Annotated in this window: 99 protein-coding genes, 1 other RNA gene and 1 pseudogene (1 of these 101 running past the window's edge); 47 read left to right on the top strand and 54 right to left on the bottom strand. The window is 56.6% G+C overall.

Features of this window, described 5'->3' with window-relative positions; all coding sequences use genetic code 11:
* From HDF08_RS12605 to HDF08_RS12585, 5 genes are all read left to right on the top strand, one after another.
* Window positions 1-748, top strand: the 3' portion of a protein-coding gene (locus HDF08_RS12605; protein WP_373563182.1) for a VWA domain-containing protein. The gene continues 278 nt to the left of window position 1, outside the view; the window shows 748 of its 1,026 coding nt (coding positions 279-1,026); its start codon lies beyond the left edge, outside the window; its stop codon occupies window positions 746-748.
* On the top strand, window positions 732-1,886 hold the full coding sequence (locus HDF08_RS12600) for a VWA domain-containing protein (RefSeq protein WP_257031110.1): 1,155 nt from the start codon (window positions 732-734) through the stop codon (window positions 1,884-1,886). The genes HDF08_RS12605 and HDF08_RS12600 overlap by 17 nt, the downstream gene beginning before the upstream one ends.
* Window positions 1,887-1,990: 104 nt before the next feature.
* Window positions 1,991-2,917: a cysteine synthase A gene (cysK, locus tag HDF08_RS12595; RefSeq protein WP_179639043.1), complete on the top strand. Its 927-nt coding sequence runs from the start codon at window positions 1,991-1,993 to the stop codon at window positions 2,915-2,917.
* Between the two features lie 39 nt (window positions 2,918-2,956).
* On the top strand, window positions 2,957-4,117 hold the full coding sequence (locus tag HDF08_RS12590) for a trans-sulfuration enzyme family protein (RefSeq protein ID WP_179639042.1): 1,161 nt from the start codon (window positions 2,957-2,959) through the stop codon (window positions 4,115-4,117).
* A 274-nt stretch (window positions 4,118-4,391) separates the two neighbouring features.
* Window positions 4,392-5,549: an acyl-CoA dehydrogenase gene (locus HDF08_RS12585; protein ID WP_179639041.1), complete on the top strand. Its 1,158-nt coding sequence runs from the start codon at window positions 4,392-4,394 to the stop codon at window positions 5,547-5,549.
* 15 nt (window positions 5,550-5,564) lie between these two features.
* On the opposite strand, the gene HDF08_RS12580 is transcribed toward HDF08_RS12585, so the two are convergent.
* The 3 genes and pseudogenes from HDF08_RS12580 to HDF08_RS12570 form a co-directional block, all read right to left on the bottom strand.
* Window positions 5,565-6,806 (bottom strand): DUF5009 domain-containing protein, encoded by a 1,242-nt coding sequence (locus tag HDF08_RS12580; RefSeq protein WP_179639040.1) that lies wholly within the window; start codon window positions 6,804-6,806, stop codon window positions 5,565-5,567.
* Window positions 6,803-7,910 (bottom strand): annotated as a pseudogene (locus HDF08_RS12575) (glycoside hydrolase family 18 protein). Before HDF08_RS12575 ends, HDF08_RS12580 begins: the two are co-directional and overlap by 4 nt.
* 227 nt (window positions 7,911-8,137) lie before the next feature.
* A complete protein-coding gene (locus tag HDF08_RS12570; protein ID WP_179639039.1) occupies window positions 8,138-11,395 on the bottom strand; it encodes a TonB-dependent receptor in 3,258 nt (1,085 codons plus the stop codon).
* A gap of 702 nt (window positions 11,396-12,097) precedes the next feature.
* Between HDF08_RS12570 and HDF08_RS12565 the strand changes: the two genes are divergently transcribed.
* Entirely contained in the window at window positions 12,098-13,870 is a 1,773-nt protein-coding gene (locus HDF08_RS12565) for a glycoside hydrolase family 9 protein (protein ID WP_179639038.1), read from the top strand.
* Window positions 13,871-13,937: 67 nt separating this feature from the next.
* On the opposite strand, the gene HDF08_RS12560 is transcribed toward HDF08_RS12565, so the two are convergent.
* The 6 genes from HDF08_RS12560 to HDF08_RS12535 all read right to left on the bottom strand — a co-directional run bounded on the left by HDF08_RS12560 (window position 13,938) and on the right by HDF08_RS12535 (window position 20,344).
* The gene (locus tag HDF08_RS12560) at window positions 13,938-16,013 is read right to left on the bottom strand and encodes an FUSC family protein (RefSeq protein ID WP_179639037.1); all 2,076 of its coding nucleotides are present in this window, start codon (window positions 16,011-16,013) and stop codon (window positions 13,938-13,940) included.
* 3 nt (window positions 16,014-16,016) lie between these two features.
* The gene (locus tag HDF08_RS12555; protein ID WP_179639036.1) at window positions 16,017-17,216 is read right to left on the bottom strand and encodes an efflux RND transporter periplasmic adaptor subunit; all 1,200 of its coding nucleotides are present in this window, start codon (window positions 17,214-17,216) and stop codon (window positions 16,017-16,019) included.
* Window positions 17,217-17,225: 9 nt separating this feature from the next.
* Window positions 17,226-17,453, bottom strand: coding sequence for a YtcA family lipoprotein (locus HDF08_RS12550; protein ID WP_257031210.1), 228 nt, complete (start codon window positions 17,451-17,453; stop codon window positions 17,226-17,228).
* 38 nt (window positions 17,454-17,491) lie between these two features.
* Window positions 17,492-18,982: a TolC family protein gene (locus HDF08_RS12545; protein WP_179639034.1), complete on the bottom strand. Its 1,491-nt coding sequence runs from the start codon at window positions 18,980-18,982 to the stop codon at window positions 17,492-17,494.
* A gap of 113 nt (window positions 18,983-19,095) precedes the next feature.
* On the bottom strand, window positions 19,096-19,701 hold the full coding sequence (locus HDF08_RS12540) for an RNA polymerase sigma factor (protein WP_179639033.1): 606 nt from the start codon (window positions 19,699-19,701) through the stop codon (window positions 19,096-19,098).
* A 274-nt stretch (window positions 19,702-19,975) separates the two neighbouring features.
* Window positions 19,976-20,344 carry a hypothetical protein gene (locus HDF08_RS12535; protein ID WP_179639032.1) on the bottom strand — a complete coding sequence of 123 codons (369 nt, stop codon included), beginning with the start codon at window positions 20,342-20,344 and terminating at the stop codon, window positions 19,976-19,978.
* 290 nt (window positions 20,345-20,634) lie between these two features.
* On the opposite strand from HDF08_RS12535, the gene HDF08_RS12530 reads away from it, so the two are divergent.
* From HDF08_RS12530 to HDF08_RS12515, 4 genes are all read left to right on the top strand, one after another.
* The gene (locus HDF08_RS12530) at window positions 20,635-21,264 is read left to right on the top strand and encodes a response regulator (RefSeq protein WP_179639031.1); all 630 of its coding nucleotides are present in this window, start codon (window positions 20,635-20,637) and stop codon (window positions 21,262-21,264) included.
* Between the two features lie 397 nt (window positions 21,265-21,661).
* Window positions 21,662-22,810, top strand: a complete 1,149-nt coding sequence (locus HDF08_RS12525; RefSeq protein ID WP_218884687.1) for an efflux RND transporter periplasmic adaptor subunit — start codon at window positions 21,662-21,664, stop codon at window positions 22,808-22,810.
* Window positions 22,811-26,047 carry an efflux RND transporter permease subunit gene (locus HDF08_RS12520; protein ID WP_179639030.1) on the top strand — a complete coding sequence of 1,079 codons (3,237 nt, stop codon included), beginning with the start codon at window positions 22,811-22,813 and terminating at the stop codon, window positions 26,045-26,047.
* Between the two features lie 62 nt (window positions 26,048-26,109).
* On the top strand, window positions 26,110-27,414 hold the full coding sequence (locus HDF08_RS12515; RefSeq protein WP_179639029.1) for a TolC family protein: 1,305 nt from the start codon (window positions 26,110-26,112) through the stop codon (window positions 27,412-27,414).
* 342 nt (window positions 27,415-27,756) lie between these two features.
* Here the strand turns inward: HDF08_RS12515 and ssrA are convergent.
* From ssrA to HDF08_RS12495, 4 genes are all read right to left on the bottom strand, one after another.
* Window positions 27,757-28,110: a transfer-messenger RNA gene (gene ssrA / locus HDF08_RS12510) on the bottom strand.
* A 173-nt stretch (window positions 28,111-28,283) separates the two neighbouring features.
* Complete coding sequence (locus HDF08_RS12505) at window positions 28,284-28,721, bottom strand: CYCXC family (seleno)protein (RefSeq protein WP_257031109.1); 438 nt, start codon at window positions 28,719-28,721, stop codon at window positions 28,284-28,286.
* A gap of 1,328 nt (window positions 28,722-30,049) precedes the next feature.
* Window positions 30,050-30,340 (bottom strand): 4a-hydroxytetrahydrobiopterin dehydratase, encoded by a 291-nt coding sequence (locus HDF08_RS12500; RefSeq protein WP_179639028.1) that lies wholly within the window; start codon window positions 30,338-30,340, stop codon window positions 30,050-30,052.
* Window positions 30,341-30,378: 38 nt separating this feature from the next.
* A complete protein-coding gene (locus tag HDF08_RS12495; protein WP_179639027.1) occupies window positions 30,379-31,497 on the bottom strand; it encodes an HD domain-containing phosphohydrolase in 1,119 nt (372 codons plus the stop codon).
* A 423-nt stretch (window positions 31,498-31,920) separates the two neighbouring features.
* On the opposite strand from HDF08_RS12495, the gene HDF08_RS12490 reads away from it, so the two are divergent.
* On the top strand, window positions 31,921-32,445 hold the full coding sequence (locus tag HDF08_RS12490; protein ID WP_179639026.1) for a DinB family protein: 525 nt from the start codon (window positions 31,921-31,923) through the stop codon (window positions 32,443-32,445).
* 301 nt (window positions 32,446-32,746) lie between these two features.
* Here HDF08_RS12490 and glmU read toward each other — a convergent pair whose 3' ends face one another.
* Complete coding sequence (gene glmU, locus HDF08_RS12485; protein WP_179639025.1) at window positions 32,747-34,177, bottom strand: bifunctional UDP-N-acetylglucosamine diphosphorylase/glucosamine-1-phosphate N-acetyltransferase GlmU; 1,431 nt, start codon at window positions 34,175-34,177, stop codon at window positions 32,747-32,749.
* Between the two features lie 5 nt (window positions 34,178-34,182).
* On the bottom strand, window positions 34,183-34,626 hold the full coding sequence (locus tag HDF08_RS12480) for a winged helix-turn-helix transcriptional regulator (RefSeq protein ID WP_179639024.1): 444 nt from the start codon (window positions 34,624-34,626) through the stop codon (window positions 34,183-34,185).
* Window positions 34,627-34,748: 122 nt separating this feature from the next.
* Between HDF08_RS12480 and HDF08_RS12475 the strand changes: the two genes are divergently transcribed.
* Window positions 34,749-35,603, top strand: coding sequence for an SDR family oxidoreductase (locus HDF08_RS12475; protein WP_179639023.1), 855 nt, complete (start codon window positions 34,749-34,751; stop codon window positions 35,601-35,603).
* A gap of 200 nt (window positions 35,604-35,803) precedes the next feature.
* Here HDF08_RS12475 and HDF08_RS12470 read toward each other — a convergent pair whose 3' ends face one another.
* From HDF08_RS12470 to HDF08_RS12450, 5 genes are all read right to left on the bottom strand, one after another.
* Window positions 35,804-37,810, bottom strand: a complete 2,007-nt coding sequence (locus tag HDF08_RS12470) for a glutaminase family protein (protein ID WP_373563222.1) — start codon at window positions 37,808-37,810, stop codon at window positions 35,804-35,806.
* A gap of 235 nt (window positions 37,811-38,045) precedes the next feature.
* Complete coding sequence (locus HDF08_RS12465) at window positions 38,046-38,468, bottom strand: ester cyclase (protein WP_179639022.1); 423 nt, start codon at window positions 38,466-38,468, stop codon at window positions 38,046-38,048.
* 244 nt (window positions 38,469-38,712) lie between these two features.
* Complete coding sequence (locus HDF08_RS12460) at window positions 38,713-40,194, bottom strand: M16 family metallopeptidase (protein ID WP_373563181.1); 1,482 nt, start codon at window positions 40,192-40,194, stop codon at window positions 38,713-38,715.
* A complete protein-coding gene (locus HDF08_RS12455) occupies window positions 40,191-41,801 on the bottom strand; it encodes a M16 family metallopeptidase (RefSeq protein ID WP_218884685.1) in 1,611 nt (536 codons plus the stop codon). Before HDF08_RS12455 ends, HDF08_RS12460 begins: the two co-directional genes overlap by 4 nt.
* Before the next feature lie 59 nt (window positions 41,802-41,860).
* The gene (locus tag HDF08_RS12450; RefSeq protein ID WP_179639021.1) at window positions 41,861-42,502 is read right to left on the bottom strand and encodes a lysozyme family protein; all 642 of its coding nucleotides are present in this window, start codon (window positions 42,500-42,502) and stop codon (window positions 41,861-41,863) included.
* 182 nt (window positions 42,503-42,684) lie between these two features.
* Between HDF08_RS12450 and HDF08_RS12445 the strand changes: the two genes are divergently transcribed.
* The 7 genes from HDF08_RS12445 (at window position 42,685) to HDF08_RS12415 (ending at window position 53,299) form a co-directional block, all read left to right on the top strand.
* Entirely contained in the window at window positions 42,685-44,316 is a 1,632-nt protein-coding gene (locus tag HDF08_RS12445) for a hypothetical protein (protein WP_179639020.1), read from the top strand.
* Window positions 44,317-44,511: 195 nt separating this feature from the next.
* Window positions 44,512-45,684, top strand: coding sequence for an ROK family transcriptional regulator (locus HDF08_RS12440; protein WP_179639019.1), 1,173 nt, complete (start codon window positions 44,512-44,514; stop codon window positions 45,682-45,684).
* Between the two features lie 2 nt (window positions 45,685-45,686).
* Window positions 45,687-46,940, top strand: a complete 1,254-nt coding sequence (locus HDF08_RS12435; protein ID WP_257031107.1) for a glycoside hydrolase family 88/105 protein — start codon at window positions 45,687-45,689, stop codon at window positions 46,938-46,940.
* Between the two features lie 247 nt (window positions 46,941-47,187).
* Window positions 47,188-49,707, top strand: coding sequence for a 3-hydroxyacyl-CoA dehydrogenase/enoyl-CoA hydratase family protein (locus HDF08_RS12430; protein WP_179639018.1), 2,520 nt, complete (start codon window positions 47,188-47,190; stop codon window positions 49,705-49,707).
* Window positions 49,708-49,811: 104 nt separating this feature from the next.
* Complete coding sequence (locus tag HDF08_RS12425; protein ID WP_179639017.1) at window positions 49,812-50,990, top strand: thiolase family protein; 1,179 nt, start codon at window positions 49,812-49,814, stop codon at window positions 50,988-50,990.
* Between the two features lie 87 nt (window positions 50,991-51,077).
* Window positions 51,078-51,437 (top strand): hypothetical protein, encoded by a 360-nt coding sequence (locus HDF08_RS12420; RefSeq protein WP_179639016.1) that lies wholly within the window; start codon window positions 51,078-51,080, stop codon window positions 51,435-51,437.
* A 41-nt stretch (window positions 51,438-51,478) separates the two neighbouring features.
* Entirely contained in the window at window positions 51,479-53,299 is a 1,821-nt protein-coding gene (locus tag HDF08_RS12415; RefSeq protein ID WP_179639015.1) for an acyl-CoA dehydrogenase family protein, read from the top strand.
* 249 nt (window positions 53,300-53,548) lie between these two features.
* Here the strand turns inward: HDF08_RS12415 and HDF08_RS12410 are convergent, their stop codons facing one another.
* Window positions 53,549-54,217 (bottom strand): HAD-IA family hydrolase, encoded by a 669-nt coding sequence (locus tag HDF08_RS12410; RefSeq protein WP_179639014.1) that lies wholly within the window; start codon window positions 54,215-54,217, stop codon window positions 53,549-53,551.
* 288 nt (window positions 54,218-54,505) lie between these two features.
* Between HDF08_RS12410 and HDF08_RS12405 the strand changes: the two genes are divergently transcribed.
* On the top strand, window positions 54,506-57,484 hold the full coding sequence (locus tag HDF08_RS12405; RefSeq protein WP_179639013.1) for a protease pro-enzyme activation domain-containing protein: 2,979 nt from the start codon (window positions 54,506-54,508) through the stop codon (window positions 57,482-57,484).
* A 243-nt stretch (window positions 57,485-57,727) separates the two neighbouring features.
* On the opposite strand, the gene ppk1 is transcribed toward HDF08_RS12405, so the two are convergent.
* Entirely contained in the window at window positions 57,728-59,893 is a 2,166-nt protein-coding gene (gene ppk1, locus HDF08_RS12400) for a polyphosphate kinase 1 (RefSeq protein ID WP_179639012.1), read from the bottom strand.
* A gap of 162 nt (window positions 59,894-60,055) precedes the next feature.
* Between ppk1 and HDF08_RS12395 the strand changes: the two genes are divergently transcribed.
* The 4 genes from HDF08_RS12395 to HDF08_RS12380 all read left to right on the top strand — a co-directional run bounded on the left by HDF08_RS12395 (window position 60,056) and on the right by HDF08_RS12380 (window position 61,923).
* Window positions 60,056-60,634: an RNA polymerase sigma factor gene (locus HDF08_RS12395; RefSeq protein WP_179639011.1), complete on the top strand. Its 579-nt coding sequence runs from the start codon at window positions 60,056-60,058 to the stop codon at window positions 60,632-60,634.
* 10 nt (window positions 60,635-60,644) lie between these two features.
* Window positions 60,645-60,995 carry a hypothetical protein gene (locus HDF08_RS12390; RefSeq protein WP_179639010.1) on the top strand — a complete coding sequence of 117 codons (351 nt, stop codon included), beginning with the start codon at window positions 60,645-60,647 and terminating at the stop codon, window positions 60,993-60,995.
* Window positions 60,992-61,189 (top strand): hypothetical protein, encoded by a 198-nt coding sequence (locus HDF08_RS12385; protein ID WP_179639009.1) that lies wholly within the window; start codon window positions 60,992-60,994, stop codon window positions 61,187-61,189. The genes HDF08_RS12390 and HDF08_RS12385 overlap by 4 nt, the downstream gene beginning before the upstream one ends.
* Before the next feature lie 467 nt (window positions 61,190-61,656).
* Window positions 61,657-61,923, top strand: a complete 267-nt coding sequence (locus tag HDF08_RS12380; RefSeq protein ID WP_218884683.1) for a hypothetical protein — start codon at window positions 61,657-61,659, stop codon at window positions 61,921-61,923.
* A gap of 69 nt (window positions 61,924-61,992) precedes the next feature.
* On the opposite strand, the gene HDF08_RS12375 is transcribed toward HDF08_RS12380, so the two are convergent.
* From HDF08_RS12375 to HDF08_RS12355, 5 genes are all read right to left on the bottom strand, one after another.
* Window positions 61,993-62,976 (bottom strand): COX15/CtaA family protein, encoded by a 984-nt coding sequence (locus HDF08_RS12375; RefSeq protein WP_179639007.1) that lies wholly within the window; start codon window positions 62,974-62,976, stop codon window positions 61,993-61,995.
* Window positions 62,977-63,050: 74 nt separating this feature from the next.
* Window positions 63,051-63,902 carry a pyrroline-5-carboxylate reductase gene (gene proC / locus HDF08_RS12370; protein WP_179639006.1) on the bottom strand — a complete coding sequence of 284 codons (852 nt, stop codon included), beginning with the start codon at window positions 63,900-63,902 and terminating at the stop codon, window positions 63,051-63,053.
* A 36-nt stretch (window positions 63,903-63,938) separates the two neighbouring features.
* Window positions 63,939-65,675, bottom strand: a complete 1,737-nt coding sequence (locus HDF08_RS12365; RefSeq protein WP_179639005.1) for a DUF885 domain-containing protein — start codon at window positions 65,673-65,675, stop codon at window positions 63,939-63,941.
* Between the two features lie 185 nt (window positions 65,676-65,860).
* Window positions 65,861-66,886 (bottom strand): sigma-54-dependent transcriptional regulator, encoded by a 1,026-nt coding sequence (locus HDF08_RS12360; RefSeq protein WP_179639908.1) that lies wholly within the window; start codon window positions 66,884-66,886, stop codon window positions 65,861-65,863.
* Between the two features lie 114 nt (window positions 66,887-67,000).
* Entirely contained in the window at window positions 67,001-67,426 is a 426-nt protein-coding gene (locus HDF08_RS12355) for a BrxA/BrxB family bacilliredoxin (protein WP_179582382.1), read from the bottom strand.
* Window positions 67,427-67,675: 249 nt separating this feature from the next.
* Here HDF08_RS12355 and HDF08_RS12350 point away from each other — a divergent pair, with 249 nt between their 5' ends.
* Entirely contained in the window at window positions 67,676-68,761 is a 1,086-nt protein-coding gene (locus HDF08_RS12350) for a UDP-N-acetylmuramate dehydrogenase (protein WP_179639004.1), read from the top strand.
* Here HDF08_RS12350 and HDF08_RS12345 read toward each other — a convergent pair.
* From HDF08_RS12345 to modA, 3 genes are all read right to left on the bottom strand, one after another.
* Window positions 68,758-69,483: an ATP-binding cassette domain-containing protein gene (locus HDF08_RS12345; protein ID WP_353069270.1), complete on the bottom strand. Its 726-nt coding sequence runs from the start codon at window positions 69,481-69,483 to the stop codon at window positions 68,758-68,760. The genes HDF08_RS12350 and HDF08_RS12345 overlap by 4 nt on opposite strands.
* Window positions 69,484-69,544: 61 nt before the next feature.
* A complete protein-coding gene (gene modB, locus HDF08_RS12340; protein WP_179639003.1) occupies window positions 69,545-70,231 on the bottom strand; it encodes a molybdate ABC transporter permease subunit in 687 nt (228 codons plus the stop codon).
* Window positions 70,232-70,438: 207 nt separating this feature from the next.
* Window positions 70,439-71,122: a molybdate ABC transporter substrate-binding protein gene (gene modA, locus HDF08_RS12335; RefSeq protein WP_373563180.1), complete on the bottom strand. Its 684-nt coding sequence runs from the start codon at window positions 71,120-71,122 to the stop codon at window positions 70,439-70,441.
* Between the two features lie 116 nt (window positions 71,123-71,238).
* Here modA and thrC point away from each other — a divergent pair, with 116 nt between their 5' ends.
* The 7 genes from thrC (at window position 71,239) to HDF08_RS12300 (ending at window position 78,531) form a co-directional block, all read left to right on the top strand.
* The gene (gene thrC / locus HDF08_RS12330; RefSeq protein ID WP_179639001.1) at window positions 71,239-72,627 is read left to right on the top strand and encodes a threonine synthase; all 1,389 of its coding nucleotides are present in this window, start codon (window positions 71,239-71,241) and stop codon (window positions 72,625-72,627) included.
* Window positions 72,624-73,571: a homoserine kinase gene (gene thrB / locus HDF08_RS12325; protein ID WP_179639000.1), complete on the top strand. Its 948-nt coding sequence runs from the start codon at window positions 72,624-72,626 to the stop codon at window positions 73,569-73,571. Before thrC ends, thrB begins: the two co-directional genes overlap by 4 nt.
* A gap of 297 nt (window positions 73,572-73,868) precedes the next feature.
* Window positions 73,869-74,201 carry a thioredoxin gene (gene trxA, locus HDF08_RS12320; protein WP_179638999.1) on the top strand — a complete coding sequence of 111 codons (333 nt, stop codon included), beginning with the start codon at window positions 73,869-73,871 and terminating at the stop codon, window positions 74,199-74,201.
* Window positions 74,202-74,313: 112 nt separating this feature from the next.
* A complete protein-coding gene (locus HDF08_RS12315) occupies window positions 74,314-75,711 on the top strand; it encodes a hemolysin family protein (protein WP_179638998.1) in 1,398 nt (465 codons plus the stop codon).
* Entirely contained in the window at window positions 75,708-76,664 is a 957-nt protein-coding gene (locus HDF08_RS12310; RefSeq protein ID WP_353069268.1) for an ABC transporter permease, read from the top strand. The genes HDF08_RS12315 and HDF08_RS12310 overlap by 4 nt, the downstream gene beginning before the upstream one ends.
* A gap of 20 nt (window positions 76,665-76,684) precedes the next feature.
* A complete protein-coding gene (locus tag HDF08_RS12305; RefSeq protein ID WP_179638997.1) occupies window positions 76,685-77,359 on the top strand; it encodes a hypothetical protein in 675 nt (224 codons plus the stop codon).
* A gap of 98 nt (window positions 77,360-77,457) precedes the next feature.
* The gene (locus HDF08_RS12300) at window positions 77,458-78,531 is read left to right on the top strand and encodes an aldo/keto reductase (RefSeq protein ID WP_179639905.1); all 1,074 of its coding nucleotides are present in this window, start codon (window positions 77,458-77,460) and stop codon (window positions 78,529-78,531) included.
* Between the two features lie 298 nt (window positions 78,532-78,829).
* Here the strand turns inward: HDF08_RS12300 and HDF08_RS12295 are convergent, their stop codons facing one another.
* From HDF08_RS12295 to HDF08_RS12280, 4 genes are all read right to left on the bottom strand, one after another.
* Entirely contained in the window at window positions 78,830-79,288 is a 459-nt protein-coding gene (locus HDF08_RS12295) for a metallophosphoesterase family protein (RefSeq protein ID WP_179638996.1), read from the bottom strand.
* A 68-nt stretch (window positions 79,289-79,356) separates the two neighbouring features.
* Window positions 79,357-79,836 (bottom strand): hypothetical protein, encoded by a 480-nt coding sequence (locus tag HDF08_RS12290; protein WP_179638995.1) that lies wholly within the window; start codon window positions 79,834-79,836, stop codon window positions 79,357-79,359.
* Between the two features lie 212 nt (window positions 79,837-80,048).
* The gene (locus HDF08_RS12285; RefSeq protein ID WP_218884772.1) at window positions 80,049-80,858 is read right to left on the bottom strand and encodes an ABC transporter permease; all 810 of its coding nucleotides are present in this window, start codon (window positions 80,856-80,858) and stop codon (window positions 80,049-80,051) included.
* A gap of 114 nt (window positions 80,859-80,972) precedes the next feature.
* Window positions 80,973-81,308, bottom strand: a complete 336-nt coding sequence (locus HDF08_RS12280) for an STAS domain-containing protein (protein ID WP_179638994.1) — start codon at window positions 81,306-81,308, stop codon at window positions 80,973-80,975.
* Between the two features lie 221 nt (window positions 81,309-81,529).
* Here HDF08_RS12280 and HDF08_RS12275 point away from each other — a divergent pair, with 221 nt between their 5' ends.
* A complete protein-coding gene (locus HDF08_RS12275) occupies window positions 81,530-83,407 on the top strand; it encodes a mechanosensitive ion channel family protein (protein WP_179638993.1) in 1,878 nt (625 codons plus the stop codon).
* Here HDF08_RS12275 and HDF08_RS12270 read toward each other — a convergent pair whose 3' ends face one another.
* Both HDF08_RS12270 and HDF08_RS12265 read right to left on the bottom strand, forming a co-directional pair.
* Window positions 83,408-84,295 carry a transporter substrate-binding domain-containing protein gene (locus HDF08_RS12270; protein WP_179638992.1) on the bottom strand — a complete coding sequence of 296 codons (888 nt, stop codon included), beginning with the start codon at window positions 84,293-84,295 and terminating at the stop codon, window positions 83,408-83,410. It lies immediately after the preceding gene.
* A gap of 78 nt (window positions 84,296-84,373) precedes the next feature.
* Window positions 84,374-84,916 (bottom strand): DUF3011 domain-containing protein, encoded by a 543-nt coding sequence (locus HDF08_RS12265; protein ID WP_179638991.1) that lies wholly within the window; start codon window positions 84,914-84,916, stop codon window positions 84,374-84,376.
* Window positions 84,917-85,271: 355 nt separating this feature from the next.
* Here HDF08_RS12265 and HDF08_RS12260 point away from each other — a divergent pair, with 355 nt between their 5' ends.
* Both HDF08_RS12260 and HDF08_RS12255 read left to right on the top strand, forming a co-directional pair.
* Window positions 85,272-86,276, top strand: a complete 1,005-nt coding sequence (locus HDF08_RS12260) for an NAD-dependent epimerase/dehydratase family protein (protein ID WP_179638990.1) — start codon at window positions 85,272-85,274, stop codon at window positions 86,274-86,276.
* 253 nt (window positions 86,277-86,529) lie between these two features.
* Window positions 86,530-87,288, top strand: coding sequence for a WecB/TagA/CpsF family glycosyltransferase (locus HDF08_RS12255; RefSeq protein ID WP_179638989.1), 759 nt, complete (start codon window positions 86,530-86,532; stop codon window positions 87,286-87,288).
* A 725-nt stretch (window positions 87,289-88,013) separates the two neighbouring features.
* Here the strand turns inward: HDF08_RS12255 and HDF08_RS12250 are convergent.
* Complete coding sequence (locus HDF08_RS12250; protein WP_353070479.1) at window positions 88,014-88,385, bottom strand: winged helix-turn-helix transcriptional regulator; 372 nt, start codon at window positions 88,383-88,385, stop codon at window positions 88,014-88,016.
* Window positions 88,386-88,516: 131 nt separating this feature from the next.
* Between HDF08_RS12250 and HDF08_RS12245 the strand changes: the two genes are divergently transcribed.
* Window positions 88,517-89,305 carry an NAD(P)H-dependent oxidoreductase gene (locus HDF08_RS12245; protein ID WP_179638988.1) on the top strand — a complete coding sequence of 263 codons (789 nt, stop codon included), beginning with the start codon at window positions 88,517-88,519 and terminating at the stop codon, window positions 89,303-89,305.
* 207 nt (window positions 89,306-89,512) lie between these two features.
* Here the strand turns inward: HDF08_RS12245 and HDF08_RS12240 are convergent, their stop codons facing one another.
* From HDF08_RS12240 to HDF08_RS12205, 8 genes are all read right to left on the bottom strand, one after another.
* Window positions 89,513-91,387, bottom strand: coding sequence for a M61 family metallopeptidase (locus HDF08_RS12240; protein ID WP_257031103.1), 1,875 nt, complete (start codon window positions 91,385-91,387; stop codon window positions 89,513-89,515).
* 43 nt (window positions 91,388-91,430) lie between these two features.
* Complete coding sequence (locus tag HDF08_RS12235; RefSeq protein WP_179638987.1) at window positions 91,431-92,201, bottom strand: nuclear transport factor 2 family protein; 771 nt, start codon at window positions 92,199-92,201, stop codon at window positions 91,431-91,433.
* Window positions 92,202-92,206: 5 nt separating this feature from the next.
* Window positions 92,207-92,800, bottom strand: a complete 594-nt coding sequence (locus HDF08_RS12230) for a hypothetical protein (protein WP_218884681.1) — start codon at window positions 92,798-92,800, stop codon at window positions 92,207-92,209.
* Window positions 92,801-93,111: 311 nt separating this feature from the next.
* On the bottom strand, window positions 93,112-93,357 hold the full coding sequence (locus HDF08_RS12225) for a DoxX family protein (protein ID WP_179638985.1): 246 nt from the start codon (window positions 93,355-93,357) through the stop codon (window positions 93,112-93,114).
* A 124-nt stretch (window positions 93,358-93,481) separates the two neighbouring features.
* Entirely contained in the window at window positions 93,482-94,369 is an 888-nt protein-coding gene (locus HDF08_RS12220; protein WP_179638984.1) for an NmrA family NAD(P)-binding protein, read from the bottom strand.
* Between the two features lie 114 nt (window positions 94,370-94,483).
* Window positions 94,484-95,005, bottom strand: a complete 522-nt coding sequence (locus HDF08_RS12215; protein ID WP_179638983.1) for a cupin domain-containing protein — start codon at window positions 95,003-95,005, stop codon at window positions 94,484-94,486.
* Between the two features lie 185 nt (window positions 95,006-95,190).
* Window positions 95,191-95,817, bottom strand: coding sequence for an NAD(P)-dependent oxidoreductase (locus HDF08_RS12210; RefSeq protein WP_179638982.1), 627 nt, complete (start codon window positions 95,815-95,817; stop codon window positions 95,191-95,193).
* Window positions 95,818-96,249: 432 nt separating this feature from the next.
* Complete coding sequence (locus HDF08_RS12205; RefSeq protein WP_179638981.1) at window positions 96,250-96,711, bottom strand: DUF2141 domain-containing protein; 462 nt, start codon at window positions 96,709-96,711, stop codon at window positions 96,250-96,252.
* A gap of 211 nt (window positions 96,712-96,922) precedes the next feature.
* Here HDF08_RS12205 and HDF08_RS12200 point away from each other — a divergent pair, with 211 nt between their 5' ends.
* From HDF08_RS12200 to HDF08_RS12190, 3 genes are all read left to right on the top strand, one after another.
* Entirely contained in the window at window positions 96,923-97,603 is a 681-nt protein-coding gene (locus tag HDF08_RS12200; RefSeq protein ID WP_179638980.1) for a TetR/AcrR family transcriptional regulator, read from the top strand.
* A gap of 259 nt (window positions 97,604-97,862) precedes the next feature.
* Window positions 97,863-98,960: a Gfo/Idh/MocA family protein gene (locus HDF08_RS12195; protein ID WP_306459702.1), complete on the top strand. Its 1,098-nt coding sequence runs from the start codon at window positions 97,863-97,865 to the stop codon at window positions 98,958-98,960.
* 55 nt (window positions 98,961-99,015) lie between these two features.
* On the top strand, window positions 99,016-99,543 hold the full coding sequence (locus HDF08_RS12190) for a nuclear transport factor 2 family protein (RefSeq protein ID WP_179638978.1): 528 nt from the start codon (window positions 99,016-99,018) through the stop codon (window positions 99,541-99,543).
* Window positions 99,544-99,884: 341 nt separating this feature from the next.
* On the opposite strand, the gene HDF08_RS12185 is transcribed toward HDF08_RS12190, so the two are convergent.
* Window positions 99,885-100,400: a winged helix-turn-helix transcriptional regulator gene (locus HDF08_RS12185; RefSeq protein ID WP_218884679.1), complete on the bottom strand. Its 516-nt coding sequence runs from the start codon at window positions 100,398-100,400 to the stop codon at window positions 99,885-99,887.
* A gap of 86 nt (window positions 100,401-100,486) precedes the next feature.
* On the opposite strand from HDF08_RS12185, the gene HDF08_RS12180 reads away from it, so the two are divergent.
* Both HDF08_RS12180 and HDF08_RS12175 read left to right on the top strand, forming a co-directional pair.
* Complete coding sequence (locus HDF08_RS12180; RefSeq protein ID WP_179638977.1) at window positions 100,487-101,035, top strand: dihydrofolate reductase family protein; 549 nt, start codon at window positions 100,487-100,489, stop codon at window positions 101,033-101,035.
* 84 nt (window positions 101,036-101,119) lie between these two features.
* Window positions 101,120-102,052, top strand: a complete 933-nt coding sequence (locus HDF08_RS12175; protein ID WP_179638976.1) for an MBL fold metallo-hydrolase — start codon at window positions 101,120-101,122, stop codon at window positions 102,050-102,052.
* Window positions 102,053-102,340: 288 nt separating this feature from the next.
* On the opposite strand, the gene HDF08_RS22320 is transcribed toward HDF08_RS12175, so the two are convergent.
* Both HDF08_RS22320 and HDF08_RS12170 read right to left on the bottom strand, forming a co-directional pair.
* A complete protein-coding gene (locus HDF08_RS22320; protein WP_406703565.1) occupies window positions 102,341-102,583 on the bottom strand; it encodes an LIC_13387 family protein in 243 nt (80 codons plus the stop codon).
* A 197-nt stretch (window positions 102,584-102,780) separates the two neighbouring features.
* On the bottom strand, window positions 102,781-103,680 hold the full coding sequence (locus HDF08_RS12170; RefSeq protein WP_179638975.1) for a hypothetical protein: 900 nt from the start codon (window positions 103,678-103,680) through the stop codon (window positions 102,781-102,783).
* A 398-nt stretch (window positions 103,681-104,078) separates the two neighbouring features.
* Here HDF08_RS12170 and HDF08_RS22185 point away from each other — a divergent pair, with 398 nt between their 5' ends.
* Window positions 104,079-104,525, top strand: coding sequence for a LytR/AlgR family response regulator transcription factor (locus HDF08_RS22185; protein ID WP_179638974.1), 447 nt, complete (start codon window positions 104,079-104,081; stop codon window positions 104,523-104,525).
* Here HDF08_RS22185 and HDF08_RS12160 read toward each other — a convergent pair.
* From HDF08_RS12160 to HDF08_RS12140, 5 genes are all read right to left on the bottom strand, one after another.
* Window positions 104,415-104,876 carry an SRPBCC family protein gene (locus HDF08_RS12160; protein WP_179638973.1) on the bottom strand — a complete coding sequence of 154 codons (462 nt, stop codon included), beginning with the start codon at window positions 104,874-104,876 and terminating at the stop codon, window positions 104,415-104,417. The two genes, HDF08_RS22185 and HDF08_RS12160, sit on opposite strands and share 111 nt — an antisense overlap.
* A gap of 150 nt (window positions 104,877-105,026) precedes the next feature.
* A complete protein-coding gene (locus tag HDF08_RS12155) occupies window positions 105,027-105,485 on the bottom strand; it encodes an SRPBCC family protein (protein ID WP_179638972.1) in 459 nt (152 codons plus the stop codon).
* Entirely contained in the window at window positions 105,482-105,811 is a 330-nt protein-coding gene (locus tag HDF08_RS22180) for an ArsR/SmtB family transcription factor (RefSeq protein ID WP_179638971.1), read from the bottom strand. Before HDF08_RS22180 ends, HDF08_RS12155 begins: the two co-directional genes overlap by 4 nt.
* Window positions 105,812-106,253: 442 nt before the next feature.
* The gene (locus HDF08_RS12145) at window positions 106,254-106,670 is read right to left on the bottom strand and encodes a winged helix-turn-helix transcriptional regulator (protein WP_179638970.1); all 417 of its coding nucleotides are present in this window, start codon (window positions 106,668-106,670) and stop codon (window positions 106,254-106,256) included.
* A 1,046-nt stretch (window positions 106,671-107,716) separates the two neighbouring features.
* Window positions 107,717-108,286: a TetR/AcrR family transcriptional regulator gene (locus tag HDF08_RS12140; protein ID WP_179638969.1), complete on the bottom strand. Its 570-nt coding sequence runs from the start codon at window positions 108,284-108,286 to the stop codon at window positions 107,717-107,719.
* A 164-nt stretch (window positions 108,287-108,450) separates the two neighbouring features.
* Here HDF08_RS12140 and HDF08_RS22175 point away from each other — a divergent pair, with 164 nt between their 5' ends.
* From HDF08_RS22175 to HDF08_RS12120, 4 genes are read left to right on the top strand one after another with little or no spacing between them, the layout of a single operon-like run.
* Window positions 108,451-108,927, top strand: a complete 477-nt coding sequence (locus HDF08_RS22175) for an anthrone oxygenase family protein (RefSeq protein WP_179638968.1) — start codon at window positions 108,451-108,453, stop codon at window positions 108,925-108,927.
* Window positions 108,924-109,556: an NAD(P)-dependent oxidoreductase gene (locus HDF08_RS12130; RefSeq protein ID WP_179638967.1), complete on the top strand. Its 633-nt coding sequence runs from the start codon at window positions 108,924-108,926 to the stop codon at window positions 109,554-109,556. Before HDF08_RS22175 ends, HDF08_RS12130 begins: the two co-directional genes overlap by 4 nt.
* Before the next feature lie 25 nt (window positions 109,557-109,581).
* A complete protein-coding gene (locus HDF08_RS12125) occupies window positions 109,582-110,652 on the top strand; it encodes a methyltransferase (RefSeq protein WP_179638966.1) in 1,071 nt (356 codons plus the stop codon).
* Window positions 110,653-110,664: 12 nt separating this feature from the next.
* Window positions 110,665-111,897: a hypothetical protein gene (locus tag HDF08_RS12120; protein WP_179638965.1), complete on the top strand. Its 1,233-nt coding sequence runs from the start codon at window positions 110,665-110,667 to the stop codon at window positions 111,895-111,897.
* Between the two features lie 1,260 nt (window positions 111,898-113,157).
* Here the strand turns inward: HDF08_RS12120 and HDF08_RS12115 are convergent.
* Window positions 113,158-113,322, bottom strand: coding sequence for a hypothetical protein (locus tag HDF08_RS12115; protein ID WP_179638964.1), 165 nt, complete (start codon window positions 113,320-113,322; stop codon window positions 113,158-113,160).
* Window positions 113,323-113,690: 368 nt separating this feature from the next.
* On the opposite strand from HDF08_RS12115, the gene HDF08_RS12110 reads away from it, so the two are divergent.
* Entirely contained in the window at window positions 113,691-115,253 is a 1,563-nt protein-coding gene (locus HDF08_RS12110) for an MBL fold metallo-hydrolase (protein WP_179638963.1), read from the top strand.
* The last annotated feature ends 90 nt before the right edge of the window (window positions 115,254-115,343 follow it).

Genomic DNA, 115,343 nt, shown 5'->3' with positions numbered 1-115,343 from the left:
GGAGAACTTCGAGGTCTTCGACAACAATATCGGACAGGTGATCAAGAGCTTCTCGACACAGGATGCGCCGGTGACGATTGGGATCATCTTCGATTTGAGCGGGAGCATGTCGTCGAAGTTTGCGCGTGCGCGGAAGGCGTTGAGTGAGTTTTTGAGGACATCAAACCCGCAGGATGAGTTCTTTGTCGTCGGGTTCAACGATCGGCCCGCGGTGATTGTGGATTACACGTCCGATGTGGATGACGTGGAGGCGCGGATGGTGATGCTGAAGCCGGAGAATCGGACTGCGCTGATCGATGCGATCTATCTTGGCGTGGATAAGTTGAAGCAGGCGAAGTATGAACGGAAGGCGCTGCTAATAATCTCGGATGGAGGGGATAATCGCAGCCGTTATACGGAGGGCGAGCTGCGGCGCGTGGTGCGGGAGAGCGATGTGCAGATCTACTCGATCGGGATCTTCGATCAATATGCGCCGACGACCGAGGAGCAGTTGGGGCCGGTACTGCTGACCGATATCTGCGATATGACCGGGGGACGGATGTTCCGGGTCTCGGAGCTGGGGGACTTGGGCGATATTGCTTCGCGGATCAGCGCAGAGCTGAGAAATGAATATGTGATCGGGTATAGGCCTTCAGAGGTGAAGCAGGATGGGAACTGGCGTAAATTGAAGATACGACTCGTTCCGCCGCCAGGGCTTCCGAACCTGACGGTACATAATCGCCAGGGGTACTATGCACCTTCGCAGTAAGTGTTTTCAGCCGGGGATGGCCGCTGCAGGATGGTTGATGCTGATGGCCGGTGGGGCGGCCGGATTGGCCCAGCAACCTGCATCTCCGCAGGTAACCGCGAAACAACAACCCGCTTCGCAACAACCTTCGCTAACGGTGGATCGCGATCCTGTGGCTTCGCCTGATCCTGATCCGCCTGCACAGAGCCAGACCGGCGCTCCGCAAGGTGTAGGTAGTAATGCGATTGCGCGCGAGAACGGCAAGTACACGCTGCGGCAGGATGCTTACGAGGTGCGGCTGAATGCGACGGTGCTCGATGGAAGTGGCCGGTCGGTTCAGACGCTGGATAAAGATGCATTTCATGTCTATGAAGATGGAGTTCCACAGACGATCAACTCGTTTCGGCATGAGGACCTGCCAGTGTCGCTGGGGCTGCTAATCGACAGCTCGGGGTCGATGTATGACAAGCGTCAGGCGGTGGATAAGGCGTCGCTGGATTTTGTGAAGTTGTCGAATCCCGAGGATGAAGAGTTCCTAGTGGACTTCTCGTGGGAGGCGTTCATCGACCAGGACTTTACGAATAATATCGACAAGCTGCAGCAGGGGCTGGGATATATCAAGTCGAGTGGTGGAACGGCGATCTACGATGCTCTGGTGGCATCGGCGGATTATCTGGCGAAGAACGCGAAGCATCCGAAGCAGGTGCTGCTGGTGATTACCGATGGCGAAGACAATGCTTCGAGCGCGACGCTGGAGCAGACGATTCGCAGGATTCAGGATCTCGACGGGCCGGTGATCTATTGTGTGGGACTGCTGTTTGGCGAGGATACGGATAAGCGTGAGTCGCGACATGCGCGGAGGGTATTGGAGACACTGGCGGAGCAGACGGGGGGGGCGGCTTACTTTCCTAAGTCGGTGAATCAAGTAGACGAGATTGCTGCAGAGGTGGCGCAGGATATTCGCACGCAGTACACGATCTCGTATCACTCTACGAAGTCGCCGACGCTTGGCGGCTATCGCGAGGTGCATGTGGAGGCCAAGTCCAAGAGCTTTGGCCGGCTGTCGGTGCGGACGCGGACGGGGTATTATCCGAGGGTGGTGGCGGAGGCGGGCAAAGGTGGGAGCGCCGGCTTTAGTGATCCCGGAAAGAAGAACTGAGGCGTAGGATCGCTGATGGAGTTGCGGGCGATTGCCTCGGGACACCTCTGTCTGTCAGTAGGATGGAAGGTGACGATTGATTTTGTTTATGAAGGATTGGGTTGATGAAGGTTGTTGAGAGCATCTTGGAGTTAGTGGGGCAGACGCCTATGGTTCGTCTGCGCCGGCTTGAACAGGGAAGTGGTAGTGGAAATTGCGGAGAGATTTGGGCGAAGCTCGAGTACTTGAATCCGGGGGGAAGTATTAAGGACAGGGCGGCACTTGGGATTGTGCTGGACGCTGAGCGGCGGGGTGTGTTGCAGCCTGGCGGGACGATTGTGGAGGCGACTGCCGGGAATACAGGCGTCGGGTTGGCGTTGATCGGCGTCAATCGCGGATACAAGGTGATGCTTTATGTGCCGGAGCAGTTTGCTGAGGAGAAGTGCAAGCTGATGCGCGGGTTGGGTGCGACGGTGGAGCGAACGCCTGAGACCGAGGGAATGGCGGGGGCGATTCGACGGGCGTTGCAGTTCGAGAGAGAGACGCCGGGGGCATTTGCTGCGCTGCAGTTTGAGAATCCGGCGAACCCCGACTTTCATGAAGAGACGACGGCGGCGGAGATCTGGGAGCAGATGGAAGGGCGCGTGGATGCGTGGGTCTCGGGGGTGGGATCGGCGGGTACGTTTACTGGGGTGGCTCGGTTCTTCAAGAAGAAGCGTGCGGAGATTTTGACCGTAGCGGTGGAGCCGCAGGGGAGTGTGCTGGAGGGCGGCGAGCCGGGGCCGCATAAGGTTGAAGGGATTGGGGTTTCGTTTATTCCTGCGACGTTTGACCGCTCCGTGTGCGATCGCGTGATGATGGTGATGGACGAGCCGGCGTTGAAGATGGTGAGACGACTGGCTGCGGAAGAGGGTGTGTTCGCGGGGTCCAGCGCGGGGGCGATGCTGTGCGCAGCGGTGGATGTGGCGCGGGAGCTTGGAGCGGGGAAGAGAGTGGTTACTGTGATTCCGGATTCGGCGGAGAGGTATCTGTCGAAGGCGCTGCTGGATTAATTTTCAAACTGGAATAAATTGTGATGATTGGGGTTACAAATGACAGAAGCGAAGAAGAGAGCTGGGTTTGCAACGCGAGCGATTCACGACGGGCAGGCTCCTGATGAGGTGACGGGCGCGGTGAATGTGCCGATCTATTTGACCTCGACGTATCAGCAGGAGGAGATCGGTAAGAACAAGGGGCATGAGTATGCTCGGCTGACGAACCCGACGCGGGATGCGTTGGAGGAGAGCCTGTGCTCGCTCGAAGGCGGTACGAGCGCTCATGTGTTCGGCAGTGGGATGGCGGCGATTACTGCGCTGTGCACGATGATGAAGTCTGGCGACCACGTAGTCTGCTCGGACAATGTGTACGGTGGGACAGGGAGGTTGTTCGACAAGGTGCTGACGAACTATGGGCTGACGTTTACTTATGTCGACACGAGCGTGGCCGAAAATGTTGCCGCTGCGATTACTCCGGCGACGAAGCTGGTGCATATCGAGACGCCGACGAATCCGATGATGTCATTGACGGATATTGGTGCGGTGGCGAGGATCTGCCATGCGAAGGGCGTGGAGTTGAGTGTGGACAATACGTTTCTGTCGCCCTATCTGCAGCAGCCGATCGCATTGGGCGCCGACATTGTGATGCACTCGACGACGAAGTTTTTGAATGGCCACTCGGATGGGCTGGGGGGCGTGTTGATCTGCACCAAGCCGGAGCATGCGGAGACATTTCGGTTTGTGCAAAAGTGCACGGGCGGGATACTGTCGCCGTTTGAGAGCTATCTGCTGCTGCGCGGGGTAAAGACGCTGGCGGTGCGGATGAAGCAACATGATGCAAATGGCCGCGTGGTTGCTGATTTTTTGAAGGGGCATGCCAAGGTGCAGCAGGTGTTTTATCCCGGGTTGGTGGAGCATCCGCAGCATGAACTGGCGAAGCGGCAACAGCATGGGTTCGGGTCTATGATCTCGATGGAACTGGGGTCTCTGGAGAAGGCGAATAGGTTTGCGAAGGCGCTGCGGCTTGGTTTACTGGCAGAGTCGCTTGGAGGAGTGGAGACGCTGATCTGTCATCCGGCGACGATGACGCATGCTGCGGTGGGGGCTGAGGGGCGGGCGAGGCTGGGCATTACGGATGGATTGATGCGGGTGTCGGTGGGGATCGAGGATGTGGAGGATATTGTCGCGGATCTGGGGCAGGCGCTGGATAAGATCTGAAAGACTGTGTCCTGCCGGACGGGCCCACTGCGCGTGGGGCGGTCACTTCGTGACGCGTATACTGCTTCGCGTGGCGCTCCCGTTGGTCGCGAAAGAAGATGATTACGACCAACGGGAGGGCCCATGTCGCTTAGTCTGCCTGGACCGGTATACAAGTCACGAAGTGACCGCCCCACGCGCAGTGGGCCCGTCCGGCAGGACATTCATGCGCAAGCCAGAGTATGCATGAATGTGATAGATGTATTAGCGTAGGTTATAACGCGTTGGAGGGTTCATGTTTGGGTTGACCGATGAGCAGAAGCAGTTGCAGAGTGCAGTTCGCGCCTTTGCTGAGGGAGAAGTTGCGCCGCATGTCTCGGAGTGGGACGAGAAGAGCGAGTTTCCGCACGAGGTGGTGAAGAAGCTTGGAGAGATGGGTTTGTTAGGCGTGATCTTTCCTGAGTCGCTGGGTGGAGCAGGCATGGGCTACGTGGAGTATGTGCTGGCGATTGAGGAGCTCTCGCGGGTGGACGGGAGTGTCGGAATTATCGTCGCGGCGCATAATTCGTTGTGCACGAATCACATCATGCTGGGTGGAAACGAGGAGCAGAGGAAGCGGTGGATTCCGAAGCTGGCGAGCGGGCAGTGGCTTGGTGCATGGGGTTTGACGGAGCCGGGATCGGGTTCGGATGCGGGTGGGGCGCGCACTACGGCGGTGAAGCAGGGCGACAAGTGGGTGTTGAATGGGAGTAAGACGTTCATCACCAATGGAACCTATGCAAACTGCGCTGTGGTGCTGGCGGTAACGGATAAGGAGAAGGGAACGCGTGGCGGAATCTCGGCGTTTGTGGTGGAGCGGGGTACGAAGGGATTTCGGTCGGGGCGCAAGGAGAACAAGCTGGGGCTGCGTGCGAGCGATACGGCAGAGTTGATCTTTGAGGACTGCGAGGTTCCAGCGGAGAACCTGGTTGGGAAAGAGGGCGACGGTTTCAAAGATGCGATGCGCGTGCTGGATGGCGGCAGAATCTCGATTGCGGCGCTGAGCCTGGGAATGGCACGTGGTGCGCTCGATGCGGCAATGAAGTATGCGCAGGAGCGGCGACAGTTTGGGAAGGCGATCAGCGAGTTTCAGGCGATCCAGTTCAAGCTGGCCGATATGGCGACGGAGTTGGATGCGGCGTGGTTGTTGACGATGCGCGCGGCGCAGATGAAGGACGCAGGCAAAAAGGTGACGCTGGAGTCTGCGATGGCGAAGCTGTATGCGAGTGAGGCGGCTTGCAGGATCTGCGACGAGGGTGTGCAGATTCATGGAGGATATGGGTTCATCAAGGACTATCCGGCAGAGAAGTTTTATCGAGATGTGAGGCTGTGTCCCATTGGTGAGGGAACGAGCGAGATTCAGCGGATGGTGATTGCACGCGAGCTGCTTGGGAAGAGTCCCAGCCGTGGCTAGCGGTAGTTACTGCGGTTAGATCTGAAGTCTTAGCTTCCATCTTGTTAGAAGGTCAGCCAGTGCCAGGATCAATGCTGTAAAGATCAGACATCTCAGTACGCCTGCGAAGCCGTAGTTGGCGTGCTCGGTAAAGTATGTGAAGCCAGCCGCCGATGCGATGAAGAAATAAAGGTTAGGGAGCAGGTAGGTGAGAAGCGTGTTCTCGCCGGCAGGGCGCGTGAATGCAGCCCAGCGCACTGCGCGCCGGACATCGCAGACCCAGTAGAGCGGCGTGAATAGCAGGACGCTGCAACCGATGCTGTAGAGGCACCATGTTGGCGTGGCGCGGATCTTCGAGATGCCCAAGGGAGTCAAAAGCCATCCGCATAGGAGCGTGATGCTGCCGAAAGAGATGGCGGCGATCAATTTTTGTCGAAGTGTGGTCGGGTAGAGGCCGCGGCTATCCACAAAGATGCCCGAGGTGACGACGCCTGCCAATGCGATTGATGCCATGGCTCCGTTGCCGAATGGCCAGACGTAGAGGGGAATATGGCCCGGGAATGGAATCCACTTTGCGGTTGATGCAACGCAGAGAGCCGTCATAGCGATAAACCATACGAGAGATGCCCGGCGCCATCGACGCGTTGCGATGTACAGAATTGAGACGGCGAGGTAGGTGTATCCGAGCAATCCCAGGATCTCTGGATAAGAGGTGCTGATCCATGCGGCGTGTCCGTCGAGCGTCGTTCTGCGGAAGATAGCGAACATTACGATCATCAAAGCCAGACCGGAAAACCGCAGAGTGCGAAATAGCGTTTTGTGGTGGTCGGAGCGGCTGTATACGTTCCAATAAAGGATGGCACCGAGCAGCGCGAGGATGGTCCACAGCATTGGATCGATCCCCATCAGCGAACGGCTACCAAGCTCTGCGTTTGCAAGAATCAGGCCGAGGACGATCAAGGCGATGGTCCGCAGGATCACATGAAGCCAGAGAGCAGGCAGCGATGGGTTTTTACGGATGCGGTGTTCGAGGGCAATAGGGATTGTCGTCCCAAGGATGAATAGGAAAGCTGGGAACACCATATCGACGTAGGTCATGGCGTCGACCTTTGCGGGGGCGTGATAGTTCCACCAGGGAAGACCTTTGACTTCGGCCAACTCGTTGACAAAGATCATGAGAGTCATCGTGAGTCCGCGAAAGATGTCGATGGATGCGACGCGGCTGGCGCGGGCTGAACTAGTCACGCCCGTCACAGGCAGCTGTATTGTGGAGTTCATTTGGACTCCGTTGCCGTGGCGGGATGATGCTGAAGACCGGTATCGATCGAATCTAAGAGGGCGTTGGCAGAATCGCCGGAGTACTCCCAGAACATGATGCCGGCTAGTTTGTGGTCAACCACATACTCACATTTCTTCTTTAGCGATTCAGGGTCTTCATAGGATATGAAGGTCCGGATTGTATAGAGTGGGGGCAGAAGCTTGCGCATCCCAGTATCGAATGTAGCCGCTGCTCTGCAAGCTGGTTAGAGAACTGTACGGGCGATAGGTGTCGGGCGCTTCCTTGCCCGGCTGAAAGAGTCCGTGATTTTGATCGGGAACCTGAGTCCAGCTCTTTCCATAGAAGGGCACGCCAAGCACTAGTTTTTTCGCGGGTACGCCGGCACTCTCATACTCGTGAATTGTACGGTCGGCGGAGATTTTTTTTGGATCGACTGGATTGGTGAAGAGCGGTGCATGGTGTCCGGTGGTCTTATCCCAACTCGGAACGTAGTAGTCGTAGGACATCAGGTTGACGGTGTCCACGTACTTTTGCACCTTAGACATTTTGGTATATTCGAGGAACTCTGTGGACGCCCCGGTTGCGATAGATGTTACGAGGTGACGATGAAGTTTCTTCTCTTCGTGATTGAATCGTGCCCGTAGCTCTTTGAGCAGAAGGGTGTAGTTTTGCTTGTCCTCGGGGCGAAACCGATGATTGTCACCGGTCATTCCGGGATACTCCCAGTCGACATCGAGGCCATCCAGTTTGTATTTTTCTATGAATTGGACGGTGCTTTCAATGAAGATCTTTCTGCGTTGCCTCGTGAGAGCCATATCGGAGAAGTTGCCCGACCATGTCCATCCGCCAACAGAAACCAATACGGTAAGAGACGGGTTGGCGTGCTTGAGAGCATTGAGCGCAGCAAAGTTTTCCGCGTCGTGCGGGAAGCCTTCGACGATTTTTCCATTCTGGAGATCGGCGAAGGCGTAGTTGATCCGCGTCAATTTTTCTGCCGATACTTCTCCCGGCGCGATGGTTCTGTCTTTTGGAAAAATATATGCGATGATCTCCTGCTTTTGTGTGGGAGAAGCTGCAGCGTGAGAAGTGACAGAAGCGCACATAAACAGCGCGAGGATAAATAATCCGTGCGAGAGAGTATGACTCATTCGGAGTTTCGAAAAACTGTAGTGGCCCTTCATGAATTTATCCCAGACTACTGACCAGTTATGAGCTGAACTGACGACGATGTACATATTTTGCAATGAGTATTTGTCTGATTAGACAGCCAAATAAAAGGGGCGGCGAAGTTCTTTCGCTGCCCCTTTTATGAAATCGCCACCTCGAGACCTTAGAAGACGAACTTCAGAGCGAGTTGGATATTACGTGGTTCGTTGACTGTGTTGGAGATCTGTCCAATCGAGTTCCCCAGAACAGTGGCGGTGTTGCTCGGCGGAGAGAGGCTCACCATGTTGAAGGCATTCAGGAAGTCGCTGCGGAACTCGAGGTGGCTTCCTTCAGTGATTGCAAAGTCTTTCGAGAGAGACAGGTCAACCTGTTGGTAACTCGGTGCGCGTTCCGTTCCAACGGCTGCGTTGCCGAAGCTGAACGCGCTCTCTGCACTGTAGGCACAGATCCCGTTGTCTGTGTCGTTTGGACAGGTGATGGCCGAAGGATCCGTTCCAAACCAATTATGCGAAGTTCTTCCAACTACCTTTAGAGGGCGAAGGTGATTGGCACGAGAGGCCCGAGCATTGACCTGAGTGGAGTATTCGGAGTCCGAGTTGATGGTGATGGGGAAGCCGGTATGGAAGCTCATAATAGTGCTGAACTTCCAGCCTCCGATGGCTTCGTCTACAAAGCGGTTGATGCTACTTGCAAACTGGCGTCCACGACCGAAGGGCAACTCGTAGTAGCCGGAGACGGAGATGTTGTGACGGGAATCGAAGAACTCCGGACCATAGTCGGCGCGTCCGTTGTATGCATCCTGCCAGTAGGCACTCTGTGAATCGCCAGCGCCGCCGCTAGCACCGTAGTAACCGAGGTTATTGCTCAATCCCTTGCTATAGGTCCAGTTGGCGAGGAACTCGAGGCCGTGGCTAAGGCGACGTCGTCCGGTTACCTGTAATGAGTTGTAATTCATGACAGCTTCGGACTCTGTGTAGCTGATATTTGTAATCTGGCTGAGTGCCGGGTTGAGCAGTGACAACGTCGTGATTGGTAAAGCGCAGGAAAAGCAGGCGCGCTGGTTGCCTTCCCGCGGGTCTACCAGATGGTTACCATTTTGCCCGAGATAAGCAACAGTGAGCGAGGTGAAGTTATCCAGTTGATACTCCGAGGTGAGGTTGAACTGCTGGATGAGAGCTGGCTTCAGATTTGGTTGCCATGCGCGAACGTTGCCGGCATAAACAGAGGGATTAGCTGGCCGATAGAATCCCTGGGTGATTGACAGTGGACCTCCGTTGGCGCAGGGAAGACCGACTGTGCATGACGCATCGACGAAGAAAGGCGGATTGAGAGTCAAGCGAAGATTTGCTCCTGTTCCTTCGAGGAAGTTCGTGATGCCGTATCCACCGCGAAGAACAAATTTCTCGTGGAGCGCCTCTGGCGACCAGGCGAAGCCGAGCCTTGGCATGAACCCTGCCCAATAAGCGTTGTAGAGAGCGCGAGGCGCACCATTGACGCCAGCATTTGTGATTGCGCCAGTCGTGAGGCTAATGTTTGCCTGCTTGTTGTTGACTTCGGTGTAGGGCTGATCGTACTCCCAGCGGAGACCAAGGTTGATGGTCAGGTTGGAGCTGAGTTTGTAGTCATCCTGCACAAAGGCGGCATCGCGATACTGACGCTGACCCCAGCGGCCGGTTAGAGCGCCCTGGCCCTCGTTCGTAACGCTGTCATGCAGAAAGTCGTCGACCGACTTGTTGAAGTTGAAGAAACCCAACGTGCCGTCGTTGCCGGAGTAGTATCGGTTCTCCTGATAGCGCAGGACCTGCACACCGAACTTTATCGTTTGCTTGCCATGCTGCCAGGTGAGGTTGTCGCCGTAGGTGTACGCATTCACGATGCTGTCACTGTCAATTCCGCCGTACGCTCCGTTTCCGTCCTGGGTTGATGGTGCACCGATGTCATCGACAAAGCCGGAGTTTGGCCCGTCTCCGATCACAAGGGTGCTGAACCCGGGGACGAGCTGGGTTCCTGGGATGCCGAGCTTTGCGTTGCCGGTGACGCCCCAATTTCCAGAGACATCGGTAGGCGTCTGGATATAACGTGTCCGGCCGTAACCCGCACGCGCTTCATTGACGATGCTGGTAGAGAAGACATGCGTCCAGTTCACGATGAAGCCGGTATATGGATCGTTGCTATTGGTGGGGATGTCCGTAGGTAGAGCGACTTTGGAGAAGCCGTCGTGTTCCCGTCCGATGGAGAAGCGGCCAGAGAGCGTGTCGCGATTGGTTGCGCGCCAGTCGATCTTCGCGTCGCCCTGATCGTTGACTGTGGCCTGGCCCGATGAACCGACGTAGTTTACGGACGTGTTTGTTACAGCATTGGGCTCTGGATAAACCTCTGGGTGAGCGAAGAGATAAATTGCTGCGGGATTAGTAATGCCGGGCAACGTGCGGTCCGCCGCAGAGACGACGGTTCGGTTTTCGACGGTGGAGAAATGCTGGCGAGCTCCCTGGTAGTCCACAAAAAAGAAGAGCTTGTCTTTGAAGATGGGACCGCCGAGAGTGCCACCGAACATGGCACGGTTGAATGGAGCGCGTGGCGCACCGGTTAGTTTTGCAGCCCATGTATTCGCATTCAGATTCTGGTTCTCGCCGAAGAAGAAGGCGTTGCCGTGAAACTGATTCGTTCCGCTTTTGGTGACCATGACCACCTGGCCGCCGTTTGCGTTGCCGTACTCTGCGGTTGAATTTCCAGTGATGATTCGGACTTCGCCGAGCGCGTCGACGTTGGGGCTGTAGCCGATGTAGTTGTCGATTGCTTCGTTGATGTCGGCACCGTCGAGGGTGTAGTTGTTGCCTTGCTCACGATTACCATTGACGAAGAATCCGCCATTGTACTGGCCTCGTCCGACGTTATCGAGAGCCTGCGGATTGGGAGATATTGCTCCAGCTACCAGCAGAGTAAGCGAAGAGAAGTTGCGGCTCTGCAGAGGCAACTCTGTCGCTGCTGCCGCTGTGATGGTGTCGCCGGTGGTTGCGTTCTCGGTGTTTAGGATGGGGGCGGTGTCTGTGACGATGACGTTGCTGTTTGTTCCCCCGACTTTTAACGCTACGTTGACCCTGGCTTCCTGATCGACCTCAAGCGAAAAGGCAGTCGTGCTTTGAGGAGAGAAGCTGGTGGATTCAACGGTGACCTTGTACTGACCGATCTGCAAAAAATGGAGCGAGTAGATGCCGCTCGGATTGGTCACGGTCGGAGTGGCCACGCCTGTCAGGACGTTAGTAGCGGTTACCTTAGCGCCCGCTACGACGGCTCCGGTTGGATCGGTCACGGTACCAGTAATGGAACCGGTAATGGTCTGTGCGAACGCTGGTAGACAGGTCATGATGACCAGCGCTAACGCTGAAAGACAACGGAAGCCGAGTTTGAGTCCTTTGTGCATTGCGTTCCTCCAAAGTAATTTCCGAGTGAGTTGCTGTGCCTAAGCGAGGTTTCGCGGTCGGCTTGTTCTGGCCCATCATGCTTGTCGCTAAATACCGTATGTATTGCATTGGGGCAGGACTTAAGGGGTACAGATTGCGTAACCGGTCGACGCTTTGGAATGAAATGGCTGCGTTCGTCAGTCTTTTGATCGCTTGTGAAAGCTGCCACTTGCATTTGCTGAGAAAGCAGGAGTCTTGTTTTGATCTGTGAACCAAGAAAACGAAATTTGTTCAAAAATTGAAATGTCCGGATGACAGATCGTATAGACAACTGTACTGAAGTGCAAGAGAAATTTTAAAGGAGGCCTGGGATCGTCGAAATGGAGCTTTGTCGTATGGCATGTTTGCCTTGTGTTTCAAAGATTTCCGGGAAGATTCCCAATCCAAATGCCTAAAAACGCCCTTTACTGAATCTCGTATTTCGCACAACAGCTAGGTAAATGTCAGATTCTTCTGGCCTGGCACTGCGTTTTTGCTGGTTTAGAGATGAGTCGATGAGTATAGTCGTCCAGACAGGTGGAGCAAGAGAAATCTAAAGCCCTACATCGCAGTTCGCCGTCCGTTTGAAGTTTCGTCCGCAGCTTTCAAGGAGCAGGAAGATTAGACATTCATGGAGATTGCTTTTATCTGGTTGTTTCGCCGGAGTGTTCCCTCTGACGGCGATGGCACAGCTAAACGTTGTGGTTGACCAGGTTGGCTATGAGACTCGGGCGCCTAAAAGCGCAATCGTAGTCGCGACCGGGCGGGATCATCCGGAGAAATTTTCGCTGGTCGATACGGTCAGCGGCAAGATCGTGTCGACTGGGAGCCTGGCTCCCAAGGGCCAGGTAGATTCGTGGGGGGACCGCGTCTTCTGGACTGCAGACTTTTCCTCGTGGCGGGTTGTTGGCCACTACGCGATTGAGATTCAGTCGGCCGCGGGTGAAGTACGATCCTGTCCGTTCGATATTGATGACGATCTTCTCGAACGCAATACGCTGTCTAATATCGTCTTCTACTTCAAAGGACAACGTGCGAGCGGCTTGATGGATCGGGCCGATCGTCATCTTCCTCTGCCTGCTGGCCAGCCAGGCTTTGTCGATGTTCATGGCGGCTGGTACGACGCGACCGGGGACTATGGAATCCACCTCTCTCATCAAAATCCTACCTCCTACTTCAATCCGCAGCAGGTGCCGCTGGTTGCCTGGAGTCTGTTGAAGAGCTATCGGGTTCTCGAAGAACGGCATGACGATAACTTCAGCGAGTACTTGCGGCGAATGCTTGATGAGGGACTCTTTGGAGCGGATTTTCTGGTGCGAATGAAGCGGCCGGACGGTTCTTTCTTCGAGAGCATCAACGCTCCGGGAAAAGATAAGTTGCCGCAGGATCGTGTCATCGGCAACCCGAACTGGCGAACGCAGATCAAGAAGAGTGCGTCAGACTCGACCGAGCGCATACAGACTGCTGAGGGACCACACGCTTACGAAGCGAGCTTTCGCGCGGGAGGAGGCATGGCCATTGCCGCTTTGGCGCTTGCCAGCACCATGCCCTTCGATGGGGATCTGCCTCGAGCCGAATACCTTCGTGCGGCAGAGGAGGCGTTTCAATTTCTCGATGCGCACAATCGCGAGTTGCTGAATGATGGAAAGGAGAACATCCTGGACGACTACTGTGCGTTGCTGGCGGCTACTGAGTTGTATCGCGCAACTCGGAAAGACGTCTATCGACTGACGGCGGATCATCGAGCATTGCACCTGATGGAGCGACTTGCGACAGCTGAGGGGCGTCGTGATTTCTGGCGAGCTGATGATGGCTCGCGACCATACTTTCATCCCTCCGATGCGGGTCTGCCGGTGATTAGCCTGCTCGAATACGCGCAGGTTGCAGCGCCGGCTACACAGCGGCGTGTGCGCGATGCAGTGGAACGATCGCTGCGTTTCGAGCTAGCTGTAACTGCCGAAGTGAACAATCCTTTTGGATACGCCAGACAGTTGGTGCGGATGGGAGACGGTCGAGTCCGCACTGCGTTCTTCTTTCCACATGACACGGAGGCAGCGCCGTGGTGGCAGGGCGAAGATGCACGGTTGGCTTCGCTGGCAGCCGCTGCGCGCATGGCAGCTCCGTTCTTTGCTGACGACCCAGCCTTCCAGTCACAACTCCAGGAGTATGCCTGGAACCAGTTGCACTGGATTCTCGGGCGAAATCCGTTTGACGCCAGCATGCTGATGGGAAGCGGTCATGGGAACGCACCGTATATGTTCTTCCATTCCTACAAGTACACAAGCGCTCCGGGTTCGATCCTCAACGGTATTACTGCGGCTGCCGGCGATGAAGATGGCATCGCCTTCAACGAGGGATATGCGGTGACGGGCAAGGATGAAGACTGGCGTTGGACCGAGCAGTGGCTTCCCCATGCTGCGTGGTACTTATATGCCGTCAGCCTTCCACACTCTTGATCTAGAGGGACCGTGTTTGCCGTAGATGCCTATCCCTTCATCGTAAGGCTAAGGAGTTTCAGGAACGTTAGACTTCGTGGCTTAACATCAGCGCGAAGGCTTGAAGCTCCTCGAAACGCGCGATCGTATTATGAGAATATTCGCCATAGCGCGGGTCATTCAGCATCGCTGGAGCTACGAGAGTAGTTGCTGGGACTGTCACGGGAACCGTCTTTTTCACAACACCTTCGGCTATCCCATCAATATACTCCGCTAGCCTTCGGCGCATCTCGATGAGGTCAGGTTCAGTGAGAAAGTCTTTGTCCTTCTCGCTGTAGAGAACTGCGAACTGATTCCAGAAGAATGTTCCAGCCGTCAGGGAAGTTCTGAGAATCATCAGGCTCGAGCGGACATGGCGCTCCCGGTCTACACCGAATTCGTAATCTACAGAATCGTTCATGGATCGAAGCGCTACGACTGACTTTCCGACCTGATCCCGCAAGGCATCCGCTTGTTGAAGCAGATCTTTACGGTCGGGACCAGGTTCTTCGAGGAGACGGAGGAAACTCGCAACGCTTTTGAGAACGCCTGCGAGGCTCTGACGCATGACTGTGACAGTGCGCACTGGCCAGATCTGGTCGAAGACAAACCACATGACCAGAAGTGCGAGGAGTACGCCGATAAGGTGGTCCCGTGCGGGCGCGAGTTCGGTAGGAGCACTAAAATCTTCAAACGCCACAAGGTAAAACGAGAACGCGATCTGCAAGCCTACGTAATTGAATCTTGGAGCCGCGGCTGTCCAGGCTGAGATAAAGGCAACCGATCCGATGAGTATGACCAGCGACGTGATCGAATCCATATGTGGAAAGAGAAGAGAAATCGCTCCAAGGCCAAGGATAAGACCGCCAACAATCGAACCCAAGACACGGAAGAAAAGTTTTTGTTTTATCGCACCGCTGCTACTCAGGCCGGTGACGACAACGGTAATCACTGCAGTTGAAATTCCCGGCCAGTTCACGGCGTTATAGAGGACATAACAGAGGGTCGCGCAGAGGCTAATCTTCAGTCCAAATGCGAGTGTGTCGTTTCTGCCGACCGCATCTGGAATGAAAAAAGGCGCCTTTCTTACGGGCATCGCAACCAACTCTTTGTTGCCCATTTCGGCGGCGTCGGAAGGCATTGTCAGAAGGGCATGAAGGGCAGCTTCGACTCGATCCAGCAATGTCACAGAGTTCTCGGGCATGAATCGCAAACGCTTTTCGATCGTTGGAACGAAAACCGGGATCAATTCACGACACTGTTCCGCGATAATTCCACAACGCCGTCTTAGCTCCGGACTATCTTTCCCAGTATTCTGCAGGCCAAAAGCAGCGGAAACATTCATGATCTGGGCCAGCATCGTGACGCGCAAGCGCGTGCCCGGAGGCAGGGTTCCGGTATCGAGATCTCGTTCCGCAATTTTGTTGTATAGCTCAAGCATTCCGGTTGAGCCAGCTATCGCGAGGCGAGAGACGGGAATCGCTGCGGCGTATCGTTGCTCTGGGGTCCCCCCTTGAGCGTAAGCGGTGAACATCTTTTCCAGCGCCTGGTATCGGATCTTGCGCTGCGCTTCTAATTTCTTCGCGGGGTCGCGATCCCCGAAGAGGTACTCCACCAGAACGGAAACGCCGATCGCGACTGCAAGCGTCGCAATCAGCCAGAGCGAGCCTTTGACTAACCTGTCCGCAGGCGCATGCTTCTCCCAATTCCCAATCACAGTACAGAAGATCAGGCCCCACGTTGATCCGAGAACCGGGAAGTTGGTAGAGGCCACGAGCACGCCTGCAATGAAGGTAACGACTGCGACGCTCAGTACGCGGGCCATCGGATCGTTGTCACTGAGAATGACAACCGCAAGCTCAACTGCAATTGCGGCTACAACGGTGAGCAACGAGATCAGACCGGTTCGAAAAGAAATTGCAGGGCTGTCGCGCCCGATGAGGAAGATAAAATACATGCCGATGTAGATCGACGGCATCTGCCAGACAAGCATGAGGATCAGGGCGATTATGGTCGCAAGTACGATACGAAGAGAGCTGTTGAGCCGCCCAGGCGTGGGTTGTAGATCCTCCCAGAGCTTTCGCCCCAGAGACGAGATCGTCCCGAAGAAAGATGTCTCCACCATCTGCTATCTCACGACCGTTACTGCGGTAGCGCCTATGCGAAATAAATCGGGATCAGGATCTTGAACTCGAACGCGAACAGGAAACCGCGTGGAGAGATGGACCCAGTTCAAGGTGCGTTCGATGTTGGGTAGTCCGCCAGTGACGCTTCCATCTTCTGGAAAGACGCCAAATCCTATGCTCTCGACAACTCCATTGAACTTTCGGTCAGGGTGTCCCATCAGATATACATCCACATGCGCTCCGATGCCGATATTCTTCACCTTCGACTCACGATAGTTCGCGACAACCCACCAGGTGCGGGTGTCAATCAGCGTGAACAGGGGGGCGCCGGGACGCGCGTACTCTCCCACGGAGATATTCATGTTGGTGACATAGGCATTGAAGGGAGCGACTACGCGGCACCGCTCAAGATCGAGTCTCGCGCTGTCCACCTTCGCAGCCTTCCCGGGCCTCTCGGACATCAGCGTGTCCACTGTATCGATCGTATGGATCGCCTGTCCTAACTTCGCCTGCGACTCGATTGCCGCAGAATCCGCCTCTTGTTGACGCAGGACCGATTGGGCGAGTTGAGCCTGCGACTGATCGAGTGCGGCCTGTGCTTCGTCATAGTTTCCTTGCGCTACACATACCGTGGTATTGGCCTGATCGATCTGCTCCACCGTCACGTATTGTTTTTTTAGCAGCGGTTCAATGCGATGCAGGTTATTTGTTGCCAGCTTGAGTTGCGCCTCCGCAGCGGCTACTGAAGCTTGAGCTCGAGAGACGGTGGCCTTCGCGACATCGATGCTGCTGCCTGCAGTTTTGACACCGGTTCTTGAGCTGTGTACACCCGCGAGAGCGGCGTCGGCGGCGCTACTTTGTGCCGCGATCTTTCGTTTCGCGTCGATAATCTGCTGCTCCAGCGCCTCCTGATCGGACAACGCCTGCTGCAAGGCATACTCATAGGGACGAGAATCGATAAAAAACAGCAGGTCGCCTTTCTTCACGAACGCATTGTCTTTTACTGGCAGTTCAACCAGCCTGCCGCTTACTTCCGGAGCAATCTGAATGTAGTTCGCCCTCACGCTCGCGTCATCCGTACGAGGGTGTCGATCCGTTTGCAGGACAACAATCAACAGGGCGACAATTGCAGAGGCAACAACGCCTACAGCGATCCTGCGGCCTATTCGTTTACGGTCGAGAGCTTCGGTTGCCTGATCCATTGGTTCTCCTTACCGAAAAAAAATCAGCCAGAGCAGGCTTGTAAACAGTACGACAACGCTGGGATAGAAGAGGGCTACGGGGCCGACCTCAGACTCCAGATGCCATCGCGCTAGGAGGTACCGCACGACGAAAGCGAGGACCACGGCAATCGACAGGCAGAGCATCCATACCGGGAAAAAAGAGCCAATAATATCAATAGACGGCGCATGGTTGCACCCGGCGCAGAGTAGACACATAGCGAATAGAAAAACTGGGCGCTTGCTTTTAATGGTCATCACTTTTGGCCATCCTGTACATGTAAATTCGTTGCGGCTGGCTTGGTTCGCAGCAGGTTTCCGGTTACAAATTCGAGATCAACTGCTTCCAGAAGCAGCTGCGATCGTGCCGAGACACCGGAGAGTCGAGCCTGCGCCAACTGTCTTTCGGCAGTGACCACATCGATCAAATTTTTTACTCCATATTGATACGCTTCGAGCGAAGCGGAATAAGAGGTGTTTGCGGAGTCGAGCAGGGCGAGCGCTGCCTGCTCCTTTCTCAGCGCAGTACGAAAGGCGATAAAGGCTGTCCAAACCTGGCGTGTCGCCTGATCGTGTTTTGCGGTCATTACGTCCTGTGCCTCGCGTTTCTTTGATTCGGCAATGGCCACGCCGCTTTTGCGAGCACCGCCATCGAAGATCTTCCACTCCACTCCCAACTCGGCGGACCAGGTAGTTACGTTGGCATAGCCAAGCTGACCATTATCCGCTGTCGGCCACACTGCGGTCTGCGCGGCCGATCCCGATAGAACAATCTTTGGACGATACTCCGCTTTGGCGGCCCTCACCTGATCGTCAGCCGCGCGAATCTCAGCCGCTTGCGCCATCAGGTCCGGGCGATCCGACAAGGCTCGCTCGATGAGTTCATCGATGGAGAGCGTAAGCGATTCGGGGAGCGACGCATCTTTCTGCGCATCGATGGTGATGTCTGGTGAGGGTTCGACGCCTATCGCCTCGGTGAGCGTTACGCGCGAGATCTTTTCATCGCCGTCGGCAGACTCCATATCAAACACAGCCTGTGAGGTCTCAGCGCGTGCGTTGAGCACGTCCGGCAACGTAGAACGCCCATTTGCCAACTGATCTTCGGCCGCATCCTGGGTGGTCTGCGCGGTCTTCAGCGTCTCCTGCGTAGCCTGCAGCCGTTCCTGAGCCGTGAGCAGCTTGTAGTATTCGCTGGCAACCTGAAAAGCAACCTCCTGATTTGCCTGAATGAAGTTGGCGCCGGCGGCTAGTTTTTCGGCTCTTGCGCCATCGACCTTGGCCCCTCGTTGGCCGAAGTCGAAGAGTAGATATTGCAACGTAATCTCGGGCTGCACCAGGGGGATCTCAACCGTCGAATATCCACGGGGTAGTAGCGACTCAGGAAATGGGGAGATCGTTCGCTGGTCTGCGAATACTGCGAGGCCGGCAAGCACAGGGTAGTAGGCGCTCTTCTCGAGGCCAAGCTGTTCGGCCTTCTGCTTAGCCTGCTCCCAGACGACTCGTGTCCGCGGGTTATTCCTTTCTGCAATATCGATCAACTCGGCAAGCGTGTAGACCTGTTTCGGGTCGAGCGTTGCAACTTTTCCCGACGGAACGGCGTGAGCGGCACACTCCGATGCAGCCTGAGGTGTTGACGCCGTTCCCGCACACTGCGTCAGCCCTCTTTGTGGCGTCCAGGTGCACACAAAGAAAAACAAAAACGCCAGCTTGAGGCCAAATTTAGAAAGAAGGCGCGTCGTGTCTTTCATCTTGAGAATGGCCAGTTTACCAGCTCGTTTCCGACAGAGAGATTGTAATTTCGATCAGGACAAGAGGATGAGACGGTGCGAGGCGGCGGCCAAGCGCAGGCTCATTCCACTTGTCATCCCAGCGACCGTCGCAGCACAGTTCTGGCGCGCAACAAGCGCGATTTTGTGGCGGCTACAGAGATTCCCGCGATTTCGGCGATCTCTTTGATGGACGTGTCGTGCACCTGTTGAATCTCCACGATGGTGCGGAGCGCTGGTCTCAGCCGATGGATGGCGCGCTTGAGATGGTGCTCTCTCTCCGATCGCGCGTAGTGTTCTTCGGTATTGACTCGTCGATCCGCCACCTCCCAATGCTGCCACGTCTCGCCCTCTGCTCCTCCGTCCATCGAGAGTTCGGGATGCGCGCGCTTTCGACGCAGGATCATCAACGCAGAGTTGATGGCAATTCGCGTAAGCCATGTAGAAAAGGTCGACCTGCCGTCAAAGTTCTTCAAATGGACATAGGCCTTGAGGAATGCATCTTGAAGCGCATCTTCCGCATCCTGTCGATTTCTGGTGATTCGATACATCGTGCTGAAGGTCTTCTTTGAGTGGCGGCTCCAAAGCTCGGAGAAGGCCAGATGCTCTCCGGTCTTCGCTGCGGCGACCAACATCTCATCATTCGAGGTCTCGAGGATAGCGTGCACGCTGATGGTGCCTGTAGAGAAGTATGAATCCATTGGAAAGGCCTTTCTGAGAAATTGTGGGTTGGATTTCGTCAGGTTTGATCCTTAAGATCAAACTCCGTATCAATCAGAAGACTGGCTAGTGCACTGGATCAGATATTTTGGCTTCTTACCATTTCGATGAATGGCTGCTGAAGATCTTCCCTAAGCTAAAACGGAAACCAAAGGTTCGATAGCCTAAATCGTGCCTCTGTAGGGGCACTCTTTCGAGGGGGGAGGAACACCTCAATGGGGTGTCCACTCCTTCGTGTTACGTTGGAGAACGAGTTTAGTTGCCGCTCGGGGTCTTGTCGGAGGACGAAACCACCAGTCGTCTGCCAAACATGCGCGCGTCCAGGGAATACGCGCCCGGTCCTAATAGTCCTAGAGATGCGGCAACCAGGATGGATGAGGTGAGTGCCAGGAAGGCAGGGCTTTTCATATCGAGCAACGTCGCTGCCTCAATCAGGCAACATACGATGGAGGACACAGGAGTGAACAGCCCAAGACAGATGGCGACGCCGAGCAAACCCACGCCTGTGGACGTCCAAAGGTGAGCGGCTGGATTTCCCTGGGGCATGACTTGTGTGAAGAGCGTGATGGCTACAGAGACACGAAGAAGAATCAAAGCAACACCCGCCGCTCCCGTCGGGAACATCGAAAAGAGTCTCTGCACAGCCGTGAGATTAGCTGGACTGCGGAAGGCCGGCAAACCCGAAGAGAGGGTAGGAACAGTAATACTTTTGGGGGGTGCCCTGCCTTCGTTCGCCTGGTCTCCTCGCAGGGGTCGAGAATTAACGGCACGTATTCGGAAGTTTGATGTGATTCCAACTCATCAGCGGCGATAGAATGAGTGGCATTCCCCTCCACCGGATCAAGTCGGTCGATGCCGGGAGTTCTGCCCCTCCGCTTTCTTGCGGAAGATCCGATCGGAGCAGAAGGATCGCAATGAGTGAGATACGTACCATCAGAGTCCTCACGGTCGACGACCATCCCCTTCTCCGCACCGGGATCGCGGGCGCTATAAATGCGCAGGCCGATATGTCCGTCGTGGCCGAAGCGGCAGATGGTGAAGAGGCGGTTGCATCGTTTCGACTGCATCGCCCGGACGTAACCCTGATGGATATACGGATGCCCAAGACAAATGGCATCGACGCCATCTCAACCATTCGTAAGGATTTTCCCAACGCCCGCATCGTCGTTCTGACCACCTACGGAGGCGACATTCAGGCGCTTCGTGCGTTCAAGGCCGGAGCCGTCGGTTATCTGCTGAAGAGCATGCTGCGAACCGAACTGATTGACACGATACGGCTGGCTCATGCCGGAATGAGACGAATTCCACCGGAGATAGCCCAGGAACTGGCAGAGCACGCCGGCGACGAGATCCTCACGACGCGGGAGATCGAAGTGCTGCGTGATGTGGCCAAGGGAAGTTCCAACAAGATAATCGCAGTACGGCTCGCCATCTCCGAGCATACGGTCAAGGGGCACCTCAAAAACATTCTTGCCAAACTTGATGCCAGTGATCGGACGCACGCAGTAATGATCGCTCTCAAGCGCGGCTTTCTCGACATCTGATCTCGCTTCGGAAGCCGGCGCGATACAGTAGGAGAAGGTGTTTGATCGCTAAGTCCAGAGTTTTTCTAATTAATATGGCAGTGGGTACGCGATGGCTCGACAGCTCAGATGCTAGCCAGCGTTCCGCATCTTTCTCGTGAACCAAGTGTCTTTCTATCACATTCGATTCGCCTTATCCCGAAGGCCCGCTACCGGAACCGGGTCGGTTCCAGTCAAAAAATTGACACGGGAATAGCAACCAAACGGTAGACTTTAGGTTAGATATGACAAGTGTGTCATGTGGTTCCAGAGATGTGATGCAAGGCTGATTCAAGCGTCGCTCAGATCGCGTGTATCGGATGATCTCTAAAATCGAAGAATCAACGCTTGATCCTATGGGGGATAACGAGTTTACGCGATGAGTTCAATCAGTCTCAAGCACCCAGCCACCATGCTGTTCTGCTTCGGCGCCTGTCTCCTGGCAGGTTGCAGCGCAAAGCCTTCGGATCCAAAGAGCGAAGCTCCCCCGACTGCCGTCGTACAACCCGACGCCGACCCGAATCTGGTTCACGTCGATCATCCGGATCAGTTCCCTCTGGTTGCGGCGTCCGACTACGCTGCCACCTCCACCATCCAGGTGACCGGGTCGGTCAATCCCGACATCTCCCGCACGATTCCGGTTATCTCAATCGCCTCCGGCCGGGTCGTCGAGGTGCACGCCCGCATCGGCGACTACGTTAAAAAAGGCCAGCTCCTGATGGATGTGCAGAGCACCGACGTCTCAGGCGCTTTCGGCTCTTATCTGAAGGCCGTGAACGACGAACGCCTTGCGAAGGTTCAGCTCGACCGGGCGAAGATCCTCAACGACAAAGGAGCCATTCCCAACAGCCAGGTTGAGATTGCCCAGAACGCCGACGACGACGCGAAGGCCGCCCTCTCCGCCTCGGAAGAGCAGCTTCGTGTCCTCGGCGTTGACAAGAACCACCCCGCTGCAACGGTCAAGGTATACGCTCCCGCCTCGGGCTTTATCATCGCCCAGAATGTCACCAACGCCGCCGCCGCCGGAGTCACCTACGCCGGCTCGTCCAATGCCTTCACCATCGCCGACCTTTCGCACGTATGGATCATCTGCGACGTCTACGAGAACGATCTCTCCACCGTGCATCTCGGCCAGAAAGCAGACATCCGCCTCACTGCATATCCTGACCGCGTCCTCACCGGCGTAGTCAGCGACATCGGAGCCGTTCTCGATCCGCAGATCCGCACCGCGAAGATTCGCATCCAGGTAGAGAATCCCAGCACGTTAATGCGCGTCGGCATGTTTGCCACCGCCACCATCCACGGCAAGACCGCGCAGACTCACGTGCAGGTCCCTGCAACAGCAGTGCTCCATCTGCATGATCGCGACTGGGTCTACACTCCCGCCGGGGATGGTAAATTCCGCCGGGTGCAGGTACGTGGCGGCGCATCGCTGCCAGGCAATATGCAGGAGATCGTCTCCGGCCTTAACGCGGGCCAGCAGGTCGTCTCGAATGCGCTCACGCTGCAGAATACGGTGGACCAGTAGATGATTCGCGGCCTGATCGACTTTGCACTGAACAATCGCTGGCTGGTTCTAGGGGCGTCCCTTATGCTGTTTGCCTGGGGCGCGATCTCTTTTCACAATCTTCCCGTCGAGGCTTATCCCGACGTCGCCAACAACTACGTTCAAGTCATTACGCAGTGGCCAGGCCGCGCAGCAGAAGAGGTCGAACAGCAGGTCACCACGCCTATTGAGATTCAGATGGCCGGCATTCCGCACATGGCCCATCTCCGCTCCACCTCGCTGGCTGGCCTCTCCAGCGTCACCATGGTCTTCGACGACGACTCCGTCAACAAGGACAATCGCGACCAGGTCTTCCAACGCCTGGGACAAGTCATTCTTCCCGCCGGCCTGCAGCCCCAGATGGGTTCTGACTGGAGTCCTGTCGGCCAGATCTACTGGTACACCCTGCGCTCCTCAAATCCGGCCTACGACAGCATGGAACTGAAATCCCTTCAGGATTGGAAGCTCGAGAAGGAGTTCAAGTCTGTCCCCGGCGTCGTCGACGTCTCTAGTTTCGGCGGCGCAACTCGGGAGTACCAGATACGCATCGACCCCGATAAACTCATCGCCTACGGCCTCTCCATCAGCCAGGTCGAGCAACAACTTGCCAATAACAATCAAAACGCAGGCGGCAGCTTCATCGAGCAGGGCCAGCAGCAGGTCAACGTCCGCGAGGTCGGACTCTTCACCAACGTTCACGATATTGAAGAGACTGTTATCAAAACTCAGGCTGGCGCTGCCATCCGCGTAAAAGATATAGCCACTGTCGCCCAGGGACCCAAGATCCGTCTCGGCCAGATTGGCAAGACCTGTCGCTTCGGCACCACGCCACCTGCCGAATCGGGAGCGTCCTTCAGCGCCACGGACCCCTGCGTCGACCGTGTCGATAAACCCGGTACGAAACAATCCATCCATCACGAAGACGGAAAGCTCATCGATAATGACGATGTCGTAGAAGGTATCGTTCTGCTTCAGAAGGGGGTCGACTCAGACGGCGTCCTCGAAGGCATCCACAAAAAAGTAGACGAGCTCAACAATCGTGTCCTCCCACCCGGCGTTAAGATCGTTCCCTTTCTCGATCGCAGCGAACTCCTCCACTACACCACTCACACCGTCCTCCACAATCTGACGGAAGGCATCATCCTCGTCGTCGTCGTGCTGTTTCTCTTCCTCGGCAACGCACGCGGCGCCATCATTGTCGCACTCACCATTCCGTTCGCTCTGCTGTTTGCCGCAATCTGTCTTAATCTGCTTCACATTCCCGCGAATCTCCTCTCTCTCGGGGCGTTGGACTTTGGCATGGTGGTCGACGGTTCGGTGGTCATGGTAGAGAACATCGTTCGCCATCTCAGCCATCAGCGCAAAGACACTCTCACCCCATCGGAGCAGATTCGCGAGGCTTCGCACGAGGTGCAGCGGCCAGTCTTCTTCGCACGCGGAATGATCATCGCCGCATACCTGCCGATCTTCACGCTGCAGGCAGTGGAAGGCCGTCTCTTCAAACCAATGGCGTGGATGGTCAGCTTCGCTCTGCTCGGCGCGCTCATCTTCTCTCTCCTGCTCGCCCCGGTCCTCTCCAGCCTGCTATTCCCGAAGGGAGCCAGTGAATGGGAGAACCCGGTGATGACTTGGCTTACGGTTCGCTATCGTCAGGCCGTCACATGGGCCATCGAGCGCCGCACAGTGACTCTTTCGCTCACTGGCCTCGCCATGGCAGTGGCCCTCTTCCTTGGATTCAGCGGAGCGATCGGCTCCGAGTTTCTTCCCCACCTTGACGAAGGATCCATATGGGTTCGCGGTACTCTGGCTCCTTCCGTTGGTCCAACCGAAAGTCTCCGCGTCATGAACGAGTCCCGGCTGCGACTCTCAGCATTTCCCGAAGTCTATAAAGTAGTTAGCCAGACAGGCCGGCCGGATGATGGAACAGATACCACTGGATTTTTCAACACGGAATACTTCGTCGATCTCAAGCCCAAAGCTAACTGGCGCCCGGTGTTCCAGGAAAATAAAGAAGAGCTTATCGCTGCGATGGAACGCGAATTGGATAAAACCCCCGGGGTCCAATGGAGCTTCTCCCAGCCCATCTCCGACAACGTAGAAGAAGCTGTCAGCGGCGTCAAAGGTGAGCTAGCCATCAAGATCTACGGCGACGATCTCAAGACTCTTGAACAAAAGGGGAATGAGATCGTCTCCGTCATGGGTAAAGTGCGGGGCGTTCAGGATCTCGGTCTCTTCCGCGTCATCGGTCAGCCAAACCTCAACTACACCGTCAATCGCAAAGCAGCCGCCCGTTACGGAATCAACGTCGTTGATGTCCAGGATGCCATTCAAACCGCAGTCGGAGGCAACGCCGTCAGCCAGGTTCTCGATAAGGAAGCCCGATACGATGTTGTCGTCCGCTATCTGCCGAGCTATCGCGACACCGAAGACGCAATTAACAACATTCGTCTTCTCTCTCCCAGCGGCGAACGCGTCTCTCTCGCCCAGCTCACTACGGTCACAACAGAAGACGGCGCTGAAGAGATCTATCGCGAATCAGGTCAACGCTATGTTGCCATCAAGTACAGCGTCCGCAACAGAGATCTCGGTTCCACAGTCGAAGAGGCAATTCAGAAAGTCAATCAGCAGGTGAAACTCCCCCCCGGATATAAGACCGACTGGGCCGGAGAGTATGAGAGCCAGAAGCGCTCCTCACGCCGCCTTGCGCTCGTGCTGCCCATCACTATCATCGTCATCTATCTTTTGCTCTACACAATGTTCCACTCCGGGAAGTGGGCGACTCTGATCCTTATCAACGTCTCCCTGGCGCCCCTTGGTGGCCTGCTCGCGCTCTACCTCACCCACACCAACTTCTCTGTCTCCTCCGGGGTAGGCTTTCTCGCGCTCTTTGGCGTCTCGGTGCAGGTCGGCGTCATCATGCTGGAGTACATCAACCAAATGCGCGTCCGTGGCCACTCCATTGAAGAGTCTGCCGTTGAAGGAGCTGTGCTGCGCCTTCGCCCCATCATGATGACCATGCTTGTTGCTACTCTCGGACTGCTCCCTGCTGCGACCTCGCACGGCATTGGGTCCGACTCGCAGCGGCCCTTTGCCATTGTCATTGTCGGCGGACTCGTTGGAGCGCTTCTTATCAGCGTCTTCCTTCTGCCCACACTCTACGTCTGGATTGCAAGGCCCGACGATGTCCTCCCTACCCCCGAGACGGAGTTTGAGAACTAATGCAGTCTAACCGCGCAGGCCGATCTTCAACGACTCTCACCCAAGCCACGGAAGGAGGTTCCATGTTCGTAAAATCCATGATTGCGAAACAGATCGCAAAAACAGACACAAAATGCCGGAGCCTCCTCGCCGCCGCCTGCCTCCTGCTCCTGCCCTGCGCCGCCTTCGCTCAAACTCTACAACCCCCCTCCTCCCCCAGCGCCATAACCATGCAGCAGGCCGTCGATCTGGCACGCGCCAAAAATCCGACCCTGCTCGCCGCCCAGCAGAATCTGCTCTCGGTCAAAGCCCAGGAGATCCAGGCTGGTGTTAGAGCCAATCCCTACTTCACGCTCTATGGAACAAACGTTACCCTGCCCGCCGAGGGAGCCTCCAATCCCTACTCCTACAGCGGACAAGTCTCTCGCCTCTTCGAGCGCGGACAAAAACGCCGCTGGCGTCTCGATGTCGCCCGCTCCACTACCGTCCAGACCGACGCCCAGCTCCAGCTCACCATCCAGCAGACTGTTCTCGCAGTCCACCAGGCTTTCACCAACTTCGTCATCGCTAAGGCCGCCAAAAAACTTGCAGACGACAACCTCGCCGACTACAGGCATGAACTGCAGATCAGCCACGACCGTTACGCTGCCGGCGACATCGCTAAGCTTGACTTCGAGCGTCTCGACCTGCAGCTCGCCCAGTTTGAAACCGACGAATCGAATGCCATTACCGCAGCCCAGCAGGCCTCCGACCAGCTTCAGGTCCTCCTCGGCACTGACAAGCCGCGTACCGACTTCGACGTGATCGGCGACGTCGTTCCCCCACCCCTTGCCTTCACCATGGAAGAGCTCGAACAGAAGGCCCTGGCTGCCCGCCCCGACCTCAAAGCCGCCACCGCCGCCGTCGCCGTCGCCGATGCCAGCGTCAAGCTCGCCTACGCCAACGGCACCACCGACCCCACCCTCGAAGGGGAGTACGACCGCTCCGGCACCTACAACTCTGCGGGCTTTTCCATCAATATCCCGATCCGCCTCTTCGACCGCAACCAGGGCAACAAAGAGACCGCCAAATTTACCGCTCAGGCCAGCCGATTTTCGGTCACCGCCGCCCACAACCAGGTCATCTCCGACGTCGACCAGGCCTACTCCGGATACTTCAACGCCAAGGTCCTCTCCGACCGCTACAACGGCCACTATCTCGACGAAGCGAAGGACGTTCTCGACATCGCCCAGTTCAGCTACCAGCACGGCGGCCTTGCCCTGATCGACTATCTGGACGCCCTGCGCGAATCGCGCTCCGTCACCGCGGACGCTCTCAACGCCTACTCCCAGACGTGGATGGCGATTCACCAGCTAAGCTTCGCCACCGCCACCGAAATGATTCCCTAGCCGATCCCAGGCCTCTTAGCGGAAGGTAAAGTCACTTAGGGCGACGCATAGTCGCTGACTCGAGGGCAATTTCAGAGTCTCACGCCTAATTCCGTCGTCGAGTCCCGATTCGGGAATTGGGTAAAAATAAAGTGCAAAGCTCTGGCGTATTTTTAGACGGCCAAAAAGTGGCGGCAAGCCACCACGTTCAGCCACGCAAAACACCACACTCACACCACAATTTCACCACGATTTTTCACCACGAATCTGCGAAAACCCCTGCAAAACAGGGGTAACACCACAGCAGAATTAATCTGCCGCGAGACTAAATTTCGCGCGTCTGGTCGTATTCGAAGAGTGTGATGGTGGAGGCGGTGGGAGTCGAACCCACGTCCGAAAAAACTTCCAACAGAGAGCTTTCATGCTTTTTCCGTATCATTTTTGTCTCGTCATCGGCGCTTAGAACGGACGAAGATGCGACGACGACCAGTCTGATTGATCTCGTCCGACCCGCTCAGACGGAGCAGGGAAGACCAGCCTACTGTGCGACGATCGGTACAGGCCCGTAGGCGAAGCTTGAGCGATCGGCTACTTATTTAATTAAGCAGCAAGAGCGAACTGAGGTTCGGCACTTATAGTTTTGTGAGCGATTACGGGTGTCCACACCCCGGCATGCCTCTCTGCCACAAGCAATCCCGTCGAAGCCGTGACGCCCCCATCCGGAGCTGGCACCAACATTGCATTGGGCGCTACAAAGAACTGCTTCGATTATAACTCGCTTCACGCGAAGGTCAGGATTCCCGCGCCAATCGTGATCAGAAACATCAGAAGAGCAACCGATCTTCAGCGGTGTCAGATGCTTGCCGAGGCTTGTGCCAAGAGCAAGGCGACTACATGGTTGCGTTGACGAGGTCGACATCCTGCCACTCGCCACGCTCGATGCCGGCGCGAATCTTTGCCGGGGTCTGGCCTTTTTTCGTCTGCTGATAGGCGTAGATAGCTTCTTTCATGCAGGTGGAACAGGCTGCCCCGTGGGTGCCTTCGAAGCAACTGTGGAGGCTGTTGTGACGCATCACTTTGTCGCAGTGGCAGTAGCAGGGTTGCTGATGCAGGACTGCGGGGATGGCGGCAGCCATCTTGTAGGCAGTGACCTGATAGGGATGTGTGAAGTAGGGTCCTGTCAGTTGATCTCCGCTAAGCACGGGCGGAAGGGGCTTTGCCGGTGCGGATGCGTTGTAAGCCGGGACTTCTTCCGATGGGTTTGACCATTGGGCTGAGGCGGCCATGGTGGCCAGACCTAATGCGATGCATCCGAGGATCCGCTTCATATCGACATTTTAGATCAACCGCTCGTGTTCCATGCACCGTTGCAAATGTCAGTTGTCGGAATCTTCTCTCTGCTCTCTCTCTTTTCGAAGCAGATTCGGTAAGAAGCAGATTTGTTGAATTAACTGAAGGTCTGCTACCCCCCTCCCCCCCAAGGGGGTATTTTGGGAGTAAATGGTTTATTTTCTTTGGTTTGCAGACGCTGTGTGCCTGTAAGCCATTCTATCTAAATGGGTTGCTCCTAAAATATTGCATTGAGATGGTTTAGGTCGCCTGATGCCCGTCCACCTTCACCCTGACGCATGTCCAGTACCCGAAGTGCTGCTTCAAAGTTAATTATAGAGATTCGACCATAACTCATACGCCAGAGCTATCTTATTGTTCTGGATAGGGTTAGGCCTTCCTGGGGCTTGACAGGCCAATTTGTCCTCTGTTTGCTTGCGTGGGACGTGTGGCTAATCTTTGGGGGCTGGCGGGAAGTATTGATCTTTTGATCGGTGGGAGAAGCCCTCAAACGCGACGGATAGAGGTGATGCTAGAGCGATGGGGGGGGGTGGAAGGTGCCTCAGGGCAAAAAAATGCGGCACGAACGGTGCTTTGCTCGTGCCGGGAGGCCAGTGACGCAACTTGTGTCAGCCTTTGCTTGGATGGTGCGGGCTGAGATATTTCACGGGGCGGAAGACTCACGCTCTCGTTGAATTGAAGATACCACAATATGGAGGAAAAGAAAGCAAAATATGTTCCATCATAGAAATTTGATGGTTTTATGGGCTACTTTTTGGCTATTTCGTGCCAAGATTTCATGTTAAAACGCTTATAATCATTTAGTTATAACAAATAGCACTTTTCCCACATATTTTCTTCGATGAAAATATAGGTGTCGATTCATTCTATGAAATACAGTTTTTTGCGGGCTAATGTTGGCTGCGCGACCTTAGGGGCAATGTGCGGTAGAAGGAGAGACAGAGGAAATACAGGATCTCTCCACTGCGTCACGCGATAAGACTTCGCGACTTCGGTCGAGATGACGAGCCGTAAAGGGAAGGTCCTCTATGACAGGCTCCTTCTATCAGAGAAACTGTCCTGCCGGACGGGCCTCCTGCGCGGAGCGCGGCCACTTCGTGGCGGGTATACCTTGTTGTGGTGAGGGAGCGATGCTGGTCCTCCCGTTGGTCGGAAAAAATGATCCCAACTAACGGGAGGCCCATGCTCCTTCTCTTGCCTAGACCGGGACACACGCCACGAAGTGGCCGCGCTCCCCGCAGGAGGCCCGTCCGACAGGACACCCTGGGGAGCTTTTTGCGGGCGTCTTCTATCCGGGTTAGCTGTTTTATGCGGGAGGAAACTCTTTGCTGAGCTGGGCGGCCATGGAGGCGTCGCGATGGGTGATGCCGGCGGCGTCGTGAGAGACCAACCCGAGGACAACCTGGTTGTAGCGGATGTCGATGTCGGGGTGGTGGCCGGCGGCCTCTGCCAGAACGGCGACCCGGTTGACGAAGGCCATCGCTTCGAGGAAGTCCTTGAAGGTCCACTCGCGCACCAGCTTGCCACCCTTGAGATGCCACTCGGGGTGGGCCTTGAGGACGTCCTCGATCTCGGCTGCATTCATGGCTTTCTTCATGGGGAAATCACCTCGTCCTGCGATCCTAGCTTCCGATCCTAGATGTGTTGCTTGTCCGGCGCAACCGGGAGCGCGCTGCTACTCAGTGAGGACGGCAAGGGGAAACGTGATTCGGTGGCGATGCGCAGATTAGACCAGGTTTCAGCGGGGAGAGCGAGGAAGACCTCGACGATCTGCGGGTCGAACTGGGTTCCGGCACAACGGGTGATCTCTTCTCTGGCTTCGGCGAAGGTTGTTCCCTTGCGATAGGGGCGGTCGGAGGTCATGGCGTCGAGGGTGTCGGCGATGGCGAAGATGCGGGCGCCGAGGGGGATCTGCTCGCCGCGGAGGCCGCGGGGATATCCGCTGCCGTCGAACTGCTCCTGGTGGGCGTAGACGATCTCGGCGGCCTCGCGGAGGAAGGAGATCTTGCGGACCATCTCGTAGCCGCGCTCGCAGTGCTGCTTCATGATAGCGGTCTCTTCGGGGGTGAGGCGGCCGGGCTTGAGGAGGATGGCGTCGGGCGTGGCGATCTTGCCGATGTCGTGGAGGAAGGCTCCGCGGGCGATGATGCGTAGGTCTTCGGACTCGAGACCCATGGCCTGTGCAAGGGCGCTGGTGTAGGTGGTGACTCGCCGGGAGTGGCCTTCCGTCTCCTGGTCGCGGAGGTCGAGCGCGTCGCCCATGGCTTCGAGGGTGATGTCGTAGCTGCGCTCGAGATCCTGCATGGTGGAGCGGAGGCGGCCGGTTCTGGCGGTGACGATGGCTTCGAGGTTGTGGCGGTAGAGGGTGTTCTGTTTGCGGAGGCGGCCGTGCTCGATGGCGCGAAGGACGACGCTTTCGAGGTCGGTGCGTTCGAAGGGTTTGAGGAGGTAGTCGACGGCGCCGCGGCGGAAGGCGCTGGTGACGACGTAGATGTCGTTGATAGCGGAGAACATGACGACAGGGATGTTGGGGTGGTCGGTGCAGAGGTGGTCGAGCAGGGTGAGGCCGTCGATGACTGGCATCATGACGTCAGACAGGACGAGGTCGTAGTCGGGGTCCTGCTGGAGACGAGTGAGGGCTGCTTCGGCGCCTTCGGCAGTGGTGACGGAGTAGCCGCTGCGTGCGAGAAGTGCTGCGGCGACCGATCGTACGGATTCTTCGTCGTCAACTACTAGAATTCGTTCCTGCGTCATGGATGGATACTTTCGCGTAGGGACGCTGCCGTCTTTTGATTTGGATGCGAGCGGCTTCTCTTATGCGTCTTTATCGGCGGTTGAAGCGGCTGGATGAGGTGTACGAGGATGAAGCTTTGCAAAAAAATCCTGATATGGGCCGGGGGGTGGTTTTCTCGTATTTTTGGCGTTTTTTTTGAAGGGGGTTGGCGGAAAAGGGCGTAGTTGGTGTGGTGTTTTGGTGGTGAGATCGTGGTGGTTAGTGTGGTGGATCGTGGTGTTTGGGGTGCGCCTTTTTGAGGTGCGAAAGATACGCCACGATCTTCGGATTTATTTTTGTCCTTCGAGTTTTTTTGCCTTGTGTGATTTTGAGTGGGTTTTGACAGATGGACGAGGGGGATGTAGCTTTGGCGCCATCAGGCGGGAGCCAATTCGGAGGGACTTATGAAGACGCTGTTACTTCTGGTGGTGATGTGCACTACCTCCCTGCACGCGCAGATGGAGGGGCTTTGGGAGGGGTACGACGGAGAGTGGGCTCATGTCTCCCGACAGCTGGTTGCGCTGGCGGAGGCTACGCCAGCAGACAAGTTTGCGTGGCGTCCTGCGCCTGGGGTGAGGTCGACGAGCGAGGTGTACATGCATATCGCTCTGGCCAACTTTTATCTGTTGAGCGTGACTGGTCCACCGATGCCGTCAGACATCAAGTCCGAGGAGATGGAGAAGACTGTGACCTCGAAGGCGGACGTGATTGCTTTTCTGAAGCGGTCGCTGGAGGCGGTGAAGACGGCGCGTGCTCAGTTGAAGCCGGGGGATCTTCAACGGAAGGTCACGATCATGAAGAAAGAGGCGACCGTGGATGGGATGTATCTGCGCATTCTGGTTCACGATAATGAACACATGGGACAGCTGATCGCTTATGCTCGCATGTCGGGCGTGGTGCCTCCCTGGTCGGAGCCTGTTCACAAATAGACGCTGGGCTTTGTGTGGTGCTAAAAAAGCCACGATCTTCGAATTTATTTTTTGAGGGTGCTGTTTGAAGACAGTGCCCTGCCGGATGGGCCTCCTGCGCTCAGTCACCCCACAAACGAAGACCTGTTTGTGGGGACCCCGATTCGGCGAGCGTTCGCACGCCTTTTTAAGGCTTCGCGTGGTCCTCCCGTTGGTCGGAACAACTCTTCCTTCGCGACCAACGGTAGCACCAACCGAAGGGGTATACGTGTCACGAAGTGACCGGCCCACGCGTAGTGGGCCTTTCCGGCAGGACAGTCTCTTAGTTGGTGTTTTGTTTGGCGGTGGCTTTGCGGGCAGCTACCCAGCCGGGTTTGTTGGTTTGGCGGGAGCGGCCCAGGGCCAGTGCGCCATCGGGGACGTCTTCGGTGATGCTGCTGCCGGCGGCTATGTACGAGCCGGCGCCGATGGTGACGGGGGCGACGAGGGTGGAGTCGGAGCCGATGAAGGCGCCGTCGCTGATAGTGGTGAGGTGCTTGTGGACGCCGTCGTAGTTGCAGGTGATGGCTCCTGCGCCGATGTTGACGCCTGCGCCTATGACGGTGTCGCCGAGGTAGTTGAGGTGGTTGGCCTTGGAACCTTTGCCCAGCGTCGCTTTTTTGGTTTCGACGAAGTTGCCTACGTGGGCCCCGTCGCCGATTTTGCTTTCGGGACGCAGGTGGGCGTAGGGGCCGAGAATGGCGTTGTTGGCGACCTCGGCGGTGTCGAGGATGCAGCCGTTGCGGACGAGGACGTTGTCGCCCAGCTGCGAGTTCTGGATGACGGAGTAGGAGCGGATGCGGGAGTCGCTGCCGATGCGGGTGGCGCCGAGGAGCTGTACGTAAGGCTCGATGACGGTGTCCGGACCGACGGTGACGGTGGAGTCGATTACGCAGGTCTCGGGGCGGAAGATGGTTATTCCTGCGGCCATGAGGCGATGGGCGGTGGCGAGACGCATGGCGGCGTCGAGGTGCATCATCTCGGCGATGGTGTTGGCTCCGAGGACTTCGTCTACGCTGTCGGCTTTGACGGCGACGACGCGCTTGCCTTCGGCTACGAGCATGGCGGCGATGTCGGTGAGGTAGAACTCGCCATGGGCGTTGTTGGTGGTGAGGGCGTCGAGGCGGGCGAAGAGGGCTGCGGTCTCGAAGCAGTAGATGCCTGAGTTTATTTCTGGTGCGGTGAGCTGGTCGGGGCGGAGGGATTTTTGCTCGACGATGGCGGTGACTTCGGGCTTGTCTGGTTTGTCTGGGGATGCGCGAATGACTCGGCCGTAGCCGGTGGGGTCAGCTGGTACGGCGGTGAGGATGGTCATGGCTGCGTGCTCGCGAAGGTGAGTGTCGCGGACGGCGGCGATGGTCTCGGGACGGATGAGGGGGACGTCGCCGGAGAGAACTAGAAGATGTTGCGGGATTGGTCTGCCGGAGAGCTCGAAGTCGGCCTTGAGCATCTGAAGGGCGTGGCCGGTGCCGCGCTGCTCGGGCTGGAGGACGAACTGGACGCCGGTAGAGGCTACGGCGGTGCGGACGCGGTCGGCTTCGTGGCCGATGATGCAGAAGATGTGGCCGGCGGGGACGGCGGTTTCGGCAGCGGCGATGACGTGTAGGAGGAGGGCTCGGCCGCCGATCTCGTGAAGGACTTTGGGGCGCTTGCTTTTGAGGCGGGTGCCTTTACCGGCGGCCATGATGGCGATGGCGAATTGGTTTGAGTCCATAGAGGCTATCGTCTCATGGGAGAGGTGGAGGGAGGAACTGAGATGGGTGCGGCTAGAAGAGAGGAGTGCTTCGTGCGGTGGCGCTTGATTTCGGAGACGTTGTCTTCGACCCAGTTGGTGAGGGTTTTGATGTGATCGGCGACTTCGGTGCCGAGGCTGGTGAGGCTGTATTCGACCTTGGGCGGGATGGTTGGGTAAACGGTGCGCAGGACTAGGCCGTCGGCTTCGAGAGCTTTGAGAGATTGGGCGAGCATTTTCTCGCTGACGCCGCCGATGCCTCGGACCAGTTCGCTGAAGCGTTGGGTGCCGTCGAGAAGAGTGAGGAGAACGAGCGATCCCCAGCGGGAGGTGATGTGGTCGAGTACGACGCGGGAGGGGCAGTTCGCATCGTAGAGATTGCCTTTGCGTCTGCGTTGTCTGCTTGCGAGGACCTTTGCCTGAGTGGCCATGTTAGTAGCTTACCTTGAGGTACGTACTTACGTAAAGTTAGCTTCTCGGTTAGGCTGAATTCGAGGGCTCAGATTAGACGGCTGCCCGTGAGAGAGCAAAAGAGAACGACAAGGAGAAGGACATGATCGTAGTTACAGGAGCATCGGGGAAGTTGGGACATCACGTTATTAACGAATTGCTGAAGAAGGTGCCAGCGGGGCAGATCGTTGCGGCGGTGCGGAGTCCGGAGAAGACTGCCGACCTTGCGGCGTTGGGAGTGCAGGTGCGCCAGGCGGACTACACGAAGCCGGAGACGCTTGCCTCGGCCTTTTCCGGAGCGGAGAAGGTTTTGCTGATCTCTTCAAACGAGTTGGGACAACGGGAAAAACAACATCAGGCAGTGATTGATGCGGCGGTTGCGGCGAAGGTGAAGCTGTTTGTCTATACGAGTCTTCTGCGTGCGGATACTTCGAAGCTACTGCTCGCGCCGGAGCATGTGGCGACGGAGAAGGTGGTGAGAGCGTCGGGTCTGCCGTTTGTGATTCTGCGGAACGGCTGGTATCTGGAGAATCATACGGAGGCTCTTGGACCTGCACTGGAGCATGGAGCGATTTTGGGAGCAGCGGGCGAGGGACGTTTCGCAGCGGCTGCGCGAGAGGATTATGCGCTGGCGGCGGTTGCAGTGCTTACGGGTGCAGGCCATGAGAAGAAGGTGTATGAGTTGGCGGGGGACGAGTCGTACACGTTGACTGGTCTTGCCGAGGAGGTGTCTCGCGCGGCGAAGACTACTGTGGTGTATCGGAACCTGACGCAGAAGGAGTATGAGAGTGCTCTGCTGGGCTTTGGTTTGCCTGCGCCCGTGGCGGGGATACTTGCGGACTCAGATGCGGGAGCGGCGAACGGAGAACTGGATAGTAAGTCTCGGGATCTTCATACGTTGTTGGGGCATGCGACGACGCCACTTGCAGAGGCAGTGAGAGTTGCTGTGGCGAAGTAAGGGTATGTGCTCGAGCGGATTTGCTGCTGTCTGGAGGAAGACAACAGCAGATTCCCTTCGGAAATGACAAACAAAAAATCACGGTAGATTCGAAGGACAGGGCAGACTTTACATTTACTGCTTCTTGCATAGACCTCTACGCTTTCGGTGGATTGCGTGACCGGATCGTAGAGGTTATGGCTATACGGGTTTCCTCGGGGTTAGCGGTAGACGGGTAGTTGGGTTGTTTCGGTTGTGGTGGATTTGGCGCGCCACTTGGCGGTGAGTTGTTTGTCGGAGAGGGCTTTAATGAAGACGCCGCCTACTACGCTGCGAGCCTGGAAGCCGACTTGTTTGCCGGTTTTGGTGTCGTACCAGTCGGTGAGGGGGACGCGGGTGGAGGTTTCGTTGGTCCAGCGGTAGATGGGGTCGACGATGGCGTTGAACTGGTCGGGGTTGGAGGCGAGGGTTGCGGTCCAGATGGACCAGTCGAGCTTGGTGTAGTCGGCGCGGCTGTCGAGGGGGAGGCCGTAGAGGTTGAGCTTGGTGAGGTAGAAGGCGACTTCGCTGTCGCGGACGCTGTTGGGGAAGAGGTTGTAGTCGAGGATCTTGTCCCAGACGAGGTTGTACTTCTGGCTCCAGGTGTTGGGGCTGTTAAAGGCGATCTTGTAGTGGTCGCCTTCCTTGGCCATGGTGATCCACTTTTGTGCCATCTCTTTTGCGGTGGATTGGTATTGCTTGGCGACGGCTTCCTGTTTGAGGAGATGGGCTAGGTCGGCGTAGGCGGCCAAGGCGTCGATGGCTTTGAGGGAGAGGTTGGCGTTGTGGGCTACGTGTCCGGCGAAGTCGTCGGTGGTGAGCTGGGTTTCGGGGTCCAGGCCGTGGAGGTTGAGGTACTCAGCCCACTTGGTGAGCGTTGGCCAGTAGCGTTGGGCTAGTTGAGGAGAGCCTTCAGCGCGGGCTACGGCATCGACGAGGATGATCATGTTGCCGCTCTCTTCTACGGGCATCTGGTCTTCTTCGGTTTTTTCTCCGCCGCCGTAGACCTGACCGTTGGCGAGAGGGTACTGGCCGAGGTCGTGGGGGGAGAAGGGGAACTTCCAGCGGGCGAGGGAGGCGTACTCGAGTACGGGGAGGAGTTGGGCTTCGAGGAGCCTGGGATTGAAGAAGAGGAAGATGGGGGCGGAGGGGTAGAGGACGTCTACGGTGGCGATGCAGCCGTTGGAGAAGTTTTCCTTGGCGAAGAGCATGGGGTCGCCGTTGGCGTCGGCTACGAGCTTGTGTGCGGCGATGGCCTGGCGGTAGGAGAGGATGGCGATGTAGGCGTAGTGTTCGCCGCCGACTTTGGTGAGATCGGCGGTCAGTTCTTTGTCGAAGGCTTCGCCGCGCGTTTCGAGAGCGGAGTATTGCTGTTCGGCTTGATCGAGCATCTGGTCTACGGGTTGGTTGTTGCGCTGCCAGTAGGGGCGGAGGTTTCTCTGGAGGTACTGGATTGCGTAGGTGTCGGTGTAAGAGACGAGGATGTGGCGGGTGATGGGCTGATTGGTGACGGAGCCGAAGTCTATGATCGTGGCGAGCATTGAGCTGGAGTGGTCGGCGCGCTCGGGCATGTCCATGGTGTCGGTGGTGGGGAGCTGGCCGGTTGCGGTAAAGGCTGTGGCTGCGTGGGGCGCGAGGTAGGTGGCGTAGTGTGGGTCCTTTGGGACGGCTAGATGGAAGTAGCCCCAGTCGATGCGGAGGTCGTCGCCGGAGCGGTTGAGGATCTTTTGATCCTGCGAGCCGGTGGAGAGGACGTTGAGGGTAGTGGTTTGATTGCGGAAGGAGTTGATCTGCTGGCTGCGGTCGTTGACGGCGATGACGGGATCTACGTCGAGGAGGAGGGAGACTTGATGAGGTGTCGCGTCGGTTGATTCAGCGGTCCAGGTTAGGTAGGTTACGGGGCGCGAGAGGACATCGAGGTCGCTGAGGATGGCGGGGGTGAAGAAGACGAGGCGGAGGGTGATACCGCTCTGGCGGAACTCGTAGGTGGTGTGGGTGGGCGTGATGGCGTGGGCTGTCTGCTGCATCGCGGAGACGGTGTCCGGGTTGTGGCCGAGGAAGCGGAAGGGCTTGCCGTCGATGCGGACGATGCCGGTGATGGGCTGCGGGGCGCCGGTCCAGTGGGTGGTGTCGGCGTCGGTGAGGTTGTCGGTGGTGGACCAGACGCTGAAGTAGGGGTCGTGGGCGATGAGCGGAGTGGCGGGAGGACGCTGGGCTTGGAGGGGGAGAACGTTGAGAAAGAGAGATGCAGCAAGTAGCGGGAGCGGGTGCGTGTTTTTTATAACGAACCTCCGGAGACGATGACGCTTTTCAAGAATAGAGCCATCGTTGCCTTCGCGGGAGTTGAGTCGCTAAGGATCCGTTTACGAACTGTCTGCTTGGGGTAGCAAATTACCTGTTACCTGGCTGATCTAAAGCAGTCCGCTATTTGCCTGGTGGCGGACTTGTCCAGTGCTCCTGCGCAACGGCGTCCGGCCATGCCGAGCCTGGGGGCGACATCGTAAGCCAAGTCTCTGCGAGCTTGCCTGCCTCGATCCGGTAGAGTTGCATGCCAGCCTGGCTGTGCGCTTCTCCGGTCTTTGTATCTGTCCACTTGAATGCAAAGCGAAACCAGGCGCGGTCGCCTGCAAAGGTGTGGTCATACACCACCACGCGAATGTCCGGGCGTTCCTCGCGGATCTTGGCTATCTCGGCCGCGTAGGCGTCTCGGGTTACTGTACGGTCGCCCTTTTGGTCGTGCCGGAGATAGGTTTCTGCAACGCAGCTCGGTACGAGGTCGTATTGGCCCTCGTGCCAAACCCGCTCCCATCGGTCGAAGAGGCTTATTAGTACGGACTCGTTTGGCATTGAACTCCTTCGTGCTGGTGGCTCAGTTGGCGTCTGATCGCTAGCGCGAGAGGCGGTATTGTTTGCTCCGAGGAGCGCAAATAGAAGAATCAGGATTCGTTTCATTGTTCACTCTTTGGGGGTGACAACTATTGATTTGCCCTTGGTTGTGTCCTGCCGGACGGGCCCACTTCGCGTGGGGCGGTCACTTCGTGACTTGGATACCGCTTCGCCTGGTGCTCCCGTTGGTCGCGGGCGGGTTTTGTTATTCGGCTGGCTTGCCGCCTGGTGGGGGTGGGATGGTGATGTCTAAATTCTTTACCGTGCCGAGTCCCAGGGTGGCGAGTGACGGTGTGATTTGAGACTCGTTGCCTACTACGATGACGGCGAGTTTGTTGGTGTCGATGTACTTGTTGGCTACGCGGGAGACATCGGCGGAGGTGACTTTTTCGATGCCGGATTTGTATTTTTCGAGGGTGTCGGCGGGGTAGCCGTAGAAGGCTAGGGTGACTTGCTCGCCTAACGTTTTGTCGGGCGAGTCGTAGTGGAAGATGAAGGAGTTGAGGACTTGATCTTTGGCCTTGCTTAGTTCGGCAGGGGTGGGTGGTTCGGTTTTGAGGCGGTCGATCTCGGCGAGGAGGGCTTTGGTTGCGGCTACGGTGGTGGCGCTCTTAGTTGCGGCTTCGACGACGAAGATGCCGGGGTGGTCGTACGAGGCGCCGTAGTTGCCCTCGACGGAGTAGGCGAGGCCGAGTTTGGTGCGTACGTCCTGAACGACGCGGGAGCCGAAGCCGCCGGAGAAGACCTGGTTCATGACGGAGAGGGCGTAGTAGTCGGGGTTGCTGCGCTCGGTGCCGAGGCCGACGATGATGACGTTGGATTGGTTGACGTCATCTTTGGAGACGAAGTTGACGTTGGGCTTGGGGTCGGTGAAGGTGGCTTTGAAGGACTGGAAGCGCTGGCCGCGAGGGATGGGAGCGAAGGCGGCGCGGAGTTTGGCCTCCATGGCGGCGGGGTCGAAGTCGCCTGAGACGGCGACGATGATGTTGCTGCCGACTACGGTGTGGGTGTGCCAGGCTTTCAGGTCGTCGAGGGTGACGGCGCCTACGGTGGCGTACTCGAGCTCGCGGGCGTAGGGGTTGTGGGGACCGTAGGCGATCTTCGCGGCTTCGCGGGTGGCGATGCCGTTGGCGTCATCGTTGCGGCGGGCGATGCCTGTCTCGAGCTGCTGCTTGGCTAGCTGGAGCTTGTCGTCTTTGAAGGTGGGGTGGAGGAGGAGGTCGATGGTGGAGGCGAAGACGGTGTCGAAGTCGCCCTTGAGGCTGGACCAGGCCATGGAGGTGGAGGCGGTGCCGCCAGCGGTTTCGATGGAGGCGGCTTTGGCTTCGAGGACGTCGTCGAGCTTGTCGCCGTCGATGGTGGCGGTGCCGCTGGTGCGCCAGGTTTCGCCGTAGAGGGAGGTGAGGCCTACTTTGGCGTTGGGCTCGTCGCGGCTGCCGCCACGGATGAGGATGGTGCCGTTGATGAAGGGGAGCTCGTGGTCTTCCTGGAGGAAGAGGACTACTCCGTTTTCCAGTTCGATACGGTGGGGTTGTGCGGGTTTGAAGGCGGGGAGCGGGGGGATGGGGATTTGTTTCCACGGCTGGACCTGCGTGGGTGCGACTGCTGGTGCTGGGGTTTGTGCGGAGGCGCCGAGAGTGGCAACGAGGAGCGATGCGGTAATGATGAACGAGGAGAGATGCTTCACTTCGTACCTCCGGCGGTTTGGGTGGTCTGCGCTGGGGGTGCTGTGAGCATGGCTGTTCCTGGGGTCTCTGTTTTTGAAGGCGTTGAAGCTTGCGGGGCTTTGCGTTGGGGTGGGACGAATTCGATGCGTGCGCTGGTGCGGTTGCTGTCGGTGAAGATCTTGTTGGCGACGCGGCGGATGTCGGCTTTGTTGACGGCGTCGATCTTGTGGAGCTGGTTGAAGAGTTCACGCCAGTCGCCAAAACGGGTTTGGTATTCGGCTAGCTGATGAGCAAGGCCTTCGTTGTCGGCGAGGCCGCGGAGGAGGTCGGCGCGGGAGCGGGTTTTGAAGCGTTCGAGTTCTGCGTCGGTGACGTCCTCGTTCTTGAGGCGGTCGAGCTCTTTGTGAATGGAGGCTCGCATCTCTTCGGGCGTGTGGCCTGGGAGCGGGACGGCGTAGACGGCGAAGAGGCCGGGGTACTTGTCGCCGGGGAAGCCGCTGAAGCCTTGCGCTTCGGCGGCGATGGACTGGTCGCGGACGAGAGAGCGGTAGAGGCGGGCGGTGCGGCCGTTGGAGAAGATGTCGGAGATGGCGTCGTAGGCGGAGTCGTCGGGGTCGAGGTAGTCGGGGCGGTGGTAGCCCTCGATGTAGAAGGGCTGGGTGGCTTCGCGGATGGTGACGGATTTTTCGGCGACCTGTGGCGGCTCGACCGTGGTCATGGGTTCGGGACGCGGGGCGGCGGGAATGGGAGCGAAGTAGCGCTCGAGGACGGGCATGGTCTCGGAGGCTTTGAGGTCGCCTACGACGGCGATGACGATGTTGGCGGGGACATAGTATTTTTCGTGGAAGGTGGTGGCCTCGGTGGCGGAGACCTGGCTGATCTCGCTTTCCCAGCCTACGCCGGGGCGGCGGTAGGGGTGGGCGACGTAGGCGGTGGCGAGGAACTGCTCGACCATGCGGCCGACGGGGGAGGAGTCAGTGCGCATGCGGCGCTCTTCCTGGACGACGTTGCGCTCCTTGTAGAACTCGCGCTCGACGGGATGGGCGATGCGCTGGCTTTCGAGATAGGCCCAGAGCTCGAGGCGGTTGGAGGGCATGCTCCAGAAGTACTGGGTGGAGTCTTCGGTGGTGCTGGCGTTGATGCCGACGGCTCCGTTCTCTTCGGCGATCTGGGAGAACTGGTTGGGTATGACGTACTTTTGCGCTTCGGCTTGTGCGTCCTGGAAGGCTTTGAGGAGCTGGGCTAACTTTTCGGGATTTTGGCCTACGCGTTTGCGGTACTCGGCGTCGTAGGCTGCGTAGGCGATCTCGACTTTGGCGAGTGCGATCTTTTCGGCGGGGTAGTCGGTGGTGCCGATCTCGGTGGTGCCTTTGAAGGCCATGTGTTCGAACATGTGGGCGATGCCGCTGGCGCCGTCGGGATCGTCGGCGGAGCCTGCATCGACGAGGGTGTAGAAGCTGAAGACGGGGGCTTCGGGGCGCTCGCAGAGGATGAGGGTGAGGCCGTTGGGGAGAACTTTGACGGTGGTGCGCTTTTCAAAGCTTGCGAGGTCCTGTGCTTTCGCTGTGAGGGCTAGAGCGATGGCACATGTGGCGATCGCGGCGATGCTACGTTTTACCTTTACCAAAAGCCCTCCGCAGACTTTGCGAGTCAAGAGTCCACTATATCGAAGCCCGGGGCCGGGCTTTATTGCCGGGGGCCGAATATGGCGTTCCAGGTTTGACGTATGAGACGTCGGATTCGCTTCAGGAGGGACTCGGCTTCGGCCTGGATGGTAGTGACGACGGCGGAGAGAAACTGCTCGCGGGTCCAGTTGTTGCGGGCGGCGCTGGGGCCTCGGCGCAGGCAGAGGGCGGCGGCTTCGGCCCAGGAGCCGGACTGGACGGCGGCGATGAGGTGGGGGAAGTCTTTGAAGAGGCCGGCGGGGCCGAGGTTGTAGGTCATGTCGAGGAGGGCGAGCTTTATGGGATCGGGGAGGGTGTCGTAGTGGGGGAGGTGGGCGCGGAGGTCGGTTTCGAAGTTGTGGAGGACGGCGGTTAGTTTTTCGTCGATGGTTTGCTGGGGGAGTTCGAGGCTGGTGGGGGATTTGTAGAAGGCGGAGGCTCGGGCTGGAGGGAGAGAGTCGACGCGGGCGTACTCGGCGGCGATCTCTTGCGGTGTGGCGGGGCGGGTGCCGAGGAGGAAGGGGAGGGATTCGGCGGCTTTGGCGTCGGGGAGCATGAGGCCGACGCCGACGGTGACTTTGCCGACTGTGTCGCGGTACATCCACGGGACGCAGCCTTCGAACTCTTTCAGCTTTGTTAGCGATTGCTCTATGTAATTCGCCACGGTTTTCAGGCTAGCATGGAGATTCTTGCTGGGAGGGCAGAGAGTTTTTCGGCGCATTTTTTTTACAGTGGGAGCTAGGTTGAACCAATATCGTGCGTCTCGATTCAGTTTTGTTCGAGCCTGCTTGTTGAAACTTTTGGATATTCGCTGTGTTTGTGTCAGGTAAGAATGAAGAGGTTGCGATGCCCGGCATCCCAAGCAAGTTGAGATTCTTTCGAGTATTGATCGCCTTCGCCATGGGCTTGATCGGTCTTATACCAGCCCCGATCGCAGCGCGAGCACAAGGCTCCCACCCGGGGCCCGTGACAGGCGTTATTGACGGCGTAGCGTTCGAGGGCGATCAGTATTACGTGCATGGCTGGGCTTGCCAGGAGGGCCAGCGAGGTTCGATCAGCGTCAATCTCTACGCGAGTCATCCGGCTGGCGCTACGCCGGCGGGAACGTATGTGATGGCAGGCAGCGCCGATCTGGTCAACGAGCCTGCTGTTGACCAGGAGTGCCACGACGCGAGTGGCTGCAAGCACAGATTCAGGATTGCGCTGCCTAACCAACAACTGAGAACCTTCCAGGGCAAAAAGCTCTTCGTGCATGGCATCGCTCTCGCAGGCAACGTCGAGAACGCCTTACTGGCAGGATCTGGAAGAGACTCCTTTCCAGCGCCCAGATGGCCGCCCGATCCGCCAACACCCAGCTTTCTGGATGGCCCACGGGTCGCGGCGTTCGATACGGCAAAGGAGTCCTGCGAGCAGATCGACATTCCGGATGCCGCAGCCCGCGCCTTTCGGGACTACAAGGGGACCGTTCACCTCATTGCCTCGCACTACGTCACTCGTGCCGGGCTTGGACCCACTCTTGAGACCGCGAAGCACAACTGCCAGGTGGTCTACAAATCGCCGCACGACGGAAACATTGCGAACTTTGACGACGCTACGTGGCTGAATGCGTTCTACAGCGTCGATGGCAAGCGGATCGTCGCGCTCGGCCACACGGAGTATCACGGGTGGGAGCATCCCGGCATGTGTGCGACAAAAAACGACTCACCCAGCTGCTGGTATAACGTCGATACCTTCAATCTCTCCACCGATGGGGGGTATCACTTCGCGAGGCCCAATCCGCCGGGAAACTACTTCATCAGCCTTCCCTATAAGTATCAGCCGAACCAGGGGCCGGAGGGGTACAGCGTGGACTCGAACATCGTGAAGGTGGGTCAGTGGTACTACGATGAGGTCTACGCGTGGGGATGGCCGCCAAACTGCGGCGGCGGAAAGGGGCAGAAGCCGTGCCTGGTTCCCGATGGAGCATGCGCGATTCGCACCGCGAATATTCTGGACCCTTCGTCCTGGCGCGGCTGGGACGGCAAAGACTTTACGGTCCAGTTCGTTGATCCCTATCGGGGGACGGTGGCCAATCCAAAGGCTCATGTCTGCGCCCCGGTGCCTTACCTGGACTACGCGACGGGAATCAACTATTACCCGGCGTCTCATCTGTTTGTTGCGACCTTGTGGAACCAGGGCTCCGCTTCTTCCTGGGGGCCCGAAGGCGTCTACTTTACGACCTCGCCAGATTTCATTCACTGGAGCAAGCCGAAGTTGGCGATGACGCAGAACCAGATGCTCAAAAGCGAGCCGGAAGGAAATTGGTCGTATATGTATTTCTCGCTCATCGATCCAAAATCGACGGATTCGAACTATATGACGATCACGGACAATCCTTATCTGTACTACGTGAGGATGGATGGGAACCACCCTCCTTACCAGCGGGTCTTGTTTCGTCAAAGGATCAAGTTGAATTGGCTAGCACAGGGGCAGAAGTGAGGTCCTCAAAACAATAATTCAAAGTATCTACAAAATGGTGGACCTCCGGTGATATAAAGACTCGTCGCCAAAGATGTGGAGCGAGCGGCGGCTCGAGAACGATTTCGAACGGCTGAGCTTGAGTTCGAGTTTTGCCCAGTTGGTATGTTTGATATGGTTTCGCCAATTGATTTTATGAGACACGAAAGCTAAACAATGCCCACCACACAATCGACTCGATTCACCTTTACCCGCAGGCAGAGCGCGTCGAATAAAACGCCACGCCAGATCAACCGGAACCTTGTCTTCAATCTGGTTCGCACCCGGCAGCCACTCTCGCGTGCTGATCTTGCCCGGGTCTCGGGCCTGCAGCGCAGTACCGTGTCGCTGATTGTGGAGGATCTGATTAAGGAGAGGTGGATTTTGGAGGGCTCGACGGGGCGGCCACCTCGCGGACGCCGGCCGACTTTTCTGGAGCTGAATCATCAGCGTGCTGTGATTGCGCTGGATATTCATCCGTCGCAGACGACGGTTGCGGTGACTGACCTTGGCGGCAAGATTGTGGCGCAGAATGTGGTGGAGCTGCCGGAGGATCCGAAGAAGGCGATTCAGCCGATTATTGCGGCGATTCGCAAGCTGATGGCGGCGCATAGCGACAAGTCGTTTGACGGGATCGGAATCAGTCTTCCGGGACGCGCCGATCCGCTGAGGGATGAGCCGATCTTTGCGCCGAATCTGAAGTGGCCAATCTCGAGTATCAAGTCGCGCATTCAGAAGGCTACTGGGCTGCGGGTTGAGATGGATAACGTTGCAAATGCGTGCGCGTTGTCGGAGGTTTGGTTTGGCGATAGCGATGGGTTGCATGACCTGGTGGTGGTGAATGTGTCGGAGGGGATTGGGACGGGGATCTTTGCGAATGGGCAGGTGCTGCGCGGGGCGAACGGCATGGCGGGAGAGTTTGGCCATGTGCAGATGGAGATGAACGGGCCGCGGTGCGGATGCGGGGGGCGAGGGTGCTGGGAGACGGTGAGCTCGAATCGCGCGGGGCTGCGCTACTACGAGGAGATAAGTGGAGCGAGTGCACCGCCTACCTTTGCGGCGTTGGTGAAGATGGCGCAGTCGCATGACGCCAATGCGGTAAAGGCTCTGGAGAAGATGTCTTCGTTTCTTGGGCGTGGACTGAGAATGGTTGCGAATGCGCTCGCTCCGAGCGAGATTGTGGTGGTTGGGGATATTACGGCTGCGTGGTATCTGTTTGGGCCGATTGTTGAGGCGGAGCTGAAGCAGAATGCTCTTTCGAAGGCGCCGCGGCTGCGGCCTGCGTTCGAAGGAAATACGGCGCGCCTGCGGAGTGCGGTGGCGCTGGTGATGAATGGGAGCCTTGTTTAGGGATGACGATGTTTCTTTCGGATTTTGGGATGCGGTTGCAGGGTGCTGGTGCTGGTTCGCGGGCTCGATTGGTGGCAAGAACTTCGCGTGGGGTTGTTTTTGGTGTGCTTGTTAGCGCTGCTTCGATGGGCGTCTTGGCGCAGAGTGCTCCGGTGGTGGCTCCTGCGGCGAAGGTTGTGCCAGTGGACGGGCACGCGGCGGGAGATGCGCCGGATGATCCTGGGCCGCTGGCAACGGGACTCTCGAGCGAGTTGAAGCCGAAGGCGATCGATGCGGCGATAAAGAAAGTTGCGGACTGGCAGGTTGCTCACGCAGAGGCACAGTTCAATAAGCAGTGGACGTTTGCGGCGCTCTACGATGGTCTGCTGGCGGCTTCGAAGACGACCGGCGATCCGAAGTATCGCGATGCGGTGCTGCATCTGGCGGAGCGGTCGGAGTGGACGCTGCTCGATGCGCGGTTCCCTCATGCCGATGATCAAGCTTTGGGGCAGGCTTATCTGGATCTCTATCGCGACGATCGGCAGCCGGTCCGGATGGCGGATACGAAGGCAATTATGGATCGTCTGATTGTGCGAGAGGATGATCCGAACAAGCTGCTGTGGTGGTGGTGCGATGCGCTGTTCATGTCGCCCCCGGTGCTCTTGCGGATGTATGCGATTACGAAGGACCGGAAGTATCTGGACTATATGGATCATGAGTGGTGGCTTACGTCGGGGAGCCTTTACAGCCCGCAGGAGCATCTTTACTTTCGCGACAGCCGGTACTTTGTGCAGAAGCAGGAGAATGGCAAGCCGATCTTCTGGTCGCGCGGCAACGGCTGGGTGATGGGTGCGCTGGTGAATGTGCTGCGGATTATGCCGGCGGACTATCCTTCTCGGCCGAAGTATGTGGCGCAGTTTCGCGAGATGGCGGAGAGGCTGGCGGCGGTTCAGAGCCCGGATGGATTGTGGCGGTCAGGGCTGCTGGATCCTGAGTCTTACGAACTGCCGGAGGTGTCGGGGTCGGCGTTCTTTACGTTTGCGATGGCGTACGGGATCAATGAAAAGATTCTCGATCGCAAGACTTATCTTCCGGTGGTGGAGAGGTCGTGGAAGGGAATGCTTGGACACATCTATGCGGATGGGCGGCTGGGTTCGATTCAGCCGATTGATGCGCAGCCGGGCAAGTTCAAGCTTTCGGCCAGCTATGTATATGGCGTGGGTGGATTCCTGATGGCGGGATCTGAGATGCATCGACTCGCGGCGTCGAGGCATTAGGCGGTATTGGATGGTAGCGGCAGGTTGCTCGACTGCGGCACGGGTATGCCTTGCGTGAGGGCTGGAGTGGTCGCAGTGGCTGACCTCGGGTAAAGGGATTGGCTTGTGAGGCGCTGCTGCCAAGCGGCTGTTACCCATTTGCAATGAGTGATTTGCCAAATTGAAGGACTGTTTACTTGACGGACTGAATGGTCATTCAGTATGCTTCGCATCGTTCGGGTATTCCTGCCCGCCGGAGCCTTTGACCATGCCTTCCAGCACCATCGAAGCACCTACACCACAGAGTTCGGGAAAGCATAGCCCCTCCCGGGATCACAGACAGATCAACAAGGTTGCGGTGCTTGGCGCGGGAACCATGGGATCGCGTATCGCGGCGCATATTGCGAACGCTGGGTTGCCGGTGGTTCTGCTGGATATCGTTCCGCCTGGCATCGACGCTAGTGCGCCGAAGCAGGAGCGAAACAAGTTTGTGCTGGCGGCGATGGATGGGTTGAAGAAGTCGAAGCCTGCTGCTTTCTATGCGCCGGAGAGTGCGCGGCTGATCACGATTGGCAACTTCGAGGACGATCTGGCTTTGATTGCGGACTGCGACTGGATCATCGAGGTGGTGGCGGAGAATCTTGAGATCAAGCGGGCGCTGCTGGAGAAGGTGCTGCAACATCGCCGGAAGGACTCGATACTTACGAGCAACACGAGCGGGTTGCCGATTCACAAGATAGTGGAGGGGATGCCGATGGAGCTGCGGCGCCATTGGTTTGGAACGCACTTCTTCAATCCGCCGCGGTATATGCGGCTGCTGGAGGTGATTCGAACTCCGGATACGGACCCGGCGGATATTGCGGCGGTGGAGCACTTCTGCGATCTGCGGCTGGGGAAGGCGATTGTTCACTCGCACGATACGCCGAACTTTATTGCTAATCGTATCGGCACGTTCTCGATGGGTAATGCGATTCGGTTGATGCAGGAGCAGGGGCTGTCGATTGAAGAGGTCGATACGTTGACGGGCTCGGCATTGGGCTGGCCGAAGACGGGGACGTTCCGGCTGGGCGATATGGTTGGAGTAGACGTGCTGGCGCATGTGGCTACGAATTTCTCCGCGCAGGCGGAAAAGATTAAAGATGAGCGCGCTGAGGTGAAGCTGGCTCCTTTCATCGGCAAGATGCTCGAGAGGAAGTGGCTCGGGGATAAGACGAAGCAGGGTTTTTACAAGAAGGAAGGCAAGGACGCGGAGGGGCGCGACCTGCGGCACGTTTTGGACTGGCAGACGCTGGACTATAAGCCGAGCACGCGGCCGAAGTTTCCGGCGATCGAGATGGCGAAGAATGTGGAGTCGACGCCTGCTCGGATTGCGCAGTTGCTGCACGCGGATGTGACGAAGGATAAGGCGGCTGCGTTTTACTGGCCGCTGCTGACGGAGCTGTTTACGTATAGTGCGAATCGGGTGCCGGAGATTGCGGACAATATCGTTGAGATCGATCAGGCGATGAAGACCGGGTTCAACTGGGAGCTTGGGCCTTTTGAGATGTTCGATGCTGCGGGTGTGCGCGCCACGACGGAGAAGATGCGGGCTGCGGGTGCGCCGGTTTCGGCGAATGTGGAGAAGTTGCTGGCTTATGCGGAGAAGCATGGGGAGGCGAATCCTGCGTGGTACAAGGATGATGCTTCGGTGGTTTCGGGGCGGCTGTTCTTTGATCCAGTCAGCGGGGAGTACAAGCCGGTTGTGACGGCGGAGGGCGTGACTTCGCTGGGGGTGATCAAGAAGGCGAATGGGGTGGTGAAGAAGAACCCGGGCGCGTCGGTGATCGATCTGGGCGATGGGGTGGCGGGGATTGAGTTGCACTCGAAGATGAATGCGCTGGGCGATGACATCGTCAATCTGATTACGCAGACGCTGAAGCCAACGAGTGAGATGGTGGGCAACTTCGAGGCGTTTGTTATTACGGGGGACTCGACTAATTTTTCGGTGGGCGCGAATCTGATGCAGCTTCTTCTTGGGATTCAGGAGGAGGAGTGGGATGAGGTGGAGATGGCGGTGCGGGCGTTTCAGAATATGACGCAGGCCATTAAGTTTTGTCCGCGTCCTGTGGTGGTTGCGCCGTATGGGATGTGTCTCGGCGGGGGCGTGGAGATTGCGCTTCATGGCGCTGCGCGTCAGCCGCATTCGGAGTTGTATATGGGTTTGGTGGAGGCTGGTGTGGGGTTGATTCCTGGTGGCGGCGGCTGTAAAGAGATGACGATCCGGTCGGTGGAGGCGGGATCGAGCATTCGTCCGGATGCCCGTGGCGAGGGCGTGGAGATCTTTGAGGCGCTGAAGAAGAACTTCGAGACGATTGCGATGGCGAAGGTCTCGACCAGTGCGGCAGAGGCTCGTTCGTTTGGATTCTTCAAGCAGTCGGACAGCATTACGATGAATCGCGAACGGCTGTTGACGGATGCGAAGACGAAGGCTCGCGCGATCGCTGATGCTGGTTATAGTGCACCTGCACCTCGGACTGACATTGCGGCTCCGGGGGAGAATGCACTGGCTACGCTGAAGCTGGCGGTGTGGACGATGCGGGAGGGGCAGTACATCTCGGACCATGATGCGAAGATTGCGAACTGGGTGGCGTATGCGCTGTGTGGGGGCAAAGTTACGCCGGGTACTCCGGTGACGGAGCAGTATCTGCTGGATCTGGAGCGCGAGGCGTTTCTGTCGTTGTGTGGAGAGAAGAAGACGCAGGAGCGAATTGCGTTTACGTTGAAGACGGGCAAGCCTTTGCGGAATTAGGAGTGCATTGTTCGCGGTCAGGTTTACAAGTTCATCCTTAAAAGATGGGTTTATCTACGGTCTTCGGAGTAGATTCGGAGACAGAAGTCGGGAGTTAGTGGGTTATGAAAGACGTCATTATTGCATCGGCTGTACGTACCGCTGTTGGGAAGGCTCCTCGCGGAACTCTTCGGACTACCCGCCCGGATGATCTGGCTGCCGTTGCCATCTCCGGGGCTTTGGAGCGTATTCCGCAGCTTGATAAGGCGGAGATTGAAGATGTGATTCTGGGCTGCGCGATGCCTGAGGCAGAGCAGGGGATGAATGTGGCGAAGGTTGCCAGCTTCCGTGCGGGGTTGCCGGTTACGACTGCGGGGATGACGATCAATCGCTACTGTGCGTCGGGGTTGCAGTCGATTGCGCTGGCGGCGGATCGGATTCGTGGCGGATCCGCGGATTGCATTGTTGCGGGTGGGACGGAGAGCATGTCGTATGTTCCGTTTGGCGGTAATAAGATCTCGGTGAATCCGTGGCTGGTGGAGAACTATCCTGGGTCATATATGTCGATGGGGCTGACGGCGGAGAGGGTGGCGACTCACTACGGGATCACTCGGGAGCAGATGGATCAGTTTTCGTATGAGAGCCATCAGAAGGCTCTGGCTGCGATTGCAGCCGGGAAGTTCGACGATGAGATTGTTTCGGTGACGGTTACAAATACTATGCCGAATGGGAAGAAGGCAAAGACGACCGAGTCTACGTTCAAGCAGGATGAGGGGCCGCGTGCCGATACGTCGCTGGAGGCGCTGGCGAAGTTGAAGCCGGTGTTTCATGCGAAGGGAACTGTGACGGCGGGGAACTCGAGCCAGACGTCCGATGGAGCGGCGGCGGCGGTGGTGATGTCAGCCGAGCGCGCGGCGCAGCTTGGGATCAAGCCGATGGGTAAGTTTCTTGCGTTCGCTTATGCGGGGTGTGATCCGGAGGAGATGGGGATTGGGCCAATCCATGCCATTCCCAAGGTGCTGAAGATGGCTGGGTTGTCGCTTGAGGATATTGATCTCTTCGAGTTGAACGAGGCGTTTGCGGCGCAGTCGCTGGCGGTGTTGAAGGTGCTGGGGATTGATCCGGCGAAGGTAAATGTGAACGGGGGCGCGATTGCGCTGGGGCACCCGCTTGGCTGTACGGGGGCGAAGTTGACGGCTACTTTGCTGCGGGAGATGCCTCGGCGCAAGGCGAAGTATGGGATTGTGACGATGTGTGTTGGGGGCGGGATGGGAGCGGCTGGGATCTATGAGGCTCTGAGTTAGAGAATGCGTACATACTCCAAGTCGGATCGAAGAGCCTGGAGCAGATTGCGTCCAGCGGGCCGGAGTGACTGGCATCAGATTCGAGTAGTGAGTGGATATGTCGCGGTGATTGCGGTGGTTGTCGCAGTAGTTTTCTTTATCAAGCACCGACACCATCAAGAGATTCAACAACACTGGAAGTGCGCCACAGCCATTGTCGAAGAGGTCCGCCCGGAGATGATACAGACGGTGAGCTATGCCAAGGGTGGCAAAACGGCGCTCTACGAAGTTTCAATTCTGGCGAAGTATGTCTCGGATGGTGTAGAGCATGAACGGTGGATTACTGTGGAACAACCGTCGGTATCACTCGCTGAAGCACAACTGCAGACGTTTCGCTGGAAGGGCCAACATTGTGTTGTTCGATGGAAGGCCACTAAGCCCGAAGAACTGATTGCTGAAGTGGATTAGTTTGCAACCTTGAGCGTAGAAGCTATAGAAGGAGTAACACCATGGCAACGATGACGACCCCCGAACCGACTACCGCTACCCGCATCGCTGGTGGCAGCTTTCTTATCAGCGATCCGACGCCTACGGATTGTTTCTTCCCTGAGGATTTTACCGACGAGCATAAACAGATTGCGGAGACGACGGCAAACTTTGCGGTGAACGAGATTATGCCTGCGTCGGACTCGATTGAGGCGAAGGATTTTTCGGTCACGAAGCGCCTGCTGAAGGAGGCTGCGGAGCTTGGGCTTACCGCGATCGATATTCCTGAGGAGTATGGCGGCCTGGAGATGGATAAGGCTACGTCGGCTATTGTTGCGGAGAATATCTCGAAGCAGGCCAGCTTTTCGGTGGCGTTCTCGGCGCATACCGGGATCGGTACGCTGCCGCTAGTCTGGTACGGCAATGCGGAACAGAAGAAGAAGTATCTGCCAAAGATTGCTTCGGGTGAGATTGTTTCGGCATATGCGTTGTCGGAGTCGACGAGCGGTTCGGACGCGGTGAATGCGAAGACGAAGGCGGTGCTGTCTCCGGATGGGAAGACGTACACGCTGAATGGCGAAAAGATGTGGATCTCGAATGCGGGGTTTGCGGATCTGTTTACGGTGTTTGCGAAGTGCGCGATTCCGGAGGGACCGGATGCGGGGAAGGAGAAGCTGACGGCGTTTTTGATCGAGCGGGGAACGCCTGGCTTTACGCAGGGGAAGGAAGAACACAAGCTGGGGATTCGCGGCAGCTCGACGTGTCCGCTGATTTTGACGGACTGCGTGATTCCTGTTGGCAGCCTGCTGGGGGAGGTGGGGAAGGGCCACCATATTGCGTTCAACATTCTGAATGTGGGGCGATACAAGTTGGGCAATGCCGCGATTGGCGGCGCTCGGATGGCGCTTAACAATGGGATTCGATACGCGATCGATCGGAAGGCGTTTGGCAAGTCGATCTCGGAGTTTGGGTTGATCCAGGAGAAGATTGCGAACTGCGCCACTGGGATTTTTGTGGGCGGGGCAGTTTGTTATCGCACGGTAGGGCTGATTGATAAGGCTCTGGCGGGTGTGGATAAGAACGATACGAAGGAGATTCAGAAGCGGATTGAGGACTATGCGGTGGAGTGCTCGATTGTGAAGGTGTGGGCGAGCGAGATGCTGGATATGGTTGTCGATGAGACGCTGCAGATCTTCGCGGGCTATGGCTATGTTGAGGAGTTTCCGGCGGAGCGGGCTTATCGGGATGCGCGAATTAATCGGATCTTCGAGGGGACCAATGAGATCAATCGGCTGATTATCACCGGCTGGCTGATGAAGTCGGCGATGAGCGGGAAGCTGGCGCTGATGCCGGCGATCAAGAAGCTGATGGATGAGGTGATGTCCGGCCCGAGCGAGAGGGTGGAGCGCGAGGGGCCGCTGGGTGAGGAGCGCAACCTGCTGGCGAACGCAAAGAAGCTGACGTTGTTTGTCGCTGGGGCCGCGACGCAGAAGTATATGACGCAGATCGCGGACGAGCAGGAGGTGATGGGGGCGATTTCGGACATGATTATCGAGGTGTTCGCGATGGAGAGTGCGATTCTGCGGGCGGAGAAGATTGCAGAAGGACAGTCGGCGGAGGCTTCGGCTGTGCAGGTTGCGATGGCACGGATCTATGCCGATAAGGCGATGGCTACGGTGGAGCTTTCGGCGCGGAAGGTGATTGCGGCGGTAGCTGAGGGGGACATGCTGCGGACGCAGCTTACGATTCTCCGCCGACTCTCCAAGCATGACTCGGCGGATACGATCAAGCTGAGGCGGCAGGTGGCTCAGCACGTCCTGAAGGCTGGAAGGTATGCCATTTAGAGACATGTGATACATAAAACGACCAGCCGATTGATTCTTCGGCTGGTCGTTTTATGTATTGGGTAGACCCAACATTGCTGTCACCAGGAGCAAGTCTGTCATCCGGTTATCTGCTCGCAGCCGAGAAGGAGCTGAGTTCCAGGAAGTTATATAAGGGTACTGTCTTTGTAGGGCTACACTCCGGAAGCCTTCTCGCAAGGAGCGCCGAATCCGGATCTTGTTCCCGGTGAAACGCGCGCTTCCGCTTCCTTACGACCGATCCTCAATCTCAATCCTCAAACCCTCACCATCCGGGAATACCGTCACGTCGTGAAAGTCACTAACCACCGGTCGATGCCTCAACTGCTGCGCCGAGAACGTCGTCGACAAACCCACAACCTGCATCCCCGCGCTCAGCCCGGCATCGATCCCGGGGCGTGTGTCCTCGAACACCACGCACTCTTCGGGCGCAACACCTAACAACTCCGCCGCGCGCAAAAAGCCCTCCGGATCCGGCTTCCCGTTGTGAATTTCGTCGATTGGCACGATGATGGCAGGCAATGGCAAGCCAGCACCAGCCACGCGAATCTCCGTAAGCTTGCGCCAAGCAGAGGTCACAATCGCCCACGTTAGGTGGTTCGCTTCAAGTGCCTGCAGCACCTTGAGCGCTCCTGGCACTGCCAGGATGCCTTCCGTTTCCGTCTCTTCGAAGTGAGAGAGCTCCGCGATCTCCTGTGCGTGCTCTTGCCCTGGCAGGAAATGCGCTACCGTAGCTTTACCTGGGCGACCGTGCGAGAAGGTCAACACCTCCTCAAGCGGTAGGCTGTGCCGCGCGGCCCACCATCCCCAGGCACGTTCAACCACCCGCGTCGAATCGACCAGCGTTCCGTCCATATCAAACAGAATTGCCTTGCCTCTCAGGAAAATTCGTTCGCTCATACTCTCTATGGTCGCACTTTGATCCATAAAGGGTGTACCTCGTGTTGGGGATGGGGAGTGATCGAAGGTTTGCGGCATACAGGCGTGGCTCTCGGTTTCAGCTTTTCTTCCTGAAATGGCACAACCGGAAGACGAAATAATGTCTTTCCTTCTGTAGACGCAACATTTTCTTTTATCGTCTGTCTAAGCAAGTACCTCAGCCCCACTCTGGTTCGTCGGGCCAGTCGATCTTGGTGTGTGGAGCAGCAGTGCCACCCCGTAACCCGGTAGTAAGGTAGAAGAATATCCATGCGCAGCCGCCTTTTCTCTCAACTGTTTGCTCCTGTTATCCTCCTTGCCTCCGCGTTCAGCCCTGTTGGCCAGGCCGCCGTTCAAAACAGAATAGCCAGTGCTGTCAACAGCGGAGTGCGGAATCCTTTGCCCGGAACTGTTACTGGGCGAGCCCAACGTGCTGCGGATCTTGGCGCCGCTCCCGCGGACAAGAAGCTTGAGTCGATGTCACTGCGCTTCAGCATGACGCCGGCCCAGCAGGCCGATCTGAGTCAGCTTCTAGCCAATCAGTTGAATCCGGGCTCGGGGAGTTATCACCAGTGGCTGACGCCGGAGCAGTTTGGGGCGCGCTTTGGCCTTAGCGCTGCGGATATTGCCAAGGTTTCGACATGGCTTACTGGTCAGGGCTTCACGATCACCCGGGCGGCTCGGAGCAATACCTTTATCTCTTTTTCGGGCACAGTTGCGCAGGTGCAGCAGGCGTTTGGGACTTCGATTCATAGCCTGTCGGTCAATGGGGAAGCTCATTTTTCCAATGTCACCGATCCGGTGCTTCCATCTGCCATCGCGGGGGTCGTGACTTCCATTGTTGGACTCAATGACTTCAAGCCGAAGCCTCACTTGCGCGCGCGGAGTGCTGCTTCGATTGATCCCTCGCAGCCACACTACACGCAGACTCTGAGCGGAGTTACGAGTCATTACATTTCGCCGGCTGATTTCTACACCATCTATGACGAAAATCCTCTGCTTACGGCTTCCACGCCGATCAATGGCACGGGCGTGACAGTTGCTGTGATGGGAAATACGGATCTTAATGCGGGCAATGTCCTTCCGGACGCGAACATTGCCCAGTTCCGCACGGCGGCTGGTTTGCCCGCGATTAATCTCAAGCTGCAGTCTGCTATTCCTGCTGGCGGCTCTGACGCGGGGGTTTCGGCGAACGATATCGATGAGGCGCATCTGGATATTGAGTGGTCGAGTGCGGCTGCTCCTGGAGCGACGATTCTGTATGTTTTCAGCAGCAATAACATCTTCGCGGACTCCCTGACTTACGCCATCGATAATAAGGTCGCTCCGATTATTACCATCAGCTATGGCTTGTGCGAGAGCGGTTGGGGGACCGCTATGCTGGCGAGTTACAACAATCTGCTGGCTCTGGCGAATGCGCAGGGGCAGACCGTAGTTAGTTCCTCTGGCGATGCCGGTGCTACCGACTGCGACGGGGTGGGGCTTGCGACAGAGGGGCTCAACGTTGACTTTCCCTCCAGTTCTCCTTACGCTACCTCTGCCGGCGGAACCATGTTCAGTGGAGATGTGGCAACCCCTGCCACCTATTGGAGCAGCGCTAATGGAACCAACGGCGGCTCCGCTCTCTTGTACATTCCAGAGCAGCCGTGGAATGAAACTACGTCCAGCGCTGGCCTTGGCTATAACGATGGAACTGGGGGCGGGGCTGGGGGAGGCGGAGCAAGCGCTTTCTTCTCCAAGCCAACGTGGCAGACTGGCACGGGCGTTCCCAACGATTCCTCACGGGATCTTCCTGATATAGCGCTAAACGCTGCTGCTATCCACGACGGATATCTGGTTTGCAGCTCGGGCGATGGCCAAGGTGAGACGCCTTGCGCCAACGGCTTCCTCTCCGCCAACGGTAACCCGAATGTGTTTGGCGGGACCTCATTTGTTGCTCCAACCTTTGCAGGTATTTTGGCTCTGGTCGAGCAGAAAGTTGATCCGACAGGCGCGACAGCGGGTTGGCTGGGCAATGTAGGACCAACGCTCTATGGCTTCCTGAATGGGCCGACCTACAGCAGCGTTTTTCACGACATCATCTCCGGTAACAACTCAGTTCCTTGCACCCAGGGGACACCGAACTGTTCGAATGGCCAACCGACAGGCTTCACCGCGGGGACTGGCTATGATCAGGCTATAGGCCTCGGCAGTTTTGACATCAATGCCCTGGTCACGGGCTGGAGTGGCGTAAAGCCAGTTGGCACGGGTACCGGTAGTGGTATTGGGACGAGCATCAGTACGACGGCGCTTACGACCAGCGCTTCTCTCTGCGCGGTTTCGGCAGGTACTCTGGCGCTCAACGTGACTGTGGCGGGGACTGCTTCGGGTCCGACACCGACAGGTTCGGTTCAGTTCTTTGTCGATAACGTAGCTGTGGTGGGTGGCACCACCACTTTATCGGGTGGAACCGCGAGCTATAGTCTTGTCACGTCGTCGCTTTCTTCCGGTGGTCATAATATCAGCGCGGTCTACTCCGGTGATGGCAACTACGTTGGTTCCAAAGGGACGCTCCTCTCACCGGTCAGCCTCAGTTATGTCTATTACAACGGATCCACTCCAGTCACAGCTTACCCAAGCGGCAGCATCGCTTCGGTGGATATTGTTTCTTCTACATCTTCGGGTAAACCCGATTTCTCCTTCGCCCCTGCGACCTGTGGCGCGACGACGACGGTACAGCCGGGGGCTACCGCAGCGGGGGTTACTTTTACGATCACACCGGTCAATGGATTTACGGGCTCGGTCAGTCTGACCGCGACCAACGGTGATGGAATGGTCGCGACGCCTAGTTTCTCCGTGTCGCCAGTTTCGATCACTACTTCGGCCGGCGTATCCACTTCGTTTGTTGTTGTAGCTTCTGCGCCGACGACAGCCGCAAGGTCAATGCGGCCGGGATTGAGACCGTTCGGTCGAGGCCCGGCGGGTAGGATGCCATGGTACGCAGCTGGCTCTGGAGCTACGCTTGCTGGATTGTGTCTGCTGATGTTGCCACGTCGTCGCCGCTGGGGCGCTCTGCTTGCCGCTGTGATTACGATTTCGGCTCTGACAGCGGCTGGCTGCGGATCCAATACCTCGACCACTGGTGGAGGCGGTGGGACTACACCTCCTGCTGGGACGACAAATGCTTCTCCGGGCACCTATACGTTTACGGTTACCGCAATAAGCGGCACCTTGGTGCATAGTGCACAGATTGCATACGTCGTACCGTAATAGGAGTGGTTGTGATTTCCTGGCCGCGCTCTCGAAGGCGCGGCCTTTTTCTTGTTAGAAGTGTTTTTCGGATATCCCAGGCGCCGCGGTTTTCGGAATGGGGATTGGTTGCTGACAATATCAGGCTTACGGATTCAGGACTTGACCGGGGCTCATTGTCATCGGCGGTTCGACGATCCAGGCTGCTCTCAATCAGCTTCGCGATTCAATAGCTTACTTGCGATTGCGTCAGACCAAGACAGACTAATGGGCTGTAATCTTTTCGTGTTTCGCAGCTTCGGGAACCTTCTCCTCCGCGCCTTCGGCAATCCGCATCAGATAATTTTGCGCGCTGAACGGAGCACCTGTCGTCGGTGCCCGTTCATACTCACCATCCGGCTGCAGAAAACGTGCTTTTGTGTTGTCTGCCAGATAGGCGGCAAGAATCTCTTCGCGCAGCCGCTTGTGAATGTCTGGCTGGGTTATTGGAAAGACTACCTCGCATCGCTCGATCAGATTTCGGGGCATCCAGTCGGCGCTTCCGCAGTAGATTTCTTCCTTGCCGCCGTTTGCGAAGCAGAAGATGCGGCTGTGCTCGAGAAAGCGACCGACGATGCTTCGCACTCGGATTTTTTCGCTTACGCCCTTGACGCCAGGCCTCAGGGAACACATACCACGGACGATCAGGTCGATCTCTACGCCCGCGGTTGAAGCGGCGTATAGGGCCTCTACCGTTCGGCGATCGAGCAGACCGTTCATCTTGGCGATGATCGACGCCGGGCGGCCAGCCTTGGCGTGGGCTGCCTCTCTTTCGATGAGGGCAACCAAACCATCGGCGAGCGTCAAGGGTGCTACCAGCAGAGGCTTGTAGTTTTCTGATTCGGTCTCAGCGGTGAGGTAGTTGAAGACCTTTTGTACCTCACTGGTCAGCTCCGGCTTCGAGGTAAGGAGGCTGATATCGGTATAAAAGCGCGCGGTGACCGGGTTGTAGTTTCCTGTCCCAAGGTGTGCGTAGCGGCGGACCACGCCGTCTGGATCGCGGCGCACCAGGAGCGACAGCTTGCAGTGGGTCTTCAATCCGAAGATGCCGTGAAAGACGCCGACACCTGCGTCCTCGAGCTCTCGCGCCCACCGAATGTTGGAGTCTTCGTCGAAGCGCGCCATCAGCTCAACGACGACGGTCACCTCTTTACTCTGTCCAGCCTCGGTAAGAGCCGTGAAGATGGGCGAATCTTTGCTTGTGCGGTAGAGGGTCTGCTTCATCGAGATCACACTGGGATCCTGCGCTCCGGCCTCGATGAACTCCTCCACGGTCTTGTACGAGTCGAAGGGATGGTGCAACATCACATCCCGCTTTCTCATCTCCTCGAAGATATCGGTGGACTTTGCACTGAGTTTGAACTCCTTCGCGACGAAAGCCGGATACTTCAGTTGAGGCTGCTTCACTTCGGAGTAAAGATTCATCAGACGCGACAGATTCACGGGGCCGTCGGTCTTGAATACCTGCTCCGGCTCGAGCTCGAAGTTGATCCGCAGTCGCTCGACCATCTCTTCGATCGCTGAGCTTTCAATTTCCATTCGGACGGCGTCGCCTTTGCGTCGATTATGTAACTCCGCTCGAACACTCTCCAGTACAGAGCGGGACTCCTCCTCCTGCATGTAGAGGTTGCTGTTGCGGGTGACGCGAAACGCCGATCGGGACAGGACCTCGTATCCGCGGTACATGCGCTCCACTTGAGACTCCACCAGCTCATGCAACAGGATGAAGTCGCAATTGCCGTCCGTGCTTTTAAGCGGGACGAGGCGGGGAAGGGCGCGAGGCACGGTTACGACACCCAGGGCTGTCGCCGTCTTTACTCCGCGCCGCTTGTGCTTCAGCAGGAGGCCGATGCAGAGCGCCTTGTTGAGCACCCTTGGAAAAGGATGGGAGGGATCGATGGTCACCGGGGTCAGAAGAGGGTCGACCTCGTCCTCGTAGAAGTCCAGCGCCTGCTTTCGTGCCGCGTCGCTCAACTGGCTCCAGCGCAGGACGCGAATCTTCGCTGCATGCATCGCGGGGAGCAGTTGTTCGTTCCAGCACTGGTACTGCGCCTCTACAAAGTGATGAATTCGCTCCATCAACCCATCGAGTCGTTCCTGTGGGGTGAGTCCGCCTTCGTCTGGCGGTTGGGCAAGATTGTAACCATCCTCGATCCGCTGAAGAAAGCCGGCGACCCTGATCTCCACGAACTCATCGAGGTTGCTGGCGGTAATTGCGAGGAACTTTACCCGTTCGAGCAGGGGATTGGTCTCGTCCTGTGCTTCTTCGAGCACGCGCTGGTTGAACCGCATCCAGGACTCGTCGCGGCTGAAAAAGAGATTTTCGACCGTTTTGGCGGTGGCTTTTTTGGCGCTGGCGGAGTTTCCGATAGTTCGTTTCGTAGCACTCATAGAGATCTAAAAGATTACCGCAATGGTGTGAATCTTCTGTGTGAACAAGCGTGAAATATCGTTTGCTACCTATATGAGGATGGCCGCCGGAGCCACCAAAGGCTGGAAACAAATCCGGGCCACCATAAAATATTTGTCGGCTCTATCCGTCTACACCTGTAGATGACTGACGTTCCTGGCAATTGGAGCATTATCGAGCAAGACCAGCTGATCTCTCAGGCGTTGGAGAGGGACCGGCCCAGGCTGCGCAGCTTCATCCGCAAGCATGTTGCCGACACGGGCGAGGCTGAGGACATTCTTCAGGATGTGTTTTACGAACTACTTGAGGCCTATCGGCTGATGAAGCCCGTAGAGCATGTGACGGCGTGGCTGTTTCGCGTCGCTCGAAATCGGATGGTCGATCTCTTCCGCAAGAAAAAGCCTGCCTCGCTGAGTAGCCCTGCGTCAGGTGAAGAAGAGGATGGCGGAACACTGGAAGACCTGCTTCCTTCGGCCGATGCCGGGCCAGAGGCGGTTTACGCAAGGAGTCTGCTGCTGGAAGCTTTGGAAGAAGCTCTTGAAGAGTTGCCACAGGCGCAGCGTGAGGTCTTCGTCGCACATGAGTTGCAGGGGCAGAGTTTCAAAGAGATATCCGCCGAGACCGGCCTCAGCGTCAACACGCTGCTCTCGCGAAAGCACTACGCCGTGACACATCTGCGGCAAAGGCTGCAGTTAATCTATGAAGATTTTGTCAGGAAATAAGGAGTTATATATGGGGCATCATCCAGCAGTTAAAGCAGTAAAGATCGCATTATTCGCCGTCGTTGCCAGCGCTGTGCTGGGTTTTGTGGTTAGGGGTCTGTGGAATGCGCTTCTGCCTCCGATCTTCGGCTGGCACACGATCACCTTCTGGCAGGGGCTTGGCATGTTTGTGCTCAGCAAGATTCTTTTTGGGGGCTTTCATCGTCACGGCGGAGGCCGCAACCGCTGGAGACAGGGAATGAAAGATCGCTGGGAGCGTATGACGCCCGAAGATCGCGAGAAATTTCGCAAGGGGATGCGTTGCGGTCGCGGGCCTTTCGCCTCGCACGCGGAGACCTCGCACGCGGAGACACAGATATGAACGAGATTGAAAGAGACCGCATCGACGCTCGAGAACCTGGCGGCGGGATGAACTCTTCTCCCTCGAGGTATAGCCGGCAATCTGCCACTGACTTCACGGATCGGGTTGGCGAGCTTGAGATCGAAAACGCTCGCCTTCATCGGCTGGTCGCGGAGCTGTTGATCAAGAATCAGCAGCTTCGCAGAGCGGACTAACCGGCGCGCAGGCGTTAGTTCGACGAAGACCCCGCGAGCCGTCGGTGAGCATGCTGGCTCAAGGTGCCGCTCGAGGGTGTTCACTTTCCGCTTCGAATGTCTGTATAGTTTCAAGAAGATCACATTATTTGCAGACGTTCCACACAGGGGCATCAGAGTCTTGAACAGGTCGCCTCGCGAACGCTGCAACTATACAGTGGCGACCTCGTAGCCAAGCATGACTCAATCAGCGTGCCTATTCGACACTGCCCTGGCTCTTATACGATTCGCCTCATGGGGCGGTCGGACAGCGAAATGCCGTGTCTTTATGAATTGCTTTTCCTGAGCCGATACTCTACCCAGTAAAAATTTGTTCGAACTCAAGGAGACATATGCATTTTAGAAAACTAGGACCTCTCGTTTTGGCGTCTGCGTTCGCGGTATCTGCTTCAGCCGGCTTTGCCCTCGCTCAGAGCGCTGGTCAAGATATGAAGGCTGCTGGGACCGATACAAAAGACGCAACCAAGGATACCGGTCACGCCATCGCGACCGGGTCCAAAAAGACTGCCACAGGAACGAAGAAGGTCTACCACAAGAGCGTCAGCGGGACGAAAAAGGCGGCGGATAAGACGGCCGATGGGACCAAGACCGTTGGCAAAGATATTGGTCATGGCACCAAGGTTGCGGCCAAGGATACGGCCCACGGAACCGAGAAGGTCGGCGATAAGATCGCGGGTAAGCCTACTCCGCAGTAAGATCCCGCGCGGGTGTAGAGCTACCTCTTTGAGTTTCTGCCTTATTGGTGGAACTCAAAGAGGTGCGTCTCAATCTGTTCGATAGATTCTGTCCGAGATCTGCTTCGGCCATACTACCGTTGTTGCCAGCACTACGAGAGCTACCCAGAAGAGGTCTGCTCCCAGGAGATGCAGAATCTGCATCCAGACGGGAGCCAGCAGCAGGACGTCCGCGAGTCCGAGCGCGAACTGGAAGCAGAGGAGAGATAGGACGATCCCGGCGGTTCGACGAGCGCCTGCTCGCTTGGCCTGCGCCACCAGCCACAGTACGAATGCTGCCGCAATGACAGCGCTGACCGGATGTACGCCTCGCAGCCGCAGGAGCCAGGGGGAGTTTGCTGCGAAGTCCTGAGCGAACGCCGCACGCAGCGAAGAAGCAGGGAACAAAGTATCTCCCAACGCTGCGAGCGATCCGCTAACGCCGACGATCAGCGTGGCCCCAAGGCCCAGGAGTGCCCACAGCTTTTTTGTTCCGCTTACGCTGAACTCAGCCCATCTTTGTCCTGTACCCAGCAGCCGTGCGGTAAGGGTCAGCGCAGCTAGAAGCAACAGCGTATTGCTGAGGTGAATGGAGAGCACGACCACTCGTCCTATAGACTGGTTGCCGGTTACGTAGCCCAGCTTCACCAGCAGTGCACCCAGGAACGCCTCGTTCAACAGCAAGACCATGGACACGACGGCGAGGGTTCGTGCTGCCTGCCCTTTGAGGGTTCCGCGAAACGTCCAGATCAGTAGCCCAATGACTAGGAATGTCGAACCGCCGGTCATGCATCGATGGGTGAACTCAATGATTGTGTCGATGCGCGGCGACAGCGGAATGACCTGTCCATTGCAGAGCGGCCAGTGATTTCCGCATCCTGCGCCGGAGCCGGTGGCTCGGACCAGCGCTCCCCAAAGGATCACCAGCACGTTATAGCCGACCACGGCCCAGGCAAACTGCACCAGCGCTCGAGAGGTTTCGAGCCTCGTCGTTGTCGAACCGTCCGGCGTCTTTACCGCTCCAGCCGTAGCCATATCATTATTCTACGCAGCTTTTACGACGTCGTTTCAGAGCATCGCGCTGTGAGTTCTGGCCCAGAGAGATACGGCTAGCCGTTCGCCAACTCCTTCGCACGTTGGGTCGCTCGCTTCACTGCTTTGATCAGAGTTACGCGGAGGCCACCCTCTTCGAGTTCCAGAATGCCGTCGACGGTGCACCCGGCGGGGGTGGTCACTGCGTCCTTTAGCAGCGCAGGATGATATCCAGTCTCGAGCACCATTCTGGCGGAGCCGAGGGTCGTCTGTGCGGCGAGCAGAGTTGCTACATCGCGCGGCAGGCCTACGTTTACGCCAGCTTCGGCGAGGGCCTCGATGATGATGTAGAGGAATGCCGGCCCCGAGCCTGAAAGGCCAGTGACCGCATCCATGTGCTTTTCATCGACGACGACTGTGCGGCCGACAGTCTGGAAGATCTTTTGCGCTACCGCCATCTGCTCCGCGGAGACGAAACGTCCGCCGCAGAGGGCCGTAATAGCCGCAGCCAGCATTGCCGGTGTGTTCGGCATCGCGCGGATCACAGCAAGTTCGCATCCCGCGCCCTCTTCGATGCTTCGGGTTTTTACGGAAGCCGCAAATGACAATAGTGTCTTCTTCGGGGTCAGCGCAGGCTTGATCTCTTCGATCAGCGCAGGGACCTGGGTGGGCTTTACTCCGAGCAGAATCACATCTGCCTGTCGCGCAGCGGCAAGGTTATCTGTCGTCACCTCGACGCCAAACTGCGCCGACAATGCTTGCGCGCGCTCCGGATGTTGGACCGTGGCAAAGATCTGCTCCGGTGCAAGCAGGTTATTCTTCAAGAAGGCCTGCAGAAGAATGCCGCCCATCTTTCCTGCGCCCAGTACTGCTACCCGCGACCCCGGCATTACCGGAGCCGGAACCGTCACTTCATAGCTGTCGCTCATCTCCAAAGGCTACCAGAGTAGGCTTTTACCACGCAGCTACTTCTTCTGCGCGGCGATCCAGGCGTCAATGCGCTGCTCGAGTACGTCCATCGGCAGTGCGCCCGAGTCGAGGACCTCATCGTGAAACGCCTTGATGTCGAACTTCGGGCCCAGCGCCGTCTTCGCGCGCTCCCGCAACTCGAGGAGCTTCAACTGACCCATCTTGTAGCCCAGGGCCTGCGCCGGCCACGCAATGTAGCGATCGACCTCAGCCTGGATGTTGGTCTCGTCGATGGCGGAGTGATCGTGGAAGTAGTCGACCATCTGCTGGCGCGTCCAGTGCTGGGAGTGCACGCCGGTGTCGACGACCAGCCGGATCGCGCGCCAGATGTCGGCCTCGAGCCTTCCGTAGTCGCTGTACGGGTCTTTGTAGAACCCGACGTCCTTGCCCAGCCGTTCGCTGTAGAGACCCCAGCCTTCGGTGTAGGCCGTGTAGTAGGTGTACTTTCGAAACTCCGGGATTCCGGTAAGCTCCTGAGCAATGGAGATCTGAAGATGGTGCCCTGGAATTCCTTCGTGATAGGAGACCGCTTCGACGGGGGCGAGCGAGCGCTCCGCGAAGTTGTACTCGTTCACATAAACCCGGCCGGCCCTACTGCCATCGGGAGTGCCATTGTCGTAGTAGGCAGCTGATTGATCTTTTTCCATGTACGCGGGTACGGGAACGATCTCCAGCGGAGCCTTCGGGAGACGACCGAACAGATCAGGCAGCTTCGGCTTCATTCCGGCGATATATCCTTTGTAGTCCTCGATCAGGGCTTCGGGAGAGGCTGGATGTTCCTTGGGATTTGTCTTCAGAGCTGCGCTGAAGCTCTTGATGTCAGAGAAGCCAAGGCTCTTCACGATGGCCAGCATCTCTGTCTCATCGCGCTTCACCTCGTCGAGTCCGATCTGATGGATCTCCGCGGCGGACTTGCTCAATGTAGTGCTCTGGCGAATGCGAAACGCATAGTATGCCTCACCATCGGGCAGCGCAGAGGCGCCAATCTCCTTGCGAGATTTCGGAATGTACTCGGCCTTCAGAAATCCGGCGAAGCGTTTGTAGGATGGCAGTACGTCGGTGGAGATCGCATCAAGCATCTCTGACGAAATCCGCTTCTGCTCTGCCGCGCCTACAGTCTTAGGGAATTTCTTGAGAGGCTGGGCAAACGGGCTCTCCTCCGGCTTCTGGTTGGCCAACGCGAGAGTCTGCACCAGCACCTTCTCCATCAAATACTGCACCTGAACGCGGCCTTCGTCGGCGCCGAGTTGCATATTGGTCATGATCTGCGAGAAGGCGTTCGGAACTTTCTTGAGCCGCGTGATGTAGTCGTCGTAGTCTTTGACGGAATCGAATTGCAGCCGGCTAGGAAGCTGGGGAAGATCGGTGTGGAAGCCGTAGAACTGATTGACGGGCATCTGCCACTGTTTGAACTTTGCCGCCTCCTGCTCCTCGATCGACTGACGCAGCATCAGATCCGCCGACAGTTTTTCCTGGTCGGTAAGGCTGGTGGTATCGATCTCCGAGAGCTTCTGAATGTAGTCGCGTCCACGGGCCAGGGCAGCGTTCAACGCCTGAGTGGAGTAGTCCGTCAGCTGGTCGTTGTAGCGTTTATCGCCGATCGAGGAAGCAAACTCGGGCGAGCGCTTGAGCCTGTCCTCCCAGATCTGGGTGAAGAGCGTGGATAAGGCTTTGCTCTGTGCTGCAACCGAAGTGGCGACTGGCGGCGTGGCTGTTAACTGGCCCTGCACCATCTTTGGCGCTACGCTGAAACAACAAATAAGTATCCACCTGCACGTGCGGCTTTGCCACAATCTCGTCATCTCTGTCCTCAACCTTGACCTTCAGTCTATCGTGGCGAGCAGAGCTTCTGCGTCGGCGGCTTAGAGTGAAGCGCATTTCATCGCAGGGTCTTTTCGCGGCGGGACAAGGTGAACTCTTATTGCAAGATTGTCGAAACAGAGGCGTCCAGCATCCTGTAGAGGGTCGAGCGGCTGATTCCCAGCGTCTCCGCCGCGCGCACCTTGTTGCCTCCGCAGCCCTTCAATACGCGCAGCACGTGCTGTTCGATTACATCCTGGAGCTTTGCGCTTTTTGCGGTCGCATCCGATGCGGATGTTGGTGGATTCTCTTGAGCGAGCATAGGCAGATGATGCGATTCGAGCCTATCGCCTTCAACCTGTGAGATGCTGCTCCGCACAACACCTTTCAGTTCGCTTACATTCCCAGGCCAGCTGTAGCTCAGCATTCGCTCCAGCGCTTCGTCAGAGACGGCTAGCACCTTTCTCTCGTAGAGCGGTGCAAGCTGAGAGATAAAAAACTTCGTTAGATCCGGAATATCTTCTCTGCGGTCCCGCAATGGTGGGAGGGTAATTTCAACCATGGCGAATCGCTGGTAAAGCTCCGGTTGGAATCTGCCTGCGGAAGATAATATTTTGAGATTTTCGCTGCTGGCGGCGATCATTCGCAGGTTGGGCCGCATGTCGTGTAAGTTGGGCCTGCTGGCTTCGATGTGATTCTGTGTCGAGTCGTGCCGCTGTAACAGGCGAAGCAGACGAAGCTGGGTCTGGAGTGGCATCTCGTGGATTCCATCGAGAAAGAGGGTTCCTCGCTGCGCCATCCTGGCCAGGCAACCGATTGCATCTGCGGGGTGCGAGCTCCAATCGTTCTCCTTCAGATGTCCGGCGATTGCTTCTTCAAGAGCGGCTCCATGACAGACCACAAACGGACCGTCGGCGGCGTGGCTCATTCCGTGGAGCGCTCGAGCCACCTGTTCCTTTCCGGTCCCGGCCTCACCATGCACCAGTACAGTTCGGAAGTGTGGGCCGATCCGCCGGACTTGCAGCCGCAGCCTGCGCATCTCCGCACTCGAGCCCACGATCTCGAGCCCACTCCCCTCGGGCCAAGGCTCTTCGATAGGCGCAGGAGAAGGATCAAGGATGGTGGTAGATCGTGTAATCGACATGACTGTTTCTTACATCGGCAGAATCAGTCTTCCGTTGAGCCCGAAGACACGAAAAACCGGAGACCGCTCGATGCAACAGCGAGTCTCCGGCGTTAGATTTCAACAACTTCGCGATTAGGCAGTGGTTGGCGCGCAGTAGGTGTCAAAGGCGCGCTGAAGCTCCTGCGCAATGGCCGGGGCGGTCGAGGTCTCGATAGCCGAACGCTGCATGAGGTAGACGAGCTGGCCGTCGCGCAGGATCGCAATCGCGGGCGAGGTCGGCGGATGTCCCCCGAAGTAGCTGCGTGCTTTCTCGGTGGCTTCGCGGTCCTGACCTGCGAAGACGGTTACGGAGTGATCGGGCTTGGCGGAATGCTGCATCGCCAGGCGAACTCCCGGACGCATCTTGCCGGCGGCACAGCCGCAGATGGAGTTGACCACCACCATCGTTGTTCCCGGCTTTGCAACTGCGGCATCTACCTCGGCCGCACTGCGGGCCTCCGTCAAGCCAGCGCGCGTCAGTTCTTCGCGCATTGGAATCACCATAATCTCTGGATACATAACACTCTCCCTTTAACCCATTTTGCTCGCGGGTAAAAGCCGCGCTTGTTTCGATTCTACGTTCTACTTCTGCCCCTTGCACCCCTCCCCCCGTAAAAAGCGCGCAAAGTATTCTAAATAAAATGGATAGGTCTGGACTTCAAATAGACTTTTCTAGCTTAGGAAGAACTACCTCCGAGCGAACTAACCTTTTGAAGGCGTCGAGTGTGTCTAGTTTCAACGGCCGGGCGATGTTGTACTCTCTAACCCGTGCCCTCTCGCGACCTTTACCTTCAGGAGAACGTTTCGCTAGCACCCTATACGACCTTTCGCATCGGCGGTCCGGCTCGTTTTTTCTGCGAAGTGACATCGATGGAGGAGCTACTTGAGGCTGTCACTTTTGTGCGGGAACGGAGCCTACCTTTATTTGTGCTCGGCGGTGGCAGCAACCTTCTGGTGACAGATCGAGGTTTCGATGGTCTGGTCCTTCGAGTCAAGATCGAAGGGGCGATCAATATCAACGGCGGCTACCGAGACGATAGGCCCCGGCAGACGAGCATTACATATGACGTCCCCGGCGGAATGGACTGGGACGCGTTCGTTCTTAAGGTCGCCGAGGCGGGGATCACGGGGATCGAGTGTCTAGCAGGAATCCCCGGATTCGTCGGCGGTGCGCCCATTCAGAACATCGGCGCTTATGGACAGGAGGTCTCCACCAGCATTCTTTGGGTTAATGCACTCGATCTTGAAACCCTCAAATTTGTCACGCTGACTGCCGAACAGTGCGGCTTCGCCTATCGCCGCAGCATCTTCAACACCACCCACCGCAACCGGTACATCGTCATCTCAGTCACATTCAGGTTAGACCTTCATGCAACACCCAGTCTCCGCTATGCAGACCTGCAGAACTACTTTGCGGGTCGTGGCTCCGCGCTTAAACCTATCGATATCTATCATGCTGTTCGTGAGATTCGACATGGCAAGGGCATGTTGATCGTCGAAGGCGAATCTGACTGCCGCAGTGCGGGATCGTTCTTCAAAAATCCCATTGTTCCAGAGCGTCTTCTGCTTGATATCGCGACGACGCTGGATCTCTCCGTCGATAAGATTCCCCACTGGACTGCTGGAGAAGACCTTATCAAGTTGCCCGCCGCGTGGTTGCTCGAACGCGTCGGCTTCACTAAGGGCTTCCAACTCGGCGAGGCCGGCATCTCGTCCCGCCATACACTCGCACTGATCAATCGCGGCCACGCTACGTTTGCCGATATCTCGGCGTTGCGCGATACCATTCAGCGTGAAGTTTACCGCCGCTTCAAGATCCAACTTGAACAGGAGCCGGTCCAGTTGGGCGCCTAAGAGGGTCCGACCCGCAACTGGCTCATCAGCCGCCGCCGTTCTTCTCCAAGCACTTCAAAGACTGAGCCTTGCTGCACGATCTTTCCCTCTGTGATCCTGATGACCTCGGCTTCAAGCTGAAAGGCTTCTCCGACGTCGTGGGTTACGGAGAGTACCGGCGTCTTCCATCGCATCAGGTACGTTCGCAAGCCGTCGACAAGTTGATCTCGCATGGCGTAGTCGAGTCCTGAGAATGGTTCGTCGAGCAGCAATAGTGCGGCTCCCGACCCCTCGTAGGTGATCGCAGAGACGACCGCACGCGCCACCGACACTCGCTGCTTTTCTCCTCCACTGAGCTGATGAGGTCTTCGATCGGCAAGCTCCTGTATGCGAAACAGACTCGTGATCTCATCGACGATCCTGCTCGTATCGTCGGGCCTCGCACTCTGCCCGAGGCCATAGGTCACGTTCGAATGCACAGTCATGTTTGGAAATAGCCGGGCGGTCTGGGCTGCGGTTCTCACCGGGCGAAGGTGCGGAGGAACGAACACACCCGAAACTCGATCGACCAATACATTTCCTTTCTGCACGATTGAACCCGAGTCCGGGTGCACAAAGCCGGCGATGACTCTGAGCACGGTGGTTTTGCCACTGCCGGATGGTCCAAAGAGGACTGTCCAGGGTTTGGTTAACGCGAACCTGACATCGAGCGAGATGGCTCCCACTCGATGTTCGATACTCACAGTGAGCAACTGGTTCGATTCCCCCGGCAGACTATCGGACGACCTATCAGATGATGTCAGCCTATCGGACAATGTCAGCCTGCCTTCCGTCGGTCTTCCGCATTGAGGGGAGAAGATAGATTGTTAGCAGCGCCACCGTTGCAAAACCGATCAGCACGAGCGCCGTGCGATTGGCAGCCGCATAGTTTCCGTCCTGCACGAGGTCGTAGAGCGAGATGGACAGGGTCCGCGTGGCCCCGGGGATGTTGCCGCCAAGCATAAGCACCACGCCGAACTCGCCTACGGTGTGGGTGAAGGCCAGGACTGCACTGGTGAGCAGGGAAGCGCGCGCCATCGGAAGCACTACTGTCGTGAATCTCTTTGTGGGTTTTGCACCTAGACCCGCCGCGGCTTCTATGAAGCCTCGGTCCACCGCCTGAAAGCCGGCTACCAGAGGTTGTACGGCAAATGGCAGGCTGTAGAGGATCGACCCTATAAGGAGGCCGCCGAAGCTGAACGCCAATGGATGCCCGAAGACTTGCATTAGGAGCCTTCCCGGTGCGGTGAGCGGCCCCATGGCGATCAACAGGTAGAACCCAAGTACGGTTGGCGGCAGCACCAATGGCAGAGCTACTATCGACTGGACGAAGGCGCGGGCCGCCCCGTGTCCTGAAGCGATCCACCATGCCAGCGGCAGCGCTATTACAAGCAGAATTGCCGTCGTTCCCACTGCCAGCCGCAAAGTCAACAAGAGCGCTTCAAAATCCATACAGCGTCAGTCTATGACAAGCTGTCCTGCCGGACGGGCCCACTGCGCGTGGGACGGGCGTTCGCACGCCTCTTTAGAGCTTCGCGTGGTCCTCCCGATGGTCGGAATGAGTATAGTTCGCGATCATCGGGAGCGCCGAGCGAAGCGGTATACACGTCACGAAGCGACTGCCCTCCGGGAAGGACGCCCGGCCGGTATACAGCCTTCCTACTGCACTGGGCGCAGACCCACTTGCGGAAGGTCTCCCTGAATCGCCGGAGAGAGCAGCCAGTTCAAAAAGAGATGCGCCTCTGCCTTGTGCTCAGACTTTGCCATGATTACCGCGCATTGCCGTATCTCCGGGTACTGCGAGGTGGGCACCAGGATGTAGGTTCCAATCTCTTTGAAGCGCTGAGTGCTCGCCGCTGTGAGTGAGATCAATCCGAGCTGCGCGTTCCCAGACTCCACAAACTGCGCTGTCTGCGAGATATTCTCCCCCACGACCAAGTGCGGAGCGACCTGGTCGTAGAGCTTCATCCTACGGAGTGCCGCCGCCGCCGCCCGACCATAGGGTGCGTGCAACTCATTCGCGATGGCGACTGTCTTCACGCGCGGATCAGACAACGTGTCCAGGGTGAGTGGCAAGAGGCCGGAGTCTTTCCGGGTCCACAGCACCAGCGTGCCCTTGGCGTAAGCCGTTGGCTGGGCACCATCGGCCAGCCCAGCCGTCACAATCTTCTCCGGGAAGACGTAGTCTGCCGCCAGGAAGATATCAAAGGGAGCGCCGTTCAGGATCTGCGTGACGAGTGTCGAGGACGATCCGAAGCTGACGACCAGCTTGATTCCGGTTTCATGCTCATATCTTTGCGCCAGTGCTGGCATGACTGGTTGCAGATCTGCCGCGGCGGCCACGCGTAGCTCTTTCTGCCCCCAGGCACTTCGACTACCCAACATCACGCCTAGGCATATGACAAGACACACGAAGGCCGCAGACGCACTTCGACGTTTACGATAGGCTAGAAGCAACCATGAAAGTAGCAACACATCACCTTAGATGCACCGAATGCGCGACCGTCATCGGCAAGGATGAGGTTAGCAGCAACTTTCGCTGCCCGGTCTGCAACGGTCTCTATGAGGTGGTGTACCCCTGGACCAACGCCGCCGCCGGTCCCGATAGCCGGCTTCCCAATCCCAGCGCCCTTCGCTGGCTCTGGCAGGAACGGCGGTCCTCAACGATGGCCGTGGACCAGTCCGGCGTCTGGCGCTTCCGCGATCTGCTGCCTATCGTCGACGACCTGGAGAAGGTGATTACGCTGCGCGAGGGCAATACTCCTCTCTACGATCTCCCTCGCTGCGCGAAGGCTGCGGGGATCGACTGGCTACTGGCGAAGCATCAGGGCATGAATCCTACAGGGTCCTTCAAGGACACTGGTATGACTGCCGCACTGTCGGTCGCCGCGCAGAGCGGCTTCGAGTGGGTCGCTTGCGCCTCGACCGGCAATACCTCTGCCGCCATGGCCGCCTACGCGGCGCGGGCGGGTTTGCGCAGCATCGTCTTCATCCCCGAGGGCAAGATCGCCTGGGGCAAGCTCTCGCAGTCGATGGACTACGGCGCTCTTACGATCCAGCTCAAGACCGACTTCGACGGCTGCGTCAAGATTCTTGGCGAGCTGGTGAAGCAGTTCCCGATCTACCTGCTCAACTCCGTCAATCCTTACCGTCTGGAAGGTCAGAAGACGCCAGCCTTTGAGCTGGTCGAGCAGATGGAGTGGCAGGTTCCTGAGCACGTCATCGTCCCTGGTGGGAACCTTGCCAATTCCTCCGCGCTGGCCAAGGGCTTCGCCGAGATGCGTGAGCTTGGCCTGATACCGCGCACTGCGAAGATCAGCATCATTCAGGCCGAGGGGGCCAACCCCCTTTATCGCAGCTTGCAGGAGAACGGCGGAGAGCGCCTGACTCCCGTCGTGGCTAATACCCGCGCTACTGCGATTCGGATTGGTAACCCGGCCTCGTGGCGTAAAGCCGTCAATGCCCTTCAGACCACCGGCGGCTGGTGCGAACAGGTTACTGAGCAGGAGATCGCCCTAGCCAAGGCGGAGATCGGTGCCGAGGGGGTCGGCTGCGAGCCTGCCTCTGCTGTCACCCTTGCCGGGCTCAAAAAGCTAGTGGCCCAAGGCAAGATTTCCACAGAGGAGCGGGTTGTCCTCATCCTCACTGGGCACACCCTTAAAGACTCCGCTTATACCATCGACTATCACCGCAACGAATTGTTCTCGGATGCTGAAAATGCTGACCTTAGCGTTAAGGATAAAACTCGACACGCGGCCTTAAGAAAACCTCCTATGGTTCTTGAAGCGGACGCCAGTTTGGTTCTCCGGACCCTCGAATCCCACATGCACCAGCCGCAACCAGTATGAGTCAAAGCACCACAACGGACCGAGGCAAGCCGTACCATCTGCGTCTGCCTGCTACCTCGGCGAATCTGGGTCCCGGGTTTGACGCGCTCGGCCTGGCGATGGCGCTTTATCTCACTATCGACGCCTGGGTCGCCGACGGCTTTTACATCGAGGCTACTGGTCGCGACGCTGACTTATGTGCCAGGCTCGAAGACAATCTCATCCTGACGACCTACGTCGACGTTCTGGCGGTCGCCGGAGTTCTGGCTCCACGGCTCCACCTCCTGATCAATAATGAGATTCCTCTTGGGATGGGTTGCGGCTCGAGCGCCTCGGCACTCCTGGCCGGCGTCTTTCTGGCGAATCACTTCGGCAACCTGGGCTGGACGGGCCAACAGATACTCGAAGAGGCCTGTATTCGGGAAGGTCATCCCGATAATGTGGCGGCGTGCTATCTCGGCGGGATGACGGCTTCTTTGATGAGTAAAAACTCATTATCAACATCTACTTGCGGAGAAAATCTAATCTGGGGATTGAACTTAGCGATGCCCCCCGCCAGCCTTGCCACGGAAAAGGCGCGCGCGCTGCTTCCTGCTACCTATCCCCGGGAGGACGTAGTTGCCAATATTCAGTCAACCGCCCTGCTGGTGGCTGCCTTTGCCCAGGGGCGGGGCGATCTTCTCCGAATTGCTATGCAGGATCGTATCCACCAGCCGTACCGCATGAAGGTTTGCCCGCTGCTCCCACTGCTGCTGCCCCTGGCGGACAGTTCGGCGACACTCAGTCCAAAGATCGCGAGCCCCAGGATTCTGGGCGTTGCTCTCAGCGGCGCCGGTCCGTCTGTTCTGATCATTACCGAAGATGCCAAGCCTTCGGCTCTTCCTGCTATGATTCGCGAAGCCGCTGGCGACGAGTCACTTGAAGTTCTACAGACGACAATTTCTATGGGAGCACTTGAAGGCTGAGACCCATCCCTTTCACGCAGAAGGGATTAGGCAGACAGAAGTAACATCTCAGTAATGGTAATTTTGTTACCTAAGAGTTCTTTACGAATCGCAAAAAGCCCCGTACTTTAGCCGAGTGGGCAGTTCTGGGGAGGGCTGCTACGCCGCCCGTTGACCTCTTTACAGAGGTCCGGGCGTTTACACTTTAAGTGGTATTTCGCACTCTGAAACTCCCGGTTCAAAATTGCATCTACTATAGAGAAGACTGCGCTGCACCGGATGGGTGTAAAAAGTGCAGAGCATTCTGGAGGAAGATAAATGGCAGGACAGTTCATCACCGAAGTAAATGATGCAAATTTTGAAAGAGACGTTCTTCAGTCGACAGAGCCTGTTCTCGTCGATTTTTGGGCTGCTTGGTGTGGCCCCTGTCGCGCTCTCGCCCCGGTTGTCGATGAGGTTGCCACACACTACCAGGGCAAGCTCAAGGTTATGAAGATGGATGTCGATTCCAACACTGCAACCCCGATGCGCTATGGCATCCGCGGTATTCCTGCCCTGCTCATCTTCAAGGATGGCAAGGTCGCAGAGCAGATTGTTGGCTTCGTTCCCAAGGACACCATCGACAAGTCCGTGAATAAGGTTCTGGCGTAAGTTTCAAGCAACGCCAAGGGACGGCCCGTTGAGTTCAACTCGCGGGCCGTTTCGTTTGCGTGCAAGATTGCTTATCCGCCTTCCAAATCCGCCCTGATAAACTCAAGCCTTAATGCTCGAGTGGATGCTCTTCCGCATAATCATGGTGGCCTTTTTCATTCTGGCCAGCAGCTTCTTCGTGGCCGCAGAGTTCGCCCTGGTGAGCGTCCGCGAGACTCGCATTCAGCAGCTGATCGCGCTGGGGCGGCCTGGCGCGCGTACGGTGCTCAAGCTCAAACACTCGATTGATGAGTTTCTGCCTGCGGTGCAGCTTGGCGTTACTGTAGCCGGTCTGGCTCTCGGATGGATTGGCGAACCTGCCGTGGCCGAGATCATCCTTAATTTCCTGGGTGGCCCTCTGCACCGGCTGCCCGCTCATGCGGTTTTGTATGCCCATACTGCGGCGGTCATCTTCGCTTTTTCGTTGATCACTTATTTTGAGGTTCTCTTGGGCGAACTTGTTCCGAAGTCGCTCGCCTTACAGCGAACCGAACGCATCGCTCTGGCGGTTGCCGGTCCTATGGACGTCTTTATTCGGCTCACCCGGCCTATTGTGAAGCTGATGAACTCGTCTGCGGCGCTTGTTCTCAGGCTCTTTCGGGCTCCCCTGCGCGGCGAAGGGGCGGTCCACTCGCCTGAAGAGCTGAAGCTTATCGCCACCGCCACGCGCCGGATGGGTCTGCTTCCCGTCTTTCAGGAAGAGATAATCCATCGCGCGATTGAGCTTAATCACGTCACGGTCCGCGAGATCATGACGCCTCGCGGCAGCATCTTCTCGCTCTCTGCGGACCTGCCGCTGCAGCAGGCCTCAGCCCGCATCGTTGAAGAGCAGCACTCCCGCGTCCCGGTCTATGATCCCGTCAGCGGCCCTGAGCACATCATCGGCATCGTCTACTCGAAGGACATCTCGCGCCTGATGCACTTCCGGACCGTCGCTCTTTCGCTTGGCGGCAAGGGCGAGTCCGGACTTACTCTCCGCCAGGTGATGCGTGAGCTGACCGTTGTTCCGGAGACCAAGCTTGCGATCGAGCTTCTGCAGGAGTTCCAAGAGAGACGCCGGCACATTGCCATCGTCGTTGACGAGTTCGGCTCGACGGTCGGCCTGGTCACGGCTGAAGATGTTCTCGAGCAGATCGTCGGCGAACTGGAAGACGAGTTCGACGTCAGCAAATCGCCTCTGCTCAGTACTACCGGAGCCATGGTGCTCGACGGCAGCACCACCCTCCGCGATCTTGGCAACCAGCTTCACTGGACATTCCCGCGCGAGCCTGGAGTTGAAACTCTGGCTGGCTTTCTCCTCGCGAACCTGGGCCATATTCCTGCCGCAGGGGAGAGTGTCGAGCATGGAGGCCGCCGCTACGAAGTTGCTGAGATGGCGGGGCGTCGTATCAGCCGCGTGATTGTGGAGGACGTAGCTCCGCCGCCCAACCAGGTCGAAGACGAAGCCGATAGCAGGGAAGCGATCCAGTGACTCTGAATCGCGCGGCCATCTGGCGACCACTCCGCCGTATCCTCCTCACCCTGCCAGTGCTGTGGGTCGTGGTCTCGGTGGTCTTCCTCCTCATCCACCTCGTCCCGGGGGACCCGATCGTCCAGATGCTTGGCGAAGGCGCCACCGCATCTGACATAGACGCACTCCGCCACTCCTATGGTCTGGACGCCCCGCTCGGCCAGCAGTACGCCCACTACTGGCATGGCATTCTTCACGCTAACCTCGGCCAATCCTTACGGCTGCACGACTCCGTCGTCCACCTCGTTCTTCAGCGGTACCCATACACCCTCGCTCTTACTGCCGCGGCGTTGCTGATAGGTATATTGCTATCCATTCCTGCCGGGATTGCCTCGGCTCTCCACCGCAACCGCTGGCAGGACCGCTTTCTCGGCGTCGTCTCTCTCGTTGGCCTGTCCTTCCCTAACTTCGCTCTCGGGCCGATTCTTATCCTTGTCTTTTCTATTCAGTTTGGGTGGCTACCAGTCTCGGGAGCCGGCACGGGTGAGGCCACCAGCTTCGTCCTCCACCTCATCCTGCCTGCTATCACGCTCGGTCTCTCGCTGGCCGCCATCCTCACCCGGATGGTCCGCACTGCCATGTTGGAAGAGCTAAACCAGGACTACATCCGCACGGCTCGCGCCAAGGGTCTTACGGAGAACGCGGTTGTCTACCGCCATGCCCTGCGCAACGCTCTGATCCCGGTTCTAACGGTTATTGGGCTGCAGTTTGGCAGTCTTCTTGCGGGTGCCATCGTAACCGAAACAATCTTCAGCTGGCCCGGGATTGGCCGGCTCACTCTGTCTGCTATCTCCAACCGGGACTATGCTTTAGTTCAGGGTTGCATCCTTGCCGTGGGGCTAACTTATGTTGTAGTGAATCTTCTGACCGACATCGCCTACACTGTAGCCAATCCGCGCATGCGCGCCGAGTAATAGCGCCTAGAGAAGGAAGCATGAAAACCGCCCACCTTGTCCGTTGTACCACTGCTGTTCTGATGACCGTCGTGACAGTGATCGCCTGCGCGGCGCAGAGCAAGTCTTCCGGGTTGGAGGCCGTTCCGCCCATGCTTCGTCCGAAACCTCCGGCGATCGAGCCCAGCATGCCACCCGCACATCCCTTTCATGATTCGCGCTACGGAGTTACTTTTACTGTTCCTGCGGCCTGGGAGCTTAACCGCAAAGACTCCGAGGTGAGCACTTTTAATCTCGATGCCCGGTCCATTGCTCACAGCACACAGTTGCGTGCCGTTGCCAGCATCAGCTTCAACCCGCACCCCAACTCCACCTTCAGCGGAGCCTTCTTCTACTTCAGCGTCACTCCGCACCTTGGCTCTGCCGAGTGCAGCGCACAGGCGACGGTGCGCGATCCTCACACCGCCTCCAGTGCGCAGATCGGGGGCATACCATTTACCCACGGTTACGACGAGCATGGGGGAATCTGCACTGAATCCCGCGATGAGATCTACACCACCGCGCACAACAACGCGTGCTATCGCTTTGACGCTGTCATCAACACCTTCTGTGGCGGGGATGTCAGCGGGGTGCAGGATATCTCGCCACGGGAGTTAGACGCCGTTCGCCATCGGATGCAGAAGATCCTCGACTCTGTCCACTTCGACACCAACTAGCGAACTTGTCCAAAAGATGTGAAACGAGCCGGTGGGCGACGCTGTCTCGTGGAACAGGCTAAACTGTCCACGACGTGGCTCGACCTGAGGACTCCGCGATGAAGAAGAATCTGCCCACTACTCCTGACCGCCGTACCTTTCTCAAGACCGGAGGCGTTGCCGCCGCAGCCCTTCTTACCAAAGGCGCTATCGCCGTTGAGACCGCGCACACGCTGCCACCGCTCCCAGCCAATACGAACACTCGTACGACGATGCCCACTCGCAATCTCGGCAAGACCGGCTACAAGGTTGGGATCTTCTCGCTTGGCGGGCAGGCGGCCCTGGAGAAGCCCGCGAACTTTGATGTTGCTGTTCCCATCATCGAGCGTGCGCTCGATCTCGGCGTCAACTACATCGATACCTCCTCCATCTATGGTGGGCCTGAACGCTGGAGCGAGCAGTATGTCGGTCGCGTCATGAAGAGCCGACGCAACGAGGCATTCCTCGCCACCAAGACCAAGGAGCGTACCCGCGATGGCTCGCTCCGTATGATTGAGAAGTCTCTCCAGCTTCTCAACACCGATCACGTCGACCTCTGGCAGCTTCATGATGTTGGCCTTCCCGAGGACGTCGACACGATCTTTGCCAAGGGAGGCGCGATGGAAGCGCTGCTCGAGATGCAGGACCAGAAGGTCGTCCGCTACCTCGGCGTCACTGGCCACTATCGCCCCGAAGCTCTCATCGACGCGGTCAACCGCCACAACTTCGACACTATCTTGATGGCTATGAACGCCGCCGATACCCACATTCACAGCTTCACCGACAAGCTGCTTCCGCTGGTCGTCGAGAAGCAGATGGGCATCATCGGCATGAAAGTTCCCTCGCGTGGCCGTCTCCTTGCTTCGTGGACGCCACCCTCGCTCGATGCGCAGCGTCACTCATGGGAGGGCTCTGCTATTGCCCATCGCCCTGGCGTAATGACCATGAAGGATGCAATGAACTTCACGCTCTCGCACCCTGTCAGTACGGTCATCATCGGCTGCGACAATATTCCTCAACTAGAAGAGAACGTAAAGATCGCCCAGGACTTCACGCCCCTCTCCAACTCCCAGATGGCTGCGCTCAACGAACTTGCCGCTCCAGTTGCTGAGCAGTCCCTCTTCTTCCGCTTCACAGACCGCAGCAAAGGCTAATGTCCAACCGAGCAATTTACCACTAAAGATTGTCTGAGGTGCTGCAAACGTGATGCCAAGATGGAGAGTAGTTTTCGGTACTCTGCTTATTCTGACTCCGTTTGTGGTTCTCGCAGGTGGCTGTCTCTTGGGCGTCCTATTGGGTTCAATGGGCATGGATATCCACTGGACTTTAAAAGCGCCGTTTTATGTTGCCGGTATCCTTGGCGTCCTCATTATCTTCGCTAGTGTTATCTCAGGTGTTCACTTAACGAGAAACGCGAGAAACTAGTATTTGCACCGGGCGCGTATCGCATTCTTACCCAACCATGAGCTCCATGACGCTGGCCTCGACCCTATCCTCCACCGTCACAAATCCCACGGTGACCGGTAGCGAAAATCTTCGTGGTCCCGCGCTACCGGGATTGAAATAAATCACTCCATCTTTCACTTCGACTTTAGCTTTATGCGAATGCCCGCTTACCACCATCGCTACGCCGGCGGCCTTTGGGTTGATATCCAGATCGTTCACCGAGTGAACCAGATAAAACAGCTGGCCACTTAGCTCCACGACATCGGTTGCGGGCAGCTCCGCGCAAGCTCCCGACACGTCTACATTCCCGCGAATCGCCGTCACCGGAGCGATCTCGCGAAGGGCATCGAGGATTGCAATATCCCCAACATCGCCAGCGTGCAGAATATGTTCCACGCCGCGCAGTGCAGCCAGAGCCTCCGGCCGCAGCAATCCGTGTGTATCGGAGATCACCCCAATCAACATAGCGACTAAACCCGTTTTGCTTCTGCTTGTTTCTAATCCGTAATATCCGCGCAGATTCGCAGTCAGTCTTATGCCAGCTTCAAACTCTGCAGCGAGGCATACTCGCGGCTCAACTTCGGATCGTGGCTCCGGTCTGGATCGATCCGCAGCTCGAGCGTCGTAATACCGCTTAGGTTCTCCACATAGTCTTCTATCTCTTCGGTCGAGCCATTCGGACTGAATGTCCACTGCTGGCGCACGATTTCTTTCAGCTCGGTGCCCGCACCTGCAAACAACGCGAACTCCTGTGACCGCTCCGAAGTTCGATCCACAAAGTGCAGCTGCAGCCGCTTGATCGTCAGTGGCTCATCAAAGTGCAGACGTATTAATTGAGGACCCGGCGTCGCAGCTTTCCAGCCGGTCGTTGATTTCCTGTCCAGCGCGTGTTCAATCGGAAACTTCTCATCTTCGGAGCTAATCTCGACACGCGCAATCCGCTCCAGGTCGCGCCATAGATCGCTGATCGGAGTTGCTGTCGTCGTCGACGGTGAAACGATACTCTTACGCATTGGTACTGCCTTTCCGTTGCTAGGCCAAGCATATCCGATAACCGGCGGTGATGCCGCGCATGGAAGACGCACCCGAGGGGGCGTAGCGGTGATAAGAGCGACAAAAGAGATGAAACCACAGCCAAGCTAGAACCAGATTAGCCGCAGGGATTCGATCAGCTTTTTATCGATCCTTATCGCTTTGATCATCTTTACGCCTTCCATTTGCGCCGTCAAAGCCCAGTGCTCATCCGCGTTCGAGGGTCGAGATAGTCCCGTAGGGCATCCCCGATGAAGTTGAACGAGAGTACGCAGAGCATTACTGCCATGGCCGGAAAGAAGACCAGATGCGGTGAGTCGAACAGGTGCGACCGCGCATCGTTAAGCATCGATCCCCAACTCGCTGCTGGTGGCGGAACCCCCAGCCCCAGAAAGCTCAGCGTAGCCTCGGCCAGTACGGCGCCCGCCATGCCGATCGCCGCCTGCACGATCAGCGGCTGCAGGATGTTCGGCAGAATATGCCGCGTCATAATGCGAAGATCCGTCGCGCCAAGGGCTCGCGCCGCCTCGACAAACTCGCGCTCCTTCACGGCCATGACCTGCGCACGTACCAAGCGCGCGTATCCCACCCAACCTGAGATGGCTAGGGCCAGAATCACATTGCCCAACCCCGGCCCCATGAATGCAACAAACGCAATCGCCAGCAGAATTCCAGGCAGCGCCAGAAATGCGTTAGTCACGTAGATGTTCACGACCGTGTCCGTCCACCCGCCGTAGAATCCAGCCAGACCGCCCGCCACCAGCCCCACCGCCAGCGAGAGTCCTACTACGCTTACAGCTACTACTAACGAGATTCTCGCCCCAAACAACGTTCGCGAGAGGATGTCCCGTCCCAGTTCGTCTGTGCCAAACCAGTGAGTCCACGACGGACTCATCAGACGTCCCGTCAGATCCAACTGTGCTGGATCCCACGGCGCCAGCCAGGGAGCAAAGACTGCGCAAGCCACAAAGACGACCAGCAGGGCAAGTCCTATCGCTGCCAGTGGCTGTCTCTTGACAGCCACGACCGAAAGTCCCGGAACGATGCCGGCGTTTGCAACAGAAGTTTCCACGACCTAGATCCTACATGCTGGCTAGCGTCGCTCCCATAACTGAGGCTAGGACGCGAACAGCTTTGTAAGACTCGTAAGCTTCACCAGTTCCTGAATGCGTGGTGAGAGATTCTGTAACTTCAAGGTGCAATACCCTTCGTTGATCGCAGAGACCTTCAGCCCGACGAGCGTTCCCAACCCGAGGCTATCCAGAAACGTCACATCCTCCAGGTCGATCACTATCGTGCCGCCCTGAGGGATCAACGGCTTCACGATCTCTTTGACCTCACCAGCCGTCTGGTTAATCAAACGGCCATGGCACCGAACCGTCGTAACCGTGACTCCGTTTTCGGTCGAACTTTCTACGTCGCAATGAAACGGAACCTCTGATGTATTGGTCACTCTAACTCCCACAGTACGGACTATTTTGAAATTTACTCCTCCCTCCATTGGGCTTTCGTTAATTTCCGGTTACTACCTGCGCGGGACAGTCTCGTGTTCTGTCTTAGGGTGCTGGGCATAACTCTGGCAGTTGCAACAGATATGAGCACGCAGCCGATCCACATCCGCAATGACGCTAACGGGGCTTTGAAGCTAACTGAAGGAGCATGTAGGGTTAAGGAATGAAGGAACTCCGTCGTCTCGCCATAGCAGTTCCCGCCGCCCTCCTCGTTCTCTGCCTCGCGGCAGCGTGGTGGACGCGTGGTGCCATGGCTCACATGCCTTTTCTCAAATCCAACGGCGGTCCTGCCGGCGGGCAAAATCTCATCGACCAGCGTCCGTGGCAGACTATCGAGTCGCTCGCTCCTCTTGCCGTCTCTGCCGAAGAGCAATCTTTTGCGCATGAGGCGGCCCGGCTAGCTGACCATGAGGTGGATCAGGCGTTTGCCCTCGCTCTTCGCCAGGCTGCGTTACAGACTCGCACTCTCACTGGTGACGCCTTAGTGCTCCAGGAAAAAGAGGCACAGGTCCAGTCGCTCGTCAAAGAAGATCAGGGCAAAGTGGACGCTGTTACTGCTTCTCTCAAACAGCCCAACGGGACGACTGCCGACTCCGATGACCTCGACGTTGCCAAGGCTCAGCTTCAGCTGGACAGCGATGAACTGGCCGACCTCACCGAACAGCTCGCCCGGGTGAGCGGCGACCAACGCAGCCAGATTCAACAGGAGCTCACCGCTCGCGAAGCTGCCATGAAGAAGTACGATGCGGCCCAGGGAAATACCGGGGGGCAGATCGCCGTTCTCTCTGCCCGGCGTTATGGCACGCTCTATGGCCGCGTCTCCGCCTGGTTCGACCAGCGCAGCCGCATGAATCTTATTCGCCAGGCCAAAGCCGAGACCGATGCCGACATCGCCACGCTCACCGCGAGGCATGCAGAGTTCGAAAAGAAAGCCTCAGCGGCTGCAGCCAGCATCAACGCTTCCGTCAATGTATCGAGTGTCGATGGATCCAAGGTCGATGCACCGAGTGCTCAACCCAACGGTGCCGCCCCGCAGGACGCCGTAAAGAGCCGTGTAGCTCGCATGGCTAAGGCTCATGCCTTCTCGCAGATGCATAGCATCGCGGAGGATCAGCTACAGACCCAGCAGCAGCTTTCCTCCGTCTACGGCAAATGGCTCGCGCAGGTGGAGCTTCAACACTCAATCGTCACGCACCTTGCGCTGCAATCACTTTCGCTCATCGCCTTCCTGATTCTTTGCGGGGTCCTTCTCGCCACATTTGTCGGTCAACTTATCGACCGCTCCCGCATGGAGCAGCGCCGCCTCCACACCCTCCGCACCATCATCGGTCTCGGCATCCAGCTGGTCACATTGTTGCTGGTATTACTCGTTATCTTTGGGGCGCCGAGTCAGGTTCCAACTATCCTGGGCCTTGGTGCCGCCGGCCTCACCGTTGTCTTCCAAGACTTTATCCTCGCCTTCTTCGGCTGGTTCATCCTTATGGGCAAAAATGGCATCCGCGTTGGCGACTGGGTTGAGATCAACGGCGTAGGCGGCGAGGTCGTCGAGATCGGCCTCTTCCGTACGGCTCTCCTAGAGACCGGTAATTGGACCGACAAAGGCCATCCCACCGGTCGCCGCGTCACCTTCATCAACAACTTTGCCATCTCAGGCCAATACTTCAACTTCTCCACGACTGGCCAGTGGATGTGGGATGAGATCACGGTCAACATTCCACCGGGCGTCGATTCGTACAAGACTATCGAAGCTATCCACAACACCGTGCTGAAACAGACCGAACGTGACGCCAAGCTCGCCGAGCAGGAGTGGCAGAGTGCCACGCGTCATAATGGCCTGAGCCAGTTCAAGGCCACACCCTCGGTCGATATGCGGCCGGCGGCCTCTGGCGTGGACATCGTCGTTCGCTATGTCATTCGTGCCGGCGACCGCTTCGAGGTGCGCAATCGCCTCTACCAGTCAGTCATTGATCTACTGCACAAGCCGGCGAACACAGCACTCACTCCATCGACTACTGATCAAGAGGAGCTGGCGAAGGTTTAATTAGAGGCTTCCTGCCCAATCCGTCGACTTGAACCAGTACTTCCGTCGTGTGTCGATCCATTGATCCGCATTTCGCGCGGCGATCCAGGAGTTCAGGTAGTTGACGAAGTCCATATCACCACGCCTCACAGCGAAGGCCGCGGGAAACCTTCCCAGCGGGGCCACAGTCGGCACCGTTACAGCATCAGGATAGAGCTTTGCCAGGATGTCCAACCGGGGATTGTCTGCAACAGCCGCAGCAAGCCTGCCCGCGACCAGATCGCTGAACAACGCGCTGTCTTCCGTATAGGTCTGGATTGAGGCCTTCGGAAACGCCAACGCTGCCAGGTCTTCCGACGTCATTCCCTCCACCACCCCAATCGTGATGCCCTTTTTATTGAAGTCTTCCATCGTCTTCAACTCGCCGCCCAATTTTTTGCTGGCGGCAATTGTCACGTCGGTCACGTTGTAAGGCTGGCTGAAGTTCACCGCCAGCGCCCGCCGCGCCTCAATCGAAAAACCTGCGACGATAATGTCGAAACGATTCGCTTCGAGATCCGGAATCAAATAACGAAACTCATCCGGATGAAACTCCACTTGCACTCCCATGTCGCGTGCGAGCTTTCTTGCCACATCGATCTCGAATCCCACCAGGTTTCCATCTTTATCATGCATCGCCCACGGAACAATCTCCGAGACGCCCACACGGAGCTTGCCGCTCTTCTTGATCTCGGCCAGCATATCGACCGTGCTGCGTGTTGGAATCTCAACATCTTTGGAGGTAGAGGGGATAGCGGGCGGAGGAGGGGACGCCGGGGACTCCTGTGCCTGCGCCACCACTGCGCATGCCAAAAGCAAGACCAAACCGGCCATCCGTTGCATCGATGCGGAAACTGCTGAGCTCTTCATTGCGTCAATTCCTCCGTCCTTGCAGTGTGTCGAAATCTACGGCACTGATTGCAGCCGCTTCTGCTCGCAAACCTGGGTCTATCGCGGCGGACGTCGCCCATTATTGTTGTAGCCGTCGGTGTATCCAGCGGCAAAATCCCTCTCATACTTCATCGGGTAGCGTTCGCTCCACCACTGGTAAAAGTTCCGCCGTCCGTTATCAGCATCCTGCCGTCCCATGCGGTATCCGTCGTTGTAGTAGTTCGTGCGCTCGCGGTCTCCACCGTTCTCATTGTCCTTGGCTGCAGCCACCGCCGCTCCCAAAATCAGCGCACCCAAAATCCCGCCCGCAATCGCGGCGCCGGTGTTGTCATCCCCACGCGAGCGCCCTCGGCCATAGACAAACTGGGCTCGACATCCGCGGTCCACCCAGATTCCGCGCGGATCGTATCCCCAGCTATACCCCTGCTCGCACCGCGAACCCGAGATCTGCCGTGTCAGCTGAACCTGGTTTTGAGTGTCCGCGCGACAGTATCTGTAACCCCCATCGTCGCTCGAGCAGGTAAGCCCCCCAGTCTGGGCAATCGTTAAAGCAGAAGTGGAAACAATCAGGAGAGCGGCGACTGCACGAGAGACCCCCATCGGGTGTTCCTCCGAGAAGTGCGTAAGCGTCAATGTCAAATGCGAAACGATGCTACATCAGATCCGAGTCATCTCTCCAATTCTTTTGGGATAAATCGCGACACGAGATAAGAGATGCGTAAGCAATTAGCCGAGTCCGTGAGTGTGAGGCTGATAAAGTCGTCACATCTATTATCCGAAACTTCGAAAAGTCAATCCCTCTCGTTAGGATTTATTTCTCATGGCAGCCCGCTACCCCTCACAGCTATACTGGGACTTGGAAGCAAAGCGGAAAATGCATTGCCAGAGTGTCCCACCAGGTAACCTGAACCACTTCAATAGCTTCTAACTTATGACCCAAGGAGTCTCTCCCTCTATGAAGCTCAAAGGACAGAAAGCAGTCGTCTGTGGTGCCGGTGGATTCATCGGTGGCCACCTAGTTCAAAGCCTGCTCGCCAATGGCGTTGACGTTGTACGTGCGGTCGACATCAAGCCGCTCGATGAGTGGTATCAGGTATCCAAAGGCGTCGAAAGCCTCTCCCTTGATCTCAAGGATAAGGACAGCTGCCTTAAAGCGGCAGCCGGCACCAATGTGGTCTTTCAGCTCGCAGCCGACATGGGTGGGATGGGCTTCATCGAAAACAACAAAGCTCTGTGCATGCTCTCGGTCCTGACGAACACCCACATGCTGATGGCGGCTCGGGAAAAGGGTGTTGAGCGCTTCTTCTACTCCTCTTCCGCCTGCGTCTACAACGGCGAAAAGCAGACCAACCCCGACGTCGTCGCCCTCAAGGAAGAGGACGCGTATCCTGCGCTTCCGGAAGATGGCTACGGTTGGGAGAAGCTCTTCTCCGAGCGCATGTGCCGCCACTTCGAGGAGGACTATGGCTTGCAGACTCGCGTCGCACGCTACCACAACGTCTACGGCCCGCTGGGCACCTGGACCGGCGGCCGCGAGAAGGCTCCCGCCGCAGTCTGTCGCAAGGTCATCGAGGCGAAGCACTCCGGCAAGCACGAGATCGAGATCTGGGGTGACGGGAAGCAGACTCGCTCCTTTATGTACATCGACGATTGCACCAAGGGCACACAGATGATCGCCGAGAGCGAGATCCATGAGCCCCTCAACCTCGGCTCCGATGAGCTCGTCACCATCAACCAACTCGTCGATATTGCCGAAGACATCGCCGGCATCAAGCTCAAACGCAACTACAACCTTGGCGCCCCAAAAGGCGTCAACGGCCGCAACAGTGACAACACGCTCATCCAGGAAAAGATGAACTGGGCACCGTCGATCAAGCTTCGCGACGGCTTGGCAAAGACCTACGCCTGGATCGAAGAGGAGATCCTCTCCGCTAAGCCTCTGGCAGCTGCAACGAGGTAGTAACCGATCACGAAAACACGATAGCCCCCGGAGCAGCACACTTGCGGGGGCTGTCGTGTCATGCTCCAACAGAACCAAGAGAGTTTCTCAGCGCAGGATCTTCGAGTAGAGAGCACGCTTGCAGCAATAGTCGCCAGCTAGCCGTCTCGACTGAAACTGAGCGCCTTCCGCAACGAGTAGCCTCATGTTCTATTACGAAGCGTAGCGCTTATTTAACTCACCTTCGAATAAGATACGAAGCAACACCTCTTTCATGCCTACACCTCCCGTCACCCACCGCATTCTTGGCATTGATTTCTTCGACGGCTCTGCAAAGGAAGCTATCGAGATTATGCGAACCAACAGAGGTCTTCTGGTCGTTCCCGCAGCTCCGGCCCTCAAAGACCTTGATTGCAGTCCTGACTATCGCGACGCACTCCTAAGCGCCGACCTCGCCATCACCGATTCTGCCTTCATGGTTCTTGTCTGGAACCGCCTGCAGCCTGTCCCCATCAGGCGCCTCTCCGGCCTCGTGTATCTCCGTGAACTTCTCTCCGAAGCTGACGTTCGCAAACCAGGTAATTCCTTCTGGATCATGGCGAGTCCAGTCAGCGCCAGACGCAATCTCGCCTGGCTCGCTTCGCAGGGAATCGTCATTCCTGAAGACAACGTCTATATGGCCCCCATGTACGGAAATGGTCTCATTGACGATCCTGCTCTGCTCGAACGCCTCAACCGGCTGCTACCAGAGCACGTCATCGTCACGATTGGCGGCGGGACCCAGGAGCGTCTGGGGCTCTACCTCAAACGCAACCTGGCCTATCGACCCGCGATTCACTGCATCGGCGCAGCGATTGCCTTTCTCAGCGGCGATCAGGTCCACATCCCCGTCTGGGCCGACAGATTCTATCTGGGCTGGCTATTTCGCTCGCTGGCTGAACCTAAACGGTATATTCCTCGCTACTGGGAGGCGCGAAAGCTCTTAGCTATCATGCTCCGCAACCGCAGCCGTCTCCCAGCCCTTAAGCCTTGAGCAGATTGAGTTTCAGAATCGAATCGGAGAATCGATCAGGGAAACTGGCTCAATATTGCAAAACACTTTGACATTGGCAGTAAAGCTTTTACAGCGGGCTGTGGAGTGGGCGTGCAGAGCTAAAAGCTAGAGGTCAGAGGCAAGAGGCGGAGTTAGCCCAGACGGATTCCTGCCTGAGAGTGGTTTCTACTTTGTGTGGTGAGGGTATTTATGAGGGAGCGCGCAAATGATTGGCTTATGGCTCCTGAGGTAGGACTCGAACCTACAACCCTTCGGTTAACAGGGCACGTGTAGGGTCTGGAGCACGTTTGTTTTCAGTAGGATAAGTCGGAGTCGGGTGACGTTTTTGGAGCCCTTTCGGCACACAATTTGACGGAGTGTTTGACGAAGTTTTTCGTGGAGATCACCCTTCGGAAACTACCCGAATGCTCTTCCCTCAACCGTTCGCTGGAAACCTGGTCGTGGACAGAACGAACTTTGAGATCTCACTGTGGTCTAGCCGGATGCGCCACTCTCCCGTTCTCGCACTGGCGTACGAGGCCAGTGGCACGTTGCCTGACGAAGAGCCGACATCTTGTCGGGAATTGGGCCTCGTTGAGTGACTCGGCGATTTACCACCAAGCGACATGGACTCGACAAATCATAACTCTCCGAAGTTCACCGAATGTGTCTCGCGGGAGCTTGCCTCTTCCCAGAGAGGTCAACCATGGGATTTTCGACTGGTGTCACTTGGCCGAGGTTTTCCGAACGGGTGCATTGACCCGAACGAGGAAACGATCACCCCATTTCTGCATCGCTTGAATCAGTTCACGAAGCGATTCCCCGGCAGGTGACAGCGAGTACTCCACCTTCGGTGGAACGACTGGATAGACCTCACGGACTATTACCTCATCTCGCTCCAGTTCTCGAAGCTGGGCGGTGAGGATGCGGGGGCTCAGGTTCGGCTTCAGCTTCTGAAGCTGATTGAAGCGCAGCGTCCCATGTTGCATAAGGTGGTGGAGAATGAGCCCCTTCCACTTTCCTCCGACCACTTCTAAACAGGCCTCGACGCCGCAGCCGGTTTCCAGTTCGTATTCTTTGAAACGACGCTTCGTCACCGGCTGCTCCTCACTACACTATCTTTTTTGATAGTACATCACATATTTGTAAGTACCATTATTTCTGCATCTTAGAAGCTTCACTCTTCATCTCTTTAGGGAGTCAGGATGTACCACCCAGAGGAAGCCAAATGCAGAAGACTGTTTTGCTGATCCATGCTCACCCAGAGCCTACGTCCCTAACACGCACGCTCGTGGAAGCCGCCAAGACAAGCTTGCTTGCGTCTGGACATCGCGTTCTCGAAAGCGATCTATACGCGATGAACTGGAAAGCGGTCTTCGATGCGGCTGACTTTCCTCAGCGAGTGAACGAGGACCGACTGTGCTTCGTCAGCGAATCCGGGAACGCATATGCGAAGCGCGCGCAAACTCAGGACGTGGAGGACGAACAGGCCAAGCTGCGCCAGGCAGACGCTATCGTCTTTCAATTTCCGATATGGTGGTTCAGCTTTCCGGCGATCCTGAAAGGCTGGGTTGACCGCGTCTTTGCGTACGGGTTGGCCTACGGATACAAGGATGCTGGGAATCAACACCGCTATGGAGAAGGCGGCTTTGCGGGCAAACGGGCACTGCTCTCCGTCACAGTTGGTGGTCCTTTTGAGGATTATGGTGCGCGCGGTATCAACGGTTCGCTAGAGCAGATCCTCTTTCCCATCACTCACGGAACCTTGTTCTTCTCCGGCATGGAAGTGCTGCCCACATTTGCCGTCTATGGCACCGGTCGTCTTAGCGAAGCAGAGACCGGGCTCGCTATAGAGGGACTGAACAATCGGCTCGATGGATTGTTCACCGATGCACCGATACCGTTTCGTGCCCAAAACAGCGGGGATTACCAGGATAAACATCAGCTTGCGGCGGAGATAGCTCCCGGACGAACCGGTATTGTTGCCCATCACGCAGAACCTGATCTCTTTGTTTGAGGTTCACACTGCATCTGAATCGGTCATCTTGTTTACTTGAGGCGCAGAGCAGAGCTAACGGGATCACGTGTCGGTTCCACCTCGATAGGTTAGTGAGGCCTTATTGTTTTTACGAAGCACGGGCGATGGTGGAAACTCAAATGGCGAGAGCAGGCCAAAGCACGTTTCCAGCGCGATTCGTCTCCAACGCGCATTGGAGATTATGCGCTATCTGCTCATCGGTTGCAGAATTTCAGCGATCCGATCAGGGGTATTCGGAACACGCTCCAGCACGGGATGCCTTTGCCCGCCGTGATAGTCAAGATGCAGGTCCGAGATTACGCCAGTATTGTCAACCTTGAATTCGATGGGCTTTGTCGTCGTCTTCGCGGCGTCGATTGCCTGCTGCAGGATCGCGCGCGCGAAGGGTTGACCGTTCACCCCAAGTATTTTCATCCCAGGGCCAAAACCTGCCTGATAGGCAATGTCGCCTATCAAGACATCTGAGAGCACGCCGTCCGCTTTGATGCTCATGGCAAGGGAATACCGGAAGTCGTCGTCGGCGCCTTCTGTATAGACCAGCCTGTAGCCGGCTCCGGAGATGCCTTGAAGGGGTGCTTTTGCCAGAGCGTGAAGGCGTTCGGTGAGGAAGCCTCCCCAGTCGTTTGGAATGACCTGATCCAAGCAAGCTAGGATGTCGTCCAAGGAGTACGGAACAACTCTGGGGCCGGTATCCCCACCGAGACCATAAAAGAGAGCGACAAAGTCGTTAAGTGACTTCTTCTCGTTCGACTTGTTGCGTATCGCCACGTCGACATCGAGCCAGATTAAGGTCCCTTCGCTATAGAAATCAAAGCCGTTGAGACGCCAGTTATCGTAATTGGAATCCTCAGTGCTCCAAAGCGGGTATGCCATCGTGTCGACGTCGTCAAGATCCCTCCACTGCAGACCTGGACGGCGATCATAGTAGGCAGCTTTCGATGCCAGGGCATCCAAATACTCTTCCTTTGTCCAGATGCCCGCTCTCGCGGTCATCACATTGGTCAGATAGTCTGTCAGCCCTTCGTATACCCACATTCCGCTCGTAACCGGAGCAGTTTGAAAGTTTGGTGTTGCGAGTCCTTCAGGGCGCCGATACTTGCCGTTCCAGCTATGAAGAAAATCGTGGATCGTGTAACTTGCGGCAAGTTTCTGCCATTTCTCGTTATAGAAAAACTTTGCCGGCCGCCGGTTGTCCAGTGATTGGAGGTGATCGATCGCTGCGCCCGAGATGTTGTTCGAAAGCGTGATGAGAAAGCGATATTCGTCATAGTGATGGCTGCGAAACAGTAGCCCGGCCTGGCGAATCGCCCGGCTCAATTCATCAATTCGTGCTGGAGGGACTTCGAGATCTTCCGGGTGATCCGCTACTATGTCGAGGTAGTGCCTGGGTGAAACTTCGGGGGCAAGGGCGATCTCTCGGAAGTAGCGTCCCACAATCATCGGGGAATCCACTAGTTGTTCGAGCGATACGGGCTGAAATTTTACGACCGAACTAACCGGCTCCATTGCGCCCGCCACAGTCTTGAGCGAGGTGGCCGTATGCCAACCGCTTGGCAAGACGACTGTCGCCGTGACGGTGATATTGGCAACTCGCGTATCGGGTCCGCCGTAGGGGTAAAGGACGACGGTATTCCAATCCAACACCGCGAGGTCTGCATCTGAAGATGCGCGGGCGTCGCCGCCTGTATCGGAGGTAATGAAATCGAATTTTACGTCGATGGAGCGGACTCCGGTCGGAATGATCACGCGGTACAGGTAGAGGTTGATGGGATCGCGTGTCCAACGAATAGGCTGGCCGTTCGCCCCGTCACCATTGCGAGTTGTGATGAATAGCCCAACCTGCTGCGTGAGCGGAGCGGGCTCATGCTCGTTGCGTATCCATTCTGGAAAGGCGAGCGTCAAGGGGCCCGGCTGCACAGGGAGAATTTCTGTAGTGTGAAGCAGCTTCCTCGGAGCGTCGCGCAGATCTACAGATAGATTGATCGACGATTGCGCTCGCAAATGGCAAACGCTCACCACGAGCAATGATAGAAACAACGGCTTAAGACGCATATGAAACATGCAACACCTCAACACGAGTGAATTAGTCTGCTGACACCATCGGTCAATCCACCTTCGTCCACAAGGTGTCACTGTTTTCATACCGCACGACGAAGCCGGTCACTTTACCTGCCGCGTCTCGCGGAAAGACCTTTCGCACGCGAGGATTACCCGGCGAAAACAGCATGTCGCGTGTCTCAGCCTTCAGTTCAGTTTCTTGGCCATCCGGACGCTTTGCGAGGATATGATCACCATCTCGGCGGATCGTGTAGGTGACTGAATCTGAATAGTAGGTACCCGCAAGCTCCTCAATTTGGGCTTTCGAAAGCTGTATAGATGGCGGGTCGGAAAGCACATTTGTGATGTGGAGTACGCGTAGCTTCCAAGCGCCATTCAAACGCTGCCACGTCTCTGTAAAGACGTATCGAACCCTAATCTCGTCTGTATCTTCGTGGAAGACGACAGCCGTGTCACCCGCCCGAGTCAGCGAGTAAGTCTGTATTTTTAGTGGCTCAGACGTCATTGGCACTAACTGCCGAAGAAAGGCGTCGAGGTATGTAACCCCACCTTCCTCGTCGAGATAGAAGAAATCGGGTGCCGCAAATGTCTGCCACGCTGAGCGATTCGCCGTATGAACTGCCTTAAGCAAAATCTCATCACTCTGACGCAGTTGTGTTGCCAGATGTTGGTCTGGTCCGATCGTCTGTGCGGCATGTGAGCTTGCTGGTACAAATGAAACAGTCGCTGACACGATGGCAGTCAGGGTCGAGCGAAGCCAGGACATATCAAATACCTTTCCATCAAATGAATCGCCTGAGCCGTCACGCTTGCTCACCACAGTTAAGAGCCAAGCGCTGTCTTATAGGCTCCTTCGACTCCATCGGTCATGCGTAACATCATCCTCAGGTGCGCGAGCAGTCCCTGAGCCTCTATCTCGGCGGCTCGGGATTCTGCTGGAGACATTGCCTGAATTTTCTCCGCATTCCCAACATAGGAAGTAAGCGACATCATCGACTCCATCGTGGACGTTTGGAGTTGCGCCAGTCGCGCCTGCTCGAAATAGGCTGCAGCGAATCGCTCGACCGTGGCGTAGTCAACTGTTCCAATCGCCCCAGTCACTGAGGCCGTTTGCCAGTTGGCGTTCGTGAGAGACAGTACGGCTAAGCCGATCTTGACCTTCGACCCGTCCACCGCGTGTCCGGCTTGTCTTTGTTCGAGAAGCGCGACTGTGCTGGAGATGTTCTCGATCTCCGTCGGAATGGCGGCTCTCATTTCCTCCACTCCTTCACTGTTCTCTCGAAGCTCTTGTCGTATGCCCTCTTCGGCTGCCATGCGCTCGTGTCTTTGGCGCATCACCATCGCACCGCCGACGAGTCCTGCAATCAGAAGCGCCAAAATAGCGACTAGGAATATTGGCGGTTTCGGGTCTTGCATTTATGTTGTCGTCTCTTTCGTGTCGTTTGACGTGCTGTTACGCGAGAAGTGATCGGAAGCTGGCAAGGGCGGTCTGGCAGGACTGATGGTGCCATCAGCGGTGTGCTTTGAAAACGCAAAGCGCACCAGGGTGTTCTTCATATTGACCACCTGTTTGCGCGCATGCGGCGCCTCAATCCATACGAGGCAATGACGAACGCTAGGACGAGGATTGGATCAAATTTCTCAAAGGTACTTCCGCCACCATTTAGCTGGGAGTAGAACGCCAGCAAGAGATTGATCACGAGACCGGCATAAACCCACTCCGTCAATCAAGGCACATTAGGAATCAGAACCCCCACGCCACCAAGGATGTGGGTCACGCCCAGCAGAGGGATGATGTAGAGCGGATATCCAAGCTGCTGATGGGCATCCCACCATTCGCCAGGATCGTGAATAAGATATAGCCTTCCGAAATACAACCAGCTGAGGGCGACAAGGCCGGTTGTTACCATCGCGGCAATTTGAATTGCTCGACCTGCCTGCACGGATTTATCGATTGTTTGTTCGGCTTTCATGGTGAAAAGATTCCTCGTCTTTTGATGGGATGTGCTGGCCTATCGACAGCGCGGAACCGGACGATCAGCCTTCCGGTTCCGCCCGTTGACGTCGGTGCCGCAGGTTTCCGAGAAACCGGGCTGATTAGTTTGCCTGGGCTTTCGCCTTGGCGGCGTTCTGTGCAGCTGCGAACACCTCGCGTGCGGACGTCTTACCTGCCACGTGCTCCGTACCCGCGACTCCAAGGTCCATCGATCCCACGTTAACGCCTTCATACAGTTCTTCGGCAGCCCCTGTGTGGCCCTTCGGAACGCCAAACTGTTGGAACGCATCCGCCCAGGCGGCGCGCGGTAGTGCAAAGGCTTTTACGTCGAGTTTGAGGACTTCACCCAACTCTGCAGCCACCTCATCCGCGCTTACCATCGAACCGAGCTCGATGACGCGCTGCCCTGACCAAGCCGGCCCCGTGAGAAGCGTTGCCACCTCCGCACCGATGTCGTCTGACGCAACCATGGTCGATTTCCGGTTAGTCGGATTGTAGAAGACCGGTAGCGTTCCGCCCTGGGCGGCCTGCAAGCCGAAAAGAAAGTTTTCGAAGAATCCGCCTGCGCGCACGTATGCGACTGGAGAGGACAGGTTGCGAAAACTCTGTTCCAAAAGTGCTAAGCCCGTGATCATCCCCAACCCGCTTGTTCTATCTGCGCCCATCGACGAGAGTGCTACCACCCGCGGGGGCACTGTGTAGGTCAGCGCCTCGACGTAGTTCGCTATTACGCCCTTTGCTTCTCTAAAATCAGGCGAGGGTGCCCATACAGCTGGCAGCATCACAAACGCGCCCTCAACACCTTTGAGCGCCGTCGTTATTGCTGTCGCATCGTTCCAGTCTCCCTCTACCAACTCGACGCCCTGGTCTGCCCACTTCGTCGCTTTTGCACGATCGCGAACAAGTGCTCGCACCTTATTCCCTTGCTCCAGCAGATGGCGCGCGGTGGCGCCGCCCACTTTTCCTGTAATGCCCATGACTAAATACATGATGATTTTCTCCTTGTCTGTTGTTGAAGCGATATGGGGCCGGATCTTGCAGCCCCGTTTCTGTGTCGGGGGATATCTCTTAGGTTCAAACGTGAACTCAAGAGACGTCCCGTGCTACACGTGGTCTGCGACGAGAAACGTCTGGTTCGTTTCCATGGACTTGGTCAACTTCTCAAAGTCGGCCTGGGTGAGTTGAGCAGGCAAGAAATCTGTTTTGCCATCCGGATGCACCGCATCCTTCATCATTCGTTCATGGTGATATGTTGAGACACTCAGCACGCGGCACGGACGCTCACTCTTATTGAAGAATGAGTGAGGCGCATTGGGTTGCACCATCAGACTTTCTCCGGCTTCACACGTGTCCCACTCAGTGACACCTTTGTTGTTCCAATACGCGATCGACAGATCGCCTTCAAGGACATAGAAAAACTCCGCGAATGGGTGCCTATGAAGCGGAATACCCATACCCGGCACAACCGTCATCTCATAAATGGAAAAGGTGTAACCCGTATTTTCTCCCAATGCCCTCCATAGCAATTGCATAGGCCCGATATCCAGCGTCGGGCCGCCTGTTTTGTTGTTCTTAATGACGTTGTGATGAATGACTTCTTCGAGCGGTGTGGGGAAGTTTGGCATAAGACAGTCCTTTCGTGAACGAAGTTGGTGCCCTGATCTGACCCTCAGAGCTTGTGAGTTGCGCAGCTAGCAATTCGCTAGGTCCGTGGCGTTTCCGCAGTCATCTGTCGCATGAATCGTTGCTGGCTTGAGACACCCGATCGGAGCGCTTCGGTGGGAGAGGTGATGATCCTCGCGGAGGCTTGCTACGTGGTCGTGACTGTCACGGCCTGACGCAAATACCGACCGTTTTCCAGTTGCTCCACCATGAAGGCTGCCAGATCCGCACGCCCGATCTTGTGCGCCTTCTCACCGCCCTCCGTACTCAGCACCCTGGCAATGCCGGTCTTCACGTGGTCGGTCAACATCGGCGGCCGCACAAGCGTCCAGTCCAAGTTGCTGCCTTCGATCTTGGCCTCCATGCCCGCCTTGTCTACCAGCAGACCCTTCAAGAACGTCCGCATCAGTACGTGCTCATTGAAGAAGCCGGCGTTCTTGACGCTCTCTCCCGCACCCACTACTGAAATCTTCAGTAGACGACGCACGCCATTGCGCCGCATCGCGTCCACAATATTGTGTGCGGCTTTCGTTTCCATCGTCGTCACTTTCCAAGGCGTCTTGCCGCCCAACGCGTCGATGACCGCATCCTGCCCGGCAACTGCAATGTCGACCGCAGCCGCGTCCAGCACGTCTCCCGCAACAACTCTGACGTTCTCCTTCCTGTATTGCGAAGTACCTCGCACGAAAGCCGTCACGTTATGTCCGGCCGCAAGCGCCTCATTTACCAGCGCCTCGCCGCTCTTGCCCGCTGCTCCAATCACTAGAACTTTCATCGCATTCTCCTTTTGCCTCGTAGATGGCCGCCGATCCAAATACGCGACCTGACGATTAGAGGCGTGATGTAACCATTGGTTGCAAAAATATCACGGGTTTATATTGTGGGTGAATTCGGCCTTACAGACCCGTAAACACAACTCCCGGAGATCGTACCTGGTACTCCCGGGCCGTTTGTTTGGAGGGATATTCTTCACGCTTGTGCTTCAGCCTTTGGCCATCAGCCAAAAGCCGGTGTCACTTCCGAGAGTTCTGTGGAAACGACGGCAGGATCAAAGATGCTCGTTTACTTAGGGAGGATGAACTTCGCAAAGCACGCTGCAATTCATCAGCAGAGAGGGAAAGGTACCGACGTTCCAGGTGACTTCAAGGTGGTCCCGGAACCGAGATTCGTCATCAAGACTGCGCTTGAAAGCGGAACTTACTTCAGGTCAGTACCGGATCGCGATGGGAACTGTGGTCGTCAAGTTGTCGACCGGGAAGACCGAGGGATCAAACGGGGGAGGCCCCAGCTTCCCGCGCGTACCGTTCGATATGCCATAACCTTCCAGTGGAATACCAGGGAATCGTGTGTCGAACTTTCCGTTCTTGTTCTCATCGTGCCAAGTGCTCACCGCGTATTTGCCAAACGGAATTCCGGTAAACACCACACTTGCGGTGCCGTTAACGATGGGCACCTCTGCGGTTCGCAATGCTTTCCTGTCGTCCGTGGGGAATCCATCTTTCTTGTTCCACAGCCTGATACAAACCTGTCCATTGTCGTTCTTCAGCCCAGTGACCTGAAAGGTCAGCGTTGAGGTCTGTTGCGCGTAAAGTCGCTGCGGGGTCAAGCCGGCGAAAACGAACATGGCAAGAAGAAGAGTTGAAATTATATGAATTCGGTTGATTCGCATCGATGATTCTCCTTTGGTGTTCGCTTCGGTGATTTCGTTTGGCACTCGTCCGCTTGTTCCATTGAAGCCCTTGACGAAGTTTTCTCTGCCGTCTGCACCGAGGGCGGTGGCAGGCGGGGCTCGCGCGCAGCATCCATCGGTTCTAGTATAACCACTGGTTATAAGTCAACGATTGGTCGAGAATATTATCAAAAGGAGCTAAGCTATTAAAATGACAACCACATCGCCAAGTCGCCGGGTAGAGCGTAAGGAAAGACTGCGAGGCGAAATCCTTGCGGCTGCAAGCAAGATGTTTGCCGATCGCGGCTACGAAGCCGTGACGCTTCGCGAGATCGCTAAAGAGATCGGCTATACGCACGCCGTGATTTACCAGCATTTCCCCGACAAATGGCACATTCTTGCTGAGTTGAGCCGCGAGACGATCGGGTTGATGATTCAGAACTTCGACGCGACTGCCGCTAAATATCCTGCACCGAAAGAGCGCCTTTTTGCGACTTCACGCGGCTTGATTCAATTCTGCATTGCCCATCCGCAGCAGTTCCGCAACGTCTGGTTCGGTCCTGAAAACCGGAACGGTATTCACGCTGGACAATATATCGACGACCTTGGCTCGCCATTGTTCGCTCGCTTCGTGCAGCTCTTTTTCGAGGTTGCCGAGGCTGAAGGATTGCCAAACAAGCACGACATCGTGGTAGCCCACACCTGGTGGTTCAATATCTTTGGGCTTGCCACTCTCTTTGTTATCCAAGGAGTTGTACCTGGATTGTCTGACCAGAGCCTCGTGACCGAGCAAACGATCGCGACGCTTTGGGCGGGCCTTCAGGCTGTTCCTCGATTGCCAAAGAGTGCAAACGCCAAGCGATCCGGCCGGTCCTCGGCCTCAAAGCAATAACAGCTTCAATCTCCTAGCCCTTCCGCGTGAGCGAAAATCCCAGTACAGAGCAGCGGCAAAGGCGTGCTGCTATACCCCAAGTGGGAAACGACCAGCCACAGCCCAACAGCATAGCTAAAGAGTTGGCAGGTCTGTGCATCCAAAGCAGACAAGAAACCATTGAGTACTTTGCGACCAATGGTTTTTCCGAGCGTCTAATCGTCAAGTCGCTGATTGGCTGGGCGGCCAAAGGCGCGGCAACGGAATTAATGAGTCGGAGATGAATATGCATAGCCTCACAAGAAGAACGTTCACCAAAAGTGTCGTCGTCGCATCTGCTTCGTTTGCTCTGGACGGCTTTTCGCAAACCGCCCCCTCCCAGCGAAGAGTGGGCATCGCCCCGATCGGCCTAGGAAGCTGTGCAGAGGTCTTCATGCGTTCGGTAGGCAAGTCTCAGAATGCGAAGCTGACAGGTTTGGTTACAGGTCATCCAGTAGAAAAGGGTAAGAAGTTCGCAGCGATGTACGGTGTCGCTGACAGCTCCATATACACCTACGAGACATTCGATAAGATTCGCAACAACCACGAGATTGATGCTGTTTACGTGGCTTTACCCAATAGCATGCATTGCGAATACACGATCAGGGCAGCCGAGGCGGGCAAACATGTCTTCTGTGAAAAGCCGATGGCTATCTCTTCCAATGAGTGCAATCGAATGATCGATGCGTGTCGCCATGCGGGCGTCAAGCTGATGATTGGCTACCGTCTACACTACGAGCCCGTGTTTCTGAAATTGCGTGAGATGGTTCGGTCTGGGGCCTTTGGCGAGATTCTGCAGTTCCAAGCTGGCTTTTACGGGATGAAAAATAAACAGGAATGGAGGCTCAATCGTGCCCTCGCCGGTGGCGGATCCATGTTTGACCTCGGCATTTATGCACTCAACACGATTCGCTGGTTTACCCGCGAAGAGCCAGTGGACTTCAGGACTCTGGTGGCGACACGAGATAAGACTGGGAAGTTTAGCTCGGTAGAGGAGACCGTCAATTGTCTTTTGAAGTTTCCATCCGGCATCCTTGCAGAATGCGGAAGCTCTTATGGACAGAGTGGCACAAATTATTTCCAAATCAACGGGACTACAGGACACGTTCGGGTGGAACCCGCCTTCACCTACGGAGACTCAATCCTCAAATATGAGGGCAATACCGAGTCGGGCGATCTCTCTGGCAGCGGTGCTGTATACGATCCCGACCAGTTTGTCACTGAGGTCACACACTTCGCAAATTGCGTTTTGCAGAACACTGAGCCCGCAACTCCAGGCGAAGAAGGCCTGAAAGATTTAATCGCCGTCGAAGAAATCTATAAAGCAGGCGGCAGCTAGAGAGGCCTATGCCTGCCCGATAACCGGGTGGCGAGTGTTAGTTGAAGGAGAGATAATGAAACGACAAATCGGCAAGCTATTCCTTTTATTTTTAAGTTTAGCTCTTGTAGTTCGCGGCCAGAGCCCGCAGTCCCCGCAGATGGTTCCGGCTGCCACAAGCAACATCGTGTCGGACACCATGGATGTGCGGCACGTACTCGACGCGTATCACGCAGCGGTTCTCGCTCACGATGGAGCGCGACTCGCCAGCCTGTTTCTTCCTCAGGGGAGCACCTGGATCAACGTGCTTTCTGACGAAGCCTACGCGCGTGTCAAAGCTAAGTCGCCGAATGCGACAAGAGTTCGCGTTGGCAGTTATACGGACTTTGCTAAGTTGGTGTCCACTTCGAAGGCAAGCTTCGATCCGACCCACACAAACATGACGATTCACACTGATGGAACAGTCGCCTCCGTGTACTTCGACTTCATTTTCCTGGTTGATGGAAAGGAAACGAATCGCGGAAGTGAGACTTGGGTTCTTGTAAAATCGGACGGCGGATGGAGGATCGCCGATATAACTTATTCATCAAATCCTCCTCTGTGACCGACTGTGATCGGTCGGGGAGAATGCGAAAGGCCCGGCCAAAGCGATTTCACCTGAGCAATGATAAGCGGGTGTCAATATCCAGCTTTATCCAATCCAGGCGAATCACCTCACTGCATCACAGCGGTTGACTTCAACAGCCAAACGCTCAACCCTGAAAATCCTGGTTGTGTTTTCCCAGCGACATCTCAACTGGCGAGATCAGGCCAATGCACTCTTCCAAGCCTGGCGCCACTGGAAACGTGGATCGGCGATTAGTCACCGATCAATTTGCATCCTTTACCTGAATAGCATTCAACGGTAACTACCCAGGCATCATGCAATGGAGTCTCTGTCGCTCGTCAGACTTCGGCATCGCGATCCATAGCGGCTTCAAATGCACTCCTTAGTTCAGCGAACACCGAACGGCGGGGTATGGGCGCTCCTAGATGAATGCTTCTAAGTTCTGTCATGAACGCCTTCCACATTGGCTCACCGCCGTCTTTCAGCAGCTGAGCGCGGACCGAGAGTTGACGAGACGGAGAAGTGAACCTGCATCCCCACGCCCCCATGTGCGCTAACAGCGGTACGAGTTGAATGGAGGCTTCCGTCAGACTGTAAAACGCTTTCTGTTTGTGGGCTGGGTTGTTGGTGCGCGACAGGAGACCTGTCTGAACAAGGCGGGAAAGCCTGTCTGCGAGGATGTTCGAAGCGATCTTTTCATCCGACAACCTGAGCAAATCACCATAATGCCGGCGATTGCCGAACATGATGTCTCGAATCACGATCAGGCTCCAACGGTCGCCGAGCACCTCCAGCGTTAGATTGATGGGGCAACCTGAGCGCATCGCTTTGCCGGTCGGAATTTCATTTTTCATCGGTGGTTACCACTTGCAAGCTGCACTCAGTTTAGGGTATCGTACAAAACAAATTGCAACATGCAAGCAGATTAGCAGGAGGCGCTTTGGCAAAACTGAGCTTCGGAATGATGCAATCTCTCGATGGGTACGTGGATGGCGCTGCGGGCAACATCCAATTGGGCCCTCCCGATACGGTCCTCTTCTGCCACTTCGCCGATCACTTCAACAGCCTTGAAGGCACTCTTTGCGGCCGTCGGATGTACCAGATCATGCAGTACTGGGATGAGGATCAGCCTGGGTGGGAAGAAATTGGACACGTCTTTGCGAAAGCCTGGCGGTCGAAGCCAAAGTGGGTGGCTTCGCGCACTTCAACCTCCGTGGGTCCAAACGCCACCCTCGTCCAAGGCGACCTGATCGACTTTGTAGCGAAACTGAAATACGAGCGTCCAGGAGAGATTTCTGTTTCTGGGCCGGAGATTGCGGGCGTACTTTCGGCGGCGGGGCTGATCGACGAGTATCGTCTCTACTTTCGCCCGGCTGTACTGGGCGCTGGCAAACCCTTCTTCATGGGATCCAATGTGCCCAAGCTTCGTCTGACGCATTTCGAAGCGATTGGAGCCGAAGCGGTCTGCCTGACGTACGTGCCAGCATGAACCCATTCTTTTCGCTCGCTACCGCTAAGTCGCATGGAGTAGAGCGGCTCCGGCAGGCTTCAAATGAGATGGCATGGAGAGCCCATGAATAAGTGGTTGAAGTGGGGAGGCTACGGCCTTCTAGCGCTCATCGTCGCGTGCATTCCGGCCTATTGGTGGTTCTTCGCGGAAAGCCATCGGGCTCTCCCAGGAATCTACGCCATCGACATCGCCGAAGTGAGACGACTTGCGGACACGCAGCTCGGCGAGAAACCGCTGCTCGTTCGCGTGGAAACGGTGGCGCATGTGTCGCCGCCCAGGGTGTTCGTTGTGGCGGGGGATAGTTGGCATAGCATCGACTTGCCGATATCTTCCTACGAGCCAGTCTACCGGGATCATCTTGCGGTCCTGGACACAGCGCTCAACGCGGACGTCGCCAAATCTATGAGCGCTACGAACTTCGACAGCGCTGCGTACGCACGGATGAGCGACGCGCTAGCGCATGCCTCCTTAATCGTAGTTACGCATGAGCATCCGGATCACATTGGCGGTCTATTGGCTCAGCCCGACCTAAAGAAACTGCTGGCCGTTACGCGACTCACGCGTGAACAGGTTGCCGAGCTGAGGCCCAACCTCGGCAAGGATTCTTTCGCCCCACTGCATTTGCCGTCCAATGTCTTTGATGGTTACCAGCCGCTCGACTACGTTCGATATTTGGCCCTGGCACCCGGGATTGTGCTCATCAAGTCGCCGGGCCACACTCCGGGAAGCCAGATGATCTATGTTCGCCGCGCCGATGGCGTGGAGTTCCTTTTTCTGGGCGATGTCGCCTGGATTATGCGCAATGTCGAAACTCAGAAGGAAAAGGCGCGCCTTGTAGATTGGATCGCTGACGAGGATCGCATGAAGGTGAGGGAAGAGTTGGCCGGGCTCAATCAGCTTCATGTTGCCCATCCAGAAATTCACATGATGCCGGGTCACGACGCCGCAGCGATCGATTCATTCGTAAATGGAGGATTGCTCGTGAGAGGTTTCTGACGCCGGAACCGGTTTGATCCGTTTTCTTCGATGCTCGTATCAATCACCGCTTAGACAGATGGGTTGATTGGTTCCAAGGAAAGGCTTCTTGGAAGCAACTGTTCGTGGCACTCTCAACTGACGCTAACAGGCGGATGCACTCACCGAGCTCGCTTTGGCTAACGCCGCAAATCCATGTCTTGCCAAACATTCGGCTATCGAGACCCGTTTTCAAACTGATAACGCTGATGGCGCCTGCTGCTCAAGGCACTCTAGAACACTGCACCCAATCCATCCCGCATTCCGTTGCTACTCTCTGGGTCGGCGACCTCCGCCGTGACAGCAAGGAAGATCGAGTAACCAATTGAAACAGGCGCCCGGATGACCAAACCCTAAGTAAAAGTTGTCATAGCTAAAGGTCGTCGAGCGTTCGGAAAAGCGAGCGTTGTTCATCGCCGCCAAAACTGCGCGGCCCTCATCGGAATCTGAGCGAAAGGTCAGAACACCGAACGTATGTCCTACCGCGAGCAGCGCCAGCAGGACGGCGGAAATCCGAAACCATAAACCGCCTTAACGACGCCACCTCAGCTTTCGCCGCAAAGCTTGGGATCTGTCCCCGAACAAGCTGTTTCTCATCAGGCTGGCCTGAGTCCCGAATCGAACTCTGCGATCGGTCGAAACCCAGGAAGGTAAACACGCAAACGAGGTCAGCGATGCCGAGATCAAAATGCATAATTCGCTGCGAAACTTCATCGCATGACCTCATGGTGCCGAAGAGAAAACTCGCCAGTCTTGCGATTTCTGACCGCGGGTAGGTGGAGGCGCGTGAATCCTGATCCGCATTGCGGCACAGCGTATTGATGGTCAGCCGCATCACTGATCCTCACGCAGACGTTGTCAAGTCCCCAACTCTCGTCGTCGGTGCCCTTCCCCTCGAATAAATCGCTTGAAAACGCGAACCGGACAGACTCCGACGAGTGCGCGAAGCTAAACGCTAAACGATAAACGCTGTCTTTGAAAAAATCACTGTAACCTAAGGTGCCTATCGAAAGCGCTCCAGATTGCGGTGCGCTGGCGGGACTTGGGTAATTTTGCGTGCTCCCGTCGGTTTTTATCTTGCGGTTGTTGGAGAAGGTCGTATTAATTAGGGACGACCCCGAATCGACACTGAGTCGGAATCGGTCCGGCCCGTACTGCGGACTATCGCCGTCCCACGATTTCAGGACATAAAGATCGAATTGGATAGTCATGACCTTGTGCCGAGGAAGATGATCCAACGAAAGTTTGATGATCTCGGAGACTCTCATCACCGGCTTCGATCCCTGCGGAAGCACGTAGGGACCACCAAACTCACCGAGAAATGTTTGCGACCGATTTGGCGAGCGCACGTTGGTGACTCTCTGCGGACCTGAACCCGAAATCCCTGCCCCGACGTAGGAATACCCTGGCGACGACCATTCCGGAAAATTAGAACCTGGCGTCGTGTCGAAGTCATTGAAATAAACAACTCGCTCGACCGGACGGGAGGCATTTTGATAACACCCCCGTATCAAACTTTTTGACTGACCTACCTGTGTCATGACGTGCTGTCCGCAATCGGCTCCGGATGTGAGCGATAAAGCGGCGAAAGCAACAAACAGCGATTTCATAATGAGAGTTCGCCTTTTCTAAGTACAGCGTATTGGGAAGCAACCAACAGCGAGGCGCAAATGTTGACGGACTTCCGGCGTCGCATTTGTCTTCTCGTGTGAACCGACGGCTACAAGTCGCCATCCTTTACGACCGTTGAGCGGAACGTTGCTTTCGACAGCGTGGTTTCTGACGCAATTCAGTGACGAACGGACTTGGCAAAGCCACAGGGAGTAAGCATCCTTACCTGCTCATCACCTGCTCATCGCAGTCTTAGCGTTTTGATCGATCCAGTCAAGCCTTCGATGTGAATGCCGTGGACTACCTGACGAAGCGTTAGACGGAGGGCGCGTCTAGAGCGCGTCCACGAATGAATTGCCTCTAAGGCCGCGCTACTGACCAGGAACAACTGGCGTCGGTGCTCAAGGGGATTCGTAATTCTTCGGGAGAATCGAAGCGTATTTCAGCTCGCTTTCTGGTGAAGGATGGCGAAAACGACATCCTCCTGCCAGCGGATAAGATTAGCTGGATTGAAGCAGCTGCGTACTACTGCTGCCTTCATTCAAGTGGACACACGTACATGCTGCGGGAGACGATTACAGATTTCAGTGACAAGCTAGACCCGCGTGAGTTCGTCCGCATACATCGGTCGTCTATCGTCAACCTTGATCATATCCGAGAGATTTGCGGCCGGAGGTGTGGCTTCACAACGATGGGAACGGTTGCCCCGCTAATCCCTGGGTTTCTCATCCTGTTACTGGGGTGGACTCCACATGTTGATCGGCATATCGTACGGATGGGGGCGGCCTTTCCCGGTCTCTACAAATTCCTTGAGGCTCAACAGAAAGATTGCCCATCCCATTGAACAGTGAGGAAACGCTTTTGCATCTTCTTGCCATAGAGAGTGCTGGAAATGGAGGAGAGTTTTGCCCTGATCGCAAAAGATCCTGAATTCAACATTAGTGTCGATCCAGTCCTCCGCACCTCCGTCAATCACATGCCATTGCACAAGCTCACCGGGCTTGAGCGTGGTTACCTCCATCACCGCTGCGCGAAAGCCGCTAAACCAAAACTCCAGTTTCTCGCCGATAGCGGACTCTCCGCGAACATCGGTGGTCCACCAATGCGCAAGCTTGTTCACGTCAGTCACAGCTTCGTACAGCTCACAGGACGAAGCGTTGATGACAATCTCATGCCAGATTTCGCGTTTTGCCATTGTGAATCACTCCCCTTACTCCTGAAGGTTAGGCTCTGACGAGCATTGTTGTAGTTGCTGGGTCGAGCAATCGATAAGAGCATCACAGCTCCACCCCGCGCACTGGAGTGACGTTAATATCGCCATTTGCCAGCAGGATGGTCGGAGTTCCTAAATGTTTTGCTCAAGGTAGGTTTGCAGCAGGCTCTGGATGAGTGGCCAGCCGCTGTTGCGGAGCCGTAAACTTTCGCTCGTTAGACCTGAGTGTGTCACCCGAACCGTCGTGGCGTCGTCACCCTCATGAAGCTCCCAGCACACGAGTGTTTCCGGAGCATTTTCACCATCGCGAATCCACGTGAAGGCCAATAAGTGCGGCGGTTCGATTTTCCGATACTCACCATGGACCATGCTTGAGGTGGTCCCGGGTCCGCAGCCGCCCTCTACGCGCATCATCCATTTGCCACCGGGCCGCAAGTCCACCTCTACTTCTGTGGTCTTGAATCGTTCCCTGACTACCCACCATTTTAAGAGTTCGGAGGGATTCGTTAGAGCATCAAAAATTTGCCTCGGCGAAGCCTTGATCTGTACCTCCTGAACGATAGCATCGCCGATCACGTTTATCGAATTCATTCCTTCTCCTCCATATATCTCTTGAGAGCTTGTAAAGAATCGCTCCAGAACGTCTCATAGTCCTGAACCCATTCATCCACGACGCGCAACGGTTTCGCGTCTAAACTGCACAGGTTCGCGGTGCCGCGTTTGCGAGTCGCGACTAGGCCTGCCGAATGCAGCAAACGCAGGTGCTTTGAGATTGCAGGACGGCTCATCCGAAAATTCTCCGCGATTTGGCCCACCGTTTGTTGGCCGTCACGGAGAATGCTCAGTATTTCCCTGCGAGTGGGATCCGATATTGCCCTGAAGACAGCGTCACGTTGCTTGTATCGTTTGGGAACCATACGGTTACGAATAACGTAACCAAATGGTTTCCATATGTCAAGAGGACTAGCGCAACTACCTAGAACCTGTCATCGCCGATTTGCGCGAGCACAGCATCATAAGCGACCTCCAAGCTCCCGCCTATTCCTCACCTAAGCAGCGGACTACGCCTGGCAAGCTGCAGGACGCCTCCACGAAGGCTCCATGGGGCTGCTGCAAGCCTTCGCAGCTTCAAACAAGTGGCCCAAATCCCATACCTACGGTTTTTGATATGTGGTGTTGTTACCGTAGCTATTCGTCCAGAACGACACCGGTTGCGTTCAACGGTCGTCGCTATGTTGTGAAAAAGTGCTGCCCGTCGTACTGGATGCCGCACGGGCTAGAGCAGTCAATGTCAGGTGAAGCCCCTGCAAGCCCAATTCGGCGGCTGCGGATAGATTGAAGGCATTGTGACGCTTTCCCCTATTCCTTGTCGGTTCTCGACTGGCTAAGATAACTTCCGCCCCACTCTGCAAGGTGATCCAGCAGTGCGCAGACGGAATCTCTTACTTCGTCCTTCAAACCGTATTCGATATGAAGCACAATTTCACTCAAGTCCTCGCGGACAATGATCCCGTCAACCTCCAGTTTCCTAAGATTTTGAGTGAGCATCTTCTTTGAGGCCCCCGGGATAAGTCGTGCGAGCTGGCCCAAGCGGACGGGTCCGGGGCGCATAGCACAGAGAATTTGCACTCTCCACTTGCTTTGGAACAGCACATCGATCGAAAGGCTTGCGCGCCGGTTGTATCCCGAGTCGACGTTCTGCGCACCAACTCTTTGATTAGGATCTCTCTGCATCCTGTTTGGCTTCCGAGCCGCTTCGTCCTTCAAATCATCCATGCTTTTCAATGTCCGGTTGCTTGAGTTGGCAACGTTGCTTCTGCTGATAGGAAGCCGCCCGCGCGGAAACTCTCCGCTTCAATTGAGCTCGTAGTTGTGACTTGTGACGCGTCTCGCACGAGCCCCTAATTGTGTGGCGATCTCATTCTCTGCCCCAATTTCCGGCACCCTGTCGGTGGATCTTTGTGCCACACGCCCGCTTCAGATTCCTCCCATGTCACGTCGAAATGTTGACGATCTTTGATCTGGAAGAGGACGCGGTAAGTGGAAACAAGGTCACCTCCGTCGCTTGCTTGGGTCAAAGACAATTCGTTGCCTTGCCATCCGTCAGTTTTGTATACCATTGCGGCGGGGTCCCTTAGATCGATCAAAATGAAGCTCCTCCGGTCGCGGTCGTACCCCACGAGATAGCTCCCGTGAAACCACTCCTGCGATTCCTGCAGTCCCGTCCAGTATCGTGAAGTCAAATGGGCACTTCGGCTGCGGTCTTGACTTCCAATCCTAAGATTGGCAACTGAATCTCCCGATCCGCAAGCCCATGTGCCGTCGAAGGAGAACCCGACCGGCGGCGGGAGTCTCCGATCGGCCGGAATGATAAGTTGGCAAAACGCGGATGGCACTGCACCGAGCGCCGTTATCGTGAGAAGTAATGACTTCGCGAACCGATTCAGTTTGGGCATTTCTATATTCCTCATGTTTTGCTGTGATTGTTCGGGCACTGCAGGTGTCCAACGACATTTGGCGAGAAACATCAACAATCTCTGCACTCCCTATGGCAATCGTCAGAGAAATGCCTTTTCGGCGATTGCACTACTCAGTAAAGTTCCACTGGGCATGCGGACAGCGGGCGCAATTTGGCAGCCAAAGCCTTAATTGAGCACACGCTCATTAACTCTCAATCGGCTTAGTTTGTCAATGCATCGCTGATCGACCTATGGCGTCCAGTGTCGAAGGAGGGGGTGGCAATTTGCTGTCCAAGGCGAACCTTGGACAAGCGGCGAGCTTCTCCTGCGCAAACGGCGTTTCCCGCGTCAAGGAGATCCATCTCAGCCGATTTGCAAAATGGTAGCGACAGATTGCTTGCAGAAACTAACGTCGCTGCCAACCGGGCGTCTCCCGGTAAATCGCTCTTCGAATGCTCTTCCCAACGGAACATAGAGCATCATCGCTGCTGCGCTATCTGGATTGATGGACGCAGAAAGTCTGTGTTGCTTGATTTCCTTGCTGATAAACGCCGCAATCGTTCCTCGTGAGGTCTTCGGCCCACGATCTAAAGCAGAAAAGGCTTCTTGTTGCGCTAGAAGGACTTGCGGGTCAGAAATTACGCCGGCCAAAACGGGCAGCGCAGCGCGGTAAAACTGCAATCCTTCGAGCATCAGCGCTACAAGCCTCTCATAAGGATCATGTCCCTTCCCCTCTTGACCGTCCAAGAGAGACAGAGATTTTGAGAAACCACCCACTACCTTGCGGATGACGGCGACTAGCAACTGGGTCCGGTCTGTGAAGTGAACATAGAGGCTTCCCTCGGAACACGGCACTGCCTTGACGATCGCACGGGTCGTAGCCCCTGCAACGCCCTTCGCGTGGATCACCGACAAAGCGGCGTCAACGATCATTTCCTTTGTAATCGATTGAGGTCTCAATTCGTGTCCTTGCGAGCGAACTCGCACTATTGGAGCATTTTCTACACTGACAACTATACCGCTCCACGTTGAGGGGCAAACACTCGTTCCTTACTGGCATCTTGACAAGCCAACTGCTCTGCGGCATTATTGAGCGAATGCTCATTAACGGTGCAACTAGTCCAATCCCGCCGCACCCCTTCCTCTCCTGCGCTGCCGCAGTGGTGTACGGTTTGCTTGCTGGGTCCTTCGTATTTGGGACCTTAGGGTTGCGGCCCGCTGTGGGTAAACTCCCATTGGATTTGCAGCTGAGATTACGCCCTCTCCTTATCCATCGTATTAGTAAGGCGATGCCTCTGCTGATGATCCTCTCCATAGTATTGTCCGGGCTCACGCTATTTTACGGCGGTCCGGCCAACCGCATTTGCGACTGGGCCGCATCCCTTCTTTCCTTATCTGTGTTCATAATGACTCTGGCTGTACATCGACCGATCAATCTTCAAATATTGGCGTGGTCCGACAATCCGCCAGTGGATGCCGCAAAAATCATTGATCGGTGGAATCGTGCCGATACGATTCGATGCATATTGGCTGTAGCAGGCTACGTGTTCTTTCAATGGGGGAACACACGATGAACAACGTCCTCGTCTTTGGTGCGGGCGGAAAGCTGGGAAGAGCAATCGTGGCGGCCCTGTTGCGAGAAGGCTTTTCGGTTACGGCGTCCGTCCGCAATCTGTCTTCATACCGGGCACCCGTCGGCGTTAGGGTCGCGGTAGGCGATGCGATGAACACTGGCGCAGTGGCAGCGGCGCTTGAGGGCCAAGATGCGGTAGTGAACGCGATCGGTGCCGGAACGCTCCGGAGGAACTCGATCGAATCCGAGACGACTAGTGTAATTTTACGCACGATTCAGAAGACCTCCATTCGCCGCTATATCGGAATGTCAGCGGGGATGGTGGACACGCGCGTTTTGCCACTGGGGGTCATACCTGCAACGATCTTCCGCATTCTTCTTGCCACGCTTTTCCGAAACATTCGCAAGGAACACAGGGCAGTAGAGAAGCTCGTCACCGGTACACAGCTGGACTGGACGATCGTCCGACCTTCTCGTCTTACCAATTCCCAGACATTCGCGGATTACCGTCTTTCCACCGAGGGCATCATCCCCGGAACGATGTCCGTGCCTTGCGCGACGGTGGCGCATTTCATCACCTCGGAGTTGCGAAAGAACGAGTACGTCCGTAAAGCCGTCTTCATTGGCTAACCAACTCAACGCAGGCAGGATACCGATGAGACTCTCCACAGTTCCAGAAAATCCCGCCGAGTGGGTCGCTCTGATGTTTGGTCAGGTGCCTACGCCGCTGTGCGATGTGATTATTGGGCCGATGCTGGCCAAAGCGGTTATCGCCGCTTCGTCGCTCGGCATTTTCGATGCCCTAGAACAAGGGCCGCTCGCGGCAGGGGGAGTCGCCTCCCGCTGTGAGACCGATCCCGACGCAACGGAGCGGCTCCTGCGAGCTTTGAGCGCGAGTAAGTACTTGCACGAAAGCTACGCTCCTTCTCCACGACCGTCACTCTACCGACTGACCCGGGCATCTCGACGGTGGCTGCTGGCAGGGGCCGATAAGTCGTTGCACTACGCGATGTTGCACCGTGAGCTTGACATGCGATTCATGGAGTTTGGGCAGTATGTCCGCACTGGGCGGGGCCAAGACTTCCACAGCGAGATGCAGCCGGAAGACTGGTATTTATACCATCAGGGGCAAGCTGACCAGGCACGACTGATTGCGGGTGAGTTAGTTAGTAACCTCCGCCTTCCGTCTGGAGCGACCGAAATGTTGGACATTGGGGGCGGCCACGGCCTGTATTCCCTGGCGTTATGTACCCACTATCCCCACCTTCATGCGCGGGTACTCGACCTTGCCATACCGCTAAGCGGTAGCTTGGAGCGCACTAAGGTCCCGGCATGGAATCGAGTCACCTTTGCAGTGGCTGACGCCCGCTCGATCGTGCTCGCTCCAAGCTCGGCTGACGTGGTTCTGATTGCCAACCTCATGCACCATTTCGATGAAAAGACGAACCGCTGCCTAGTTCAGCGAGTAGCGGGCGCACTGAAGCCCGGCGGAATTCTAGTTGCAATGGATCTGGTTCGTCGTCCTTCCAGTGCATCGGGAGGCCAAATTACCACTCTGATGGATCTGTATTTCGGCGCGGTTAGTGGAGCGCAACTTTGGGAGCTAAGCGACATTCGAGCCTGGCAAGAAGAGGCAGGTCTTTGTCCGGAACGCCCCGTGTCGTTTCGTCTTTTGCCTGACTGCAAAATACAGGTCGCGCGGAAGCCAGCTCCAACCGGGAAATGAAGGGAATTTATAGTGCCGATCAACAGAGTTGAAACGATTGCCCTCATCGTCGGCATCCGCCTGTCGTTCGGAATGGTAATTGGGATTTTCATTTGGCCATGCGCTCACTGCCAGTCGCTGTCGATAACAATCCCGATCGGGACACCTCTACCCATCAAGGCCGTGTCCCCTTCCGCGATGAGAATCGGCGAGCAGGTGCGAGCCGAGCTTATGTACCCTGTATATGTGAACGACGAGCTGGTACTACCAGAAAACACACCGCTCAACGGAACCATTACCGCTCTAGATGCAGACCGCAGCCGACGCATTCATGCTCGATTACGCGGCGACTTTACCCCGTTTCACACGCCTGTGGTTCGGTTTGACCAACTTGTTGCAGTTGACGGGTCGATCATTGCCGTCACGACCTACGCCGCGACCAAGGGGGCCAAGATTTACCGGGTCATTCCTAATCCACCGCGCACCGGAAGTTTCCTGTCTCGACAATTGTCGGACCTTAAGCAGGTATCCAAGAGTTTTATTGCAACATTTACAGGGCCCGACAAGGAGGACCGCTTCAAGCAGTTCATATACAGTCAGATCCCATGGCATCCTGAACGCATCGAGCGCGAGACGGCCTGGACCGTCGAGACGAGCGCTCCCCTCATTATTCCAACTCAACCTCAGACGCAATCCTCCGATGAGGCTGGAATGGTCACGGGTCGTCCACCCATACCAACAGAAATAACTGCTGGAAAGCACGAGCCAACGTGGCTTATACGTGCCTACCTCAGCGACGACATTTCATCGTTGACCTCGAAAAGTGGTCAAGCGATAAGCGCAAGGGTGGCAGAGCCGATTCTTAATTCTGAAGGTAGCGTGGTTGTTCCTCAAGGCTCAGTCATTTTGGGCGCGGTCTCACAAGCAAAGCCGGCGCGCTCCTGGGGCCGGGCCGGAATTCTTCGATTTAGATTTCATCAACTCGAAATTCACGGCCAAACGCCATTGAACGTTGATGCAGTCGTGAACGGAATCGATTCTTCCCAAAGCTCGGCAATGATCATGAATTCGGAAGGCGAAGTAAAGCCAAAGCCCCAGAACAAGGTGGTGATACCAATCATTTTGGCTGCGCTTGCCTCTCGACCATTTGACGGCGATGGAGGCGCGCTTGTGAAGAACGGTGCAGCTTCCGGCGGGCTTGGGCTTATCGGATTCATTGTCGGCACCGCAGCCGGTCAAAGAAATATCGCCGCCGGGATCGGCTAATATTCGGCAGCAGTATCGATCTATGAACGCATCATCCGGCGCGGCAAAGAAGTCACGTTCCCTCACAATACTCGATTAGAATTCCAGACGACCGTCAGGCTTTCAAGCCCAATGGTCCATGATCGACATCCCTGACATCGGATCCCGTGGTCGCGGGACGCCAATGTGCAGGTCCGAGGCCGCGCCGATTACAGCATTTCGATAACCATTGATCGAGACCGAGGCCTGGCAAGTGCCCTCACAGTAGCAATTTCTAGTTTCACGAAAGTGCGTACCGAAAGGAACCCTGATGAGATTCGCGGCTGTGATGGTCCTCTGCCTCTCTTGCATAATGCTGCAAGCGCAAACACTGCCTCAAGTTCACGGCACTGCCGTGAGCGGCCACGCACACGTTCTGCCGGACGAACTGAAAGGAAAGGTAGCAGTGCTAATCGTCGGCTTCACTCGTGGTTCTTCAGAACCGGCCGGGGCATGGGCAAATCGATTCAGAACAGACTTCAGCCATAACGGAGAACTAGTTGTGCTGCGGCTACCCTTCTTGGAGGACGTCCCAAAACTATTCCGCGGGCTCGCCAAATCGGGCGTCGAGAGATCGGCGGGACAGGATCGAGACGAGGTTATTCCCATTTTCGAGTCTGAGGCAGTTTTCAAGCAACTGGTCCATTATTCGACGCCAGATGACGCCTACATCTTGATTCTCGATCGTGCGGGAGGTATACAGGGTCTGTTCAGTGGGGATATGGCCACTCGGTATGCGGGTGCGAAAGAACAGATCGGTCGTCTTCTGCTGAAACGGTCGGTTGCTCCAACGCCATGAAGCGAAGTCCATGTCCGATCAACTACAGGTTTCCGATTTTGATAATGACGCCGGACGCATCGGCTAGGGTGGTCACGCCGAAGGGTGAGGCCGGGTCGGATTAGTAATCGCAGTGACATCGCACTACAAGTATCCATAACCTGGGTTTCCGTCGGTAGCGGCGGCGTAGGCAGTAGATTCGTAGCTAGGCGAGCGACGGTTATAAGCGAGGCTGGAAGAGGGTCCAGAGAGAAACTAGCAAGGTTTCTCCCTGCCGCGGGTTTTGTGTCAAAGACGAGGGACGGTGCAACGCCGCCTCTCGGTGGTGGATAACTAGGCAACCTGTTTCGCGGTCTTAGCTGTTGGATGTGGCGCTTTCCTTGCGTTCTCCTTTGCGGTGAACTCCTGCTTCACCTTTGCGGCGATGACATCGGCGTCCACCATGTAGGCGGTAGCAGCTTCCTTCAGATCGCAGTGGGATTGCCCCGCGAGGACGCCAGCAGGATGCTTGCTTCCACCATCAGCCGGGAGAGTGTACCTCCATCCGCACGGCGAATAAACGCAGTCAGCGTTTTGCCGATGCTTCCATCGTCGCGATTCTGGCGGATTCCGTGCTGCCTTGCCAGCATCAACGCGGTTCCCGGCACACTTCGCCACTTGCTCCACGTCCAGACACGTCTGAGTAATCAGTTCACGAGCCAGCGTCACCCTCTGACTATTTTATAGGCCGCAATGCTCATTGCCGCATACTCCTGAAATAGCCGCGTGAGATGCCTGCTGCTTTCGCCCCCAATCCTCGACACCGCGTAACGTCCAGGGCTTTGGTTGGGTCGGCCGTAATCGCTTCTTGTATGCGCGTGCGTCAGCACGCACGATCTATTGAGGAGGGTGGCAATTTTGGGGAGACTCCCAATCAAGGGTATCGGCTCGCCGCATCGTCGGGTCGTTCTGGCGCAAAAACGTTTTTTTGCCGACCCTACCAATCTAGACTCTTGGAATGCAGAAGGGTTTCAGCATCTGGGTGGCAGCAATACTCGCTTTCGCGGAAGCGAGTTCAGCACAAATATCTCCGCGAGCAGTCACCCTGCCGCGGGCGGGAGCTCAGGAGCGCACGCCGGGATGCGAGGGCCTAACGCCCAAAGGTTGCCTAAGTCTCGCTGCCGGGGCTATGGGAGGACAAGACAAACTAGCTGCGATCAGCACAGTTGAACTCGACGTGATCGGGAACAAAGAACTGATGGAGCAGTCTTATCGACAGACACCATTCATCACTTCCTATACTCGCGACCAAATCACAATGGATTTGGCTGGACAGCGCATGATCAGGAAAGAGCATTCGGTTTGGCCTGAATCCGACTTGAAACAGTCGGATTCGGACACGACGCTCGTTGTGACTCCAGCTGGGGGAGTGCTGCGAAATGGGAGCCAGGATTCTCCGTCCGACACTGCCAGTCTCATCGTGGCATGTCAGGCCATGGCCCTTGGACCGCAAAGAATTATCCTCACCGCAATTGCCTCGCAGGACCTGCATTACGGGACGCCGAAAACCGTGCGCGCGACACTCCACGCGGTGTTGGCCTTTACCTGGAACGGAATTCCCGTGCGGATTCTGGTGAACCGCTTCAATCATCTGCCCGACGCTGTCGAAACCACACAAGAGTTCAATGATTTTTGGTTTTACTGGGGCGACGTCGAACAGAGGGTGTACTTCGATGACTGGCGCTGGGTTGATGGCGTGGAATTCCCGAGTAACCAGGTCACGGAGAGAAACGGCGCACTGTGGAGTTCGACACAGGCGGTAGACATCGCTTTCAACAAACCTGTCAGGGATCAAGATTTTGCTCTCGACATGAACGCAGCAACGGTGAGCACAAAGCAGAAGGGATGGAAGGGAGCTACATTCCACACCGGCCAAGACAAGTTGCTGGCGGCCGGGATCGATCTTTTCCTGGGACCTTGGAACACGACCATTGTGAAGCAGGAAGACGGCGTAGTGATTCTGGAGACACCAATTTCCGGCTCTTTTAGCGAGGGGATTTTGACGGAAGCTCGAAGACGTTATCCGGGCACGCAAATCAAAGCCGTACTGTCGACTTCGGATTCATGGCCTCACGTGGGCGGCGTGCGATCGGATGTTGCAGAGGGTTTGCCGGTGTTCATACTGGATCTGAACAAATCCTTACTGCAGCGAATGGTCAGGGCGCCGCACACCATCGATCCTGATTCCCTACAGAAAAGTAGGAAGGCTCCACATTGGCAGATCGTCAGCGACAAGAGGGAGATTGGAACCGGGGCGAACCGAATGGTGTTGTACCCGCTGCGTGGCGCATCTACGGAGCGCCAGTACATGGTCTATTTTCCCGAACGCAGCTTGCTCTACGCAAGCGACACGCTAGTCGTGAACGATGACCATACGCTGTATGACCCGGAACTTGCACACGAGGTGGAGCAGGCTGTAGAGCGCGAGCATCTCGTAGTGAAAACCGTCTACGCGATGCACCAGGCGCCGGTCGCTTGGGGAGATGTCCTCCAGATGCTGCTTAGGGCAAATAACGACTAGGGCGTGTTCACGCTATGTTCTAGTTTTCTGTTAGTCTGGTCTTACCGATGGAACTGACAGAAGCGCAGTATGAACGGATCCGGGATGCGT

The organism is Tunturiibacter empetritectus, assembly GCF_013410875.1.
In the GTDB taxonomy this organism is placed as follows: Bacteria; Acidobacteriota; Terriglobia; order Terriglobales; family Acidobacteriaceae; genus Edaphobacter; species Edaphobacter empetritectus.
This window is presented reverse-complemented; position numbering and strand designations above follow the sequence as displayed.

Excerpts from the sequence above, each read along its gene's own strand:
- HDF08_RS12265 (WP_179638991.1), bottom strand. The coding sequence starts at position 84,916 with ATGGGGGTCTCTCGTGCAGTCGCCGCTCTCCTGATTGTTTCCACTTCT.
- HDF08_RS12590 (WP_179639042.1), top strand. The coding sequence starts at position 2,957 with ATGACAGAAGCGAAGAAGAGAGCTGGGTTTGCAACGCGAGCGATTCAC.
- trxA (WP_179638999.1), top strand. The coding sequence starts at position 73,869 with ATGGCAGGACAGTTCATCACCGAAGTAAATGATGCAAATTTTGAAAGA.
- HDF08_RS12275 (WP_179638993.1), top strand. The coding sequence starts at position 81,530 with ATGAAGGAACTCCGTCGTCTCGCCATAGCAGTTCCCGCCGCCCTCCTC.
- HDF08_RS12545 (WP_179639034.1), bottom strand. The coding sequence starts at position 18,982 with ATGAAAGACACGACGCGCCTTCTTTCTAAATTTGGCCTCAAGCTGGCG.
- HDF08_RS12525 (WP_218884687.1), top strand. The coding sequence starts at position 21,662 with ATGAGTTCAATCAGTCTCAAGCACCCAGCCACCATGCTGTTCTGCTTC.
- HDF08_RS12115 (WP_179638964.1), bottom strand. The coding sequence starts at position 113,322 with ATGCTGGCAAGGCAGCACGGAATCCGCCAGAATCGCGACGATGGAAGC.
- HDF08_RS12240 (WP_257031103.1), bottom strand. The coding sequence starts at position 91,387 with ATGTTTCATATGCGTCTTAAGCCGTTGTTTCTATCATTGCTCGTGGTG.
- HDF08_RS12430 (WP_179639018.1), top strand. The coding sequence starts at position 47,188 with ATGCCTTCCAGCACCATCGAAGCACCTACACCACAGAGTTCGGGAAAG.
- HDF08_RS12440 (WP_179639019.1), top strand. The coding sequence starts at position 44,512 with ATGCCCACCACACAATCGACTCGATTCACCTTTACCCGCAGGCAGAGC.
- HDF08_RS12425 (WP_179639017.1), top strand. The coding sequence starts at position 49,812 with ATGAAAGACGTCATTATTGCATCGGCTGTACGTACCGCTGTTGGGAAG.
- HDF08_RS12535 (WP_179639032.1), bottom strand. The coding sequence starts at position 20,344 with ATGTTCCCGACGGGAGCGGCGGGTGTTGCTTTGATTCTTCTTCGTGTC.
- HDF08_RS22175 (WP_179638968.1), top strand. The coding sequence starts at position 108,451 with ATGCTCATTAACGGTGCAACTAGTCCAATCCCGCCGCACCCCTTCCTC.
- HDF08_RS12230 (WP_218884681.1), bottom strand. The coding sequence starts at position 92,800 with ATGCAAGACCCGAAACCGCCAATATTCCTAGTCGCTATTTTGGCGCTT.
- HDF08_RS12580 (WP_179639040.1), bottom strand. The coding sequence starts at position 6,806 with ATGAACTCCACAATACAGCTGCCTGTGACGGGCGTGACTAGTTCAGCC.
- HDF08_RS12380 (WP_218884683.1), top strand. The coding sequence starts at position 61,657 with ATGAAGGCTGCTGGGACCGATACAAAAGACGCAACCAAGGATACCGGT.
- HDF08_RS12445 (WP_179639020.1), top strand. The coding sequence starts at position 42,685 with ATGCCCGGCATCCCAAGCAAGTTGAGATTCTTTCGAGTATTGATCGCC.
- HDF08_RS12220 (WP_179638984.1), bottom strand. The coding sequence starts at position 94,369 with ATGTATTTAGTCATGGGCATTACAGGAAAAGTGGGCGGCGCCACCGCG.
- HDF08_RS12385 (WP_179639009.1), top strand. The coding sequence starts at position 60,992 with ATGAACGAGATTGAAAGAGACCGCATCGACGCTCGAGAACCTGGCGGC.
- thrC (WP_179639001.1), top strand. The coding sequence starts at position 71,239 with ATGAAAGTAGCAACACATCACCTTAGATGCACCGAATGCGCGACCGTC.
- HDF08_RS12465 (WP_179639022.1), bottom strand. The coding sequence starts at position 38,468 with ATGCCAAACGAGTCCGTACTAATAAGCCTCTTCGACCGATGGGAGCGG.
- HDF08_RS12475 (WP_179639023.1), top strand. The coding sequence starts at position 34,749 with ATGATCGTAGTTACAGGAGCATCGGGGAAGTTGGGACATCACGTTATT.
- HDF08_RS12190 (WP_179638978.1), top strand. The coding sequence starts at position 99,016 with ATGAAACGACAAATCGGCAAGCTATTCCTTTTATTTTTAAGTTTAGCT.
- HDF08_RS12300 (WP_179639905.1), top strand. The coding sequence starts at position 77,458 with ATGAAGAAGAATCTGCCCACTACTCCTGACCGCCGTACCTTTCTCAAG.
- HDF08_RS12295 (WP_179638996.1), bottom strand. The coding sequence starts at position 79,288 with ATGTTGATTGGGGTGATCTCCGATACACACGGATTGCTGCGGCCGGAG.
- HDF08_RS12355 (WP_179582382.1), bottom strand. The coding sequence starts at position 67,426 with ATGTATCCAGAGATTATGGTGATTCCAATGCGCGAAGAACTGACGCGC.
- HDF08_RS12160 (WP_179638973.1), bottom strand. The coding sequence starts at position 104,876 with ATGGCAAAACGCGAAATCTGGCATGAGATTGTCATCAACGCTTCGTCC.
- HDF08_RS12175 (WP_179638976.1), top strand. The coding sequence starts at position 101,120 with ATGAATAAGTGGTTGAAGTGGGGAGGCTACGGCCTTCTAGCGCTCATC.
- HDF08_RS12490 (WP_179639026.1), top strand. The coding sequence starts at position 31,921 with ATGAAGACGCTGTTACTTCTGGTGGTGATGTGCACTACCTCCCTGCAC.
- thrB (WP_179639000.1), top strand. The coding sequence starts at position 72,624 with ATGAGTCAAAGCACCACAACGGACCGAGGCAAGCCGTACCATCTGCGT.
- HDF08_RS12515 (WP_179639029.1), top strand. The coding sequence starts at position 26,110 with ATGTTCGTAAAATCCATGATTGCGAAACAGATCGCAAAAACAGACACA.
- HDF08_RS12480 (WP_179639024.1), bottom strand. The coding sequence starts at position 34,626 with ATGGCCACTCAGGCAAAGGTCCTCGCAAGCAGACAACGCAGACGCAAA.
- HDF08_RS12530 (WP_179639031.1), top strand. The coding sequence starts at position 20,635 with ATGAGTGAGATACGTACCATCAGAGTCCTCACGGTCGACGACCATCCC.
- HDF08_RS12140 (WP_179638969.1), bottom strand. The coding sequence starts at position 108,286 with ATGATCGTTGACGCCGCTTTGTCGGTGATCCACGCGAAGGGCGTTGCA.
- HDF08_RS12395 (WP_179639011.1), top strand. The coding sequence starts at position 60,056 with ATGACTGACGTTCCTGGCAATTGGAGCATTATCGAGCAAGACCAGCTG.
- HDF08_RS12130 (WP_179638967.1), top strand. The coding sequence starts at position 108,924 with ATGAACAACGTCCTCGTCTTTGGTGCGGGCGGAAAGCTGGGAAGAGCA.
- HDF08_RS12415 (WP_179639015.1), top strand. The coding sequence starts at position 51,479 with ATGGCAACGATGACGACCCCCGAACCGACTACCGCTACCCGCATCGCT.
- HDF08_RS12195 (WP_306459702.1), top strand. The coding sequence starts at position 97,863 with ATGAATATGCATAGCCTCACAAGAAGAACGTTCACCAAAAGTGTCGTC.
- HDF08_RS12170 (WP_179638975.1), bottom strand. The coding sequence starts at position 103,680 with ATGAAATCGCTGTTTGTTGCTTTCGCCGCTTTATCGCTCACATCCGGA.
- HDF08_RS12570 (WP_179639039.1), bottom strand. The coding sequence starts at position 11,395 with ATGCACAAAGGACTCAAACTCGGCTTCCGTTGTCTTTCAGCGTTAGCG.
- HDF08_RS12435 (WP_257031107.1), top strand. The coding sequence starts at position 45,687 with ATGACGATGTTTCTTTCGGATTTTGGGATGCGGTTGCAGGGTGCTGGT.
- HDF08_RS12550 (WP_257031210.1), bottom strand. The coding sequence starts at position 17,453 with ATGTGTCTACTCTGCGCCGGGTGCAACCATGCGCCGTCTATTGATATT.
- HDF08_RS12245 (WP_179638988.1), top strand. The coding sequence starts at position 88,517 with ATGCAGAAGACTGTTTTGCTGATCCATGCTCACCCAGAGCCTACGTCC.
- HDF08_RS12585 (WP_179639041.1), top strand. The coding sequence starts at position 4,392 with ATGTTTGGGTTGACCGATGAGCAGAAGCAGTTGCAGAGTGCAGTTCGC.
- HDF08_RS12225 (WP_179638985.1), bottom strand. The coding sequence starts at position 93,357 with ATGAAAGCCGAACAAACAATCGATAAATCCGTGCAGGCAGGTCGAGCA.
- HDF08_RS12215 (WP_179638983.1), bottom strand. The coding sequence starts at position 95,005 with ATGCCAAACTTCCCCACACCGCTCGAAGAAGTCATTCATCACAACGTC.
- HDF08_RS12200 (WP_179638980.1), top strand. The coding sequence starts at position 96,923 with ATGACAACCACATCGCCAAGTCGCCGGGTAGAGCGTAAGGAAAGACTG.
- HDF08_RS12305 (WP_179638997.1), top strand. The coding sequence starts at position 76,685 with ATGAAAACCGCCCACCTTGTCCGTTGTACCACTGCTGTTCTGATGACC.
- HDF08_RS12565 (WP_179639038.1), top strand. The coding sequence starts at position 12,098 with ATGGCACAGCTAAACGTTGTGGTTGACCAGGTTGGCTATGAGACTCGG.
- HDF08_RS12125 (WP_179638966.1), top strand. The coding sequence starts at position 109,582 with ATGAGACTCTCCACAGTTCCAGAAAATCCCGCCGAGTGGGTCGCTCTG.
- HDF08_RS12270 (WP_179638992.1), bottom strand. The coding sequence starts at position 84,295 with ATGAAGAGCTCAGCAGTTTCCGCATCGATGCAACGGATGGCCGGTTTG.
- HDF08_RS12540 (WP_179639033.1), bottom strand. The coding sequence starts at position 19,701 with ATGGATTCATACTTCTCTACAGGCACCATCAGCGTGCACGCTATCCTC.
- HDF08_RS12185 (WP_218884679.1), bottom strand. The coding sequence starts at position 100,400 with ATGAAAAATGAAATTCCGACCGGCAAAGCGATGCGCTCAGGTTGCCCC.
- HDF08_RS12405 (WP_179639013.1), top strand. The coding sequence starts at position 54,506 with ATGCGCAGCCGCCTTTTCTCTCAACTGTTTGCTCCTGTTATCCTCCTT.
- HDF08_RS12505 (WP_257031109.1), bottom strand. The coding sequence starts at position 28,721 with ATGAAGCGGATCCTCGGATGCATCGCATTAGGTCTGGCCACCATGGCC.
- ppk1 (WP_179639012.1), bottom strand. The coding sequence starts at position 59,893 with ATGAGTGCTACGAAACGAACTATCGGAAACTCCGCCAGCGCCAAAAAA.
- HDF08_RS12555 (WP_179639036.1), bottom strand. The coding sequence starts at position 17,216 with ATGGATCAGGCAACCGAAGCTCTCGACCGTAAACGAATAGGCCGCAGG.
- HDF08_RS12290 (WP_179638995.1), bottom strand. The coding sequence starts at position 79,836 with ATGCGTAAGAGTATCGTTTCACCGTCGACGACGACAGCAACTCCGATC.
- HDF08_RS12365 (WP_179639005.1), bottom strand. The coding sequence starts at position 65,675 with ATGGTGCAGGGCCAGTTAACAGCCACGCCGCCAGTCGCCACTTCGGTT.
- HDF08_RS12155 (WP_179638972.1), bottom strand. The coding sequence starts at position 105,485 with ATGAATTCGATAAACGTGATCGGCGATGCTATCGTTCAGGAGGTACAG.
- HDF08_RS12410 (WP_179639014.1), bottom strand. The coding sequence starts at position 54,217 with ATGAGCGAACGAATTTTCCTGAGAGGCAAGGCAATTCTGTTTGATATG.
- HDF08_RS12560 (WP_179639037.1), bottom strand. The coding sequence starts at position 16,013 with ATGGTGGAGACATCTTTCTTCGGGACGATCTCGTCTCTGGGGCGAAAG.
- cysK (WP_179639043.1), top strand. The coding sequence starts at position 1,991 with ATGAAGGTTGTTGAGAGCATCTTGGAGTTAGTGGGGCAGACGCCTATG.
- HDF08_RS12375 (WP_179639007.1), bottom strand. The coding sequence starts at position 62,976 with ATGGCTACGGCTGGAGCGGTAAAGACGCCGGACGGTTCGACAACGACG.
- HDF08_RS12500 (WP_179639028.1), bottom strand. The coding sequence starts at position 30,340 with ATGAAGAAAGCCATGAATGCAGCCGAGATCGAGGACGTCCTCAAGGCC.
- glmU (WP_179639025.1), bottom strand. The coding sequence starts at position 34,177 with ATGGACTCAAACCAATTCGCCATCGCCATCATGGCCGCCGGTAAAGGC.
- HDF08_RS12255 (WP_179638989.1), top strand. The coding sequence starts at position 86,530 with ATGCCTACACCTCCCGTCACCCACCGCATTCTTGGCATTGATTTCTTC.
- HDF08_RS22180 (WP_179638971.1), bottom strand. The coding sequence starts at position 105,811 with ATGGTTCCCAAACGATACAAGCAACGTGACGCTGTCTTCAGGGCAATA.
- HDF08_RS12315 (WP_179638998.1), top strand. The coding sequence starts at position 74,314 with ATGCTCGAGTGGATGCTCTTCCGCATAATCATGGTGGCCTTTTTCATT.
- HDF08_RS12495 (WP_179639027.1), bottom strand. The coding sequence starts at position 31,497 with ATGACGCAGGAACGAATTCTAGTAGTTGACGACGAAGAATCCGTACGA.
- HDF08_RS12110 (WP_179638963.1), top strand. The coding sequence starts at position 113,691 with ATGCAGAAGGGTTTCAGCATCTGGGTGGCAGCAATACTCGCTTTCGCG.
- HDF08_RS12260 (WP_179638990.1), top strand. The coding sequence starts at position 85,272 with ATGAAGCTCAAAGGACAGAAAGCAGTCGTCTGTGGTGCCGGTGGATTC.
- HDF08_RS12145 (WP_179638970.1), bottom strand. The coding sequence starts at position 106,670 with ATGGATGATTTGAAGGACGAAGCGGCTCGGAAGCCAAACAGGATGCAG.
- proC (WP_179639006.1), bottom strand. The coding sequence starts at position 63,902 with ATGAGCGACAGCTATGAAGTGACGGTTCCGGCTCCGGTAATGCCGGGG.
- HDF08_RS12360 (WP_179639908.1), bottom strand. The coding sequence starts at position 66,886 with ATGTCGATTACACGATCTACCACCATCCTTGATCCTTCTCCTGCGCCT.
- modB (WP_179639003.1), bottom strand. The coding sequence starts at position 70,231 with ATGGATTTTGAAGCGCTCTTGTTGACTTTGCGGCTGGCAGTGGGAACG.
- HDF08_RS12205 (WP_179638981.1), bottom strand. The coding sequence starts at position 96,711 with ATGCGAATCAACCGAATTCATATAATTTCAACTCTTCTTCTTGCCATG.
- HDF08_RS12390 (WP_179639010.1), top strand. The coding sequence starts at position 60,645 with ATGGGGCATCATCCAGCAGTTAAAGCAGTAAAGATCGCATTATTCGCC.
- HDF08_RS12520 (WP_179639030.1), top strand. The coding sequence starts at position 22,811 with ATGATTCGCGGCCTGATCGACTTTGCACTGAACAATCGCTGGCTGGTT.
- HDF08_RS12600 (WP_257031110.1), top strand. The coding sequence starts at position 732 with ATGCACCTTCGCAGTAAGTGTTTTCAGCCGGGGATGGCCGCTGCAGGA.
- HDF08_RS12210 (WP_179638982.1), bottom strand. The coding sequence starts at position 95,817 with ATGAAAGTTCTAGTGATTGGAGCAGCGGGCAAGAGCGGCGAGGCGCTG.